Consider the following 110,306-nt stretch of genomic DNA (forward strand, 5'->3'; position numbering starts at 1 on the left):
TTCATGGTGGATCCAACCGTTGGACATGCCATTCGTCGTTGTGCCAGGTGGCCGCCTCACCATGGCCATCATCATGGTCAACCTAACTGCTAAACTCATCTTCTCCACCAAGTGGAAGTGGAAAATGATTGGCATCAACATCACCCACATCGGCGTGATGATCCTCATGATCGGTGGTGTAGTTACCGCCTATACCACCATCGAGGGCAACGTCGCCCTAAAAGAAGGTGAGCAAGCCAATCAATTCAGCGCCTTCCACGAGCTGGAAATCGCCGTCATTGATAGATCGTCTGCAGATGAAGACAAAGTCACCGCATTCTCCGATGGTTTCTTCCGAGTGAACGAGCCATTCTCAGCTGATAGCCTGCCGCTGAAATTCAACATCCTTGAATACTACCCTAACTGTGAGCCAACCGCTCGCAAGGAATCTGAAGTCAACGACAAGCTGATCAACCGCGCAGCTCAAAACTTCAAACTCAAAGCACTCACTCACGATGCTAAGGACCAAAACCTAGCTGGCATGATGGTAGACATTAGCGGCCTCAAAGAAGGCCAAAATGGCACCTACATGCTGCTCAACAGCCCTGGCCTGCCACGCATTTCCGTCACCGCTGAAGATGGCAAAGAATACGAAATCATCCTGCAGAGACGCGTTTACAAGCTACCATTCACCATCAAGTTAGACACCTTCACTCGCGAGCTGCACGCTGGCACCAGCATGGCTAGCGCTTACAGCTCCATGGTTGAGGTGATCGAAGGTGATACTCACGAAAACGTCAAAATCTACATGAACCACCCGCTGCGCCGTCACGGGTTCACGTTCTATCAGGCATCATTTACCCAAGGTGAACGCAATACCAGCATTCTCCAAGTGGTGTACAACGACGGTGAAAGCCTACCGTATTACGCCATCATCACCATCGCACTGGGGCTACTGCTCCACCTCGTCATCCAACTTCCACGTCTCATCGTAGCCGCCAAACAAAAAGCTTAATCATCTCATGACGCCATCATTTCCCATGAAATATCTAGCCATCCTACTGGCCGCTCTCAGCTGGCTGATTCCAGCTAGCAGCCACGCCTACGAAAAAGAAGCCGGCAAGCTAGCATCCGAGCGCATCACCGCTGATGCAGGTGAGTTACTCAGCCCGATCCCTGTGCTCCACGGTGGTCGCATCATGCCGCTAGATAGTTTTGCTAAAGTCCACCTGCTCTCCGCCTATCACAAATCTACGGTGAAGGGCGAAGACAAGGAAAAGCTTGGTTACAACCAATGGTTTGCCCAGCTGGTACTCGACCGCGACGCAGCCTATCAGATCAAGTTTTTCCGCCTGCGCAATCCAGACCTCATCGACCACCTCGGGTTAGAAGAACGTCTCGACGGACTCTTCAGCCTAGACGAACTGCGCGAGCCGATTGACTCTAAGTCTGACGAAATCCAAATCATCTACGAAAAAGATACTGACCTGCGCACCTTAGTAGAGAAGCAACTGCTCGACCTTAATAACGTCGTACGCACTATCTTTGCCGTCAGCCGCAGCCTCACAGCACTCACTCCTGAAGTCATGGTGATGGACGCCAAGCTCGCTGCCGACATGCACTTCCCAGCCGGCAAAGCGATCAGCTACTACCAGCTGTCCGAAGCCATGCCAAAGCTCGAGCCTATCCTCACAGGCATGCAAGGCAAGCCGTCTAACGAGCACACTGATTACGAGCGCGCCGCTTATGCCGTCGCCGAGCAGATGTTCCGCATGCAGCAGTACGAGTCATCATTCCAGAGCATCGCACTGATCCCGCCAGCTGAAGATCCAGACTCTAACCCGTGGTTATCTCCATGGGAAGCCATTGCTAGAGATGACCTAACGGAGACGCAATCCAGCCAGCTGGCTCAGCTCTCAGAAGTCATTCTCGCACTCTCTTTTAAAGAGGACGAAAAAGCCAAAGAGCTGATTCCTAGCTACATTGACAGCCTAGATATCACTCCAAACATCAGACTGGAAATCCCAGAAACCATCAATGCATGGAAAGTGCCAGGTTTCCTAGCAGGCATCGGTTTCACTCTGCCATTCAGCAAGAATGCCACCGAAATGCTCTACAACCATTTCGACTCATTTGAATACAGCTTAGCGTTCTACGTACTTGGTTTCATCTTCCTCGCTATCAGCTGGCTGCAAGCTAACGGCAAAAATCTTCGCTGGGTATCCTTCTCATGGGTCACCCTCGGATTCCTACTTCACACCTATGGCCTGCTGCTTCGCATGCTCATCCGTGGCCGCCCGCCAGTGACCACCATTTACGAGTCTATCATCTTTGTTGGATTCACCTGCGTTCTTGTTGGCCTCATCGTCGAGTGGAAACGCCGTGACGGACTCGGATTAATTGTCGCCATCGTGCCTGGTTCCATCCTTCACTTTGTCGGCTTCAAATACGCCATCGAGGGCGATACTCTTAAACCATTGGTTGCCGTGCTCGATTCTAACTTCTGGCTAGCCACTCACGTGGTGACCATCACCATCGGTTACGGCACCTCAGCGGTTGCAGGCCTCATCGCCACCGTCTATCTCTACGTTAGACTCTTCAACCAGAAGAACAAAGCACTGCTGCAGAGCATTGCCAAAAACTTCGTTGGCATCACGCTCGTCTCGTTGCTATTTGCCATCGTTGGTACCATCCTCGGAGGTATTTGGGGTGACCAGAGCTGGGGCCGCTTCTGGGGCTGGGATCCTAAGGAAAATGGCGCCCTACTCATCTGCCTATGGCTGTTGTTAATTGTCCACGGCAAATGGGGCAAGCAGCTCGACGAACTCGGCTACGCCACCATGCTCTCGCTGACATCAATCACCGTGTTAGTAGCTTGGTTTGGCGTTAACCTACTCAGCGTTGGCCTTCATAGCTACGGCTTTACCGATGGTGCACTATTCTGGCTAACACTCTCATGTGGAGCTATTGCCGTGATCACCTTCGTGCCAGCGATCCTCATCTATCTGCGCGACAGAGCCAATAGCACACCACCGCAAAATTAAGTCCCTTTCTTCATTCAAAAGCAGCCAGCTCCAGCTGGCTCGCTGCTGAAAACTGCACACTGAAAACAAACCTACTTCTTTCCTATCATGACCTCACGTCAACGATTCCTAGCAGCCGCCCACCGTCAAGAAACTGACCAAACTCCTGTGTGGGTGATGCGTCAAGCTGGCCGTTATTTGCCAGAGTATCGCGCGCTCAAAGAGAAATATAGCTTCACTGAAATGGTGCGCTCGCCAGAGCTCGCCACTGAAGTCACCCTGCAGCCACTGCGCCGCTACGCGCTGGATGCCGCTATCATTTTCTCAGACATCCTCATCATTCCTGAAGCGCTTGGCCAACCGTACCACTTCCGCGATGGCGGCGGTATCGGCATGGATTTCATCATCGATAGCCCAGAAAAAATCGCCGCTCTCGATCCTACTAACATCGAGGAAAAACTCGCCTACCTTCCAGCCGCACTCAAGCTAACTCGCAACGAGATTGGCGACGAAAAAGCACTGCTTGGATTTGCAGGATCACCATGGACGCTCGCAGCCTACATGACTGAAGGTGGCTCACTAAAAGACTGTCTTGCTCTGAAAACACTTTATTACAAAGAGCCTGCTCAGTTTGAAGCGCTGATGGAAAAACTCGTTGCCTCTATCACCGACCTGATCAAGATGAAAATCGCCGCCGGTGTGGATGCCATCCAGATCTTCGACAGCGCAGGTGCCTATTGCCCAGCTGGCCACTACGAAGACATGTCCATGAAGTGGATCCGCCGCATCATCGACGCTCTACCAGCTGATTTCCCAGTGATCCTATTTGCCAAAGGCATGGCTCACCAAAAAGACGCGCTCGTCGCCTCTGGCGCTAGCATCCTCAGCCTAGACTGGACTGTGGACCTGCCTAGCTACTACGACGACCTGCCAGCTAACATCGCGGTTCAGGGCAATCTCGACCCAATCATTCTCAGCGCCGACGCTGACATCGTTAGAGCGGAAGCTCGCCGCCTGCTCAGCTCTATGGAAGGCCGCCACGGTCATATTCTCAACCTTGGCCACGGCATCCTGCCATCTGCCAAGCCTGAGAACATGCAGGTACTGATGGAAACTATCGCCGAGTTCAAACGCTAAGCGCAAATCATTCTACCAGCTGGAAATTTCTAGCTGAAAAAATCATCAAAGCGACGCCACCTGATGGCTGTCGCTTTTTTTTTGCGCTAGTCAGACGAGCCAGCTAACAGACGATCATAGACAGCTTCAATCTGAGCAGGACTGAATTGCCTCCTAGCCAAACGTACCTTCCTACTCCCCATCAACTACCGTGTCGAAGTCAGGATAAGTAATCTCTGGGAGATTATTACCACCCGTATAGATTCCTGCATAACTTGAACTCGCACTACTGCTCGTTGGAAAATTTGAAGAAGAGTCTGGCTCAGGCTGAAATACAGGTATAGGAATAGGAGCTATCTCCGGCTCACTCCTAACGTAATCCGAAGACTGCTCCATCACGGCTTCATAATAAGCCAAATGCTCCCGCTCCATTTTCTCAAGCTCACTTAATTGATCATCTTCACCTAACGGTCTTTCTAGTTGGACTTGATTATCACGATCAGCTTGCATCTCCTTTTCTAAAAGCATAAGAGTCTCTTGAAGTAAGCGTTCTCGCTCAGCCCGAGCTTCTTCGGCTTCACGAGCCATCTCAGCTTGATGTGCTTGAATGGCTTCCATTCGCTCTTGGCGATCAGCTGCTAACTCATTGTTAAACCTAATAATCTGTGCGGTATTTTTCTTTTGAGCCTCGATGGTACGCGCCTGCACCATCTGCGCATGCTGGGTTTGCGACTCTCGCTCAGCATGCTTTTCTATCGCCAATGCCGCACTCACTTTAAGATAAACCTGATCAGCCAGCAGCGCAGCGTCAGCTAAAACTCCGGAATAGCCAAATTGAACTTTGTCTGATTCTGCCAAATCAGCCACGCTAACAAATGATGATCCTTCATCGTGGTCGGCCCAAAATCCGTCAGCTTGAAAGTCGCGAGATTTAACATTTTTTAAGCTACGTCCGTCAGCCAAGGTCAACTCGGGTAAACCTGACGGCACTCTAGCGGAACTGCTCACCCATTGAGTAGGTATGGATCTAGCTGGAGAGAAATCACAGGCAGCAACAAGCATGCGACCGCCGTCTAGCATCTGAGCAGCCTGACCAGCTAGCTTCGCTTCTTCAGCTTGGAGCAAACTATATCTATCTTTTAGCTGAAGGTGTTTCGCTTGCCAGTCATCACGCGAGGCTAGCAAATAATCGTTAGAGCTGGCTAGAATTGATTCGCATAATTCCTGCTGCTCTGCGAAGAGCGCGTTCACCTTCTCATCAAGCTGGCTGTGCTCGCCAGCCACTACAACACGCTGCTGCGTTTGCTCGCAATTTCCAGCTAGAAATGAACTGGCAAAAAATAGACTCGTTAGGATACTTGACTTCATCATCGTGGCATGACTTCAGCTTGCCTCACAAAAGAATTGTTCGGCAGTTACTGAAGACAAAACAACGACAATGAACGTTTAAGTCAAGACCTTAAACTTGCTGAGAGAAGGTCTAGATCCCCTTCCACTCGAAGCTGCTCATCATCTGCATGATTTCAGCTGGTGGGCGCTGGGCTTTGAGCAGTTGGGCCATAGTTTTCATGTAAGGCTCAGTGTGCTTGAAGAACGCGTAATAACCTTCGCAGAGGTAGGCGATTTTTTCACCTTCTTCGTTAGTGGTGATACGATGTTTTGGACACTCACCAAAACATGCTGGTAGATATTTACAGCGCAGGCACTGTTGTGGCAGCGTGGTGTATTTCTTCTCACCAAAGTTTTCCTGGAAAGTTGAGCAGGCCATCTCCTCGAGTGAGTTCTCTTTGATATTGCCAATCTTGAACTCAGGATAGACGTAGTGGTCACAGGCGAAGACGTCGCCATTGTGCTCCATCACTAGGCCTTGGCCGCAATGTTTACTATGCACACAGGTGCTCGGCATTTGCCCAGCAAAGGCCTCCAGCGCATTGTCGAATTGTTTGACGTATACACGACCAACATCACGCTGCACCCAGATATTGAAAATCTCTATCAAGAACTTACCCCATGCCTCAGGGCTCACACTTTCTTTGGTGACTTGGGCTTCACCTTCGTACTCGTTAGTAACTAACTTAAGCACGGCATTTTCATCCTGAGTGATGCGCTCTTGGATAGGAATGAACTGGATCCAGCCATCACCGATGCGGCGGAGAAACTCGTAAACTTTGCGTGGTTGCTGAGCATTCAGGCTATTAACCACCACCATGAGGTTGTAGCGAACGCCGTATTTTTTCAGTATCTTGATGCTCTTGGTCACCCTGTCCCAGGTGCCTTTGTTACCTTTAGTCACGCGGTTGGCGTCGTGGATTTCTTTTGGTCCATCAATGGAGATGCCGATGAGGAAATCGTGTTTGGCAAAGAACTTAGCCCATTTTTCGTCGATGCGAGTACCATTGGTCTGCAGCGCATTGGCGATGTTGCGACCGTTGGAAAACTCCTTTTGGTATTCAACGGCTTTTTCAAAAAACTCGAGGCCGAGCAGTGTGGGCTCGCCGCCCTGCCAGGTGAATTCGATGACAGGCAGTTTGCTCGGCTGCGAGAGAATGAAATTCTGCACATAAGCCTGCAGCACATCGTCATCCATGCGGAAATTCGCTGGCACGCCCTTCTTGTCTTGGTACAGATTGAGCTTTTCGAGGTAATAGCAGTACGAGCACTGCATGTTGCAGATCGGACCTATCGGTTTGGTCATCAAACTGAAGGCCTTTTGCCCGCTGGGCTGACGTCTCTTTTTATCAAACTGCTTCAACATAGATAATATAGAAACGACACGGGCCGTGCTTCTTGCTCACCAGCTGGTGCGATTTCTCACGCATATTTTGCGATCGAAAACGCATCAATTGCTAGCCAGCGAGTTAGAACCTGAAGATGCCACCGGCTTTTTTGCCAGCGAGCGTAAATGCCCCAATCAGCGCAACACCGAGGAAGACCATCGCCCATACACCCAGCGCGGCTGCCAGTTCGTGGCCGTTACCCAAAGTACTCAATAGCGCGTAAATAGCTTTGGTGATAGGATAGTGCTCGGCTTGCTGAGCAAGTATCAGACTGTCTGATACTTCCAGCATGGCAAAGGCAAATGCTAAGATAGCACCAGCTGCTAGATTGGCACCAATCAATGGTAAAGCAATACGGCGCACCGTACTTTGAGCGGTCGCGCCCATGGTTCTAGCCGCTTCTTCTAAGCTCACGTTGCTCTGCTGCAGGCCAGCTACAGCGGCGCGCACTACGTAAGGCAAACGCCTAACGGCATAGGCAATAATCAGCAACATCGCAGGGTTATTGCTAGCGCCAACAAGGAAGTCTAGCGGTTGACCCGGCTGCGAAAGCGCGAGATAACCAAAGGCCAAAACAAGACCGGGAACAGCTAGCGGCAACATCATTAAGGCATCTAGCAAATGACGACCGCGCATGGTACTGCGCACAATCACCCAAGCAATGGCAGTGCCCAAAATCAAATCTAAGGCAGTAGCGCCGAGCCCGTAAAACAAGCTATTTTGGATAGATGGCACCACTAGTGGATGGCTGAGCCCCTCACCATAGTGCGCCAATGTCATATCAGATGGCAGCATCGTGCCATACCAATCACCAGAAACAGAAAGCAAAATCACGCCGATATGAGGAATACAAGCGATAACAAAAATGCTCATGAATACCGCCGAGACGATCATGCCCTTAGCTGGCGACAAGATGCGCTCATTACTGGCGACACTAGGTTTTCCTTCCACCACCACCGCCTTATTGGCAAAGAGTGATTTAGAAACCAGATAGATAATGGTAGAAATCAAAACCATCACAAAGATCAACGCGTAAGGCATTGGGTTTTGGTTCAGGTCTTTGATGCCGTCGTATATTTGTACCGATGAAATCCGCGTATAATCAAAGACCAAAGGCACACCGAGTTCGGTGAACGACCAAATAAAGACCACGGCAGCGCCAGAGAAAATACCCGGCATACAGAGTGGCAGAGTAATGCGCTTGAAGCGCTCCCACGGTGGGCAGCCAAGGTTTTGCGCAGCTTGCTCCATCGCGGGATCTAGCTTTGACAGAGCTGCTAGAACGTTCATGTAGAGAATCGGATAGAGGTGCAGTGCGTTCATTAGAATCACACCAAAGAATCGTCCTTGGCCTAACCAATCACGCGGGTTGGTTGCATCCATCATGCCAAACTGAATGAGAATGGCATTAAAACTACCGTGAACGCCGAGAATTTCCTTCACGCCAACAGCGCCAACAAATGGCGGCAATACCAGCGGTGCGAGGATCAAAACTCCTAACCACTTCTTTCCTGGAAATACCCAACGATGCGAAGCTAGAGCGAGAGGGAAAGCGATCAATATGGCCAAAACCATAGAGCCGATGCCAACCCGCAGCGCATTCCACAGGCCTTCTAGGTAGATAGGATTACGGAAGACACCCAACAAATACTTGAAGGTGAAACCACCGCCGTCAGCTCGAAATGCTGCCTGCAGGGCGTACACCATGGGGAACAAAAAGAATACCGTGAAGAATGCGATTACGGCAGCGGTAATTAATATGGCTCTGTTATTCTTCATGCTATCTCCCTTTGTCAGCCATGTTTTTGACTTTGCTAAAATTCACTCTAAATACGGTGCCTTTACGGATACTTTGCTCAACGAGGTCAATTTTGCTACCACTCTCGATGGCGCGCTTAATTTCGTGTTGAGCCTTTTCATAAGACACCTCAGAGACATCGTTGAATATCGCCATCGCCCGCACTGGGAAATCTGCGTCTATCAGGCTTTTCCATGCGGACTTCAGCTCATCGTGAGAATCCATACACATCACGCGGATAATGAAGCGCAGCGAGCCAAAGACATTTTGTGTTAGCTCGGGGTCGTAGACAAAATCGCCACTATTCTCGAATGGCATCGCCTCGGGGTCGGTGAACTGGGCTAGGTTTTCTGGAATGTATAAATCTCTGCGTACTGGCAAACGACGCAGCGCTCGCTTGTTAGTACCAATACTAGATCCCGGCTGGCCATTCCAGAGTAGCTGGCCGCGCTCGCTCATCAGGAAGCTAACAAACTCTTGCGCCAACTCTGGCTCCGCAGCGCCACGAAGAACGGCTACAGGATCGACACTCAAAGAGGTGCCTCCAACAGGAGCAACCCAGCCCACACGTGAACTGCCGTCAGGCTGCATGAATCTCTGGTTGTAAGTACGTCCATAGAAGTCGATACAGATGCCAGCGACCGCATCACCTTGAGCTACATCATGCGGGATTTTAGTTGCACTATCAGTAAAGTAGCGGGCATTGGCGGCTATTTTTTGAATCAAGCGAATGCCGTCAGTCCAACCTTCACGTTTGGTTCTAGCAATGGCTTTGTCCATTGGCTCACCCGGTTGTTGTTGGATATTCTTCAGTCTATCGTGCATTTTCTGCTGCACTAACATCTCAAATGCTTTTGCCACCGATCCACTCTTGGTAGGATCAGCTAGAGCTAGTTTTCCAAAGTAAGCTGGGTCAGCTAAGTCGTCCCAAGTTTTTGGAGCCTCTACGCCAATGGCTCTGAGGCCATCTTCATTATAGACGATACCGAACTGCGACAGGCAGACACCCACCCATTGCTTTTCGTCATCGTAGAATGGCTCACCTGTGAATGACGCGGGGATGCTTGAGTTAGCAAACAAGTCGACCTGTTCTGCAAAGACATTCAATTCAACCAGTCTGCCTTTTTGTTGTTCTTGCTCAAAGAATAGCTGGCCGCCACCAAAAAGCACATCGACACCAATACCGCCATCACCATCACCGTCAGCTACGCGTTTATCAGCTGCCTGATAGAGACTATCTAGCACCATGCGGATTTCATTAGAGCCGCCTGGCACTCGCCAGTCGATGTACAAGCTCTCACCGGTTTTCTTTTCCCAATAATCAATAAATGCGGCGCCTAACTCACGCTGGATCGTCTCGTTATGAGGCGTCATCACGGTGAGTCTGCGGTCTGACGTCCACGACTTAATGGCGCCAGTGCGCTTGAGCATCACTGGAGCGAGGACGATGGCCAGCAAGGCCAAAAACGTCAGGTAACGTTTTCTCAAATACGGCCTGATAGAGTAGAACAAAATCTTCACAGCAAATGGATCAATGCTTAAGAACGACAACGTCTCGCGTACGAGCTAACACAGCGACGTGATCACCGGGCTGACGCATCCAATGCGGGTTGACTTCAGTCACACGCAAGCGCAACCCGTCATCACCGCGGAAATGGTATTGTACTGAGCGGCCCAGATAGGTGGACTCTTCAATCACGCCGTTGACGCGATTGAGCACATCTCGGCTATCGTCAATGTACATCGCCTCAGGGCGAATGGATACTAAGACTGGCGTACCTTCGCTCGGTCTCCAGTTTGCCTTAGTCACGCGGCCTTGGAAAAATCCAGCACTGGAGACAACTCGCACACTCATGTGGCGGTCGTCGCGCACGATGCTTTCCACTTCGCCTTCGATCAAGTTGGTCTCACCGATGAAGCTGGCGACGTGAGCGGTCAGCGGGTCGCGGTAAATTTGCTCAGGAGTACCTACTTGTAGAATTCGCCCTTGGTCCATGATGGCCATGCGGTCAGCCATAGACAGCGCTTCTTCTTGGTCATGGGTGACGTAAATGCCAGTCAGACCATTTTCTTTCACAATGCGGCGGATCTCGCTGCGCATTTCCATACGTAGTCGCGAGTCTAGGTTAGAGAGCGGTTCGTCGAGCAATAAGCATTTCGGTTTTACAACAAGAGCCCTAGCCAGCGCTACACGCTGCTGCTGACCACCTGAAAGCTGATCAATAGTACGCTCGCCGTAGCCAGCTAGCTGGACACGCTCAAGAGCATCATCCACGCGCTCGCGGATTTCTTTGCCCGGCACGCGTCGCTCTTCTAGCCCGAAGGCAATATTTTGCCCCACTGTCATGTGTGGCCAGAGCGCAAAACTCTGAAACACCATGGCGGCCTCACGCTTGTGCGTTGGCACCTTGTTCATCTCCCGATCGCCAAAAAAGATCTGTCCGTGATCGGGGGTTTCCAATCCAGCTATCGAGCGCAGCAAGGTCGTTTTGCCGCAGCCGCTGGAGCCCAGTAAAAAAAAGAGCTCACCTGCCTCCACATGCAGATTCACGTGATCCAGCGCGCGCTCTTCTCCAAATTCCTTAACCAATGATTCTATGCGAATATCGTCCATCCTGATGCGCTGAATCCTCAGCCTGTAAGCACCAATTAGCAAGCCAAATGACGTGCCGTAACCTACTCTTAGATAGTTTCTTTGGCCCGTTCGTTAACTAAACAGCAAAAAAAAGCAAAATACTAATTGCAATCGATTCTCAATTGCGCATATTGCTCTTGAAGTGATAGCCGACCTAGCCCAAGACCTGAAAGCCGATAGCGCGATGACCCTGAGTCAAGCGAGCGCTGGATGTCAGCTGCGTATTCGCCAGCTTGCTGGTCCAGAATGCAAGCGCCTGCGTGAAATGGGATTTTGTGAAGAAATGCAAATCTGCAAACTCTCCAATGGTCGCAACATGATCTGTTCAGCCTGTGGCACTCGCCTGGCTGTAAATCGCAAGCTTGGTGATCAAGTCCTTGTCGAAATGTGCTAAAGCACCCTAAGTAACCATTCAGCCGCCTTGGCTGATTTTTTTTGCCTATTGCACATAGCAATTTGCTCCCACCACATTCCTAGTCGCACACCACTATGTCATCGATGGATAAAGTCGCACTTGTCGGAAACCCAAATAGCGGGAAAACCACACTCTTTAATGCCCTCACCGGAGAAAACCAAAAGGTAGGCAACTACCCAGGTGTCACCGTTGAGCGGAAAACTGGCAATTTCCGCACTCCGCACGGTCATAAAGTAGAAATTACTGACCTTCCCGGCTGCTACTCGCTGAGTCCAAACTCTCCTGACGAAGAAGTCACCCGCGACGCGCTGCTTGGCGACATCCAAGGCGACGACCGCCCAGACATCATCATCTGTGTGGCTGACGCGTCCAACCTCGAGCGCCACCTCTACCTCACTCTGCAGTGCATCGACCTCGGCATCCCTACAGTGCTCGCACTCAATAAAATCGATCTCGCGGAAAATGCAGGCATTCGCCTCGACGTGACGCAGCTCGCTGAAGAGCTCGGCATTCCAGTGATCGCCTGCCACGCGTCGCGCGGCAAAGGCATCGTCGAAGTCAAACAAGCGCTGCGCCATCCATTCCCACCAGTAGCCAAGCGCAGCTGGTCGGTGAGTAAAGACATCGAAAAAGCCATCCACACGCTTTCCTCAGAGCTTTCAGAAAGCCACGACCACGGCGCCCACGCACTGCACCTGCTGGCTGACGCAGCCTACCTCAAAGCAACCAATTTAACCATCCCAGCAGAATGGCAGCACCTCGCTGAAAAACAAATCAGCCAGCTGGAAGCCAACCCAGAAGATGCCATTTCTAAAGCGCGCTTCACCCGCGTGAAAGAAATCTGCTCAGTCTCAGCTCGCCGCCAGCAGGCCATGGAGCTGACCGCTAGCGACAAGATTGACGAATACCTTCTGCACCCAGTGTTTGGCTGGATGATTTTCACCGCCATTATGTTTGGCATGTTCTGGACGATCTTCAGCTTCGCTGAAATCCCAATGGGCTGGATTGAAGAAGGCGTTGGCGCTTTCAAAGGCTGGGTCACCCCACTCATTCCCGAAGGTGACCTGCGCGACCTCGTCGGCGATGGCATCATCGAAGGTGTTGGCGGCGTGATCATCTTCCTGCCGCAGATTCTCCTGCTCTTCCTCTTCATTGGCCTGCTAGAAAGCACCGGCTACATGGCGCGCGCCGCCTTCATCATGGACCGCTTCATGAGCAAAGTAGGCCTCAGCGGTAAAGCCTTCATTCCCCTACTCAGCTCCTATGCCTGTGCCATCCCCGGCATCATGGCTACCCGCACCATGGAGAGCGCCAAGCAACGCCTGCTCACCATTCTCATCGCCCCGTGGATGAGCTGCACCGCTCGCTTGCCCGTCTATTTCCTCCTCGTTGGCATGCTGCTGGCAGATAAACCTAGCTGGACTCAAGCCGCCCTACTCGCTGGTATTTACCTCTTTGGTACCCTAAGTGCCTTCCTCGCCTCATGGCTTCTGGCCCCGCGCGTGAAGGGTGAAGAAGAGCCCGTGCACTTCCTCATGGAGCTGCCATCATACCAAAAACCAGATCTCAAATACATCGCCCAGCAAATGGGCTCACGCGGCTACGCCTTTGTTCGCAAAGCTGGTACCGTCATCCTCGGCCTGTCCATCCTCCTCTGGGCCATGCAAACTTACCCAAAACCTGCTGAAGACAGCCCAGCGGCTGACAATCCAGCGCTGGCTCTCGAGCAAAGCATCATGGGCAGCATTGGCAAAACAATCGAACCTGTCGTCGAGCCACTTGGCTACGACTGGCGCACTGGAACCGCACTCGTTGCCGCCTTCGCCGCGCGTGAAGTCTTTGTTTCTAACCTCGCCATCTCCTACTCAGTAGACGAGGAAGATGATGAGCTAGAATCTAGACTCAGTGATAGGCTCAACAATGCCACCTGGCCAGATGGACGCAAAGTCTACACGCCTCTCACCGTGCTCAGCCTGCTTGTCTTCTTTGTCTACGCATTGCAATGTCTACCAACTACCGTTGTCGTTAGACGTGAGACTGGTTCGTGGAAATGGGCACTCGCCCAGCTGGGAGGCATGACCGCCATCGCCTACATCGCCGCTCTACTCGTTTTCCAAATCGGCAGCTTGTTCGTCAGCTAGCTGGTGGTAATTTAGCTCATTATGGATCTGCAGGAATTTCTCGCCATCGCTGTGGTAATCATCACCATCAGCATCTTTGCCTACCGCATCTTGCGGCCGAAAAAGAAAAATAACTGCGGCCATGGATGTGGGTGCGATGCTCAAAAACTCGTGCCCAAACAGCCTCACCAAGACGCCATCAAGCAGCTCAAAGGGAAAAAATAACTTCCTCAAAATGCCCCGCAACAACTAGCCCCGTTAGGGCATTTTCTCAGCTAGATCGGCAAGCACATTCCATCATTGCTAGATTTCGATTTGATTTATCCACCAGCTCATGCCATTCTAAAGCATGATCGAAATTACAAATCTTGGGGCGACAACAATGAGAGAAAGAGAAGACCCCGGTGGCGAAAGGATTTATTCCGTTTCTATCAACAAGTACGGCACAGGTGATAGAGATGTCTTAGTCAAATTCACCAGTCGTCGCGATGCCGGCCTAGCAGAGTGTTTGAGACGTGCTGCGCAAGCGCTCGAGCTGGCGGAACACAGTCAGGCGACGCATAGCTAGCCGCTAAACTAAGACACAAAAAATGAGAGCACAGACAGATCAGCCACGCTCCCATTAGTATAAATTGAGATCTAATTATTTCACTGGCACGTAGAGCTCAGAGCCCTCAGCCAGCACCTGATTCTTTGACAGAGTCAGCTTATTCAGCGCATTCAGCTGGTCCGTGCTCACCCCATGCTTTCTAGCAAACTCCTCGAAAGTCATTGGCCTATCGATGTTGATTGGTCGCACTTTTGCCTGCTGGCTCACTTTAGCCACTTGGGCTTCTGGCTCGCTAGCTGGCGCGATACTGGTAGGCGCAGGGGCTTTACTTGTAGCTGGCTGGGAGCTGCTAGAACTACCAGCCGAGACCAACTTAAGTTTCTGACCCACTCGCATATTTGACGGCTTCACTGTTGGGTTAGCTGCCATCAATGCTTTTGTGCTCACGCCGTGAGCTTTGCCGATAGAGTAAAATGTATCACCCGGTTTGACCACGTAAGTTCCCGCAGTGTGCGCACTATCAGCTGACGGCTTGGGACTTGGTGATTTTCCTGGAGTTTTCAGCACTGGCACTGAGATCTGGCTGGTCGTCGGATCACTTTGCACACCTGATGCTGGTGGAATAGTGAGCTCTTGGCCAATGTCGAGTTTGGTAGATGACAGCTGGCTCGCTTCCATGATCGCCGCTACAGACACACCCTTGCTGTTGGCAATTTTATATAGCGAATCACCAGAAACCACCGTGTAAGTCTCACCTTTTGCTGGCGCAGCTTTTACCGCTGGAGCTGGCTTGGCGGCCTCAGGTTTAGCTTCCGTTGGCGCCTTCTTTTCCTGGCTAACCATCTGGCTGGCATTTGCCGGCACTGATTTAGCGGCTTGCTCACCAATTGGCTTCACTGCCGCCGATTTGTTCGCCTTAAGCTTAGCAACAAGATCATTGAGTGACTCGTTTTCTTTTTCCAAATGCTGGATTTGGCGTTCTTGCTCTGCACAAATCGCACGCAGATTTTCTAGCTCTGAGGCACCTAATGCAAATGGACTCAAACAGGCTAGGGTTATCGTGGTGAGGAGGGCGGTCGCTTTCATGAATTAATTTTAGAGGTAAAGGTGGCGCAAACAAGGAAAATTTAACATTTCAAAATTATCGATTTAACCGATTAAACGTCGCATATAATTGAGCTTCAATCCATCGAACTAACAATATCCATTTGGTAGACAAATGAGAGCGCGTAATTAAAGACGTCATTTAGACAAGCAAACTATCAGAAAACCGTCTGTTATATTTACGCTTGAGTTTCGTCTCCCCTTTCACCTTCATCTACAGAAAAAATCAACCCCGCGACGGTTTTAAACGATTGTCAAACTCTCGCTTTCCTTCAGCTGGATAAATTGCTAGCCTGCCTACCATGCCATTGACGATTGATGACTACGAAGGGCTCGGCAGCTTTTATTTAGGTCGCGAATATGATCCCGCTAGCAAAAAGCTAGCTGACGATCCGCTGCTTTATGACTCAAAAGACCTCGTCACTCATGGCGTAGTTCTCGGCATGACCGGCTCAGGGAAAACTGGCCTTTGCCTAAGCCTGCTAGAAGAAGCTGGCATGGATCACATTCCAGCCATCGTCATCGATCCAAAAGGCGATATCGCCAACCTCATGCTCACATTCCCGGAGCTGCAAGCTGACGACTTCACCCCGTGGATAGATCCTAACGAAGCCAGTAAAAAAGGCCTGCAACCAGCTGAAGCCGCGGAGAAAACTGCCCAGCTCTGGAAAAACGGGCTCGCTGACTGGGGGCAAAACGGCGAACGCATCCAGCAGTTCAAAAACAAGGTAGACGTCAATGTGTTCACGCCTGGCAGCAAAGCAGGCATTCCCGTTTCCATCCTCGGCTCATTGCAGGCACCTGCTGCGGAAATTCTCGACGACAGCGAGCTGCTTGGTGATTGTATCGAAAGCACCGTCGCCTCACTACTCACCCTGATAGGCCACAAAGGAGATTCCATCCAGAGCCCAGAAGCCATCTTGTTAGCCAACATCTTCCAGCACTGCTGGCTGAAACAGCAGGACCTAACACTAGAGACGCTCATCCAGCAAGTGATGCAGCCAAGTTTTCATAAAATAGGCGTCATCGACCTCGACAGCTTCATCAATCAAAAGGCTCGCAACGGCCTAGCGATGAAACTCAATGGACTTCTCGCTTCACCGAGTTTCAAAAACTGGCTCAGCGGACCAGCTCTGGACATCGACGAAATGCTCTATCACCGCGATGGGCGCGCCCGCATCTCTATCTTTTCCATCGCTCACCTCAGTGATACCGAGCGCATGTTTTTTGTCAGTTTGCTACTGAACCAAATGTTAGCGTGGATGCGCAGACAAGCTGGCACTGGCAGCCTGCGCGCGCTGCTCTACATGGATGAAATCTACGGATACCTCCCACCTACCGCCAACCCAGCCAGCAAAAAGCCGCTCATGACCATCCTCAAGCAAGGACGTGCATTTGGTTTGGGCGCATTGTTAGCTACCCAGAACCCAGTAGATCTCGACTACAAAGCGCTTTCTAACATCGGCACATGGTGGCTCGGCAGGCTGCAGACAGACCAAGACAAACAACGTGTCATTGACGGGCTGATGAGCGCCAGCCAAGAACAAGCCAATCCGCTTGATCGCAAACAAATAGAGGAAACACTCAGCGGGCTCAAAAGCCGCGTTTTCATGATGAACAACGTGCATGACGACGGCCCCGTTTACTTCCATGTCCGCTGGGTCATGAGCTACCTGCGCGGACCTCTAACTCGCACGCAGATCAAATCGCTGATGGATCCTAAACGCGATGAATTTACCCAGCTAGAACCTAGCCAGCCAGCTGTCATTAGCACCGGCATGAGCATGGCCGCCGCCAAAGCTGCCAGCGCAAATGAGAATACGCGCCCCACTCTAGCGAGTTCTATCAAAGAATTCTTTGTTCCCGCACAACTAGCTAACAGCCGGATAAGCTACTCACCAGCCCTCCTGCGCGAGGCCGAGTGCACATTCAGCTCAAAAAAATACCAGCTCGATAAGCTGGTAAAAATCCGCAAGGTCAATGAGATGTTGGCCACCGGCATCGACTGGGAAGATGAAATCAAGCTCAACATTCCCAGCCAGCAGCTAGAGGATTCCCCAGTTGCCGACGCCAGCTTTTCTCCACTACCAGCCTATGCCGTGCAGCCAGCTAACTACAAATCTAGCACGTCTGAATTTGCCGATTGGATCTACCAAAACGAGCGCGCAAAACTACTCACCTGCCCGAGCCTAGATGAACACAGCCAAATCGCGGAGAGCGAGGCCACCTTCCGCGCACGGCTGAAACAAGAAGCTCGAGAATCTCGCGACCTCGCCGTCGCCAAGGTCGAACTAGCTGTTAGTAAAAAAGTACACAGCAAAAAAAGCCAGCTGAAGACCGCTCAGCGCTACCTGAAAAAACAAGAATCAGAAGCCTCCAGCGCTAAGATTCAAGCTGGTGTTTCCATTTTAGGGAAAATTGTGGGTGCTCTATTTGGCAAAAGAAAGATAGGTTTGAGCACCGTTTCGAGTAGCACAAGCTCCGCAACTCGCGCATACAAACAACACAGCGACGTCAAACAAGCTGAAGAGAAAATCGAATCTATCGAAGACGACATCTTAGCCATCGAAGCTGAGCTCCAGCAGGAGATAGAAAAACTAGATCAGCAATTTGACCCGCAAACCATCGAGCTAACTGAAGTGGAAATCAAACCATACAAAAAGAACATCAAGATCAAGAATGTCGCCATCATTTGGCTGCCGCTAGACATGGATGGAAATCCAGCTTGGTAATCACCACTACAACCATGAACTGGAAACCAATTTCCCTAACTGAGGGACTACTCTACCGCGGGCTAGCCATTCTAATGATCGCAGCTCACAACTTCTGCCATCACGTTAAAGAACTCCCCGGCGAAAACGAATTTGGCTTTAAAGCATCACGCTTTCGCGACTTCATCCATCTGTGGATCAGCGACCCGCTAGACGGAATTCGCAATACCATGCACTTCATGGGGCACTACGGCGTGCAGGTATTTCTCTTCCTCAGCGCCTACGGGCTGAGCGTGAAATACGCCAAGACATCACCCGCTTGGTGGCCGTTTGTCAAAGTGCGCATTGGCAAACTCTACCCCACCTTTATCCTAGCGATTGCAGCATGGCTACTCTATCAAGGATGGTTTCTCAGCGGTCCAGAAGCCATGCTCAGCATGCTGCAAAAACACTGGGTTGGTCTCATCACCAAGCTAACATTCACATCCAGCTTCTTCCAACAATACGCGTTTTCACCAGTTGGACCGTGGTGGTTTCTTTCCCTAATTGCCCAGTTTTACGTCATCTATCCCTTCCTGCTCAGCTTTTATCAAAAGCGCGGCGATAAAGGATTGCTCAAACTAACACTGGTCGCCTACCTGATTACCTATTGCTGGCCACACCAATACTTCAACCTATTCTACACCGTCATTCCGCACATGCCTGAGTTCTGCCTAGGCGTCTATCTAGCTGGTAAGTCTGAGCTGAAAATCAAAGCCAGCTGGCTGTGGGCGTCCGCCGCTGTTTATCTAGCTGGCAATCTATTCATTTTCCTCTGGTACCCGAGCGTGCTCGCCTCGCTGATCCTCATGTTAGCGTTGTTCCAGTGGATCAGCGGCCAGCTGAAAAGCAGCTCGCCAATACGCAAAGTGTTAGCCTACATCGGCGCCATTTCCATGCCCTTATTTTTTGTTAATGGCTTCATGCGTTACCCTATCATCGGCTGGGCCAAGGAAGAGCAAATCTGGTGGTACACGCTCGCTACCTGCGGACTATTCCTCATTACCAGCATCATCATGGCCAGCTTGCTCTACTGGCTGGAAATGAGATTTTCAAAATGGCGCCAAGCTCGCAAGCAGGCGCGCCAACTAGAAAGTTAGGCTATGCCCAATCGGTCTTCACTTCTTGGATCTGACCTTGCTTGTCTTCATATTTGAGAAAACCGTGCTCCACACCGTATTCGTAAACGCACTTGGTCACCTTGACGTCAAAGGCACAGTACTCGGCAATTTTCATCACCCAGCTATGATCGCCAGTCTTTTTATACTGTTGCCACCAGCGCAGCGCATCCAGACCATCGGCTGATTTTCCTGAACCCAGAGACGCTGACGCCAGCGCATCTAACTTCAGCCGGTGACCTAATTCTTTTTCCACCTCCAATAGCATGTCGAGATTCACTGTCTGTTCAGCTAGATCGTAGATGGTATATCCCTGCAGAACTGGGTAATCAAAATAGATATGGTTGTAGCCAACAACAAGGTCAGCGCGAATCAGCTGGTTCACCAAAGCATCGGCATCGGCTTCCCCATAAATGCGGTATTCATCTAACTTCGTGCTGTAGGTCACGCCCACAGACATGCCCATTTTGTCTTTATTCGACGCCCCACCAACATCACTGAAGCTTCGCTGAGTCTCTAGATCGAAAAAAACAATATCGCGCATGAGGAATTTCTAAATAGCCAGCCAGCCAACGGCAAGCATCAACTCTAGCTTGCGCAATTCAAAGTCTCATCTATCATTATCTCACCATGAAAAAATTCATCCTTCCCACACTGCTGGCAGCTACAGCATTCACCCTAGCCCCTACTCCTTCAGCTGACGCTCATTGCCAAGTGCCATGTGGCATTTACGACGATGCTAACGTGCTCGCTGAAATGAAAACCGACATCGCTACCATCAAAAAAGCCATGGGCCAAATCACCGAGCTGGCTGGCGATAGCAAAAATGCCAACCAAGTCACCCGCTGGGTAAATAACAAAGAACAACACGCGCAGAACATCCAGGACACGGTGGCAAAATACTTCCTCGCTCAGCGCATCAAGCTGGATGAATCCAACAGCGAAGAATACATCAAGAAGCTCACCCTGCTCCACCAGATCACTGTTTACGCCATGAAGTGCAAACAGACCACTGATGTAGAAAATGTCACTAAGTTAGACGCCGCCTACCAGGCATTCGTCAAAGCCTATCACGCGCATTAATTTTAACCAAAAAAATGCCCAGCTGGACCTACCAGCTGGGCATTTTTTGTGAAAATTACTGAGCTGATTTCACTCTAGCTAGAATTGGCTCGAGCGACTTAGCGGTCTCTTCTGGCCAATACTCTACGGGCGTAAATAATGATCCATCAAGGGCTGAATGCTCTGGCCAGTTAGCTTCAGCTGGAATGGTCGCAATCACGCGCTGCAGCACGCGTTTAGCAGCTGAGGCGTTAGCATGAAGGTGATCCAGAACTGACTGCGCGCTAACATCTTCTTCCTCTTCGTGCCAGCAATCATAATCCGTCACCATCGACATCGTTGCTAGCGCAATCTCAGCTTCTCTAGCGAGTTTGGCCTCTGGCAAGTTAGTCATGCCAATCACATCAAAGCCAAGCTGGCGGTTAGCCAGGCTCTCCGCCTTAGTTGAAAATGCAGGTCCGTCCATATTCACATAAGTGCCACCATTGTGCACCATGCAGCCTTCTTCTGCGCAGGCTTGATGAAGCAGCTGGCGCAGCCCCTTACTAACTGGCTCACCAAAACTAATGTGAGCGACGATGCCTTTGCCAAAAAAAGTATGATGCTCACGGCGGCTCGTGCGGTCAAAAAACTGGTCAGGCAGCACAATGTGTCGAGGCGCGTATTCTTTTTTCAAGCTCCCCACGGCGGTGATGCAAATCAGCCATTTCACCCCAACACTCTTTAACGCCCAGATGTTAGCGCGGTGGTTGATCTCGTGCGGGAGAAATCTATGGCCCTTGCCGTGACGCGGTAAAAACCAAACTTGGCGACCGTGTAATTTACCGCCAACTAACACATCCGACGGCATGCCAAATGGGGTCTCAACGGTGCGTTCTTCCGTTTTTTCAAAACCCTCGATCTCGTAGAGTCCACTTCCTCCGATGATGCCAATTGCGTGATCCATAACTGCAAACTGCTCACCCAAGCGGGTCATGGCCAGCTAAAAAAGATCCGCAACGAAAGACTAATTATGAAACGCCTATTGCTCACCAGAGAAATCAAATTTGACACCACCACTCTTTTCTATTAATAACAAATGTATGAGGTCGCACATTCACATCTTCGCTAGCATCATCATGATGCTCGTTGGCGTGTCATTTGCTACCTGCATGGCAGAGCACTACGGCATCATTGATAACCCATGCTGCACTCACGAACACAAGCAGCCAGTTGAAATTATCGAATGCAGCAGCCAGCACTGTGATGATTCTCACACAGTTAGCGTCGATGAAACTGAGCACGAGCATTCTGAAACTCCAGCTCACCACCATCACCAACACAATACCCACCCCGATGCTTGCTCGCTTTGCCTAATTATCGACAAAGGCTACACTCGGCCAGACCATGATCTCGGGGTTTCTAGCGTCTTAAATCAACTTCTTTCTAATGACGCCCACCTTTGGCTCAGCCACCTCAGACCGTGGGATCATCTACCTAATCTCGAGGTTCCTCCGCGAGAACTCATCGATGCTAGTAGCTGGGAGAAATCCCCGCAATTCCTAACATCTTCCATTTTCTATATACCTGTGACCACTCCAGTGCGTGGTCCAAATTTGGGTTAATCGGAGCTCGTCATTACCGCCAAGCATTTTTGGCTGACGATTTTTGCTCCCCTTCATGACGACAAAGGCACCCGCTTTGTGCCCTTGTTTAGCCGGATGATCTCCATCCCCATGTAAGCAATTACCCAAATTTCATTTTGAAAAATACATATCTTAAAATCACATCTGTTAGCCTGATATTACTAGCTGGACTCATTCCAGCTGGCGCTCAGGAAAGCCTGCTTCTCACCCTGCGATCTATTCCTGACCGCGTGAAAAAGCAAAACCCAGACCTCGCGGCAGCTCGCCTACAAGTCAATGAAGCCATCGCGCGCAGCAAGGCAGCTGGCCGCCTCAGCAACCCAGAGTTAGAATTTGAATACGAAGGTACTAGAGGATCGAGTGAGGCATCTGGCTCCATTGGCATTGTGCAAAAATTCCCTATCACCAGCCGGCTCAAACTAGAAAAAGCCGTGAGCCTAGCGGAGATAGCAGAAGCAAAAATCGAGATCCAAGACTTCGAACGTCAGCTGATAGGCAATGCCCAACAACTACTCATTGAAATCCAATCGATTGATAAACAACGCAGCTTGCTCAACAAACAAATCGCCAATGCTAACGAACTGGCTGATTTCATCAAACAAGCCGCTGAAAAAGGCGAACGATCAATCCTCGATGCTGGCCAAGCCCGCCTTGAGGCTGCTCAGCTATCCAATGAAATTCGCCAACTCAAAGCAGAACAAGCCAAGCTCACCGGCGACATCAAGACCCTCCTTGGGCTTCCTGTCAGCGCTCGAGTAAAAGTGGCCGACAAGCTCCCAGCTATCGAAACTCCCCAGCTAGCAATCACACCGCAGAACCGCGCCGACTACCAGCTAGCCAAACAAAAAGAACTCACTAGCAGCCAGCTGATAGCGCTCGAACGAGCTAACAGATATGAAGATATCGAAGCTGGCATTCACGGTGGGTTAGAAAAATCACAAGACCATCCAGATCCCTACGAAACGGAGACTAAGATTGGCTTGAGCATCACCATTCCCCTGCCGCTGTGGAATAAAAATGAAGGCGCCATCGAAGAAGCCCAAGCACGCCAGATCCGAAGCCAGAAGGAAACTGTAGCGCTAGAAGCAAATATCAAACAAGAAGCGACCACCGCAAAAGAAGAAATGTTGGAATGGGCGAAGCTAGCTAGAGAAGTTCAAGCCGAGCTCCTTCCCCTAGCTGAGACACAAGTCGTGCAGCTCAATGAGGCCTACATCAATGGCCAAACTGACCTTCAGTCCGTGCTGAGATCGCGTGAGCAATTGCTCCATCTATCATCATCCTTGATCAACGCGACTAAGGAATTCCACCTCGCTCGTGTGCGTTTCCTCTGCGCACTTGGCAAAAACTAACTCACCCACTTTCTCTATCATGAAATTTTTCACCGCTATGGCAGCAGCCATACTCAGTAGCGCCATCATATCACCAGCCCAAGAGAAGGGCATGTCAGCTGAAGAAATTGCCAATACTATCATCCTCGATGACGCCAAAGTGCGCAACCTCGGCATCAAGGTGGTAGAAACTAACGAAGCTGATTTTGAAACTACGGTCTTCAGCATTGGCCGCATTGAAGAAATCCCACGCCAGCACTCAGTACTCAGTAGCCGCATTGCTGGCCGCGTCGTTGAAATTAACGCCGTCGAAGGAGATACAGTTAGTAAAGGTGACGTCCTCGTCAAAGTGGAAAGCCGCCAGCCAGGCAGCCCGCCACCAGTCATCGAGCTGACATCACCACAAGACGGTCTCGTTATGCTTAGCCATATTCGCATCGGCCAGCCAGTTGAGCCAGCTAACGAACTCATGGACATTTCCGACCTCTCCACAGTATGGGCCGTAGCTCAAGTCCCAGAAAAAATCGTTAGCCAACTAAAAACCGGCACCCAAGCCCATATCAGAATTCCCGCGCTTGGCGGCACAAATTTCGACGGTCAGTTGATTCGTTTTGACACTCAGGCGAGCCGCCAAGGAGGAACGATAGGCGCCATTTTTCAAATCCCTAACCCAGAGCTGAAACTTCGCCCAGGAATGCGCGCTGAGTTTTCTATCGTCACTAGCAAACGCCAGAACGTCATGTCAGTCCCGCGCAAAGCCATTCAAGGTGACGTCGCCAAACGAGAAGTTTTCATCAAACACTTCGAGCTGGAAAATACCTACGTGCGCACTCCAGTAGTCGTTGGCGAGATGAATGATCAATACGCGGAAATCATCAACGGGCTATTTCCCGGCGACCTCGTCGTTACTGATGGATCCTATTCATTAGGTTTTGTTGGCGCCGGTAGTGGCATGTCATTAAAAGAAGCGTTAGACGCAGCTCACGGCCACGAACACAACGAAGATGGCACCATTGTCACCGAAGAACAAAAAGCAGCGCGAGCTGGCTCCGACGGCCACGATCACGCTGAAGGTTCGGCTTCGTCCAGCCAACTGATCTTCATGCGCATCGCTGTTGGTATTTTGTTAGTTCTACTTGTCGCCAGCGGCATCAAGTCGTCCAAAGACGCCAAGACCATCGCTCAATTAAGCAAAACTAAAAACTAACATTGCCATGCTTAATTATCTCATTCGTTTTTCCCTACGCCAGCGGGCGCTGATCATGATGATCGCGCTCACCTTGCTAGCGCTGGGTATTAACAGCGCAATCAAGCTGCCAGTTGAGGTTCTCCCCGATCTCACCAAACCCACAGTCATTCTGCTAACCGAGTCTCCCGGGCTGGCTCCTGAGGAAGTTGAAACGCTGGTGACTGTGCCACTAGAAAACGAGCTCATGGGCGTCACCGGAGTCGATCGCATCCGCAGTATCAATGACGTTGGTCTGTCGCTTATCTATGTGGAATTTGACTGGGGAACTGACATCTATCGTGCACGCCAATTTGTCCAAGAGCGGCTTGTTGGCATCACCGAAGATCTACCTAACGGCATCACACCTTACATGACTCCAGCAGCCTCGCTGATGGGGCAAATCATGCTAGTGAGTGTCACCGATCCCACAGGAAAAACAGAACCTCGCGAGCTGCGGTCTCTAGCTGACTGGACCATTAGCCGACGAATCCAAAGCTTATCAGGCATCGCCGAAGTCCTATCCATGGGCGGTGGAGTCAAACAAGTTCAAGTCCAGCCAGACCCAGAACGCATGTTGTCACATGACATCGACTTCGCCGAACTCAGAGAAGCCGCAGCCAACTCGGTTAGCAACACTACTGGTGGATTCTTGGATGAAGGCAGCCAAGAGATCATGGTGCGCAATCTAGCAATGACCAGCGATCTCGAGTCAATTAGCAATACCGTGGTCAAATACCTCAACGACAGGCCTATCCTGATCAAGGACGTCGCCGAGGTTGTATGGGGCGTACAGCCCATGCGCGGTGATGCCGGAGCTAACGGCCACCGCGGCGTCATCATCTCTATCACCAAGTCTCCAGGGTTTGATACCATCGAACTCACTGAGCGCTTAGACGACACTCTAGCTGAACTGCAAGCCAGCATGCCAGCAGGCGTAGAGGTCAAGGCCATCTACAAACAACGTGAGTTCATCGATCTCGCCATCGGCAATTTGCTAGAAGCGCTGCGCGATGGAGCCATCATGGTCAGCTTGATTCTCTTCCTCTTTTTGCTCAATTTCCGTATCACCCTGATCACGCTAACAGCTATCCCGCTCTCTCTGGGAATTGCCTTCTTTGTATTTGACCTATTCGACCTCAGCGTCAACTCAATGACCCTTGGAGGTCTGGCTGTAGCCATTGGCATGGTCGTTGATGATGCCATCGTTGATGTGGAAAATGTCTTCCGCCGATTGCGAGAAAATGCCAACTTACCCCTAGCTCAGCAAAAAGCTAAGTTAGACGTGATTGCTTCAGCTTCCGCTGAGGTAAGAAGCTCCATTCTGTACGCCACTATCCTGATTATTTTGGTATTCATTCCGCTGCTAGGCCTCAGCGGCGTGGAAGGAAAACTATTCTCCCCCATTGCCATTGCCACGATTGTTAGCATGTCAGCATCCTTTGTGGTCTCGCTAACGGTTATCCCTGTACTGTCATCATTCTTCCTCAATCCAAAGAAAAACAAAGTCCACCGCGACGGATTTTTGGTGCGTTTGTTAAAGTGGATATTGAAGAATACGTGGCTCAGGTTAGCGCTGGCTCAGCCATTCATGGTCATGGCAATTGCGGCCATGTTGCTGGTTGCAGCGGCTTTGCTCTACCCGCAGATGGGATCTAACTTCCTGCCAGCATTTCGCGAACCCTCAGCAATGATTGCCACCACCACAGCTCCGGGCACCTCGCTAAAACAAACCACACAAATAGCTGAAAAAGCCACCGAGTTACTGCAAGAGATCCCTGAGGTTCAATCAGTCGCCTACCGTGTTGGCCGCGCTGAAAATGGTGACCATGTGGTGCCAGTTTCCACCGTCGAGATCGATGTCGAATACAACTACGGCAATGATGCGCGCAGCCGCCAAGAGGTCCTAGACGACATGCGCGAAACGATGGCATCTATCCCCGGAACCTTCAGTGTCGTTAGTGGCCCACTAGCTGATAGAATAGGTCACATGCTCAGTGGCGTTCCAGCTAAGGTCGCGGTGAAGATCTACGGCCCCGACCTCGATCAACTGCGAAAAATTGGCACTGATATACAACGAATAGCCAAGTCCATTCCAGGGCTGGAACAAGCTCGCATCGAGCAACAAGCGTCCATCCCGCAGTTGCGCATCGAGGTGAACCGCGATCGAGCTCAAGCTTACGGCATCTCGCCAGGTGAAATTAATGGCCAGCTGGCTACTCTGCTAGGTGGTGAATATATTTCTGAAATCTACGACGGTGAGCGGATTTACGACATCGTGGTTCGCCTGCCGCTAGAATGGCGCGAATCACCAGACAAGCTCGCTAACATCTACCTAGATACTCAAAGCGGGCAACGAATTCCGCTAGAGTACGTCGCTGATATTAGACAAGCTACAGGCCCCAATAACATCATGCGGGAAAATACGCTGCGTCGCTTCATCGTTAGCATCAACCCAAGCAGCCAAAACCTAGTCGAGCTCGTTGATGAGCTACAAGAAAAAGTGAACAACGAACTCACACTACCACACGGTTACTCGGTGAGTTACGAGGGTGAATACGTCGCCCAACAAGAAGCAAAAAACCGCATTTTCATGATGTCAGCCATCGTGCTCTTTGTCGTCGCCTTCCTGTTATTCAGCTATTTCGGCTCCTCGGTATTCACCCTGCAGGTGCTCGCTGACATCCCAGTGGCGCTCATCGGCGGCGTTTTCCTCACCTATCTAACTTTGAACAATATCAGCATCGCTACTTTAGTTGGCTTCATCGCCATTACAGGGATTGCCGCGCGCAATAGCATCATGATGATTTCTCACTACCTACACCTGATGAGACACGAGGGTGAAGCCTTCACGAGAGAGATGATAGAACGCGGAACACTAGAGCGCTTAGTTCCTGTTTTGATGACGGCGATTTCAGCAGGAGTAGCCCTCATTCCGCTCGTTCTAGCAGCTGAAGACCCTGGCAAAGAAATCCTCAATCCTGTGGCCATCGTCATTGTTGGCGGACTGATCACCAGCACTGTTCTCGGGCTGGGACTCACTCCCGCTGTATTTTGGGCCTTTGGACGAAAGGCTGCTCACCGTGTGGTGAAACGTAAATCACCAGCAACTCAGTAATTAAAAACTTACACCTAACTAATACTAATCTATGACAAAAAAATATAACAAACTCGCTCTGCTCTGCAGTACCGCCTTTGCCCTTTCCGCTGGGATTCTCAGCGCAGAAGAACACAATCACCCAGGTGGCTGCGGCCATGATCACGGCACTGTGAAAAAAGAGGCTCACGCCCATGATCACGCCGAAGTCGCCGGTCCTAACCATGGCCGCATTCTGCATGATGTGAGCCCACACGCTGAACTATTTGTCACCGCTGATAGACTAGTCAAAATCACCTTCATTGACGATGAAGGCAAGGCGATCGCTCCAGCTGAACAATCAATCTCAGCGGTCTGCGGCAATCGCTCAGCGCCAACAAAACTCACCTTTGCAAAAACTGGTGATAGCTTCACTTCTGAGCAGCCACTACCAGCTGGAACCAATGTGGCCACAGTATTGCAGGTTAAAATGAGCCCCGATGCTCAGACTAAAAATATCCGCATCAACCTAAACCTAGCTGACTGCCCGACATGTGATTTCCAAGAATACGCATGCAACTGCGAACATTAAGCCGGCATCTTGAATTCACGTGCTCGATGTTTTTGTTGGAACGAATCATCAGACCACACCTAATCATGTGTTCATTAGAAATTGAATTCCACATATGAAACGATGCTAATAATGGCTCAGCTTTAATGGATTAAATTCACCCTGCCTCCCTGATATCCATTAGAGCTGAATCGCAGGCAGATTAGGCTACCTAGCGCCGAAGACATGTTAGCCTGCTCTGCTCCTTCTCAATGAGGCAAAATGTTGCTTGATGAGCTCTTGTCGCTCAAACATTTTATTCAAACAGTTATCCATCCCATATTCTTTGGACAACTCGTTATTAACCCAAAAATTGAGACAAGTGTACACACCTAACCAACAAAGCTTCTCACAAAAGCTAATCACAAGTGCTCTACTTGGAGTCAGCCTTACAGCGCTGACAGCTGAGACTATTGAGCTCCCCATCATTGCCTACTCCGCTAGCAACTACCAAGAAGGTAATCCACCAGCGAATGCCTTCGACAATCTATTAGATACTCGCTGGTCGAGTGACGAAACAGACGCCAGCCTCACGCTCACCCTTGAGCAAGAAGCGGTGCTAGAATCCATTTCCCTAGCGACCTTTGTGGGTGACACTAGAGTCACCTACTTTGACATTGAGTCATCACTAGATGGTGAAACGTGGACGGCGCTGGGAAGTTTTCAAACTTCAGCCACCACACTAGAACAAGAGTCCTATCCACTGCCACAAGTGACAGCCAAATTCGTCAAACTGATAGGCAAAGGCAATAGCAACAGCGCATGGAACAGCTACACCGAGATTGACTTGTTGGGCAGCATTCCCATCAATGAAGAGCAGCTAGAAATAGTTAGCGCGACAGCCACTCATGGCACCAAGCACCCTGCGGAGAACATGCTCGACGGCGATTTAACAAGCCGCTGGACAACTGGAACTAAGGGAGCTAGCGCTACGTTCACCTTAGCTGAAGTTTCACAAATTAACTATGCTAACATCGCCTTGTACAAAGGTGATATCAGATCTACCACATTTGATCTCGAAGCGTCGATTGACGGTGAAAATTGGACATTCTTGGGCAGCTACGTTTCCTCTGGCGACACTACTGAAAATGTCATTTATGAATTTGATGACACCTACGCATCACAGATCCGGCTAACAACATTCGGCAATAGTATTACAAAATGGAATACCTTCAGCGAATTCGCTGTGGTCGGCTCAGTCATTAACAATGACGCCCCAGTGATCACAGCGGGTGACAGTATCAGCCAGAACATCAATACCAACAATACGCCTAACGCCTTCTCCTTGATTCTCGATGCTGACGACGCTAACGGTGATGCCTTAACATGGGCAATAAGTTCCCTACCAGAAAATGGATCCGCTAGTGTTGCTGCCAATGGCGTTGTCGCCTACACGCCAGCTCAAGACTACGAGGGCAATGACAGCTTCACAGTTAGTGTCACCGACCCACTCGGCGCAAGTGACAGCATTGTGGTTAATGTGATCGTTGCAGCATACACTGGAGACCTTGAGCTCACAGTCGATACCACTGATTTTCTTGGTGCCCAGCCAGCATCAGGCCAGCTATCTAATCTCTACCTCGGCGGCGCGCCAGCTAGCGCAGATCAGGTTTCACTCAGCGGCCCTAACGCAGATCTATTCAAGGTCAGCAATGGCAGCATCATCGTAGATCCAGCTGCAGATTTGCCAACTGGGCAATATGACCTCACTCTCACTAACAACTCTAACCCAAGCAATACACTGGAGATCACCATTCAGCTAGTAGCTGAAACTCAGCTCTCAGCCTTATGGGGATTTGCTGGTGAGCTTTGGGATAGCAGCTCGCGTCTACCTTGGTTTGGTCACAGTGGCTACCAATTTGGCGGCGTTGCCATTCCGGTTGGTCAGCCAGCTACACATAACGTGCTCGACTTTGGAGCAATTGCTAACGACGGACTCGACGATAGTGACGCCTTTGAGCTTGCGCTTGAAGCGGCAGCTGGTGGTGTGCTTTACGTTCCAGCTGGCACCTACGAAATCACCAAACAGCTCTACATTACTAGCAGCAACAGCGTGCTACGAGGAGCCGGTCAAGGTGAGACTATCCTCAGCTTCCCGCTAAACCTAGAAGAAGCTACTGGCGAAGCTGCTGGTACCTTTACGTACCGTGGAGGTTTCATCACCGTGCTCGGCGAACATCTTCATTATGGAGATTACACTCTGCTCGGAGAGGCCGCTAGAGGAAGTTACTCCTTCGAGTTGAGTGATGTTAGTGAGCTAGCTGTGGGTGACTATTTACGCATTCGTCAGGCAGGAAGTGAAGCTCTCGCCCTACATCTCCACGGTGACAACCCTAGCATCAATCCTGAATCCGATAACGAAACTGTTGAAGTGCTCACTGACTTTATCGCCGAGATTGAATCTATCAATGGCACCACAGTGACGCTCGACCGCCCATCACGCACTGATATCAAACCTGAGTGGATTCACTCTATCAACAAATGGGAACCGACTGTGGAGCAAGTTGGCCTTGAGTCCATGACATTAAAAATGTCTGGGGAAGACCACGAAAGCCACAACTCGGAAACTGGCAACAACGCGATCGTGCTGCAATCTATCGCTCACTCATGGGTGTACGACCTCGAGATTCTCGACTCCGACAATGCACTGCAATATTATGATACACGATTCACCACAGCGATTGACTGTGAAATTGGTGTTGAGACCCGCGGTCTATCAGACGCTGGTCACCACGGTGTTTGGTTCATCTATTGGTCACAGGACAATCTGGTAGAAAACGTCAACATCTACGGCAAATGGGTGCACGCACTCAGCGTAGAATCATATTCTAATGGTAACGTCATGCACGATTGCTACTTTGACCGTCTCGAGCAAGACCACCACATGTGGGCGCCGTATGCTAACCTGTTCACCAATTTGCATACGCAAGATGCCAGCAGAATATGGCAGTGCGGTGGCGCCAGAAATAAACCACGCGGAACCAATGCCGCGGCGCGCCCGACCTCATGGAACATCAGTTACGATGGATCTAGCCTGATGAATCTGCCATCAGCCACTGAGTTTCCTATGCAAAATGTAGTGGGAATTCTCGGTTATACTGAAGCCATTTTGGATGCTACTGACACCTCAACCACGGAACGTTGGGTAGAATCGATGGAAAATGTGTACCCGCAAGACCTCTATCAAGCGCAGTTAGAAAAACGATTTAATAACAACTAATCAAGTCAGGTCTGACTCAATCCTTCACACCCTGATCTCATTTTTTTGAGGTCAGGGTTTTCTCTTTTCATGAGCTGTAGACTGTGGCAGAAGCTGTGCTTGTTGAGCGTGAAAAAAATTCACGAATAAAACATTTGCTTTAAAACACCCTACCTCATACAAATTGTCTAGCGGAAATTCTCTCAGATAAGGTTGTAACCGAGGTATTCAGATACTCATGAAAGGCATTTTATTAATACTGGCCAATATGCTCATACTCAGCACATTGAGCCACGGGCAAAGATTAACCCCCATTGACGAATTCAATTACCCTGCGGAAAAGGAACTTGGTAAACCATGGGTCCTGTTTGGCTCTGAGGATCGGCCAATCTGCAGGAAAGATCAACCTGGTAACAACGGCTATATCACGTGGGGACCAACAAATGACGCCGATGGAGAAAAAAAGGAGCACGCAGGAGCAAGCCTGCCTATCACCGTCATTCCAACAAAATCTATTTACACCTATTTTTTCAGAGTTAGAGCGGATACAGATTCACCTAACCACAGCTTTGGTTTGAGCTCAAAAAAGAAACCAATCAACTTCGACTCGCTAGAGACACAAATTCTGTTGCACACCTATGAGGGTTCACTGAGTCTTTTCACTCGCGATGGCGCCGACCTTAAAGTGGCGTTTAGCGATATTGAGCAAGGCAAATGGTACAACATCTGGATGGTGGTCAACATGCACAACAAATCATACGACGTCTACCTTACCAGTGATCACAAAGGTAAAGCGACGATGGATGACATGATTGCTAGAGATCAAAGATTTCGCAACGGCTATATGGACCTGCTGAGTTTCCAGATGATTGCCACTTCTTATGGCACCAATGAAGCCTATGGAGCCTCAATCGATGACCTCTATCATGTGCCAAAAAAGTTCTTAGCGAACCCGTCTAAGTAGGGTGCTACTTAGCTTGTTCGTCAAAATATTGAACGATTTTCTGCACATCCTGGAAGTTATTATTCCAGTGAGCATACTCGATGGCAAAGCGTCCAGTGAACTTAGTTTCACGTAATGTTTTCATCATGTCATCTAGCTGGCCAGCGCCAGATCCCGTAACACAATGAGGGCTTTTATTTGCGCCCAGTTCCTCGCAGTCATTAAAATGCAATGATACCAGACGGTTGCGAACTTCTGTTTTTTTCACCTCTTCAGCTGGATTTACTCCCATACGAATCCAGTGGCCAAGGTCTGGGTTGAGGCCGACCCACTCGGACAGCTCGCCTATGCGGCTGGTGGCCATCTCAGGCTTCCAGTATTTATTATTTAAGTTCGGGTGATTGTGAATCGCCACCTTGATTTTGTATTGCTGAGCTAGCTCGTCTACCATGGCAAGGTTCTCGTATTTTGGTTCTGCCACCAGCGTATCTACCCCCCACTGCTGAGCAAATTTCATAAAGGCTTCCCAATTTTCTCTAGTACCAGGAATATGCACGTAGAGTTGTTTGAAATTCAAATCGTGATCAGCTAACAATTTTTTCAAATAAGCAGCTTGCTTGTCGTCGAGCTGTAACAATGCCACCTGAGCTTCCTCTGGCTGGCTAAATTTCACCTTGGGTCCGAGCTCGATGAAGTCGAGGTCCAGCGCGCTGCACAGAGCTAGCTGGTCTTCCAATGAATAGGCGCCAAATGTCCACACCTGCACACCAATCTCCCAGCCTCTGGCTGCGGCGGCTGACTTATCGCGCTTGAGCGGATTTTCTTTAGCAAACTCCAGTTCACCAGCCATTGCTCCAGCTGACAAAGCCGCCATCGCGACCATCGACATTACCTTTTTCATGTGTGTTTTCATATTTGTAATCAGGACTTGTACTATACCTATACTATACACGCTGAAAACCAAGATCTCACAAAAGATCAGCCAGCTGGGAAATAAAAATGGCGTCGCAGGAAATCCCGCGACGCCATGTAAATTGATCAACTATAGCCGATTACTCAGCGTCTTGTTCGTAAATCTCGGTACTGCTGACGTCGCTATTAACGCACTCAGTGTAAGCGTTGATGAGGTGTTTGGTGATTTCACCAACATTGCCGTCACCAATCTCGCGATCGTCATATTTCACCACTGGGATCACCTCAGCGGCGGTACCTGTAAGGAAAACTTCATCCGCAGTGTACACATCGTAGCGGGTGAGCGTTTCTTCAAAGATGCCCACACCCAGCTCATCACAGAGTTCAAAGATCGTCTCGCGAGTGATGCCGTCGAGCGCACCATCGCTGATTTTAGGAGTCGCGATGACACCCTTCTTGATGATGAATAAGTTGTCGCCAGTACACTCAGCCACGGTACCATTTTCATTGAGCATGATGCCCTCCATCACGCCAGCCTTCACGCACTCGATCTTGGCCATGACGTTATTGAGATAGTTCAATGATTTCACCTGCGGGCTCAGCGTCGCGTGAGACGGACGGCGAGTGGAACAAGTAACGATTTCCAGCCCCTTGGTGTAATATTCCTCTGGGTACAGCTGGATAGATGCCGCAATGCAGAACATCGACGGCGTTTCGCACAGGTATGGGTTCATGCCCAGACCGCCAGCTCCGCGAGTCACTACCAGACGAACATAGCCGTCACGCAGCTCGTTAGCGCGAATGGTTTCACAGACGATGTCGCAGACCTCTTCAAGAGTCCACGGCATCTTCAGCATGATCGCCTTCGCTGAGTTGAACAGACGCTCAACGTGCTCAATCAACTTGAAGACACGTCCATTGTAAAAACGAATGCCTTCAAACACGCCGTCGCCATACAGCAAACCGTGATCGAATACGGAAATCTTTGCGTCAGCTTGGTTCACAAGCTCGCCATCTAGCCAAATTTTCTGTTCCTTGCTCATAGCTGGTGTTACGAAATGCGGAAAATAGCGAGCTATTAAAAAAATGCAACAGGGATATTTAGCTCTCTGTCACCAATTTCTCTACTAAAACGACCAGTCGTAGCCGTCCAGCTCACACAGGCAGGCGGTAAGCAAATCAATGCCAGCGGCAATGTCCGTCTTGCTAGCCATCTCTATCGACTGATGAATGTGGCGTGTAGGGATAGAAACGGCGCCGGCAATCGAGCCACCTGGCACCATGCGCTGCAGGCTAGCTGTATCCGTGCCGCCTGCTGCTAGAATCTCTGGCTGCCAGTCAATTTCATGTTTTCCAGCGACTTCCTTCATGTAGGCCACCATGCGGTAATCACAAATCGTCGAGCTATCCATGATCTTGATCGCCGCGCCTTTACCCATAGATGTGCAGCGCTCTTGCGGCTGAGATCCAGGCGTATCGTAGGCAATCGTCGTATCCAGACCAAATGAGAAATCTGGCTGGATCGCCAAAGCACTCACCTGAGCACCGCGCAATCCCACCTCCTCCTGCACCGTGAAGCTGGCATAAAAATCATATGCAGGCGTGAGCTTTTCCTCCTTCATCTTGCGCAGTACCTCTAGCAAAAGGAAAACCGACACGCGGTTATCTAATGACTTCACGTTCACACAATCGCCAATTTCTAGCAACTCACTGCGGCGCGTGATAGGATTTCCAACCTCAACAAACTCAGCCACCTGTTCTTTATCCATGCCGAGATCGATGAAATAATCTTTGAGCTTGAGATTCTTGCCGCGCTCTTCCGGCTCCATGATGTGAATCGGCTTGCAGCCCATCACGCCAATGAGATCTTTTTTGCCGTGCACAATCACTCGCTGCGCGGTTAGCGTTTTCGGATCAAAACCACCTAGCGGATTGAATCGTACAAAGCCATTATCATCAATGTGCGTGACGATGAATCCAATCTCATCCATGTGCGCAGCGGCCATGCTCACCATTTCCTCTGAGCGGCCTTTTTTCAGCGCTACCACATTGCCCATGTGGTCCACGCTAAACTCGTCACAAAGCCCATCCAGCTGGTCAATCACCAGCTCACGGATCGCTTTCTCAAAACCAGGTGCTCCAGGCACCTCACATACTTTTGCTAGAAATGGAACATCAATAGACATGACCCACCAGTAAAGCCTGTCCAGCTGGATTCAAGTTCTAACTTGTCCCAGCTGGATCAGCCAGCTAGCCGAGCCAGCTGGATTTTTGGCTTACGCGCCCAGCTCTAGCAGCTCGTTGTAACGTTTCACCGCAGTGGCTTTGCCAGTGTCTTCGTCGATGTCTACGATCAGCCCGCAAAGGCGCACTTGACCTTTAGCCACAGGAAAACGTGTCGGCATGCCGGATTTAAAGCGCCAAACAACAGACTCCACGCTGCGCCCTAACACCGAAACATCAGGTCCACACATGCCTGCGTCAGTTAGGTGAGCAGTGCCTTTTGGGAGAATTTTCTCATCAGCAGTTTGGCAATGCGTGTGAGTGCCAACCACAGCTGAAACGGTGCCGTCAAGATGCCAGCCCATAGCGATAGACTCGCTAGTAGTCTCCGCGTGGAAGTCGACAAAAATCACCTTCACGCCTTCCTCTTTGCGCAGTCGCTTCACTTCTTCCTCCATGGCGAGGAATGGATTTGCCAGCGGCGGGTTCATAAAAGTATTCCCCTGCACATTGATCACCGCCACCTTGCCTTTTTCCGTATCCACAATCACCGAGCCATTGCCCGGCGTGCCAGCTGGATAGTTCAGCGGGCGCAGCAGTAGCGGCTGCTTGGGAAAATATTCAACAATCTCGCGTTGATCCCAGACGTGATCACCAGTCGTCACCACCTGAGCGCCAGCTTTTAGCAGCTCACCACAGATTTTTGGTGTAATGCCTCGTCCGCCAGCGGAATTTTCTCCATTAACGATGATAAAATCGACATCTTCCTGCGTTTTAATATGATGCAAACGAGACCGCACTGCCTTGCGGCCAGGCTCTCCAACGATGTCCCCTAAAAATAAAATTCGAATCACAAAACGAATCAATCATAGACTACAGCATTCGCCAACCATAAGTAGCCATTTGACCTTTTCTAAATCTAGCCGAGACGTAGCTAGCATCCCAATCCACCACTATTGTGTCAGACCACACCAGCTCATCTTCCAGTCCAATTATCCTTGCCGTCATCGCTCTAGCAGCAGCTGGAGCCGGCGCCTATTTCTACCTCCAGCCAGCTGAGCAAGCTGCGCCGCAACCAGCGATCGTCGAGCCAGTAGTAGAACCAGAACCGGAGCCAATCGTTGAAGTCACCCCTGAGCCAGAACCAGTCGACCCAGATCTCATCGAGGAAAGCGGCGACAAGCCACTAGCCTACGACCCCTATCTAGCAGACCTCGGCACGCGCCCCGACTACAACCAGCTGGGAATCTATCAGGAAACCATCACAAGACCTGACTTCGAGCGCCTGCTCACCAAGGTCTACGTGGTTGGCGACAGCTGGAAAGAATGGATCAGCCTGTTTGATGATAGAGCGGAAATCCGCAGCAACCGCCACCAGCCAGATGAAATATTCACCCTGAGATTTGCGCCCGAGCAAGCGACTCAGATGGCCAAGCTTGCACCAAAATTCTGGCAAAAAGCCGCAGAACTTCCAGCCACCACGATTGACAAACCACTAGCGGATCTGGTGATCGCCATCGACCCTGGCCACATTGGCGGCGACTATGCTCAAATTGAAGAACGCTGGTACCAGATCGACGACCACTGCCCAGTGATGGAAGGTGAAATGGTTCTCGTCACTGCCGAAATCATCAAAAGCCAGCTAGAAAATCTCGGCGCTAAAGTCTATCTAGTGCGCGACGAAAACGCGCCAGTTAGTCAGTTGACGATAGATGATTACCAAGCCGCTGCCGCCGCAAAAGTTGAGCATTACGATATCACCACGCCCGACGCCACCCGCAAACTGCAAGAGCGCTACCTCTACCGTACTGGCGAAATCCGCGCCCGCGCCGAGCTCGTCAATACACAGATCACGCCAGATCTGGTGCTCTGCCTGCACTTCAATGCAGAGGCATGGGATGACCCTAGCAATCCAACATTAACTGACAAAAACCACAACCACACGCTGCTACACGGCGCCCTCACAAAAAGCGAAATTGCCCACGACGACGAGCGCTACGAAATGTTACTCAAGATTCTTCAGGGCGTTCACGACGAAGAAAAGGAAATTGGCAAAGCCGCGGTGACAGCCATGAGCAAACATACAGGTCTGCCTAACTACGAATACGAAAAGAACTCACGCCGCGCAATCTCAGTGGATAATTTCCCCGGGTTGTGGGCTAGAAACTTGCTCGCCAACAGACTCTATCAATGCCCAGTTATCTTCTACGAACCCTACGTGATGAATAACGAAGAAGTTCACGCTCGTGTGCAAGCTGGCGACTTCGAAGGTGAACAAGAGGTCTTTGGAAAAATGCGCCGTTCTATCTTCCGCGAATACGCCGACGCCGTCACCGAAGGTTTGGTGAAACACTATGCCGGCGAACGAAAAATCGACAAAGCCAGCCAGAATCTTAGCGAATAAGCCGCTGAGCTTTGTCCAGATAGAGCGACACCGCATCGTCGCGCATCTTTTCATCGCGCGCGACTTCTTCTAGCAGCTTGCTATAACTTTCGAAATCTCCTGAGACTTCCTCAGCGTTGGTGATTTGATACCAGTCAAGGTATTGAGTCACTCGCTGGGTGGCAGCTATCATCTGCATACGCAGCAGTTGTAATCTCTCTAACTCTGCCTCAATACCGGGATCTTTACCCGCTATGATTGCCTGCACCATCAGCTGGTAGTTAGCTACAATGTCGCGCCTGTAGAGGTCAAAACATCGGTAGCTGAGACGGTCCAAATCAGTAGCCACACCGTAACAGGCATAAGCTCTATCAATTGGATCCAGATCCAGTACCTCCTTGTAGTGAGACAAATCGGCTGTCACAACTTCCCCATCCTCGTTGCGGTAACGAAGCTTCAGGTAGGAGCTCAGTTTCTGCTCGGTTTCGTCGATCGACATCTGGTCAGTTAGACGGGCGTCACCCTCGCGCAACATTTGTTGTTCCCAGAATTTTTGGATCGATTCCTTGGATAGGTTCATGCCCTGGAAATGCTCGCGCATTAGGTTTTCCACTTCCCCTTTATAACCAGCGACGTCGTTGAGAAACTCAGTCATGCCCTCGCGGCCACCACTCTGGGTGATCATTGCCGAAACCAGAGCTCCAGCGCTCGCACGATAGGCAGCATAAGAAACCGCATTCAGCGAAGCAAATTCATCTTGTGTGAGCTGCATCACCTTGTCAGGAGGAAATAGCTCCATGTGCTCAGCCAGCGCCTGATAGACTCTTCTATCAGCTTCTGGCTCATTGAGCCGGATGGCCTCCATTAAGCCAACTGATAGCCAAGGCCAAACCAATAAGCGCTCGTTGAGGTCAACATTTTGCCCAGACTGCAGGTACCGCTGATAGATCAACATTTCCAACACAGCCTGCTGGAGTTTCTCGGTTTCTACACCGCGCGCTAGATGCAAATGCAAGAGCAGCTGGACGCTATCATCTAAGATGTTAATTTCCTTTGCCAAAGTTCGTTTCGGCGCAGGATCTCCAACTTTTCCGTGCAAACGAATATCGATAATATTTGCACTATCAATCTTCTGGTCTTGCTCACCGCCGACGGCCTTGCCTTGCTCGTCACGCTCACGCAAAAGCTGAATGAGCTTGCGGTGCACATCATCTGCGAGAGAAGAAATGGCGGTTCGGCTGGCAAAATCACCACCGTGCAGCAGGAAGCGCCTACTGGCACTCATGCTGGTATCCATGCGCCGTTGCGCATCATCGCCCATACCACCTTCCGCTGCCTCGGAGGCGGCTGATTTTTTAGCTTCTGCCTCAGCTGCCATCTTGCGACGCATTGCCTCAATCAAAGCAAACTCTTCAGCCTCGGCGTATACTTCTTTGATGGCCTCGCCATCCACCTGCGTAGGTGTCGGTCCACCGCCAGCTGGAATTTCTTCAGCTGGCAAACTGGTACAAGTCACCGCCATCATACTGGCTGCAGTCAGCCAGCATTTAGCTGACACTACAGGCTGAACTTGCACTGGCTGGCGGTTTCTCATCATCATCATCGACTATAATTACAGCGAATCAGGATCGGGAACTTTTGCATCAAAGGTAATCTTCCCGTCTTCGACAACGATGTTGTAAATATCACTCTGGTACATTTCAGCTTCCTCACTGAGGGCGGCGTAAAGTTGCTTGAAGCTAGACATCACTAACACCACGTAGCCACCTGGCGCGTAACATTGACCAAACTGGCCGCCGGGCCGCTCGATGATCAAGCTGCCTTTTTCTTCATCGCGGCTGATTTCAAAAATCATAGAAACAGTATGCGGGTAGAGTTTCTCCTGATAATCCGCTTCTCGCTCGATAATCACTTCCGCGCGACCATCGGAAAAGTCGACCCAAATGCCTTTGGCATCAATGAAAAGGCCAAATAACCCCTCTTGCTTCACTTCCAGCTTAGCATTGAGATAAATGTTAATTTCTTCCTCTGTGAAAGTCACCGATTGGTCTCTAGCAATCGCATTGCGCAGGCGCTGCGCCACCTTGCCTTTATCTTCAAAATCACCACTGAGCACTAACTCACGACCAGCAATTCCAGAGAGATCACGCGGTTGCCACGACAGCCAGATATTGTAGGAAACAAAACCTAACGCCGCAAATAAACCCAAGAAGAAAACCGTCTTAATCAACGATCCACTGCCACCCTTTTTCTTTTCTTCAGCCATAGAAATTTTTCAGTCATTGTCACTGAGGCCCAGATGCTCAGTGACGCGTGGGAAAGTAACAAACCACCCGCCTTCTGCATAGGGGATTTTTTCCAATATCAACGTAGTTTTTAGCGATCTGAGCTCATCGCGCGATTTCCACGATCAACCAGCGCACATTCACCAGCTCATCAATCACCGCCGCGCGGCTGCCATCGCGCAGGTGAGGGAAATGAAACTTCATCACCAAGGGCTCACCAAGTGGCCGGCCGCGCTTGCGGTTGATGAAAAATGCGCGCAGGTCATTAGCCACCGCTGAGCCACGTTTCACATAGGCAAATACTGGCTCATCCACCGCACTATACGAGAGTCGATAACACATCCACAACGACTTATCGCGAAACTCGTGAGTATAAAAATGGTCAGGCTCGATAAATACCCTCATCTCCACGGGCTCAAAAGGACGCTCATCGAGCAGCTGGTCCCACGCCATCGTGCCGTAGCGGACGTCAGTCTCCCAATCGACTAAAAATTTGCCCTTCACATTCTCCACCACCAGATCGCGCTTCTCGCCAGACTCTAGCAACACGGTGAGTTTGAGAAACCCACGCCCGCCAATTGCCACTGCTTCTTGTTGCAGAATTCTATCAAAATCAGCTGGCTGAAATGATTGCTCAGCGTAATAATCAGCAATCAGTGGTGATACTCGTTCGCTATGCCTAACCAGACCAATTAGATCCTCGACCGAATCCGCAGATAGATACGCAGCCACAGTTTCATCGAGGCTTGCAGCTAGCACAATTGGATCAACTCTAGCTGACATAGAATTTTCCTCTGCAGCTGGCTCTATCCGCCCCTGTGAGAAAATCCCCCAAGCTCCAGCTAGAAAAACTAACACCCCAATCAAAAACAACCAGCCAACTGGAGCCACACGTCGAGCACGCTCTTCACTCCAGCCGTCTTCCACCTGCTCTACCAATGGTTGTACGTCCAACAGCTCGACTACCTCAGGAGCCTGGCTAGCCTGCAACTTGGCAGACTCTCGCCCTAACGAAGCACTCTCAACACGACTCTCATCTACTGGTTTCAGCGGCGGTTTGCTGAGCTTAGGAATCAATCTATCTGGAGGGCTATCAGGCATAATCAAGTGAAGTTAAAAAATGCGTCCTTCAGTGAGATAATTAGCACCTCCCAGAAATAATCAAAGCATTGTATTGCAATGACGTACAAAAACACACTAACATGAACATTAACCTTTACAGATAATCGATTTACTAGCTAGTACTCAGTTTCGATTATATCCCCTATACCTCCAATGAATAAGCAACTCCCCTCATGTTTGCTCGCCCTTTTTTGTGCGAGTACTTCCCACGCCAGTATCATCAATATGTCTGGCATCACGGTTTACGATACAGCTAATAACAATGCTCAGCTAAACTCAGAATTTTTCTATGAAGCTGGCAACAATCCCAACCCCGACCTTTATCGCAATACCATTCAAAATGCTATCTTCACTACTAACGTAGATGACGGCTCATCTGGCTCTGGTACCTACCGAGATCTTTATCGTCTCTCTGATAGTGGAAACAATAATAACGGCGCTGTGGTTTCTGGTTATAACCGTGAAGATGGCGCCAATACTGTATTTGATACCCAATCACCTAACGGATTCTTTCCAGGTCTCACCATTGGTGAAATGCAGATGAAAGACATCAACGGCACATTCTATGTGGAGTTTGCCATTGACCTCAACGAACCGGGCAATGGTAGCGTAGAGTATATCTCACTAGACCGCTTTGGCATCTACCTTAGTAATTCAGCTGCTCCTGAGCTCACCGACAACTCACACAACTCACTAGCTGCGCTGGGCACCCTAGCATGGAATTTAGATGGACTGGCTGGCGATGACCCAGCCACCTCAGTACTACTGCCAGCCTCGGGCGGAAGCGGCACAGATGATCTGATTATCAGCATTCCCGCTATGGTTTTTTCTGGCTGGGACTCATCGACTCACGTTACCGTCTTTAGTGAATTTGGCGGCGTTGGTGAGCGTTTCAGCGAAAATAGCAATGGCAACCAGTTGCTCGACTTTGGCACTAACGGCGGCGGCAATGAAGACGTTGCCTTTGCCAAGGGTATCGACAATAACAACCTCTTACTAGACGGTTATAGGCCTCTCGAAGACATCGACGCGGTGCCAGAAGTTTCCAGCTCCTTGCTTAGTCTGCTCGGTTTGGGGTTATTGATGCGCAGACGCAGATAATCGCGAGCTTAGCGGAAGATTTCACCGCGCAACTATTTCTACCAGCCGGGCACATCAGCTCGGCTGGTAATTTTTTTTAACGTCGGCGGCGGCAGCCTAAAGCGGCTAGCGCGAGTGAAATGAGCGCGGTCTGGCTGGGCTCAGGGATTACAGGAAACCCATCTCGTGATCCGGTTGATGCGAGATCATAAAAATCACCATTGGCATCGCGCCACTTGCCTTTTCCATCCTCACGGTATTGCAGATTTTGCTGGGAAATGATTTCTCCAGTAGCTGGATCCAGCTGCACCATCACTCCGCCACTTTGCCAAGAATTTCCCCACAGCTGACCATTATCATCAAAAGCCAGCTGGTAAACGCTGCCGACGTTTGCATTCAAAATCGTCATTTCAAATTGTGGGTCGGTCAAATTAATGCGCCAGAATGTGGTCATCAACTCACTGCCTGAGCCCATAGATGACGAGCCGTACATGAACCCGCTAGTTGAATCGATGGCGATATCGCCAAAGTCACCAAGCCCAGCGCCGGCACTGCCGTCATCCAGCGGGTTGATTAAGCCTAGATTAAATGGGGTAATCGGGGTTTGCCTACTAATGCCTCTACCATCCTCGGTAAGACTGACCACGTAGATGGATGAGCTCCCGGTCTCAGGCGTATAGTAGTATCGGCCATTATAAAAATCACCGCCACCACTGCCCGTTTTTCCAGCTGGCATGCCATAGGCGGTCAAATCGCCCATCAGGTATTCTATGCCCTCATTGACATCGTAGCGGTAAAAATTCGATCCACCGTGGTCCATATAATAATAATTTCCATTAAGCGTATCGTAGGCTAGCTGGTTTGGCGCCACGCTAGCGGATCCAATGTAGCGAGCGCGTCCTTTTTTAGTTTCCACTTCGTAAAAGGAATTTTCGCGGAATTCACCATTTTCAGAGTTGCCAGTAACAGCAATAAATGAAGCTGCTTCGAGACAATTCCCACAGAGGAAAATGCTTACGGCACAAGTGATCTTCAGTATGTGTATGGGGATAGACATAACAAAATAGAGCAGCTCGATAGGTATTCGTTATCAACGAGCTACACACATATTAACGACCCAAACGACCACTTGTAACACAGCTTTGACCAACTAACTGAAAACGTGCGTTCAAGTTAAACCTTAAATTGCACGTCACTATGACCGCCGTTTTATACGTTCTTAGATTAAAGAAAGCATTGTCTGCAGCCCGCCCTTATGATTAATTGACGACTCGCATTATCGCATAATAAAGAGACAGTTGCCTCCTTATAGATTTGCTCCATTTTGTATGCATATTCTGGCAAAATGGAAGTTCTATGGCACAATCTTCGTTATGGGTTACGCTAATCCGATATCCATCGCGCCCAGACGGGCGACTAGATTTCTTCGCACCAAATCAACCATATAAATGAAGCCAATAATGAAACCAACTAAGTTGGGCCTCTACGGGCTAGCTGCTTTATGCGCTGGCGCTCCAATGATTGCATCTGTCCAAGCGGATGAACGCCCAAACATCTTGTTCATCTTCAGTGATGACCACGCGCTCAAAACCATCGGTGCCTACAACCCAGAGTTTACAGCTGACAACCCACTTAACGTCACACCAAACATCGACCGCATTGCTGAAGAAGGCGCTGTGTTTACCCGCAGCTTCTGCACCAACTCAATCTGTCAGCCAAGTCGCGCATCCATCCTCACCGGCAAGCACAGCCATAAAAATGGCGTGATCTCCAATGGCTCCAAGTGGGACCCATCACAATTGGTTTTCCCTAGATTACTTAGCGAAAATGGTTATCAAACAGCGATGATCGGCAAGTGGCACATGCACCCGACGCCATCTACTGAGTTTGACTACCACAAAACACTCACTGGTCACGGTGGCCAAGGGCGCTACTACCAGCCAAGCTTCATCAACTTTGACGGCGAGGAAGTCGTCGAGCAAGGGTTCTCAACTGACCTCATCACCGATTACTCTATCGAGTGGATGAAGAACCGCGACAAAACCAAACCATTCCTCATGATGTGCCAGTACAAGGCACCTCATACCAACGTGGTTCCAGCACTCCGCCACATGCGCGAGTTCAAAGAAGACATCCCTGTACCTGATAACTTCTTTGATACCTTCGACGGCCGCAGCGAGTACATGAAAAATACCTGGATGAGCATGCACGGCGTGAGCGCTCCAGAAGTTCTCAAAACCATCGGTAAAGAAGGCACCTACGATGCGGAAAACTACATGATTCCAAATCCTGATTTCAAACCAGGCCAAAAGGGACGCAATAACCGCCGCACCGTCAAAAACCCTGCATTGTTCATGGTGCCATTCACCGCTGAAGAACGCAAAGCATGGCACGCCCACTACGATCCAATCAACGAAGATTACTTCAAGCGCCGCGAGTCTGGCGAGCTAGCTGACGGCACCAAAGAGCTCTCACTCTACCGCTACCAGCGCTACATGAACGACTACCTCGGCTGTGTACAGGGCATCGATGAAAATGTTGGTCGCCTGCTTCAGTTCCTCGAAGACGAAGGCCTCGCTGACAATACCATCGTTGTCTACAGCTCAGACCAAGGCTTCCTGCTCGGTGAGCACGGTCTTACTGACAAGCGTACCGCTTACGAAGAATCTATGATGATGCCATTCGTTATCCGCTGGCCAGGACACATCACTCCGGGACAACGCAACGAGTCCATCATCCAGAACATCGACTACTCAGCTACTTTCCTCGACGCCGCTGGCATCGAAGTACCTGAAGAAATCCAAGGCCGCTCCATGCTGCCACTCTTCAAGGGAGAAACTCCAGCTGACTGGCGCAAGTCACTCTACTACCACTACTACCAGACTGGTGCCTACAACCTGCCTAAGATCGAGGCAGTACGTAGCGAGCGCTACAAGCTGATCCGTGGCTATGGTCATAAAAATGCTAAGCTGGCTGAAATCGGCGAGCAGTGGGAACTCTTCGACCTAGAAAAGGATCCTAATGAAATGACCAACCTCTACAACAACCCGGAGTACGCATCCGTACGCCAGCAGATGAAAGAGGAGCTCGACAACATGCGTGAAAAGTACGAAGTCGAAGCTGACTAATTATTTCCCCAAACGCTGCAAGCTTCACGGCCTGCAGCGTTTCTTCCTTATATCCACCAAGAATTTCTGGCAACACAGCCATTAGAGTATAAATTCTTAAGATATTCTAAATCTGTAATATACACGCCAACCAACCATTTTATGAAAACTAGCCGTTTACAAAAAACCAAGCAGCTAACCGTAGCTGGCATGGCAGCTCTGGCCGCTACCTCATCATTGGTAGCTGAAGACGCCAAGCCGGACCCACGTCCAAATATCCTCTTCATCTTCAGTGACGACCACGCGCTGAAGACCATCGGTGCCTACAACCCTGAGTACACCGCTGACAACCCGCTGAATGCGACTCCAAACATTGACCGCATCGCCGAAGAAGGCGCGGTATTTACCCGTAGCTTCTGCACCAACTCAATCTGCCAGCCAAGCCGCGCATCAGTACTGACTGGTAAGCACAGCCACAAAAATGGCGTTTGGGGCAATGGCGCACCATGGGATAACCAGCAATGGGTATTTACCCGTGAGCTCGCGAAAAATGGCTACCAGACAGCGATGATTGGTAAGTGGCACATGCACCCGTATCCGTCTACTGAGTTTGACTACCACAAAACACTCACTGGTTACGGCGGCCAAGGACGCTACTACCAGCCACTTTTCATTAACCACGACGGCCAGGAAGTTCAGGAAACGGGTTATTCTACCGATCTCATCACCGATTACTCTATCGAGTGGATGGAGAACCGTGATAAAACCAAACCATTCCTCATGATGTGCCAGTACAAGGCACCTCACACCAATGTGATGCCTGCGCTGCGCCACCTGCGTGAGTTCAAGGAAGACATTCCAGTGCCTGATACTTATTTCGATAACTTCGACGGCCGCAGCGAATACTTGAAACACACATGGATGAGCATGCATGGCCTGCAGGTGCCTGAAGTTCTCAAAATCTCACCAAAACTCGGCGAGTACGACCGCGAGAAACTTCACCACACCAACCCGTACCACTACATGGTACCGCTGACACTTGAAGAAGCTAAAGCGTGGCACAAACACTACGACCCAATGAACGACGACTACAACAAGCGTCGCGCAGAGGGCAAACTTCAAGACGGCAGCAAAGAGCTCTCCATTTACCGCTACCAGCGCTACATGAATGACTACATGGCTGTGATTGACGGCGTTGACGAAAACGTTGGCCGCCTGATGAAGTACCTCGATGACGAAGGCATTGCTGACAATACCATCATCATCTACTCATCAGACCAAGGCTTCCTGCTCGGCGAGCACGGCATCACCGACAAACGCGTCGCGCTTGAAGAATCCATGATGATGCCATTTATCATCCGCTGGCCAGGACACATCAAGCCAGGACAGCGCAATGACGCGATGATCCAAAACATCGACTACGCGCCAACATTCCTCGAAGCTGCTGGCATCGAGATCCCTGCTGACGTGCAAGGCCGTTCATTGCTACCTGTCTTCCAAGGTGAAACTCCTGATGACTGGAGAACATCCATCTACTACCACTACCACCAGACTGGTGAGTACAACCTGCCAAAAATCGAATCCGTAAGAAGCAAGCGCTACAAGCTCAACCGCTACTACGGACACCGCGACCCAGAGCTCGCAAAACTTGGCGAACAGTGGGAACTCTTCGATCTAGATAAAGACCCGCAAGAGCTCAACAACCTCTACAATAACCCTGAAATGGCTCCAGTCCGCCAGGAAATGAAAGAGGAGCTCGATAAACTTCGTGAGCAATACGAAGTCCAAGAGCAGGAGTAATTCCAGCCAATTTCCCCCATCTAAATCTTCTCAACGTCACTCTGACTGCACTCCAGAGTGACGTTTTTCTTTTAACTTTGTCCTAGTAACAGGTATTTATAACGTGTTCTATAACACTACCTCTCGAATTATTTCAAGAGGTGACACCTTTCCCAAAAAATGAAAATAAGCAAAATGAAACCAGCGATAATCAATCCGCTCGGAGCACTCGCTGCCCTAGCGCTTTCCGCCAGTGCGCTAGCTGAGCAAAAGATGAATGTCATCTTTGTAACCTATGATGACCTCAGCCGCAGCAGCCTTGGCGTTTATGGCTCAGAAGTCGAAGACATCACTCCAAACATGGATCGCATCGCCAACTCCGGCATGCGCTTTGACCTCGCCCACGTACAAGCCTCCAACTGCACACCTTCTCGCGCCTTCATGATGTCTGGTAAATACCAGCAGAACAGCCGCATTTTCTCATTAGGCAAAGCGGGAGCTGGCAATACAGTCAACCGCAATATCGTTTCCAACATCTTCCGTGACGCCGGCTACCACACCGGCATCATGGGAAAAAACCCGCACCACAACCCATTTGATCCCTACACTGGTGTCGACGTAGAATACGATGATTATGGCTCCACTCGTGACCCTCAGAACGTCTACGAAAAAACTAAGGCAGCCATTGCAGATGCCCAGAAACTCAATAAACCACTCTACTTCAACCTTAATATCTTTGATCCTCACACCGGCTGGTACGGATGGGATACCGGCTCAGGTCCAGTGGAAGAAAAATCCAACCACCCGAGCCGCATTTACGGGCCAGACGAAGTGCCCTACCCAGCGTGGTTCCCAACCATGAGCAAAGCAGCTCAAGTGGGCCTGCCAAAACCTAAAGCTCGCAGAGCAGCCAACAGAAAAGGCCGCAATAATGCCCCAGCTGAAGCGCCTAAGCTGCAAGAAGTCGACATGATGCTCGAAGTGGCTGCTTACTACAATACGGTAAAACGTGGTGATGACTCACTTGGCAAGATGCTGCAAGCACTCGAAGAAGCTGGCGAGATGGATAATACCATCATCCTGCTCTACTCAGACCACGGCGTGCAGCTAGCTGGCGGGAAAACTACACTCTACAACGAAGGTACTCTGTCGCCACTGCTCGTTTCCTGGCCAGGAGTAGTAGAGCCAAAGTCAGTGAACTCTGACCACTTCATCGGCGCCATCGATTTGCTGCCAACATTCTGCGAAATCGCAGGTCAGCCAATTCCACACGATGTAGATGGCCGATCATTTGTCCCTATGCTGAAAGGCGAAAAGCCAAATGTATGGCGCGACAAAGTGTACATGCAGCAGAGCGACCGCAACAAATCACGTGCGATCAAAAACCACGAATTCCTCTACATCATCAACCCATGGGCTGATGGCACACAGCGCTTTGGTAGTGTGACTACAGGCATGTTTACTTGGAAACTCTTCAAGGATGCACAGAAAAACCCGGAAACTCCAAAAGCTACACGCGACTGGATCGACCGCATCGAATTCCGCACACCTGTCGAGCTCTACGACATCGTCAACGACCCACATTGCATGGTCAACCTAGCTGACGATCCAAAATTTGCGGAACAAAAAGAGCAAATGAGACAGCTCATGGAAGCCGAGATCCTCGCCAGCAAAGATCACTTCTACTACGACCTGATCAAAGATCCTAGCAACCCAGAGTTGATGGCCAAAACCATCAAATACACCGACGATTACGTCGCCGTGCAGCGCACCAATCCTGACTACCTGCGCGCAGTCAACTTCGACCCATACGACGATTACTACATCATCGACCAAACGATCTTTGAGCCAGCTGGCGAATGGGGTATTTGGGCAGCCGACGGTAAAGGCGCTAGCCACAATGACAAAAAGGGTAACCGTGACTACGGCCTAGGGTGCATCGAACTCAGCGGTAGTGACTCAGCTCGCATGGTGACCTCTAGCAAGATCAGCGCTCAAAACTTCTCCCACCTCAAACTTGAGCTCAATGCCAACTCAGCGAAACTAGCTAGAGCAGCTAGCCTGAACTTCCAATACAACGACGGCAGCGGCTGGAAAACTGTGCAGAGCATCAAAGGCAACCAAATCAACGGTGACCACTCAGTCATCTTCTTTGAGAATGAAGAAATTCCAGCCTCAGTCACCATCGGTGTGCAGGCTGAATTTGCCGGCCAAGAAGGTGCTGTATACCTTGACTCCGTGCGCCTCACCGGCTGGCAGGATTGGAAAAATGAAGTCGATGTAGCTGCAGCTAATAAGCTCGCTGGCCAAGACGCCACGCAGGCAATTGGCGCAACTATCGATGCCAGCCAGCTAGGTATCATAGAAATCGACTACCTATTCAGCAGCCCGAACTTTGCCGCAGGTGACAAGCTCATCCTCGAGTACAATGACGGCTCAGCATGGCACGAGCTGCTAGCTCACGACTACAGCTATGTGCTTGTAGCTGGCCAGCAATACGCGGCTAATGCCAAGCTCAAAGCTGACGACGGCCCACTGCCTGCAAAACTTCAACTGCGCCTGCGCAATGCTACAAGTGGCGCAGACAAAGCGGTGGAAGTAAGCCAGCTGAAAGTGAAATCACGCATTGCGCCAAAGCTCAGCAAATAAGCTCAGCCGATACAGCTAGCTAATCATCCAGCTGGAGCAACCATTCATCACCACGCCACCTCGTTCATCGAGGTGGCGTTTTTTATGGCACGATACTAGCCCGCATAAAGCTAGCGCGGTGAACTCATCCACTATGGGCTCATCGCAAAGTCTGCGGCTCATCGCCAATTCATTCTTCAGCAATACAATCTCAAGCCAGCTACGGACAGAGCTCAACCCACCGCCGCTAATATTCCAGCTGGCTGGAAAACATCTCAGCCGGATGGCTCAGCGTCGGCACAAAAGAAAAGCTCAGCACCGTAAGGTACTGAGCTTTTTAAAAAAGTCTTCCGGTTGAAAAATTCAGCCGAATTAAAAGGGAATGTCGTCTCCGTCGTCGAATTGGTTATTGCTATACGAATCTGCTGGCGGAGCAGGCGATGCCCCACGAGGTGGTGCTGACTGCTGAGCAGGTGCAGATTGCGCTGGTTCCTGATAGGATTGGCGCTGACCACCGCCATCGCCGGATCCTCCAGCTTTGGGCAGAAACTGCATTTGCTCACCAACGACTTTCAGCTTACTACGCTTCTGGCCAGTGGTCTTGTCATCCCAGCTATCAAGCTGTAGACGACCTTCAATGTAGACGCCGTTACCTTTCTTGAGATACTGTCCAGCCAGTTCGGCTTGACGTCCCCATAAGGTAACATCGACAAAAGTAGTTTCATCAATGCGCTCACCACCTTCGCTCATACGGGTGCGATTCATCGCCATTCCCATATCAGTGACTGCGGTTCCTTTTGGAGTATAACGCACCTCTGGGTCCCTTGTGAGGTTCCCCATTAAGATTACTTTGTTTACACTAGCCATATTCGTAAGTCTATGAAGCTCGGGCTGCTAGGACAACCCGAAAAACAGATCAATTCCGATTCGGACTACCCTTGTGTGCGGTAGTGCTGAAGGAATACAAGATCGTTAAGCTTAAGCTTAGTTTGAATCTTGTCGATGCTAGCTGGCTCAGCGTCGAAGATATAGCTAACGTATTGGCCACCCTCAAGGTGACGAGCGTTGTAGGCAAACTTCTTGCGGCCAAGCTGTTGGATTTCTTCCATCTTAGCGCCTTCAGCTTCCATTTCTTTGGCTACGGCACTTACCAGATCATTAACACTATCTTCTACACCGTGTGTATTAAGAACAATCAAGCCTTCGTATTTTCTGCTCATCTTGGTTACTATTTATTTTCGTGAATTGTAGGAATTGGCGGCAGCGCCAAGCCCCTGAGAAAGTGCAAGCTGCACGGCATCGGCGCTAGATGCAAGTGTGTTTTGCACTTCATTGCGCTCATCGGGTGAAAATTTGCCTAAAACATGGCCAACAAGCGCTCCTTCGGGGCCACCTATGCCCATTTTTAGACGCGGGAATTCATTGGTCCCCAGGTGAGCAATCAATGATTTGATGCCATTATGCCCACCAGCTGAACCTTTCATGCGAAATCTCAGCGTGCCCAGCGGCAAGGAAATGTCATCAAACAATACTAATACCTGCTCAGGCTTCCATTTATAAAACTTCATCGCCGCAGCAACTGCCCGGCCACTTTCGTTCATGAATGTCTGCGGTTTCATTAACAAAGCTGAAATACCTGACATTTTTGCCACGTGGGCGCGCCACTTTAGGTGGTTGGCAAACTTGGCACCATCGCGGCGAACCATCTCGTCGAGCGCGAGGAAGCCGATATTGTGGCGAGTCCAATCGTATTTTTGGCCCGGGTTTCCTAGGCCAACAATGAGCTTAATCTCTGAGTCCATGAAGTGCTACGCTTGTGCCCAGCTAATCTGGCAAGCCACCAGCTGAGCGCGAGAAAAAAAACAGCCCGCAGAGCCTAGACTCTGCGAGCTGCGTAAAAAATCAATCAATGGATGATTATGCACCAGCTGACTTAGCAGCACGTGTCTTAGCAACCAATGCAACAACAACTTTGTCGTTGAGAACTGGTGTCACGCCTTTCGGGAAGTCGATGCTACCGATTGGGTATGACTCAGAAACGTCGAGGTCAGAAACGTCTGCCTGGATGACTGCTGTAAGGTCTTGTGGGAAGCACTTCACTTTGAGTGAGTGAACCATCTGCTCGAGCTGACCACCAAGCTTAACACCCTTAGGCTCGCCAACGAGAACGAGTGGAAGGTCAGCAGTGATGATTGTCTTGTCGTCAACAGCAAGGAAATCAGCGTGAACGATTTCACGTGAAAGTGCGTTGATCTGCATGTCTTGGATGAAAGCAAGTTGCTCTTTGCCTTCAACATCCAGAGTTACGAGAAGGCTTGTAGAAGCGCTCGCTTTGATAAGATCAGAGAATGCCTTCTTGTTGATCTTGATGTTCTGGTTTTCACCAGCTGTACCGTAAACTACGGATGGAATCCATCCCTCACGACGCATTTGCTTAAGTACGCCTGAACCAGTACGCTTACGTGTTTCTGCAGATAAAGTTGTGATATTAGACATAACTATAAAATTTTGAGTGGTTTTGCTTGAGCGGAGCAAAAATCCGCTATCTAGGCCGACGAGAGTAGTGTGAGTAACAGCCAGCCAAATAACGGGGCGCGGTGCATACCAATTTTCGTCACGCTAGACAAGCACAATCTCCTCGTGAAGATGAGATTTTGCCCGCTCTGAGCTTGGTGATGTTGTTTAAAGATTAGCTGCGAGAATCGATATCAAATAGCGAAGTCACAGATTCACCTTTGTGAATGCGCAAGATAGCATCACCCATCAATCCCGCAATCGATACTGTAGCTACCTTCTCACCGTGTGCCATTGGCACTGAGTCAGTAACAATCAATTCTTCGATCACAGAATCCTTCAGGCGCTGGCGAGCCATGTCGCCAAGAACACCGTGGGAAACACCTGCAAAGATGCGCTTGGCACCATTTTCTTTCAGAATCTCAGCCGCTGCACAAAGAGTACCCGCAGTCTCAGTCATGTCATCAACCAGCAGTACATCGCGGCCATTTACATCACCAATCAGGTTTGTTGCCTCTACTTTAGTGGCACTCACGCGGTGCTTGGCAACGATCGCCAACTCAGCACCAAGAGCATCTGAGTATGAACGCGCCATTTTCACGCCGCCAACATCTGGAGAAACGACAGTCAAATTAGACGCATCGTGACCACGTTGCTTCCATAGGTAGTTCACCAAAACTGGCTTAGCATAGAGATGATCTACTGGGATATCAAAGAAGCCCTGAATCTGCGCAGCGTGAAGGTCCATAGTGACCACGCGGTTTACACCAGCTGCAGAAATGAGGTTCGCTACCAGCTTCGCAGTAATTGGTACACGTGGCTGATCTTTACGATCCTGACGTGCATAACCAAAAAACGGCATGACTACGGTGATGCGTCCTGCACTTGCGCGCCGGGCTGCATCAACCATGATCAACAACTCCATCAAGTTATGGTTTGTTGGAGGAGACGTTGGCTGGATGATGAATACATCTTCACCTCGCACGTTCTCGTTGATTTTTACAAATGACTCACCATCCGGAAATACAGTCACTTCAACATCAGTGAGTTCTGTCTTCAAATGTTTGGCAATATTCTCGGCAAGAGCCCTGTGTGATGTTCCGCTGATTAGCTTCATAGTATCTGGATCGCTGCGCTCGACATTGTGTGCCAAATTATTAGCAACTTACAACGCCAAGTTTAAGAAAGTTTGTCTCTCGCCACTGGTCTATGCAAGATCTAAGCAAAATGCACGCTTTTGCTAAGAAAATATGATCGCAAATTCGCTCACATCTTTACAAATTCCAGCTAATAACAAAAGTAAACCGTAAAAGCCATACGCACTGCTTGCTAGTAGCTTGCCGATTCAATGACTCACGCTGGACTCGCCAGCTAGCTAGAAAACTCAGCGGCCAGCACGCACTAGCAAAATCACAAAAAATGGCCCACCTAACATTGCCGTCAATATTCCCACTGGCATTTCAGCTGGCGCAATTAGGCTGCGCGCGAGCACATCACAGGCAACCAGAAAGATGCCGCCAAACATCATGCTAGCTGGCAACAACCCTCGATGGTCGGCGCCTACCAAGTGACGGCAAATGTGTGGCACCATCATGCCAACAAATCCAACAGGACCACAAACCGAGACAATAGCGCCCACCAATAATGAAGTCGTGAAAAATAAAACTAACTTCACCTTCTTCACATCTACACCGCGAGCTACAGCCAGCTCTTCGCCGCTACACACCAAGTTTAGATCGTGGCTGAAATAGAACATGATCGCAGCGCCGCTCAGCACAAATGGCAGCAAACTAAGCACCGCGTCATAACCAGCCACATCCAGCCCGCCCATCAGCCAGCGCATGATGCGAACTGAATCCACCATGCTAGACATGTACTGGATAAATAAAATCACACTGGAAAAGAAAAAGCTAATCGCCACGCCAGCTAACAACATCGAGCTAGTGCGAAACCCGCGCTGCGTCTGGGTGAGCAAGTAAACTAAGGCAATGGCTAACAAAGCGCCTAACATCGCCGCGATACTCAAACCAGAAAAACCTAGCACCACAAGCGAAACACCGCTCCATACGTAAATGGCCACTCCTAAGGAAGCACCACTAGCGACCCCTAAAGTAAATGGAGTGGCTAGAGGATTGCGAAACATCGCCTGAAAAACCATGCCGCAGATCGCCAGCCCGCCACCACATAAATATGCCATCAGCACACGTGGTAGCCGTAGCTCTTTTAAAATGTATTGGTCGTCAGCTCGCCCAGTTTCATCAGCCAGCGCCGACCACGGTAAAAAATCAGCACCTAACATTGGCGCGATCAACAAACAAGCTAGCGACAAAACCAGCAAGCCCAGCTGCACCAGCATCAATCTATTTCTCACCACAACCGCCTCCTTCCATCACATTAGGCAACATCATGCGTCTGCCATTTTGCGGATGGTCGACAAATACAAATGACTTCCCGTAAACCGCCTGCAAAACCTCCGCCTGCATAAACCCAGCCACATCACCCTGATAGACTTCTCTGCCGTGATTCAATGCCAATATCTTATCGCTACCTAACACAGCCTCATTCAAATCATGCGTCACCGCAATCATGCTCGTGCCGCGTGCCTGCGCTGCCACCAATAACTCGCGCACTTCATCTTGGTGTTTGGGATCCAAAAATGTCGTTGGTTCATCCAACAATAACAAAGGAGCATCTTGAGCAAATGCCGCTGCTATAAAAACTTTCTGCCGTTCACCACCGCTCAATGAATCCAGCCGGCGAGCTGAAAATTCCTCAATCCCCGTCCAACTCATCGCTCTATCAACCGCCTCGCGATCTTCAGCTGACGGCGTGCTAAATGGGCTCAGATGCGGGTAGCGCCCCATCAACACAAATTGCGCCACCGTATAGGGAGGCACAAATCCATCTGCCTGTGGGATGTAGCTCATCAGCTTCGCCAGTTCACGCTGGCTCAGCGCCCGCTGCTTGCGACCATCAATCTCAATCTCGCCTTCCGCTGCTTGATAGATTCTAGCTAGACATTTTAGCAAAGTCGACTTGCCCGCGCCATTTGGCCCAACTACCGACATGCGCTCGCCACGCCCCAAAACTAAAGAAACCGATTCTAAAATCGGCTTCCCTTCAATTCGATAACTTAAGTTTTGGGCTTTGATCATCTCACAAATATCAGCAAACAAAATACCTCTAGCCGAGCGCTCGCTCATGTGCAAGCCCTTCGAGTTGGCTAAAAAGCAACCAGCTTACTTATCTCCGTAATGGCCTCTGGCTTGAGCAATAATCAGCACCTCACCCTCAACTTTGTAAATCAAGCGGTGCTCGCCATCAATACGCTTAGACCACCAGCCAGATAATTCGTTTTTCAGTGGCTCTGGCTTGCCAATGCCGCCGTATGGATTTTTCTGACTCTCTTCAATGAGCCGCATCAATTTCTTGGCAACTTTAGGCTGATGGGCCACCCAGTATTTAAGGTCCTCAAAAGCAGCTGGCTTAAACTCCAAGCGCATCTTTTAAATCATCTAGAGATTCAAAAACGACATGCTCATCAGGAGAAGCTGACACAGACTCCAGCAAACGCTGCTTATTTTCAGGGTGAGACAGCAATTCCTCAGTAGTATCCACACCAGAGCTAGGCGCTAGCGTCCGGCTGAGGATGAAATCTTTCATCGTCATGCCAGCGAAAGTCGCCAGTGTCTTGATCTGCCGATGTTGTTCAGCATCAATCTCTATACTCAAACGGCTCATAACTACAAATTGTCACAATTGTACATTTTGTCAATTTGAGAACCATAGCTGATACATCATTCCTTTGCGTTTTCCCCATCAAGAATGAGCCTGCGAGCCTAACTCGTGCTCATAGCTCCTCCCACACACATCCCCTTCAGCGCGAGGACTTCATTTTCTCAGCCATCAGCTCAAGAAGATCGACCACGCGCGGGCCTGGTTTCACTACATAATCACCAGCCAATACAAAGACATTGTCTAACTTTACAGCATCTAGCAATGCCTGCCGTTTCCACACTCGCTCCAGCTGGATACTATTTTCCAGCTCATCCTCCGGTGTCATTTCAAAAATCACCTCAGGATTCATGCGAATCAATCCTTCATGGCTAACAGCTGGATAAGCCACCTCACCGGCGTAGACATTTTCGCAGCCTAGCAGGGTGATCAGGTCATCGTAAAAATTGTTGCGGCCAGCGATAAACAAATTCTGCACCGCCGCCTCCCCGGTATTCTGACCAATACTAACCAAGATCTTGCGGCTCGGCTCGTCAACGCGCTGCGCTTTCACCTTAGCAATGCGCATTTCCATATCAGCTACCACCTTCTCGGCTTCAGCTAGGTTTCCCGTTTTTTCCCCCAGCTGGATCAGGCTTTGCATGATCCCACTCACTGAGCTGGATTCTACCGGCATGACCTCAATATCTAACGCACGCAGGCGTTGGTGAATCTCAGGGCTCGACGGCAGACAAACCACCAAATCTGGCTTTAACGAAATCAAAGTTTCGTAGTTCAAATCGTAATGGCCCCCCACCTTAGTTAGTGAATTTGCCTCTTCTGGATACTCACAATAGTTAGTCACACCAACCATCTGGTCACCCGCCCCAACAGCAAAAAGGCACTCAGTAATACTGGGTGCCAATGAAACAATTCGTTGGTAGCTAGGATGCGATTCCCCAGCTGGAGCCGGCTCAGAAACCAGCCAGCTGCGAGCAAAAAAACTCACCGCAAAAACCCCAACAATAAATGTGAGTAGGTAGAATGATTCTTTTTTCATCGCTCTATTTTCAGGGCGCAAAGTGACAGTTAATAAGCTAACTTACTTAGCTCCCTTGGAGAACAACACAGCTGGAATAGTCATCAGCAGCAACTTGATATCTAGGCCCAGCGACCAATTATCAATATATTCGAGGTCCATTTTCACCCAGTCTTCCCACTCGGTGATGGTATTGCGCCCACCAGCCTGCCAAGTGCAGGTTATACCAGGTTTCACACTCAATCGGCGCCTATGCTCAGATTTCTCAAACTCTTTGACCTCATAAACTGGCAATGGTCTTGGTCCCACTAGGCTCATGTCGCCTTTGAGCACGTTGATCAACTGCGGAAGTTCATCGATGCTGGTTTTGCGTAGAAACCTAGCAAATGGAAATACCCGAGGGTCATTTTCCAGCTTAAAAACTGGCCCGCTCATCTCATTCCCTTGATCTTTTTTGACATCAGCCAACAGCTCTTCCGCATTGGTCACCATGGTACGGAATTTCCACATTTTGAAGGTTTTCCCATAACGCCCAGCTCGGTCTTGTTTGAAAAATACTGGCCCAGGGCTTTGCTTTTTAATGCCAATGTAAGCAACTAACCACAGTGGTGAGGTAGCGGCGATCATGCAAAAAGCCCCCACTCTATCCATCACTTCTTTACACATCAATGCCCATGAAAGTTCAGGAGTAGAGCGCAGAACCAACATCGGCTTGCCCCCTAAGTTATCAAAAGTTGGCCTAGCCACCTGCGTGCGAATAAAACCAGCGGAAATCCACGCCTCAATACCCTGTGCCTCGCAGAGCTCAACTGCTCGCGAGATTTCCCTAAAGACCGCGTGTTTGGCTGCAATGATTACCCGCTCAATCGAATGCTCGATCAAGATGGCATCAAACTCCTCAGGAGTAACCTGGCTCAAATCTACCTCAGCCATCACCTGCCAGTAGCTCGTCACCTCAGGAGGCATCTCCTCCAAAATCTCTTTCACGTCTTTGGGACGGCCAGCCACCAAAATTCGCTCACGGTTTTCTGGTTTTCCAGCCCGTTCCTTCACTTTAAGACGTACAATTTCCTCTCGAATGAGCAAAAAGATAAAGGTGAAAATCATTGCCAAACCGAGTACAAACCGGCTCTGAACCGAGAGTTTAAAGAAAATCACCGAGACGGCGACAAGCAAGGCAATCACCATGACTCCGCGGAAGAGCTGCCACGCCGATTGACTCAGTTTTTTATGCAGCGGGCTACGGTAAAAACCAAACATCTCCAGTACTAGCGGAGTGAATGGAACCACTACCATGAGTAACCAAGTGATTTCGTAGAGGCTGATTTCCTCACGATATTCCCCCACCATATCCATCATCGGCACACGAAGTTTCGAGCTGATGAAGAATGCCAGCCAGACTAAAAATCCGTCTATTATTTGGAGGAACTGAATGGAGAATAACTCACGCTGTCGGGAGGCGAACATTAATTTTAGACTAAAGTGAAATGATTAAAGTGAAAGATAAAGTTGAGAGTGGTTAATGAGTTTCAGCTGTTTTGTCTAGCACCATCGGCATCAACTCTTTGATAAAATCCTGCAATAAGCGCTCCGTTTGCTCCACACTGAGCACACGACGACTACTTGGCCATACGCCTTGGTCAACAAATGTCTTGCTCACATTAGTGGCAAAAGTTGCATACGCCCAGCGCTGGTCATAGCCAGCGAGCAAGCGCGCACGAATGTCCTCAAATGTGCGCTCGTAATGGCCTGAGACAATTTTTTCATGCCCAAAGAAAGTATAATATTGCACTCGCTGCATATAGATCTGCTTGCCGTCAGGCCCGAGCATCGGCTGGTTCTCCTCGTCAAACAATAAGCGATGACAAAGGATTTTCTTCACCGGCAGATCGCCGCCATCAGGCAGAACACCTTTTAGCAAAAGGTATTTTTCTTCTTCAAAGGCCCAGCCTTGAGATACCAAACAACGCTCAGGCCGGTGGATAGAGTTATTCAAATCTTTACCTGAAAAAACCAAGGAAACCTCCAAAGGCATCAAACTCTGGTCGTAGTCGTGAACATAACTTCGACGTTCAAACTCAGTGTCTTTTGCAAGAAGATCCAGCTCTTTTTCGCCAGGCTGAACTTTCTCCCCCGTCCAATCAGTAACTCTCTCAGGCAAATATCGATGTAATCGTGATGACTTTAAACTCTCACCATCTGGCAATGCAAAAACCAAAGAGAATCCAGCTGCTAAAATCGCGCTTAGGATATAAATTCTTTTTACTACAGGATCCATGGCTATGAGAAATTACACCTTCCTAGTGCGTACAGTTTTGCGGTTAGCTTTGAAATTTATTAAATAATCAATGCCAAATAGCCCAGCTAGAGCAATCGGGAAGAAGAATAAAATGCCCGCCCAGTCGTGATAGACACCCGAGGCAAAATCTTGAAAGCCCATCTCAGCTAGGATGATAATGGTCATGATTCTCAAAAAATTTCCTAACATAGCCAATGGAATTGCACAGGCAAAGAGCAATGCTTTCTTCCACAGCTGCTTCTGAGTGAAATAAGCATAAATAGCCGCAATCATCACCAGTGCCATCAGAGAGCGAATGCCACTGCAGCCCTCTGCAATGTCGAAATTCCAGCTATTGGTAGCCGATCGAATATCATTACCTGAGTTGATGATATCCATGCCAAATAATAGGCCTACCTGATAACATGCTTGCGTCACCCAAACTTGTAAGAAGTTTGTCGCTTGGGATAAGCCGGGCACAGAAACCGCAAACCACCAAAAAAATGCGGGAAATAACATATAGCGAGCCACCTTCCAGCCAAACACAAACCAAACACCGCCCGAAATCAAGAAGGGCAAACCAACCAATGCTACGCGTGGCTGCATAGTGCGCACGGAGGCCACATAGAGAAAAATTCCAAAAATAACCCCTATGAGCCCCTCGATCGAGCCTTCACTGGGCTGCTTACACATTCGAGGCCAATCCTTTACCACAAAAACAAGAAATAGAACAGGCACGGCCCAACCGTGAACAAAGTCCCCCCCCCAAGCATCCACCATAAAGAAAATCAGACGCTCAGCAGATGTTGAGGTATTAGCATAAATCGGAACTATCCACAAAAAATATGTCACTACTAAAGATAATATAATGACTGGAAAAACGTAGATATTTTTTTTGGTGCTTTTCATAATTATATTCACTGAGCTATTTGGGTAAATTTTAATTTAACTATGCTGTTGTGAATTCCACCACTATAAATATGTTAGTCAATTTGTATAACGTCTCTTTTTCTACTAACTGAAGCTCTATCTCGATATATCCCATTCATCCATCTCTTTTTTCGACGATAGCATATAGACAACGGTGATCAATGCCACACCCAAACCGTAAAAAATGATAAACTCCCAAAACAAACTGACAGCCCAAGCTAGGGCCAGAGCCATTCGGTAAACAGGTTCGTCAATGTATAAACTGATTCCCTTTTTGATTCTCCACCAAAGATTCTTACTTCTTTCATCCTCACGCAGTCTATCAGTTTTATAGATCATAGACTCTTTTAGCCACATCAAGACACATAATGTAGCCCGTACCGTCAGGAATAAGGTGAGCAAGCCCAACCCCAAATTTAAAGATGTCTGCTCGACTGTAATCACATAGTCGGATGAAGCATATGCCAAAATACAAGGCAACACCATGCCTGAGCTCAAGTCTGCAATTTTATCACTTAATGCACCAAAGCTGCTGCCCTGACCTGTAGCCCTAGCCAAAGGACCATCTGCACAGTCAAAGGCGTAGCCTAGCTGTAGTCCCACCACTAATACAACGGCGGCCCAAACATTAGACTGTCCAAGATAAGCCGCTAACAAAGCTGAAAGTATAGTTACCCCCCCCGATATCACGGATATCATATTCGGAGTAATTCCAATTCTCGATGAAAGTAGAGCAAGTACAGCACCAAAGCGGTAACTGATATTTCTCGTTACCCAAATTGTCTGTTTGCCATGCATTTGCCAAAAATCATCATAGCTGTATTTTTTTTTCTCACTCATTTCTCTTGAAATTTCCGCTCACGCCAATTGACGCAAAAGTTTAAACTCCTTATTTCGCTAGATTAACTTCCCTAGTAAAGCCCTCAGGCCAGCTTCAGTTACTAGCCGTGGATTATTATTAACTCGCTGAGGATTGAAACCATTCTTAACTAATATATCTATATCAGCCTCAGTTTTGATCCCCAACTTTGTAAGATCAGTCTCTAAACCCAACTCTCTTAGTAAATCTCGAATAGCTTGTGACGCAGAAGATACATTCTCACAGCCTAGTAATTCGGAAATTACCAATAGCTGACTCTTCACCCATTCATGGCCTCTTTGGTCCAGACAGTCACCTTTCGAAACCTCATTGTTGTATTCTAAAAACTCGGGAACCAACAATCCTACTGCATGCCCATGCTGCACCCCATAGAATGAAGTCAGAGCATATGACACAGCATGAGGTGCCGTCGTTTTAGTCAAATTGATTGCTCTGCCAGCAGAATATGACGCTTGAGCTATGCCATGCAGGGACCTCTCATCCTTGTCGCAAACAGCTCGTTTAAGCGACTTCCAAGCCAATGATATAGCCTCTTTCGCCAACTCTTGAGACTCAGAGGTCGAATAAATTGACCAATAAGACTCAATCCCCTGGCATAACGCATCCATCCCACTAGCTGCCGCTACAGATTGGGGCAGGCTCGCTAGCAGTGACGGAATGATCACTGCTAAATTGGGTAGGATCGCTTCATGAGCTACAGAAAACTTTTCTTTTCCATGATAAACTACAGCAAAATGAGTCGCCTCACTGCCGGATCCCGCCGTTGAAGGAATAGCAATTAAAGGAATAGTATTAGGCTCTAGATCCTCATGTCCATCTAGATAACCCACAACTGGATGCGCACTTGACCAAAAAGCTTTTAGTAATTTAGCAACGTCAAGGACACTACCTCCACCGACAGCAATAATCGCATCATAGGCATCATCCTTGCCCACAGAGCTTAAAATGCGACAAACATCATCAGCCTTTGGATTAGTTTCAAAATCAGAAACACGTCTTACTCTTTTGCCCTTTAAAATCCCCGCCAGAGCAGCCTCTGCTCCCGATGAGCTAAAAGCTGACCGTCCGGTTACAAGTAGAACCGAACGGATCTTAGCATCCTCCAAGAACTCCCCAATGACAGACCAACCGTCATCTCCAATATAACTAATTTGATTCATTTGATTAGACTAGGTTTCTAGCTCAACGAGGAGGATGATCTGAAAGTCACCACAACCATCTGGTTAACTCATCACATGCTTCATGAAAGCCTCTTTATTCTCTATAGGCGTTGTGGTAGGGCGTCCTAGGTCAGGCCGGGATCCAGGTAAAACCTGAACTTCGATCAAAGATGGAACCCCCATATTTTTGATACGTTGGATTTCTTGGCGGATAGCCGCTTCTGTATCCACACGGCAGACTTCACGATAGCCACAAGCTTTGGCAATTTCTGGAATATCAATATCAAAGCCAATAGTAGGCTGGCCTCCAACTGAATCATGTTTGCCATTATTCACCACAATATGAATGAGGTTGCCCCCTTTATATTGTCCTGAGATTCCTAATGATCCCATATGCATAATCACCGCACCATCGCCATCAATACAAAATACCTTTTTATCCTTCTTCGATAGAGCTACGCCCATCGCAATTTGAGAGCAATGCCCCATACCTCCTACTGTGAGAAAATCTTGCGCATGTCCCTGTTTAGCCGTTTCTCTGTACTCGAAGATCTCTCGAGAAATCATTCCTGTGGTCGAAACTACAACATCCTCAGCTGCGATTTCCTCCAAAATAATCGATAGCGCTTCCTCTCGCCTCAAAGTCAAACTAGAACGAACTGAATCAGCTTGCTGCTTTTGATATTTATCAAAGGTATTTTTTCGAACCACTAAAGCGGTCGGTTGCTGTAGCTCATTAGCCATAGCAACCATCTTCTGCATCACTAGTTCAGCCTCCTCATCCTTATCAGGTAATATCTGATAGGGGATCCCCATAGCGTCGAGAAGATCAAGGGTCACTTCCCCTTGCTTCACATGTTGAGGTTCATCTTTTACTCCAGGCTCACCGCGCCAACCGACCATCAATAACATCGGCACAGAATAAACTTTGGCGTCAGCTAGGGACAACAGGGGGTTAACAATATTACCCAGTCCAGAGTTTTGCATATAGACCATTGCTAACTCCCCTGTGGCCAGATAACTCCCTATAGCTAACCCAACAGCTGCTCCTTCATTAGCTGCAATAATATGCTTATCTGCAGCTGATTTCTCAGTAATGCAGGCGCAGATTTCTTTGAGCAATGAGTCAGGAACGCCTGCATAGAACCCAACGCCGGCAGCCGATATGGCCTGATAAAAATTATTACAACTAATCATAAGGTTAAAGTGAATTGTATTTGAGTTATTACTATTAGCTAATGCCTTAGTCAGCGATCAACGTCAGAATTTCCTTCACCGACATACACTCCGAGTCAACCTCTTGGCTTCTCTTGTTACGTAAAATAGTTTCAGCTGTTTTTTTCATTGCTGGGTATGCACTACGCAAAAGGTGATTTGCATAGATGACTACACTAAAGCCAATTTCAGCTAACTCTTCCTCAAGTAGATGATTATAGCTAGTAGGCACACAAATCAGCGGCACCTTATTTTCAAATTTCTTATAGGCCTCACAAAACGCCTTAATTTCGGCACCATCTTTCTCACGGCTGTGGATCATAATACCATCTGAACCAGCTTCAATGTATGCCTGAGCACGATCCAATGCATCTTCAAGTCCCTGATTAGCAATTAGGCTTTCAATACGAGCAACAATCATGAATTCATCAGTCACTTGAGCTTGCTTGCCTGCATTGATTTTTTCACACATTGCCTCTTTTTCTAGCAATACCTGAGGACGCTCCGTGCCAAATAATGAGTTCTGCTTAAGGCCTTGCTTATCTTCAATAATAACCGCTGAGACCCCAAGACGCTCGAGAGACCTAACCATTTTCGTAAAGTGTTCAGTAATGCCTCCAGTATCACCATCATAGATAATTGGCTTAGTCGTTACATCTAAAATATCGTTGATAGTCTGCGCTCTTGAAGTGCGGTCCACAAATTCGATATCAGGCCGTCCTTTAGCTGTAGAATCAGTCAAACTACTCAGCCAGATTGCATCAAACTCTTCAACAGTACCATTTTCTTCCACTTGTGAATGTTCTACAATCAGCCCGGATAAGCCGTTATGAGCCTCCATAGCACGCACAATAGGTTTAGCTCCGATCAAACGGCGTAATTTACCTAGACGGACACCAGGAGTCGTTCCAATTTCCTTAACAGCTTTATTCAAAGCTGTGGAAGACAGCCCTTCGGTATATTTTGGTTCAATGAGCTCCCCACCCCATCCCTTAAGAGCTTCAATCACACGAGCGCGAGTTTCTTGCTGAGGGCCAGTTTTCCAATCATCACCGTGAACGACGTAATCGGGCTTAATCGCCTCAAGATTCGCAACATAATCTAGCGTATCTTGCGCTACAACTTTGCTAACACCCTTAACATTTTCTATAATCCTCTTTCTGTGCTCGAAAGGCAAACTAGGCAGTCGCTTATAGCTAGCGATTGCCTTATCGGTCAGAAGACCAACAACGACATCACCGTATTCTCTGCCAGTTTCAATGATATTTACGTGGCCTGGGTGGATGAGATCGGCACTCATGCCTATGTACACTGTTTTTTCGTTTTTATTCATTATGTTTTGGTTGTTACGCGATTATTAGCAAGGGCCTTTATCCAGATCTAAAAAAGATGTGACTTGTTCGTCTCGTGCCGTCTAATCTGGCCTCAAAGCCCTACAAATCAGACAGAAACGATTATTTGAAGACACAAAAAGGATGACTTAAAGTGTACCTAGACTTAGGACTCCTTAATCAGTCAAAAGCCCCGCCATTTCAAAGTATTTGAGAACTTCTATTGTGGACTCTTCTAACTTAACAGCATCAGATTCACTGCGTCCTGTCATCCTGTTATAATTAGCAATTTCCGATAACGCTAATGTATAGCAATGAACGGCTCTATCTATTTGCCTCCCCATCCATAGCTCTTCAGCCCGCTTATAGTAAAACTGACCAATCTTATAATGTAACCGTGTCTCCTTCAATATTCCCCAACCTTGAATTAAGGCTTTAGCCTGCTCAAAATAAAACTCGGCTTCATGCCATTCCTTAAGGCTATCATATGTAGCTCCAACAGAATATAAGTACTTGGCTTGCTGGATATACCAATCACGATATCTATTTGACGCAGATAACGATGCACTCTGGTCATTTAATTCCACAGCTCGAAGATAATAGACTCGAGCAGCCTCTCTGTTTTCCTGTTCAATGCTTCTTCCTTGACGATAGCAAAGTTCAGCCCATCTCTTGTAGAGTCCAGTATGAGACTCCCTATAGGCTCCGTACTTTTCTGCACGTATAAACGCCTTCTCAGCAGACTCATAGCTTTGAAGATCGATATTAATCAAAGCTTGATTAAGAGCACTCATGAAGAAATAAGGGTGCCGCTGTTCAGCCTTTGAATAGTAAATAAGTGCCTTCTCAAAGGCATTTTCTCTTTCGACTGGATCTACGATCCCCACGGCTTCCATATGATGGATCGTAGCTAACTTGTATGCATGCTCATAATTCGGAGACCTAGAATATGCATCCTCATAACTATCAGTTGCAAGCTGCGGATCAGAAACACTTGCAGCATCCCAACCGCTAATACTTGAAAACCCTTTACACTTCAATAAATAAGAAGCCACCCTTACCTCTGGTACAGCTATCCACAAAGAAAGGAGTCCCAACAAAATTAACATCGCTGAAAAAAATCCCCTCCCTATACTTTTAGGTACAGCAATACAACTAGCCCCCTTCTTAGTAATAGGTAGGCACCATACCAGACAACACACTAATAACACTAGGTTTGCTGCAGTATGAGTAGGGAAATCTAGCAATATATGAACAGCCATCACAGCAATTCCAGAACAGCCAGCTATTGCATATGCCATAGCATCACTCGATACGTGATTACCATCTCTAGCTATTTGATCTGATAGATTATAGACTCGCTTACAGCCCCAAAAAAAATGGCAGGCAACCACACCTACCACGAATAAGAAGCCAACAACTCCATAATCAGCTAATAACTGTAGATACTCATTATGCACAAATTCAGGCGTAGCAGCCCTGGTTTGCAACTCTTCACTCCACAACCGAAGAGATTCATATGAATAGCTTCTACTGCCAGCACCAAAAATCGGGCTCTGATAAGCTTGCTCTATTGCCATTTTCCAATATGACAATCGTACTTCTGAGTCAAATAAAGCTTGCGCAAAAGTACTATCAGTTGATCTCTGCCGAATTGTAAACAAGCCACCTACAATCACTGAAACAGCCCCCAACACGACCGGTACTAACGATATCCAGTGTATAGATTTCCGTTGATTACAAGTAAGACTGTGTGAAGACAAGAGTAACAAAAATAGAAAACAACAGCCTCCAGCAAGCAGTCCCAGAATCCCTGCTCGAGAGCATGAAAATACAACAGCCAAGACGGCTAGAACACCTATGGTAGCTAAACTTAATCTATAGTAACGCCCAAGTCTACTCCAGACAGATAAAGAGAGGCACAAGTAAGCCACTATCCCTGATAAATTTGCAAAAGTCCCATAATATCCAAACCACCCCGACACCCCATTCTCATTAAAACCCTCAACTAAATAATCGAGAATGTGCAACCTGGGTAAATCAAGCAATTGTGCATACGACGCAGCTAGATGTATTAAACTCGCTAAAATTACACATGTAACTACGAGCCTACGAAAATTTGCCTTTGCTCCTGCCGTTGTAGCAACAAAGTATAAACATCCAGATAATAGAATTAAAACCAAATCCCCACGCGCAAGGTCTAACACCGGCGATAGCAGCGCTCGACACAAAAAATAGGACAATGCGATTACAACCAAATATTGAAGCTTCGAACTCCCAATGTACCTCTTGGAAGTACCACAGTATAAGCCTGATAGTATAGCAGCTACCCCAATCAAACCGAGGCTTACAGAGCCTAAATGCAAACTCCGAGTAACTGCTAGTAAAATAGCGGTCAATATTGATAACGCTGATAAAATATAAATAATAATATTCATCTCTATGTACACGCCCCTATTTCATAAGATCATGAATAACTTTTTGCCAACTTTCCTTAAATGCATCTAGAGAAAAACATTCACTAAATTTCAGTCGATTTAAAGCCCCCATCGCAGCCCAATTATCTTGACTCTCTAGAGCTAGTTGTACTGTTCGTAATAAGGATTCTTCGTCTCTAGGCGAGCACAACCACCCCCCTTTACCATTTTCAACAGCATCAGAAACCGCTCCAACATCAGTAGCAACGATAGGTAGCGAGTGCATCATTGCCTCTAATATGCTCAAGGGAAACGCCTCCGTATGAGAAGGCATACAGAACAAATCCATAGATTTATAAGCCATGTTTTTATCCTCCTCGTACACGGCTCCTAACCATTTGATGCGATCACTAAATTGGCTTGCTTTAAATTTTTCTTCTATGATTTTTATGGGTGTAGATACACCTACTCCACCGTAGAAATAGAATTCTACATCTTCACTAGTTGAGCATATTTTCTCAGCGACAGAAAACATCTCTAACCAGCCTTTTTGTTCATCCATTGCAGAAAGGTAACCTACCCGCCTAATCGGGTTTTCAACCTTCACTCCACGGTGACTAGCTGTTGTGGCCTCATCTGCAACTCCATTGCACACGAAGGTACAAGACCTCTCTCTCAAGGCCGTCGGCCATGTCCCAATTAGCTTTGGGGCACATGCTACGAACAGATCAAATTTATTTATAATGCTTTGGTAGATAAATTTAAAGAAACAAGACTGAGACTCTAATTTTAATCGGCTAGGGTCCATGTGAACCCAAGCTACGACCCTCGCCTGGCAGAAATGCTTCGCGAGAACCACAAACAACGAATCTTTAAGGAATGGTATAGTATGAAAGGCTGGAGACATCACTATCACATCAAATTTATATCTATGATGTTGGTACAACAATTCAACAGCATAAGACAGCATCCTAAAGGTTTTAGCGAAAGTGAATTTCGACAACTGAGACCGGCTCATTGTATATACGGTATTAATCGAATACAACTCTATCTCTGCATCGTCACCTAACAAATGAATTAACTTCTGATACTGAATCGCTTGACCATGAATGGCTGGCGAATACTGACCTATCAATAATAGACGCTTAGCTCCACTACACATCGCCCCCTCCTATCAGATCATCCTTGTCCATAGACTGAATTACAGCACAAACAATCATCCATAAAAAAATATTCGCGGGGAACTGAAATATATAGGTTCCGGCCAAAATACTAACAAACAAAGAAAATACAGCACCTGTAAAAAACGTTGATATCTTTCGTCTACTCCAAGATTGATTGAGTAGTTTGGTATGAAAAGCAAACGCCGACACTAGCCCTATAATTAAGATTATTCCACTAGGGACATAACCGTATTTGAATAAAAATCGGGAAACCTGATCATGAGAGAACGTCGGGTCATCATAACGATACTCAGCACTTGTAATTAAACCAGTTTCAACGCCAAAAGGAGCCCAATTACTGGGGTTCTTCATATTACTAAAACCTAAAAACCGATCATAAAGCGTGGTTACCCGAAACGCTTGAGTCGATCGTCCATAATCTCCCTCACCACTGATATCCGCTTGCCATCCTTGAAGATTATTCAAAAACCAGTCAGCACTTAACACAACGCCGATAAAAACCCCAAAGGCTACAAGATATGCTAATATCGTTATGCCTTTATATCGTAAAGCGACGACCGCTATAGGAAATAGAGCAAGACAAACCCACCCCGTTCGGGTAAACGTCATGATACAGGCTGTCGTAAAAATTAGAAACAAGCCAATACCTTCTATAAGGTTCAACATCCGAAGTTTTCTTAAAGGAATAGTCAACATCGCACAGGCAGCCATTACAATTGTTAGGGAGCTGGCTGCATTCAAAGTAGAAAAAGGCCTCAGACCGATCTGCCCTAACTGCCTAGTCTCTCTAGACAAACCTGTCATCAAATAATCCATCTCAAAATCAGCCAAACCAAACAAGCGTTGCCAAATGCCGTATAGGGCCACAGGGATAAATATGTACAACGCTACCTTGATGTAGCCGAGCAGTAATTCCCTAGAAGGGAATACGATAGGTAATATAAAGACCAAAAAAGTAAATACCCCATAATCAGCTATGACACGCAGAGACCCCAAACCTCCTCCACTTAGTATAGCTGACACAGCAACACCTAATAATGAAATACTGGCAAAACCGAAACGGATAAAGTCACCTTTAGTCATTTGCCTTTTACTAATTCGCTGAATCAGTACATGGCTCACTGCCCCCCCTAAAACACAAGGCGCCATAGCCAAAACATACATCACATCCAATTGTGAAACCGACGACCCAAGCACCATGAATCGTTTCACCATATCACTATACCCGGCAAGAAGTAAGAGGGCATAAAGACCTAACTTGGGTGACATACTGCCTATCAAGAATAGGATCAAACAAAAATAAATGGATAAACGTCCAATTTCATTACCTCCCCCACCAATAGATGAAACCATCACGTATAGCCCAAGAAATACGAGCAATACCATAAGAAGGAAATTAGCAATTTTATGATTCATTTTAAGATAATATTTTTACGTCTGAACTCAATAACTAGAGAAAGTCAAACTAACATCTCCTATTTATAGATGTCCAAGTCAAAATTTCTCGGGAAGGCATCTGTGTATGTAGTTTTAGCAATGTTCCAAATTTTAACTTCCCTTGGACATAGTTGAGCTATTTTTTCTAAATACATAAAGTGCCTGTATGTGTCGTAAAACATGTCGCAAGTCTTACCATACAGGTCGGTGGGCATCCACCTCCTCGAGAGCGACTCATCGTCATAGAAATGCTCATCCTGCAGATACTTTTCATTATTCATATCAACGCCAAAAGATTTAAAATAGGAATTATCATAACCACAAACGTAAATGTTTTGATACTTTAAGTGCATCGCCAAGGCCAATGCATAAAATGCAGTCAATCCGTAAAAACCTGTTGGTTTATGAATATTCGAAACATTCTGGCTGTAGACATCTCTGAAACCGCATATCGGCACTGTATTATTAAACTTGCTTTTACGTACATAACGATAAGGCACAATAGTTGGAATATTAAATTCATTCATAGTGTCTATATCCTCTTGAAACTGTGAAGCTAGAGGGTGATCAGGACAGCCCCCATAATGCGCTGGATCATTGAAGATGCCTGCAAAAGGTACTATCCCATATTGAGCTATAGCTTTTGAGGCGAATGAGTTGACAACAATTAAATCATACTCGCCAGAATCTGTTAATTCTTTTACTTTCGTAAAATCCAAATCCCTCAAAGAAGGGCCATTTGCAAAAACAATAACATCTTTCGCCTTTCTTGCAGTTAACTCCTTGAGCTTTGATTTTGATAATTGGCTCAGTCCTTTATGCTGAATCAAATGACAGAATCTTTGCACCAGAATAACCAACTTACATAGAAATAATCCGCATAGGCTAGTTTGTTCAGTCCTATTCAGAACCCTAAAATACCTTCTTATATCATCTTTAGTATACATGTAACTTTTCTGAATATCGACTTTTCGTTAGTTTAACAAACACTTGAGACTAAACATCTCTGCTCTAGGAGCTTTTTACCTGAGTACCATAGAGCTGCAAATACTAGGACTGCTATTACCGCTATACAGACGCGAGGAATCCAACCCCATGTGCTAGGAATTAACATGACTACGCAAACTCCTCCAGCAGCTAACGCGCACCCAAAAACAGGTAACACAACGCGCTCAAGAGCCCTTCGTTCAAGTTTAAAACTCAAACCTACTAAAACTAGATTCATTACCCCATAGCCTACTAAAATAGCCCATGCAGCCCCAGTCATACCATATATGGGCATCCACAACATCGCGCAGATTAAATTCACCAAAACGCCAACCCCCGCTATTATTGGTAATAATATAGTCTTCTTCAAATAGCTAATATAATTAGCCTGAGTCAAGAATAGCCCGTAACCATAAATCCCCATCGCTAATACAGGCATTACTGCGATCCCTCTCCAGTAAGGCTTGTCTACCATCAATGGATAAACCACAGGTATCAAAATACAAAAGCCCACTACAGTGAGACTAAGTAAGCACATTAGAGCCCACTGCCCATCTATAACACTTCTGTCATCATTGGCATTACGTAATTTGAAATATCGAGGGTACCAAGCTCGAGTAACGGCCACAAAAATAAAGGACATCCCCATAGCCACAGTTTTCGCAGCTGAATAAATTCCAACTTCCTCTAAGTCTGAATAATACTGTAATAATAACTTGTCAGCCGTTAACATCGCTGCCAGAGCAAATGAATAGGGCACATATGGAATCCCATAACCCAAACTCTTTTTAAGTTCGTTTAAATCAATTCTCATTCTGAAATTCTCTCTGAACTCAGATAACTTGATCAACATTATTGCTGCAACTACTGCTCCGCCTGCACGGCCATAAAGCCTACCTAAGGCCCCCATTTCCAGCGCGCCTATCAACCAAAGAGATAGACTCGTTGCTATAGCAAAAGCAACTAGTTGATTAATACTCGCCTTTCCGTGTTTCTCTTGGCTCGTTAATAGCTGATTACCAATATCTCGAGGTGGGTTTAATGCTACCAATACTAAAACTGGATATAAATGCTGCAAATCAACCCCGCTAATTGAGTCAATCATTCCTAACCAAAATGGAGTTAATATAGCAAGGCAGACAAACGCCACACTAACACACTGACACCAGAAAGAACTACTAAAAAACCTCGCAAACTGATCACTCCCCACATCATAGTCATGATAAAACCTAACTACAGAAGCACCTAAACCCAATGTCACGATTGGCATAATCAAAAGGGATAGAGACATTGCGGCATTGAGAATGCCAAACTCACTAGGAGTCATCCAACGAGTCATGACAGGAAGCAGAATCACACTCATGCCACTAGTTAACAAACCAGCTAGTGTATACCACATCGTACCTTGTACGACCTTATGCTTTAATATTGATAACATTCCTAATGCTCTTAAACTTGATAGCAGGTTCAACTAAGTATAACTATAATTTATCCCTACATTTGATATGTTAAAATATCACCCCCTGTCAGAAACCTAATCAATGAACTACTCTGTTTCAAAATAGTCGCCGCGTACCTGCGTGTGCTCTGATACTCCCCCGACCAGTCAGAAACATTAAACTAAATTTAGTTCCAGTTAGCCCCCTGAGCATCAAGGAGAATAGAGGCCTTTGACATTTTTTAGCCTATCTCACCACAACTGGATTAAGGTACAAAAAGTCCGTAAACGAGCCCGTAGTATGGACAAAAAATTCAGGTAAAACACGAGCTAGAGCACGCTAAATAAATACTCTGCCCTAGTCCAATCTTCTAGAGTATCTATATCACAGTACCGGTTGTCAGGAATCTCGACAATTACTGCATCATCACAGTATATCCTTTTTGCCGCTAGCCAGACAGATGCTTTTGCCATATAAAACATCGCAGCATCATGATACACAGAAGGTAAATCTTGGGACCTCGTCGAATAATGCTCTGGGTATAGCATTTTCAATTTATCATTTTCATCTAAATAATAGGCACGCTGGACAGGATAATTATATTTAGTAGAAGCTATAACAAAACTATTCGAGTCGTCATTCTTAAGCATCGTCATCCCTCGACATAGATCTTCAGGAATGAGTAGAGGCGCGGTCGCATAAATACATGTAAATACAGCATCCTCTATACCTAAACGAACTATACAATCTTGAATCACCTCAAGAACGCCAACATAGTCTCCTGATACACTGGATTCGCGCAGAAAGGGAACTTCAGCTCCTGCGGCTTCTGCCACCTTTGCTATTTCAGGATCGTCTGTTGTCACAACCACCCTATCAAATAACTTAGAGTTCAATGCCGATTTGATTGAATATTCAATAATTGGGCGTCCATGAAACTCTTTGATATTTTTATATGGAATTCTTTTGCTTCCTCCTCTAGCTGGTATAATCGCAATATTCATCTCTTTATTTGAAACTTTTCTTACTTAATTTGAGGTCATCACAAAATTGAACAAACTTGCGCATATTCTCACTCCAATCCGCATACTCAGACATCACTACTCTCCTATCATATCTATAACAGTCATTGCTCTCTGAGCATAACAATAGTTGTTCTGCTGCCCCATTCACGTCGCCACAATCAAATAAATAGCCACCAGTAATTCGATTCACCCACTCTACGTTGCCGCCCACCGCTGAAAGAATTACAGGTAAGCCCGCCTCCAACGCTTGAAGTAAAGAAATAGAAGTTCCATCTACTAACGAAGATGACATATACACATCACAGCATTCGAGTAAAGGCACAAGCAAAGGCTCTTCTATATTACCTATGAAAGATACCTTATGCATGATGTCAAACTCTTCAGCCAAGCTATACATCTGTTCAGACAACTCCCCGGCACCAGTCAAAACTAAATGCATCTTCGGGTTCTTAGCTAAAGCTAAATGAAATGCTCGCAATACAACTTCGCAACCATGTACAGCTGTGAAATTGCGTACACAAACAACTATCTTCGAGCCTCTCTCTTTTTCTTGTAATAGTAAACTCTTAAGCTCAGCTCTCAATTTATGATTACTGCTACATTTTTCTAAACCCCAGACCATTGAATGAACCTTGACCTGATCGCCAGCCATCTCCTTAATAGCTGTTTTTACAGCATCACAGTCAACCAATACACCATCAGCATTCTTTAACAATTTACGTATACCTCGCTGGACTTCGGCATTATCCTTGGCTGTATATAATACATCGTAGGCATATGAAATCGCAATAAATGGCACATCCTGCAGAGCCTTTGTTAATTGCTCATAGTGGGTCAATGGCCCTCCCATCAAAATATTGAATTTGCCTAGCTCATAATGATGCCTCAACAGATTAGGAGATTCCAACAATTCTGAAAAGCTATAGAATATGGCTGGGATCCCTAGGCTATCAAATCCTCTCAAAAAGCGTTTTTCGTGAACACCTAAACTGTGACCTATGAATCCTACCTTTAGCATAAATCAGTAACACTTAAGTGCTCACCTTTTTCTAGGCGACGGTTAGCAGTTTTTCCAATAACATCTTGTATTTTATATGGAGGAATAGAGCCTTTAGGAGCCGGCCTTAAAACCTTTAAATCTTGTTCAGTTAATATTTCACCTTCCTCAATATTTCTAGCCATACGTATACAACGGCGTTGGATAACTACTGTTTCACTCTCATTCTCTTCTACTTTTTTATTCCCTGTTCCCAAAGCGGCCTCCAACTCTCTAGATCGATCAACCATATCTCTCCACGCGGGGGCATCCATTGAAAATAAATGATCGGGACCAACTCTTGTTGTGTCATCTGTAAAGTGCTTTTCAACCATACATGCACCTAAGGCAATAGCCCCTAGAACAGATGCATGCCCGGGTGTATGATCACTTAAACCCAGTGGCACGGCTGGATACATACTTTTGAATGTCTCCAAAACTCTGAGGTTTATGTAATGCATATTTTCAATTGCGGCTGTATAATTAGTATTACACTGCATCAAACATATCCCCCCCACAGCCTTCTGCATCATAACATCCATGGCCCTCTGCACATCAGTCAAATTTGAAGCCCCTGCAGCCAAAATAACGGGCTTATTTTTACTGCAGACATGCTCAATCTGCTCGATCCACGTAATATCTCCAGAGCCTATTTTATAGGCGGGCACGTATGGGTCGACTTCATCAACAATTGCTTTTTCATAAGGAGAGGTAAAAAAGTCGATACCAGCTAACTGACAAGTCTCAGCTAACTCAGCAGTCCAAGATGCAGGAACTGTAGCATCTCTATATACCTCAGAAACTGATTTTTCCCATTTCGCTTGGTGAGAAACTTGAGTGCCTAGGTTAGCAAACCCTTTGTCGCTAACGATTGTCTCAGCTCGAAAATGTTGAAACTTAGCTGCGTCTGCACCCGCATCTTTAGCCAAGTATATGAGATCTTTCGCACGGCTCAAATCGCCATCATGATTTGCAGCTATATCAGCAATAAAATAGCACGGTCTATTTTGACTAATTTTCCTTCCATTTATATTTAGCTCTTTCATCTAATCGTAATTTTGCTTTGTCTCTTAACTAACTCAGATACCATCTTCTGGACACTCACCAATTCAAGGCCTGACACCTTGACTAACTTTTCAGAATTCAATGTACCATCTACTTCTAATGCGGTTTTAGAAGAGTATCCTTTGAGCACTCTCGAAATGGGCACTCCCAAGGAGGAACATACAAGACGAGCAAATTCGTACTTACTCAGGCTACATGAACTGCCTACATTTAAAATGCCTGAACGCTTCAAAATTTCCTCGTTTACTAATACTTGAGCTAAATCAAAACTAGAAACAGGACTAAATAAAACATCCGCATACCCAGTTATACAACTACCAGATATCAATTCAGAGCTAAGCCATTCAAACAAGGTCTTGCCTTCCCCGTCTGGGGAGAAGCCCACAGGAGTAGCCCTGATTAATAACGAGTCAGAGTTAACATCTTGAACTGCCTGTTCTCCTTCAAATTTCGTTTTAGCATAGACCCCTTTAGGGCCGCAGGTCTCATCTTCTCGGTGGCCACCATCAGATTGCCCGTAGCCATATACTGCCTCTGTTGACATATGCACAAACTTAACGCCTTTGTCCCCAGCCCACTTAGCTAGTTGCTTCGGTACCTCAACATGCAACCGTTGAGCTAAATCTGGACGACTTTCGCATTGCCCATGATTCGTAATTGCGGCCAGGTTGATACAAATATCAATTCCATGTAGCCCATTTAGGGCGTCAAAATTGATTGGTTCAATCAAGTCCATTCTGAGGAAATTTTTCTCTGATGAACGATTCACTCTGCCTACAACCCAAGGCTCAAAGCCTAAGGCTAAGGCTTCTTGACAAACAGCATAGCCAACCATACCACTGCCGCCTATTACTATGATTTTTTTCATGCTCAATCTCAGTAAGCTATAGGTGTGTAGCTATTAACTCTCGTAATTGCTCAACAGTCAGAAAATCTTCATTTTCTCCAGAGGTATAATTAAACCCTTGCTCCACTAACTGAGCATTAAAGTTCGAAATATATTCATCTAAATTCCAATTCGGAACTTGCGGGAGTATTACATAGTATTTACCTAAGTCGTAGGTCGTAAATGAATCCGAGCTAGTGATCATTTCTTCGTGAATCTTTTCTCCTGGACGAATTCCAATCACTGGGTGCTCACAGTCTGGTCCAATCGCTTGAGCGATATCAGTAATACGGTAGGATGGAATTTTAGGTACAAAAAGTTCGCCGCCCCAAGCATGCTCAAGAGCATGTAACACCATCTTAACACCATCAGCGAGTGAGATGTTGAATCTAGTCATCGCAGGGTCAGTTATCGGCAAGATTCCCGTTTCTTTCTTTTTCTGGAAAAATGGGATTACTGAGCCATTGGAGCCCATCACATTGCCATACCTCACCACTGAGAATTTAATATTCTGCTTTCCCTTTATATTATTTGCCGCGATGAACAATTTGTCCGAAGCTAGTTTTGTAGCACCATACAAATTAATAGGAGCACAAGCCTTATCGGTTGATAAGGCTACCACGTCTGTAACTCCACAACTCAATGCAGCCTTGATGACGTTTTCAGCTCCTCCGATGTTCGTTTTAACACATTCATCTGGGTTATACTCAGCAATATGAACGTGCTTCATTGCCGCCGCGTGAATAACACAATCTACATCATTAAAAGCGCGCTCCATGCGCTCCAAATCCCTAACATCTCCAATAAAAAAACGAATCATTGGATACTCAGACGCAGGGTATTCTTGCGCCATTTGAAACTGCTTTTGTTCGTCACGTGAATAAATAATTAATCGACGAACTTGCGGCCACTTTTCAAGAATCGTCTTTGTTAATTCTTTACCTAGAGAACCTGTCCCTCCTGTAATTAATATCGATTTTCCATTAAGCATAACTTCAATATATGTTTGTTTTAAAATTTCTAAGCTGACCAGATATTTCTCAGTCTATCATTTGGAATTGTATTCCTCGTATCTACAATCAACGAAGCCCAGTCGCAGAGATCGTTAAGTTGATAGGCTTTATGTTTGGTGACAATTACCACAACATCGTAACTGGAGATGTTTTCTTCACTCCATTCGATTGATTCTTTGCCTTGCCAGTTAGCGTGTTCACGCGTTGGTCCAATAATTGGAATGTGTGGGTCAAAATAGTCAACTTCCGCACCCATTTCTGTGAACTTATCCATCAACTCAAAAGTGGGAGATTCACGCATATCGTCGACATCTTCTTTGTAAGACAGCCCCATTAGCAAAACCCTGCTTCCGTTCACTGCTTTTTTCACACTATTGAGAGCTTCGGCAGTTTTGCTAACCACATACTGCGGCATGCTACGATTGATCTCACCTGCAAGTTCAATAAAACGGGTATGAACGCCATATTCACGCGCCTTCCACGTTAGATAGAATGGATCAATAGGAATGCAATGCCCACCAAGGCCAGGCCCTGGGTAAAATGCTTTGAAACCAAATGGTTTGGTTGCTGCAGCATTAATGACCTCCCAAATATCAATGCCCATTTTATCAGCGGCTATCTTCAGCTCATTGACCAAACCAATATTGACGGCTCGGTAGATGTTTTCCAACAGCTTGGTGAATTCAGCCACTTGAGTTGAAGAAACCGGTACCACCTCAGTCACAGCCGCTGAATACAGAGCAACCCCATGCTCGAGGCAGGCAGGAGTAGATCCACCAACTACTTTCGGAATATTCCTACTCGTGAAGCTGGCATTGCCAGGGTCTTCTCGCTCCGGTGAGTAGACAAGGTAAATGTCTTTACCTGCAACGAGTCCCTGAGCCTCGATACGGGGCTTTAACTCTTCTTCGGTAGTACCTGGGTAGGTGGTACTTTCTAAGGAAATAATCTGCCCAGCACATAAATAAGGAGATACCGAATCCATTGTGCCAATCACATAACTGAGGTCTGGCTCGTAGTGCTCATCAAGCGGTGTCGGCACACACATGATGATGGCATCTACTTCCACGATTCTAGCAAAATCAGCCGTTGCGTGAATCAACCTGTCACCAACAAACTTTGCAAGCTCGTCTGAGCCTATATGTTTGATATAACTTTCACCTTTTTCAATGCAATCGATCTTAGCCTGATCAACATCAAAACCCAAAACTTTATAGCCTTTAGCGGCGTAGGCGAGCATCAAAGGCAGCCCAACATAACCCAACCCAACGATGCCAATCACCGCTGATTTGTCTTGGATTTTATCAATGGTATTCATATTTCTAATTTTTAAATGCTTACAAAGCTAACTTGTTTTTAAAATAGGCGATCGTGAGATCGAGCCCGTCGTCGAGTTTGACTTGTGGTTCCCAGTCGAGTTCCTGTTTAGCGAGTGAGATATCAGGCTGGCGCTGTTTGGGATCGTCACTTGGCAGGTCTTGGAAGACCAGTTTGCTAGATCCTCCAATTTTCTGGATCACTTTTTCAGCCAGCTCAAGCATGGTGAACTCACCAGGGTTACCGATGTTGATAGGCCCGGTGATACCATCTTTATTCATAAGACGCACAAAACCTTCTAGCAAGTCATCCACGTAACAGAACGAACGCGTCTGCTGGCCATCACCGTAGATCGTGATGTCGTCACCGCGAAGTGCCTGAACGATGAAGTTAGAAACCACACGACCATCGTCAGGATTCATTCTTGGCCCGTAGGTATTGAAAATACGTACAATGCGAATATCCACACCATTCTGGCGGTGGTAGTCAAAGAACAAAGTCTCCGCAGCGCGTTTGCCTTCGTCGTAACAAGAGCGAATGCCAATAGGATTTACGTGTCCCCAATAGCCTTCTGGCTGTGGGTGCACGTTAGGGTCACCGTAGACTTCAGATGTTGATGCTTGGAAAATACGCGCCTTAGTGCGCTTGGCTAAACCAAGGCAATTGATCGCCCCCATCACGGAAGTTTTCATGGTCTTGATAGGGTTATATTGGTAATGCGGCGGGCTCGCCGGGCAAGCGAGGTTATAGATCTGGTCGACCTCTACTTTAAATGGATCGATCACATCATGGCGCATCAGCTCAAAATATTTATGGTCCATTAGATGTTCCACGTTAGATTTGAAGCCGGTGAAGTAGTTGTCCATGCAGATTACTTCGTTGCCATCATTGAGCAGTCGCTCACATAAGTTAGAGCCTAAAAAACCAGCTCCTCCAGTTACTAGAATTCGTTTCATAAAAGATAAGTGATCAGTGTGCTGTGGGGGACATTACTGAGCTATAGTTAAAGGCCCGCCTGAAGCGAGAATTACTTACAATAGGGTTCGATGCCACGCAGATCGCTGTGTATGCGCAGCGCTACATCACGAGTAACGAGATCAGGGAATAGATAGAGAGCGTATCCGCCCCACCCGCCGCCGCAGTATTTCTTCGCTAACGCACCTGAAATTTCAGGTAGCGCTTGCATACCTTCAGCCAGCTGAGTTTCGTGATAGAGGTTTACCCCTTCGGCTAGTTTGTTGAGATCTTCTTCAAGAATCCCCTCTCTGGCCACCATGCTAGACATCGCAATCTGCGCATAATTTCTATCATCATCGACGACGCCCGGCGTATCATGCTCGGCTCCCGTCCATAAGATTGCCATTTTACCGACGAGCATATCGCCATTTCGTTTGAAATCTAATCGTGGTCTCTCGCCACTGTGCCAAACACACAAACCGGTCTCATTAATCACCGCAGGGTCTTGCCAGCCGACTCCTAAATCCAGCTCTGCATCCACGCCGTCATGACCATTCAGTAATGCCCAAGCACCTGAGCCGCCTAGCCCAGCTTGTTTTTCATAGTGCCAGTCGCGCAGGCTAACTAGTGGTGAAATCGCACAGTTGCAGACGTAAGCGCCATCGATTGCGTAGCGAGGAACATCCAGCCAGCCACCGGCAAAATCCACTCGCAGAGGTGCTTCTGTTGGGGCCTTGACCCAGCGCACGATACCTGAGCTCGACACTGGCTCAAACTTCGGCGGTGTTTTATCTAAGACTAAATACTCAGCTCCCACTTGAGCACAAAGATCACGCTTCAGTTGACCGTATTGGTCATCTTCCGTCACCACTAACACATCAGGCTGGATGCGCAAAAAGTGATCTTTGAAATCGATGCCATGATCCATTCCTGTACCTATCACCACCTCATCAACCATCCTCAGCCCACGCAATAAGGCAGCCTTGTGGTCATCAGGTAACGAACTGCGTCGCTGTTTATGCGCCCACAAAACGTCCTCAGAGGCGAAACAAACCGTTAGATGATCTCCTAGCGCTCTGGCTTCCTCAAAAAACTGAAGATGCCCAGCGTGGATGATATCGTAACAGCCAGATACAAAGATAGATTTCATAGTGTTAGTTAGCTGCTCAAGCTATCGGCAGCATCCTCACTAAGGAGATCGTTAGCGGGCTAACTTCTCCTTAATTGAGTAGTAGACAAACAAACTGTTATAAGTGAAATAACGTTTCCACAGTCGGCGAGGTTCGGCGCACAGTCGGTAAAGCCATTCCATGCCGCATTTTTGAAAAATGGCAGGTGCTTGTTTCACCTCGCCAGCGTGAAAGGCAAAAGCTGCGCCAATGCCAAAATAAACGCCCGCCGGCAATTCATGTTTGTGTTTGGCTATCCATAGCTCCTGCTTCGGGCATCCCAAACCAACCCAAATCAGGTTCGCTCCAGACGCGATGATTTTCTCTTTCATGCGCTCAAATTCATCAGCTGGCCACTCGCCAAACGGTGGTGAATAAGAGCCGGCAATTTCTGCGCCTGGATTGTCTTTTTTAAACTTCGCCTCTAGCTTATCTAGCGTGGATTGCTGACCACCTAGCAGGAAATGCTTCAGCTCCGGCTGATCTTCGCTTGCCTTGATCGTTTCGAGCATCAGCGTTGGTCCATACACACGGTCAGTTAGTTTTTGCCCTTCATCTAGCTGACGGTTGACCGACCAAACCAGCGGCATGCCATCTGGGCAAATTAGATCAAACTTGGCCATCGCCGAACCAAACTCGACATTCGATCTAGCCAGAGCAGCCACATGTGTATTCGCCGCTTCCACTGCATAAGCGCGGTCGCCAGCTAGAGCCATTTTTTTGATTTCCTCAATCGCGCTAGCATAGCTAACACACGCAACGGGTAAATTAATTACAGGAATGATTTCCATGTGGATTTGATTTCTTCGGCAATTTTCTAGATCGCCTGAATAAGAGGCTCATAGAGCCTAGGGCAAAGAGGCTGCAGCTAGATGGTTCTGGAATAGGTATAGTACCAATACCTATTTGAGCCAAACTGAAGCCGTTTCCTGTTCCGGCAGAAATACCTAGCACATCACCCTCATTGAGTCGCAAATTTAATAAAAAGCTGTCTGGTGTATTTTCGCCAGTGAAGGTCGTTTCTAGCACATTATTGATATAAATCTCAGCACTATCCGAGTTTCCCATTTCCTCAAACAACAGTCGGCTGACCACCACTGTCGCATTGAAGCTGATATTCATTCTTTCCTTGCCCTCGACGTTATCGATCAGCGCCGAAGCATCGTTAGATCCTCCCGAATGGTTAATACCAAAATCACCCGTGGTTTGATTTAGTGAGCCCTCATTTGAACTCATGCTCATGGTTACGCCATCTAGCGTATACGAGCCCGCTTCTATTTCAGTGGTTTTAGATTGGTCGATTAGATTATAGCTTATCGTAGCAGCAGATGCGCTCGAGGTGATGATACAAAATAACGAGGGGACTAAACTTGTTTTAAAATAATGTTTCCGCATATTTCACGACTAGCATGCCGGCTAATTCGTGACAACTATTTTCCGCACCTGAAACCTAAACCAATCAGCTAACGCAGAAGAGCTTACATCATTTTCGATTTACTTCGCGCGCAGTTGCCCGCTGGTTTCTTCAGCTAGAAAACACTGATAGGCGCTGGCTAGTCCTTGCTCTAGGTCGACAGCTGGTTTCCAGCCGAGTCCTTGTAGAATGGCATTGTCCATCAGCTTGCGAGGTGTGCCATCTGGCTTGCTTGGATCGGTGAGGATTTCACCTGCAAAGCCAACCGTTTTGGCCACTGCTTGGGCCAGCTGCATGATGCTAACATCATCACCGTAACCCACGTTCACCCAGTGAGGTGGATTATCTAACTCCATGATATGGAAACATGCATCAGCTAGATCTTCTACGTAGAGAAACTCACGCTTCGGTGTCCCTGTCCCCCAGATCGTCACTGACTCAGCGCCAGCTGCTTTAGCTTCGTGGAAGCGGCGCAGCATCGCAGGAATGACATGTGAGTTTTCCGGATGATAGTTATCGCCTGGTCCATAAAGGTTGGTTGGCATGGCGGAATGAAACTTCACGCCAAATTGATCGCGGTAGTGTTGGCACAACTTCAGCCCAGCGATTTTTGCCACTGCGTAGGCCTCGTTAGTTGGCTCCAGCTCGCTGGTGAGCAGGCATGATTCCGGCATTGGTTGCGGTGCCAGCTTTGGATAAATGCATGAACTTCCGAGGAAAAGCAGTTGGTTCACTCCAGCCTGATAGGCGCCCTCGATTGAGTTTGCCGCAATCATTAGGTTCTTGTAGATAAAGTCAGCTGGGTACGTGCTGTTAGCGTGAATGCCGCCCACTTTTGCCGCCGCTACAATCACTGCGTCAGGCTTGTGTTTAGCAATATACTCGTGAGTCTGTGCTTGATTGCACAGGTCTAGATCTTTGCTAGATGGCGTGAGGATTTCACTAATACCACGTTTCTCTGCGGCTCTAACTAGGGCTGAGCCAACCATGCCGCCAGCACCTAGTACTAATAATTTTTTCATAAATTCAGATGAGTTGAAGCGAACTTTCAGCTAGGAAAACTTACTACTCTTTAGTTACGGAAACATCATAGCCGTGTGACTTCAGCAGCGCATGTTGGCGAGCGTGATTGATGTCGTTAGCTACCATTTCAGCGCACATTTCTTCCACGGTGATTTCTGGTGTCCAGCCGAGCTTTTCTTTGGCTTTTGTTGGGTCACCGAGCAAGGTTTCTACTTCAGCTGGGCGGAAGTAACGTGGGTCGACTTTAACCACCACGTCTCCAACATTTACGCCTGGAGCTTTTTCGCTATCAGCGGCGGTCACGGTAGCAATTTCGTCAATGCCTTCACCAGAGAATTCTAACTCAACACCAGCTTCAGCTGCTGACATGCGCACAAACTCACGCACTGAGATTTGTTTGCCTGTAGCGATAACAAAGTCTTCAGCTGACTCCTGTTGGAGCATCATCCACTGCATGCGCACGTAGTCTTTGGCGTGGCCCCAGTCGCGCAGCGCATCCATGTTGCCAAGGAAGAGGCATTTTTCTAATCCTTGAGAAATGTTAGCGATGGCACGGGTAATCTTACGGGTCACAAATGTCTCACCGCGGCGAGGTGATTCGTGGTTGAAGAGAATGCCGTTACAGGCGTACATGCCGTAGGATTCACGGTAGTTTACGGTGATCCAGTAGGCGTACATCTTGGCCACTGCGTATGGTGAGCGTGGGTAAAATGGTGTGGTCTCACGCTGTGGGATTTCTTGCACTTCACCAAACAGCTCAGATGTGGAAGCTTGATAGAAACGAGTTTTCTTTTCTAAGCCGAGGAAGCGAATGGCCTCCAACAGACGCAGTGTGCCCAGCGCATCGACATCCGCTGTGTATTCTGGAGATTCAAATGAAACCGCCACGTGTGACTGCGCTGCTAGGTTGTAGACTTCATCTGGCTGGATCTCGCTGATAATGCGAGTTAGGTTAGACGAATCAGAAAGATCACCGTAGTGCAGGTGGAAACGTGAATTTTCAACATGTGGATCTTGATAGATGTGATCAACACGTTCGGTATTAAATGATGAGGCGCGGCGTTTGATGCCGTGAACTTCGTATCCTTTTTCAAGCAAGAACTCTGCTAGATAGGATCCATCTTGACCAGTAATCCCGGTGATTAGTGCTTTTTTCATGACTGTTTGTATCGAGACCAGCGCTAACAGCCGCGCTAGTGATTAAGAATTTTGAATGGAGAATAGTGAGTAGAGAATGGCTGGCCCGCGGAGATTTCAGCTGGCTGAGCTGGGGGGGGCGCTACGTTTTCTGGCAGCCTTTCAGGCTGCACCTTTTCTATCATCTTTTCCTAGGGCTAAAGCCCTAGGCTTTGTTCTGCGTCGCTTTCAGCGCCAGATTCCAGCTAACTTCGTATTCCCAGCTAACTTCGTATTCCCAGCTAACTTCGTATCCCCAGCTAAGTTCGTATTTCTAGCTAGCTTGTGCTTACTAGCTCACTCATAATTTCCAGCTGGAGCATGTTTCCAGCTGGAATGAAGCTGAGCGGCTTAGGCTTGGGCGATGTAGTCAGTGACTGCGGCAACCACTTCATCGCGTTGCTCAGGTGTGAGCTCAGCGTAGATTGGCAGGCTGATTACTTCAGCTGATAGCATTTCTGTCACTGGCAGCGCGCCGAGTGAATGCTCGCTGAGTGATTCAAAACATTCCTGTTGGTGCATTGGCACTGGATAGTAGATCTCGCTGGCCACACCGCGATCCGCTAGGAATTGTTTGAAGTTGTCACGCTGGCCACTTTTCACACGCAGGGTGAATTGGTTCCAGATGTGCTCGTTGCCGTCACGAGTGACAGGCAATAAAATCTTGGCATCTTTGGCGGCGGCATCGTCTGAGAGAACCACACCATCCAAGGCTGAAAGTTTCTCTAGATAATAGGCTGCGTTTTCCTGACGACCGCGAGTGTAGTCGCCGTAATGAGTGAATTTCACGCGCAGCAGAGCCGCTTGCACGGCATCGAGGCGGAAGTTACCGCCAACCATTTGGTGGTAATAACGTGGCGCCATGCCGTGGTTGCGCATCTTGCGCGCCAGCTCAGCGAGCTCATCGTCGTTGGTGACAACCATGCCACCGTCGCCGAGACCGCCGAGGTTTTTAGATGGGAAAAAGCTATAAGTACCGTAATCGCCGATCGCGCCACACCCTTGTCCTTGGTAGCGAGCTCCAATGGCTTGGGCGGCGTCTTCGATTACAGCGAGGCCAAACTCGTTGGCAAAAGAAACGATCGCGTTCATGTCACATGACTGACCGAATAGGTGCACGGGCATGATCACCTTGGTGCGCGATGTCATCTTGCTTCTAGCTGAGTCTAGGCAGATGTTGAAGTCCACTGGATCACAGTCGACAAATACTGGCAGGGCGCCGGTGCGGAAAATGCTGCCGGCAGTAGCAAAGAAAGTAAAACTTGGGCACAGCACTTCATCGCCAGGGCCAATGCCGAGAGCCATGAGTGAGCAGACCAATGCGTCGGTACCAGATGAAACGCCGATGGCATGTTTGGCGCCGACAAATTCAGCGATTTCATTTTCCAAACTCTCGATTTCAGGGCCTCCGATAAAAAAGCCGGATTCAAGAACACGATCAAATGCAGAGCGGAGCTCATCCTTGAGCGCATGGTTTTGCGCGTTGACGTCAAGCAATGGTACGGACATGACAGAGAGATAGTCGCGAATTTAAAAATCTCCAAGCGAAACTCAGAGAATGATCATCCTTTGGGATGATATGAGCTGCTGGCGAAAAGCGAATGTTCGCCAGCAGCTAGGAGATTAGGAGCTAAAACTAATTAGACGATCATGCCAGCGGCAACGGTCTCATTAGTCTGAGGATCCACCAGAATGAATGATCCTGTTGAGCGGTTACGCTTGTAGCTATCGTGAATCAGCGGAGCTGAAGTACGTAGCGAAATGCGGCCGATGTCGTTAAGTTCAAATACTGGGTCACCTTCTACCTTGTGCAAGGTATTGATGTTCACCTTGTAGCGCAGGTCTTGCACCACTGCCTTCACCTCGTTGGTGGTATGGCGCAGGATGAACTTGCTACGAGCGCTGAGCTTCACGCGGTCTGAGAACCAGCAGATCATCGCTTCGATGTTCTGGTCAACAGTAGGCGGGTTGTTCGCCTTAGAGATGAGATTTCCGCGGGAAATATCAATCTCGTCTTCCAGTGTCATGGTGATGGATGTTGGGCTAAATGCCTCTTCCAGCTGCTGTTCACCATTGAGAATCTCTTTGATTTTTGTGGTGAATCCGGATGGATGCACAGTCACGTCGTCGCCAGGTTTGAATACACCACCAGCTACGCGGCCAGCATATCCACGGAAATCGTGCCACTTGTCAGACTGCGGGCGTACAACCCACTGCACTGGGAAGCGAGCTTCCACGTGGTTTTCTTGGTTACCCACGTAAACGGTCTCGAGGTGGAACAAGAGTGAACCGCCGTGATACCAAGGTGTCTTCTCTGATTTATCCACAACGTTATCACCTTCCAGTGCGCTGATTGGGATGAAAGTAATGTCCACCACGTTGTCTAGACGTGAGGCAAACTCTTTGTAGTCTTCGACGATCTTGTCGTAAACTTCCTCTGAGTAGTCTACCAGATCCATTTTGTTCACACATACCACCAGATGCTGAATGCGCAGCAAGCTAGCGATAAATGAATGGCGGCATGTCTGCTCGATCACTCCCTTACGCGCATCCACTAGGATGATCGCGAGGTTAGCAGTCGAGGCGCCAGTCACCATGTTGCGGGTATACTGGATGTGGCCCGGAGTATCGGCGATGATGAACTTACGCTTTGGCGTCGCAAAGTAGCGGTAAGCTACATCAATCGTGATGCCTTGCTCACGCTCAGCCTTGAGGCCGTCAGTCAGTAGTGCCAGGTTTACATTTTCGTCGCCACGCTGGTTGCTGGATTTCTCCACAGCTTCCATCTGGTCTTCAAATGTATTCTTTGAATCATAGAGCAAACGCCCAATCAAAGTTGATTTACCATCATCCACGCTACCAGCGGTAGTGAAGCGTAGCAAATCCATGTCGAGATATCCTCGTGTATCAGTACTCATTTCTGAAAAAATTTAAAAAGTTAAGTTAATTACGCAGCTGCTAATGGCCTAAAAGTAGCCTTCTTTTTTGCGGTCCTCCATCGCAGTCTCACTGCGCTTATCATCGGAACGAGTGCCACGCTCGGTCTGGCGAGCGGCAGCAACTTCTTCGATCACATCGTCAATAGTAGCGGCGGATGATTCCACAGCACCTGTACAAGTGGCATCACCAATCGTTCTGAAACGAACGAGACGGCTTTCTACGACTTCATCTGGCTGGATATTGACGTGCTCAGTAACTGCGAGCAGTGAACCATTGCGCTCAAACACATCGCGGTGGTGAGCAAAATAGATTGATGGCAGCTCAATTTTTTCTTTTTTGATGTACTGCCACACATCCATCTCCGTCCAGTTGGAGATTGGGAATACGCGGAAGTGTTCACCGTGTTGCTTGCGACCATTGAAGATGTTCCACAGCTCTGGGCGCTGGTTTTTTGGATCCCACTGACCGAAGTCATCGCGGTGTGAGAAGAAGCGCTCTTTAGCACGTGCTTTCTCTTCGTCACGGCGACCGCCACCAAGGCAGGCATCGTATTGGTTTTCTTCGATGGTATCGAGCAAAGTGACAGTCTGCAGCGCATTACGGCTAGCATAAGGTCCCTTTTCTTCCGCCACGCGGCCTTTATCGATAGACTCTTGCACGCTACCTACAACCAGGTTGGCGCGTACTTTTTCTACAAAACGATCACGGAAAGTAATGGTTTCGTCGAAGTTATGGCCAGTATCAACGTGAACCAATGGAAATGGCAGTTTCGCTGGGTAAAATGCTTTATAAGCAAGGTGCGCCATGATGATGGAATCTTTACCACCGGAAAATAACAGCGCTGGGTTTTCAAATTGAGCAGCAGTCTCACGCAGGACATAAATCGCCTCCGCTTCCAAGTGCTCTAAATGACTCAATGAGTAATTGGACATAGTGTGTGTTTGTTATAAATTAACTGTGTTTAATGCGTCCATTGACAGCCTCTAATAGGGTAATGGCACTTTCTTCGACTTCCTGATCTTCGGTATCAATCCGCAAATCTGGAGTTACAGGCTCTTCGAACCCGGAATCGCGTCCAGTGAAGTTTTCAATCTGACCTGCCGCAGCCTTGGCGTAAAGGCCTTTGACGTCGCGTTCTTCACATGCGTCGTAACTCGCTTTAACATGAACCTCAAAAAAATCGTCGCCAATCACATCGCGAGCCATATCTCGGAACTCACGGCGTGGTGTAATCACCGAAACGAAGGTTACAATGCCCTGCGCAGCCATGACTTTGGCAATGTGCGCAGTGCGACGAATATTTTCTCTGCGATCTGCATCACTAAAACCTAAGTCCTTGTTGATGCCGGTACGCAAATTGTCCCCATCGAGAATCGCTGTCATGCGTCCCTTGGCATGCAATACTCTCTCCGCTGCATTAGCGATGGTTGATTTGCCTGACCCCGACATGCCGCAGAGCCAAATCACCAAGCCTTTCTGACCAAGTAACTTTTCTTTAGCATCGCGTGGAAGTTGGCGCTCAAATTCTGGATGGATATTGTTCATGATATTGCTTTTCTCTTATTCTGAAATGATCCCACAGGAACAAGCAACCATGCCCGTTCGTGTACATAATAGATCGCAAATTTAAGGAAAAACTCGCAGAATGCAATCATTCCAGCTTTTGAGATTTGACCTGTCATCATGTATGCAATCGTCAAAGTACTTAAAGTTCCGATTAGGCGCCACGACAGCCCCTTCAATATACTTCTTGTTTTTGATTCTTGGTAATAACTCATCAGTTCTACTGGTCGGATTGTTTCCGCCGCAGAAATGCACTAAATGAATCATTATTACAATTACAAACTTACTAATGTTAAGAGCGCCGAATAACAAGTGTATCGCTAATGATTAACTAAACCCAATGGAACCAATACCATTTAACTCATTGATTTTAATAACGCTGCCGCCCTTGGTCAGTCATCTTCACCACGTGAAAACAAAACCTAATTACATTGCTCAAGTTTGTAAGGACAACACACATGCTCATTGCATATTGGGAGTCGGGAATTAAGACACCAGAAATAAGCACATTGTTCAATAAAAAATGAACTTTCATAAAACCGATCTAGTCAATGATCAGCCAATTGCTTCACTGCACCGAGTTCAAACAAGATTAGCGTCTTATCAAGCAGGCTTAAGCATCTCCCAGCCAGCTAGGCATGAGCGGATAATCGTGTATATTGTGTAACGATGGACCCCATAACTACAGACAGGAAAGTAAATACCGCGCTGCCACAAGCCGAAGATGAAACCCTCAACAGACTGAAAAAAATGCACCCAGAATGGGTAGCCGAAAATGGCGAATGCCCTGAGTGTGTCGTCCGCGAGCACGAGATGGCCGACCACAGCCAAGTCATCGCAGACGCCCACAAAGTCTCGGAATAATGCCCAGCTAGGCAATGCTGGCACATCTTCGAGCAAGCCAAGCGTAGCCAATTCACCACACTCCTCAATATATTGACTAATCCACTAAGCAAATGCTTAATGGTAATGGTGGCGATCAGCCACGCAACTCAGCCAGCACCATGGAAAACACGTTTACTCACGCCCTTCCCAACAAAAGTGGTTACTTCGGAGAATACGGAGGTAGCTACATCCCAGAACAGCTGCAAGCTATCATGCAGGAAATCACCGATGCTTATGACGAAGCCATCCTTGATTCTACCTACCTGTCAGAGCTCGCTGATCTCTACAGCGGATACGTTGGCCGCCCGAGCCCAATCTTCTACGCCAAACGCCTCTCGCAGAAATACGGTCGCGGCATTTACCTCAAACGTGAAGACCTCAACCACACTGGTGCGCACAAGATCAACCACTGCCTCGGCGAAGCACTGCTCGCTAAGCGCATGGGCAAAAAGAAAATCATCGCTGAAACTGGCGCTGGTCAGCACGGTGTAGCCCTCGCTACCGCCGCCGCACTTCTCGGTCTGGAATGTGACATCTACATGGGCGAAGTAGACATTGCCAAAGAATACCCAAATGTCATTCGCATGAAAATCCTCGGCGCGCGTGTCATTCCAGCCTCTCACGGACGCAAGACACTCAAAGAAGCCGTCGACGCCGCCTTTGAAGCTTACCTTAAAGATCCCGTTACCCAGCTTTACGCCATCGGATCCGTTGTTGGTCCTCACCCATTCCCTCGCATGGTGCGCGATTTCCAAACCGTCATCGGCAACGAAGCCCGCGAGCAAATGGCAGAACTCACCGGCCAACTCCCTGACCACATCGTTGCCTGCGTAGGTGGTGGATCCAATGCCATCGGCATCTTCTCCGCTTTCCTCAACGACATCAAAGTAGAACTCCACGGCGTTGAGCCAGCTGGACGTTCACTCACTGAGCCAGGCGAGCACGCCGCTACCATGGCCAAAGGCAAACCAGGTGTGATGCACGGATTCAAATCCTACATGCTGCAAACCGAAGACGGTGAACCACAAGACGTATACTCAGTGGCCAGCGGACTGGACTACCCATCAGTAGGCCCACAGCACAGCTACCTCAAAGACATCGAGCGCGTCAACTACGACACCATCAGCGACGAAGAAGCCATCGAAGCATTCTTTGAAATCTCACGTCTCGAAGGCATCATTCCAGCTATCGAATCAGCCCACGCCATCGCCTACGCACTGAAGAGCAAACGCCTGCGCGGCAACATCCTCATCAACCTCTCAGGCCGTGGTGACAAAGACATCGACTTCGTAGTAGAAAACTACGGCGAAAAATACGGCATCGAGTAAGGCTAGTAGCCAACCATACATTTCCCAACCAAAGAAACCGCGGCCTCTTGCTTCACAGCAAGGGGCCGCGCTGTTTGAAGAGAGAAGGGTGAAGAGAGAAGAGTGAATTCCAACCCGATGAAACCCAGCTAGCCAGCTAGAAAAACCAGCCCATCTCCGCAGTTCTGCTAGCTAGAAAAACCAGCCCAACTCCGCAGTTCAGCCGCAGGCTTTTGAGTGCGGAGATCCTTCTCCGCTTTGATCACCAGCTCCATAATCAATAAAAAATGCCGATCAGCCTTATGTGAAGAGAGAAGGGTGAAGAGAGAAGAGTGAATTCCTACCTGATGAAACCCAGCCAGCCAGCTAGAAAAACCAGCCCAACTCCGCAGTTCAGCCAGCTAGAAAAACCAACCCATCTCCGCAGTTCTGCCAGCTAGAAAAACTACCCAGCTCCACAGTTCGACCAGCTAGAAAAACCAACCCATCTCCGCAGTTCAGCCAGCAAGAAAAACCAACCCATCTCCGCAGTTCGACCAGCTAGAAATATCCAGCCAACTCCGCAGTTCAGCCGCAGGCTTTTGAGTGCGGAGATCCTTCTCCGCTTTGATCACCAGCTCCATAATCAATAAAAAATGCCGATCAGCCTTATGTGAAGAGAGAAGAGTGAAGAGAGTAAAGTGAATTCCTACCCGATGAAATCCAGCCAGCTAGAAAAACCAACCCATCTCCGCAGTTCAGCCGCAGGCTTTTGAGTGCGGAGATCCTTCTCCGCTTTGATCACCAGCTCCATGATCAAAAATAACGCCGCACACTTGTCTGCTACCAGCTTTTGCCCACAAAATTAGCTAGCAGGCCTATCTACACTGCACCAGCTGCATCGCTCTCTCAGAGCTCATATTTTCCCCGCTGAAACCTATGGTTGCGTTGCTCCTGCGGCGCGGCCTTACCATAGGCTAGGCTATTTCATGCCTGCGGCATTTTCAGGGCCTTACCATAGGCTTGGCTATTTCAGACCTCCGGCATTTTTAGACTTCGGTCAATTCCAGCCAGCTAAAACCTCAGCACACGCCTCCCCCTATCAGCTGACCAGACATAAAACTGAAAACTGAAAACTGAAAACTGAAAACTGAAAACTGAAAACTGAAAACTGAAAACTACCTCACTCCCACAACCGGAACCCACCGTCAAAAGCAGCGTGATTATTCACCCGCCGCGTATTCGCAGGCAATTCCTCAATCAGCTTAGCATTACCGCCACCGAGCACCACATCATCCACCACAAACCCATGGCGGAACAGTTCGATGATTTTTAAGACATGCTTCTGCCATTTTTCAAAACCGAGCCTCTCAAACCCCGCCTTGCCAGTGTATTCCTCGTAGCTTCTTCTCTTGCGATACGGCATGTGGCCAGCTTCCAGAGGCACAATCGTGCCATCCTTGATCAAAGTCACACCAAGCCCCGTGCCGAGGCCTAAAAATAACATGGTTCCGGAAATGTAGGACCCCAGCGCCTGCATCGCCGCGTCATTAATCACCAAACACGGCAGCCCAAAAGCTTTTTCAAAATCAAACCCAATCCAGCCGTCACCAAGGTTATGCGGGTCTCTCACAGGTTTATTGCCACTACATGCGCACGGGCAGCCCACAGAAACCACATCATACTGCCATTCGCGGGTAGCCTCCACCACTTGCTCCACCAGCTTCTGCGGTGTCAGGTCGCGCGCAGATGGAATCTTGATACGCTTGTCCTCACCAGTAGCGAGCAGCTTGATATTTGATCCTCCAATGTCGACGACCAGTATGCGTTTTGAATCAGGATGGGTTCCCATAATCGTAAGAGTAGTAAAATAATGAATGTCTGAATAGATCGATATTTAAGGTGCCCCATCAGCCTCTCATCAGTCAAACAAACAATTCTGGCTATACCGACTGCAAACAATACCAGCTAGCGGCAATCACCTCCATTCACCAACTGACTGGTAACAGCTGCCGAGACCGTGACCCCACCTAATCCATTCATTTCTAGCTAGAAAAAGATTCGATTCCCCCACTCTAGAAAAAACGCACAGCTGGCATTTTTTGAGAACTCTACCCGAGCTCCTCTCTGTCGCTCTTTCAGAGCTACTATTTTTCTGCCTGCATCCTATGGTTGCGTTGCACCTGCGGCGCCGCCTTACCATAGGCTAGGCTGTTTCATGCCTGCGGCATTTTCAGATTACAGAGCATCCCAGCCAGCTAATGAAGAGAGAATGGAGAGGAGAGAAGAGTGAATTCCAAGCCAATGAAACCCAGCCAGCTATAAATATCCACCCAGCTCCGCAGCTCAGCCGCAGGCTTTTGAGTGCGGAGATCCTTCTCCGCTTTGGTCACCAGCTCCAGAATCAATAAAAAATGCCGCACATCCCTATAGGAAGAGAGAATGGTGAGGAGAGAAGAGTGAATTCCAAGCCAATGAAACCCAGCCAGCTAGCTATAAATATCCACCCAGCTCCGCAGTTCGACCAGCTAGGAATATCCAACCAACTCCGCAGTTCAGCCGCAGGCTTTTGAGTGCGGAGATCCTTCTCCGCTTTGGTCACCAGCTCCATGATCAAAAATAATGCCGCACATCCCTATAGGAAGAGTGAATGGTGAGGAGAGAAGAGTGAATTCCAAGCCGGTGAAACCCAGCTAGCTAGCTATAAATATCCACCCAACTCCGCAGCTCAGCCAGCTAGAAAAACCACACCAACTCCGCAGTTCTACCAGCTAGAAATATCCAACCAGCTCCGCAGTTCAGCCAGCTAGGAATATCCAACCAACTCCGCAGTTCAGCCGCAGGCTTTTGAGTGCGGAGATCCTTCTCCGCTTTGGTCACCAGCTCCAAGACCAATAAAAAATGCCGCACATCCCTATAGGAAGAGAGAATGGTGAGGAGAGAAGAGTGAATTCCAAGCCAATGAAACCCAGCTAGCTAGCTATAAATATCCACCCAACTCCGCAGCTCAGCCAGCTAGAAAAACCAACCAGCTCCGCAGCTCAGCCAACTAGGAATATCCAACCAACTCCGCAGTTCAGCCGCAGGCTTTTGAGTGCGGAGATCCTTCTCCGCTTTGGTCACCAGCTCCAAGATCAATAAAAAATGCCGCACATCCCTATAGGAAGAGAGAATGGTGAGGAGAGAAGAGCAAACTCCAAGCCGGTGAAACCCAGCTAGCTATAAATATCCAACCAGCTCAGCAGACCGCCTCCAGCAGAAATTTCATCACCATCTCCAGCTAGCACCAAGCTTCAATGCAAAGGTCTGAAAACTGAAAACTTGAATCTGAAAACTACCTTCTCCCCCTCACCCTCTCGACAGCCCAGCTCGCGTGTTCGCTGATCAGCGGGTTCTCATCAGCGGCGGCAATTTCTAGCGCGGGCAAATCATCAGCAGTGCCCACATTTCCCAGCGCCACACAGACATTGCGCAGAAAGCTTGGTCGTTTGATGCGCCGAATCGCTGATTTGGCAAAAAGCGCATTAAAATCATCATGGCTCAGCTGGAGGAAATCGCGCAGCTGGAAACCATCCAGCACATGGCGGGCGTGGAATTTGGTCTCGCGGCTGAGTTTAGCAAAGCGATTCCACGGGCACACATCTAGGCAGGTATCGCAGCCGTAGATGCGATCACCAATCAATGGCCTCAGCTCAACAGGAATGGCGCCTTTATTTTCGATCGTCAGATAAGAAATGCAGCGCGTAGCTTCGACGCGATGCGGCTCGGTGATTGCCTGAGTCGGGCAAGCAACCATGCAGCGATTACATTTTCCGCAATGATCACCAAATGGCTCATCTGGCGGCAAATCTATAGTCGTGATGATGTCAGCGAGGAAAAACCACGTGCCCATCTTCGGGTGAATTTGCATGCATGACTTACCATTCCAGCCAAGCCCAGATTCGTTGGCGAAATCGCGCTCGAGCACCGGCCCAGTATCCGTATACAGCCGTTGCTCGCCGCCCATATCCTCCATCGCCAGACGGATGTCCTTGAGCTTATCATCAATGATATCGTGGTAGTCGTCATTCCACGCATAGCGGGCAATGCGAAATCCATCAAAAACCTCGTCGCGGCCAGGGAAATAATTCATTGCCAAACTGACCACCGCCTTCGCTCCAGCCACCACTTCGCGCGGATCGCAGCGGCGTTCCACATTGCGCTCCAGCCACCCCATATCACCGGCGCAACCGTCAGCCAGCCACTTTTTGTAGGCATCAGCATGGCGAGCTGGCACGGCAGCAGACACACGGCAATCGTCAAATCCCAGCTGGCGGGCGATGAATTGCAGGTTCTTTTTAGCGATGTCTGGCGGCACTTGCACTGCGCCAAAACGTATACCAATCCAGATGGGAAAAAAGCCAAATGGTCTGAGATTTCTACGCGTTGTTTGATTCCAGCCAGTTCGCCGTGATACTTTCTGGCCAAACTAGCCAGCTAGATCGCTGGCTATCGATGACAGACTCAGCGGCAAAATTAACAAATGCTTTTATTATTGATTGAAATCCCCAAATCACGTCCTACCTTCGCGCCACGATGAACTGTCACGGCCCAAAAATGAACATGGATCCGTCGCTCCACAACGAGCGCAAACCAGAATGGATTAAAATTCGCCTGCCGAATAATCCACAATTTGGATCGACCAAAAACATGATCACCGACTTAAACCTCGTGACCGTGTGTGAAGAAGCTCAGTGCCCAAACCGCTGGGAGTGCTGGGGACAAGGTACCGCTACCTTCATGATTGCTGGGGAAAAATGCACCCGTGCATGTGGATTCTGCGCCGTGAAAACTGCTCGCCCTGACGCCCTAGAAGCTGATGAACCTGAGCGTGTTGCTGAAGCTACCAAACGTCTCGGCCTCAACCACGTCGTCATCACCGCTGTGGCTCGTGATGACCTGCGCGACGGCGGCGCTGACCATTTCCGCCAAACAGTCAACGCCATCCGTGAAGCCTGCCCGAGCATTATCATCGAAATCCTCGTGCCTGATTTCAACGACCGTGACGAAGCGCTCTCCGTCTGCATGGAAGGCAAACCGCACATTTTTAACCACAACCTTGAGACCGTAGAACGCCTCACTCCGCTAGTGCGCTCACGCGCCAAATACCAGCGCAGCCTCACTGTGCTTAAGAAAGCCAAAGCAATGGCTGGCGGCCAAGTCGTCACTAAAAGTGGCCTGATGCTCGGCCTCGGCGAGACCGAAGAAGAGCTATTCAAAGCCATGGACGACCTGCGCGCCCATGACGTCACCGTGCTCACACTCGGTCAGTACCTGCGCCCGACTCCACGCCACTTGCCAGTCGTCGAGTACATCCGCCCAGAGAAATTTGAAGAGTACAAAAAAGTTGCCCTCGAGAAAGGATTCCGCCACGTGGCATCCGGTCCTCTCGTGCGTAGCTCGTACCACGCTGCTGACTTCCGCCCTGAACTCGACCTCGTCGAGCGCATCAATGCGGAAGCTGAAGCTGCCATGCAGAAGTAAGACCTAACGGCATCTCCAATTCAAAAAAACGAGCTCTGGCCCAATCGTGGGTCAGAGCTTGTTTGCTTTAAAACCACCATCATGAGCAGCTCTAACTTAGGCTGATTTTCTCTATCTCACAGGCTTTCACTATTTTCCAAAAAGGTCCGAAGGACCGAGAAACTACAGCCCTGACCAAGGCAAGGCTGTAGGCCTAACGCAGGTCAGGGTGAGCGCGCCCAATCTACCTGAAGCCCCAAAGGGGCGAGAGAAAGCTAGGGAGTTAAAGCTCTCTAGCTGGCTAGAAATCCCAGCCAGCTAGATTGTTAGTTATTATTCAGCTAGCGGTACTTTGTTTTCAAAGTAATCCTGAGTGGCAGTGATCCACCAGAACTCATCGGTATTTGAGTCGCCACGGCCACGGGTAGAATTCCCCACACCATCACCAAACAGCATGATGTGAATGCCAGCAGCAGCAGCCTCTTCCATGTGGCTCCCCCAAGTGATCGTCTCGCCATCAGCAGCTAGGCTAACATCAGCGTAGCCACCGCTGTTAGCGCTAAACCAATCGTAACGTGCTCCAGCCCCTGGCTTGAAGGTATCACCATAGAAAAAGCTCGGTGAGCTGTCTTCCCAGTCGCGTGGTTGGTTCGGATGATCCGGGAATACACTATCCGTATATGGGCTCACTAACTGCGAACTGTTGATGTGGCCAACTGGCAGCTGCCATAACATCACCTGCTTCTCAGTGCGCTCGTGAAGTGCGGCACAATAATGCAGGTAGTTAGACCAATGCTCAGCATTCCAGAACCATGTCGACTCGCTAGGATTATCATTTTTCCCTTCCGCGCCACCGTCTAAGCCGTACTTGTCGATAGATACAAAATCAGCCCCGTGAGTGAGAATGCCACAGCTCATGTAATAATCAGCCACAGCTAGACCCTCATTATAGACGATCTCGCGGCCCTCAGTCATGCCTCTATCATCAGTCACTCGCATCAGCCCTTTGAGGCCTACTTTACTGTCGTCTAACCAGCCACCAGCTGGGAATGCCCACAGGTTAAACTGCCAGCCAATATACGCATTATTAGAATGCTTCTTCAGGCTGTAGTTGATCGCCTCAATCAGCCCGCGCAGAGTATCAGGAAATACTGGATCGCCAGCTGAGCTATCGAGCACACCCACATCGTAAGCCGCATTGGTCTGCGCCATCAAAGTAGCTGGATCTTCACCATTCTGCGCCATGTAGCCAATAAAGTCTGGCTCCAAGACCCACAACACCATCTCATCACCAGCTTCTTCGTTAGCAATGTCGATGGCAAATTTGAGATCTTCAAAGTACCCTTGCATGTAATCATTCTCCTGAATGTGCTCCATGTTCGTGGTATAAGATTCTCCGCCATCCGGGATGTTATACCAGACGATCACTGGCAACATACCACGCTTGATAGATTCGCGAACAAACTTGCGCATGCGGTCGCCGTCCACTGGATCAGTCCATGTTCTCCAGCCCACACCTTTGCGCTTCACCCCACCATTGATGTAGATGTAGCGATAGTCGACCCACTTGTTAGTACGCGATCCTGGCTGGAAATCAGCAAAGAAATCCAAGTCAGCCGTGGAGTCTTCAGATACTGAACCTACAGACAAGTAGTTAGGAAGCTGCGGCATGCTGCCATCAGCATTGGCCACACGAATACCTACCAGTCGTTCCTTACCGTCGGCATCTACAACCTTGAGGCCTGAGCGCATGCCAGCCGTGCCATTCAAGCTGATCTCGCGACCACTAACACTAGCTGAAACCGCATCAGTGTGATTGACCACTACTTCAAATGGTTCCGCGCCACCTTCAATTGTTAGCGCACTAGTTCCAGCTGGAATGGTCACCTGAGATACCTGTGATTCTTGTGGAAGATCAACACCAGCAAAAGTAATCCAGCTAGCGTCAGCAGGCAGGTAGTTCATGATATTAGAACGTGTGCTGCCAAATTCATTGATCAGCTCCACCTCATAGGAGAATAATGTTAGTGAGGCGTCATCAATGTAATAAGTCAGCTCTTGTGGTGGATCGCCAGTGACCTTGGCTGAATAAATCAACTCACCGTCACGATACAGATTCCACTCAGTCACTGGTGAGATGCTTTCGTTAGCTCGCCAAATGACCTTATGCCCCACACCCGTGGCATCATTTTTGTAAATAGACACCTGATCAAATCGTGGTGCTTCCTCAGAATATGGCTGGTCAATTTCCACCCCTGCAATGCGCGCGGCTAGACGAACAAATTGCTTTGTATCATCCACGCTAACTGGATCAACACTACGCCAAGTAGCGCGCTCCATGCCATTGCCTAGGTTTTGAATTTCATGAACAATCATGTAGTCTTCACCAGCATGCCAGCTGGCAAGATCGTTAGAAACTTCGATGCGATACTCCACACCAACAGCGTAGACATTGGCATCCACACTAACTGTAAGGTAGACATTACTCTGGCCATCAACACTGAGCTCGCTGAACTGAACGTCCAAATTGGCTCTATCACCTTCTTCAAGGCCCAGCAAAAAGTCTATCATATCGGCCAGCCCGTTGCCGTCAGCATCAGCAGCAACACCGTCGCCACCTCGACCAACAATCCAATCGTCGAGCAAGACGTTATCAGGATCGCCTTCACCTAAGGGCGCTCCATTGAACAAGACATTCTCAGGCATTGTCCATGTGCCATTGCCTTGGATGCCAAACTCTAAAGTACCACCAGCAGTGATCTCACCCCATGTGCTAGGTTTGCTAATCGTGTGCCTATCATTATCCGCAGAGAAGTCAAAACCACCAGCGCCGGTAATCTGCCAGGCGCCATCAAAGCTCAATACCCAGGTATTAATTTCAGCTCCTTTACTGGTGATGCTCACTTTGGCATCACTAAAGCTGCTATCCCATTGATCAGGAGCGGTGAATACAATATCAACATCACTGGCTGGAACATAGTGACGCTTCCAGCCACCTTTTTCAGGCGCTAGATCCACACCTGAATCGCCTGTATCACCATCATCCGGATCTGTCGGTTCTTCTGGGTCAGTTGGTTCATCTGGATCAACCGGCTCGTCTGGATCAACAAAACTAACGGACACTCCATATGTCTCTGCTGATATCAATGCGCCAGCTGGATTGCTCAAGACAAGCTCAAGCCATCCACCATCGTCGCTAAATTTACTTTTAGGAATCGTTAGCTGAAAACTCTCTAGCTGGTCACCAGCTGAAAACTTCACCGTGGCAGACGAATACACACTCCCGGAACTAGCTGAATCAGGCTTCACCCACAACGCGTAGTCAACGGTCACATCGTCATCTGATAGACGTGACATGGAAATATCAAACTCCACATCCACGTCTCCACTAGTATTTTCAACGGCCTCTAATCGTGAGGCACTCAAACCAGGCAATAAAACTCGCCCTTCATAACTAGCAATCCATTCTTCAAATGCCATGGATAGATCTGGATTTGTACGGTGCTCATGGCCAATTTCCCAAGTACCCACACCCCTAACGACAGCTGAATCAGCTAGCACTGAAGAAGATTCTAGCAGCAAAGCATCCATCTTCATTTTCATAGCCAGTGGGCTGGTAAACCATACATCATTGATCTTTACCTCCATCGCATTAACGTCAATCGCAGCGTCATAGGAAGCTTGCGCTGACGCCCATACATCACGCACAGCCGACCATGAAGTCAGCCCATCTGAACCGTAAAATGGCAGACCACAAATAATCTTGTTAGCTGGATAACCTTTATCCATGACATACTCCAATCCCCCCTTAACTGATGCTTCCGCAATGGTATCATTTGCCGAGGTCCACTGAACTGTATCAGGGTTGCGAATCGGTCCGTTAGCTGGATTTTTCCAGTCGTAACCAAAGTAAAAAAAGAAATCTGAATAGTCCGCTAGACTAGTAAAATCATAGCTGCCCATATACCATCCTGGGCCAGTACCAAACATCACAATGTACTCAGAACTCTCTGCCTTCACGGCCTGGTAGAGTTCTTTCATAAGCAAGGTCAATGCGGCTTTGCCTGCTCCTGAATCAGGAAACTCCCAGTCAATGTCGACACCGTCATAATTACGGTCAGCTAGATAGTTAACAATGTCAGCGATGAAGTTCGCGCGCTTAACATCATCACTTGCGATCGCCATAAATTGATCTGCTAGTCGCTGTGGATAGGCTCCACCAATCGACATAATCACCGCGATATCGCGCGCGTGTGCTTGCTCAATTAGATCCGACTGATAGGCTGTAAAGTTTCCTAAGTCTCCACCAACAGAACCATCTGCATCTAGCGGCTCAGCAAAGGCATGAACGATGGCATCATAGCCAGACCAATAGATATTTTGGATTTCGTACTTAATCTCCTCCTGCGATAATGTCTGCTCCCTGCCAGACTCAGAACGCAATGCATTGACATACCCCATCACAATCGGACGATCCTGGGGGAGATCACTTAGGCCGACTACTTGAGCATTCAAGTTAGAACGCAATGATAACTGAAGAAACAGAACACAAATTGTCAGCAAAAAGCTAACTCGTGTATTTGTTTTCATAACAGCCCATCTCTAATAAATCATTAGAAACCTGTCAATCAATGCAAAGACACCAGAAACCCTGAATGACAACATCAACCGATTAACTAAAAATCACCCAATTAAGTTAACTGTATCGTTTCAAATGACAAACATAACGACCTCGCACAAACTACTAACATTTCCGCATTTTACATACGTTTACCTCCACCGCTTAAAGGTCAAAAAGTCATTCAGTTAGCCTTTAAGGTAAAGCCGTACAAGCCAATCTGAATCAAATTACAACTCTAGTCTTGATGTAGCTCTTGATGTGACTTCATTCAGCCTTGCCTATCAAGCAGGTATGGATACCACTGAAGTTTCATCATTTTATGTCGGTTGCAGCGTGGGTGCAGCTCAAATGAATTACAGCGCATCAGCCTCTAGCTATGGCTACTATTTCAAAGGCGACGGTGAGTCTACAGCATTCTATTTTGATATCGTAGCTGGCATGGAACAAAGGTTCACCGAACATTGCAGCGGTAACTTTGGCCTACGCCTTATCCACTACGGCGATTTTGATGTCTTTGGTGAAACACTAAGCTCTAACTTCCTGCAAGCAGCGCTTGAGGTAGGAATCACTTTCCAGTTTTAAGAAGTCTTAATTCATCAGCTAGTTCATAGCAAATAAAACCGCCCTGTTGGATATTCCAACAGGGCGGATTTTATTTATAGATTTATGATTCTAACTCAGCGCAGGGGCTGCAATTAAATGCTCAGCTACTTACGCAGACTATGGGTTTTCTCACGCACAGTTTGGAACATCGCATACAGAGCTGGCACCATGATAATGCCAAGTATGGTAGCAGCTAACATGCCGAAAAATACCGTGGTACCAATCGCCTGACGACTAGCAGCACCAGCACCTGAAGCAAACACCATTGGCAAAACACCAAAGATGAAGGTGAAGGCTGTCATCAATACCGCGCGGAATCGCTGCCCTGCACCATCTGTAGCCGCTTCAATGATAGACATACCGCTTTCCCGCTGGCTCTTCGAAAACTCAACGATCAAAATGGCATTTTTACTAGCTAGACCAACTAACAATATGAGACCTAACTGAGCATAGATACTCAGTGGCATATCAATCACATACAGTCCTGCTAGTGCGCCGAGAATAGCTACCGAGATCGAGGTCATCACCGAAAGCGGCGCCGTCCAACTCTCAAACTGAGCGACGAGGAACAAGTAACCAAATACCAAAGCCATGAAAATCAGCACGCCAGACTTGCCTGAGCTGTTCTTTTCTTGATAGCTGAGACCAGACCAATCGAAGGAATACTCATTAGGTAAATGCTCGAGGGCAATTCTTTCAACCGCCGCCATCGCTTCACCTGAGCTGTATCCAGGAGCTGTGAACGCGGTGATCCCAGCTGATAGAAACTTGTTATAACGGTCAATCACCCGCGGCGCCAATACAGTATCTATCTTTATCAACGACTTCAGCGACACCTGCTTGCCGTCATCACTCTGCACAAAAATCGACTCAATATCACTTGGCGTCTTACGGTAAGCCCAGTCAGCCTGAACAATCACCTTATTTACCTGACCATTTAAGTTAATATCATTCACGTAATACGAGCCTAGATAATTCTGCAGGGTAGAGAAAACCCTCGATACAGGGACATTCAGCAGCTCCGCTTTTGTTCTATCTACATCAAGGAACAAATTTGGCGTTTGTGCTGTGAATGAACTGAAGGCGACTTGAATCTCAGGAGCTGAATTCAGGTGCATCAAGAACCCATTCATGGTCGACTCGAGCTTCTGCGGGTCAGCCTCTGAGACTGCTTGCAGCTGGATATTCATCCCGCCACTGCGGCCCAAACCGCGAATCGCTGGTGGTGTGAACAAATCAATTTTGGCTCCAGAAATACTCTCAAATGCCCCGCGCAACCTAGCTTGAATGGCTACCACATCTTGATCGTCACGTGTACGAACACTCCAATCCTTCAGTCTAATAATCAAAAAGGCAACATTTTCACCCCGCCCACCAAGTGGACTGAATCCTGTAATGGCTAGATTTTTCTCAACATCTGGCTCGTTTTGTAGAATATCGTTTACCCCAGCAACAACTTCATTAGTGCGCGAAATCGTTGCCCCCTCTGGTAATTGCACCGCTCCAAAAATCACCCCTTGATCTTCGTTAGGTAAAAATGAAGTCGCACTCTTTTTCACTACCAAGCTAGAACCAGCAAAAGCAGCTATCAGGAAAAAGAATGTTAGCAAACCACGGCGAGTCAGCCAGCCAGTGATGCCTACATATTTTTTACGGCTTGCACGCAGGCCAATGTTGAACCAATGCAGTGGTCCACGCTCTTTAGGTTTGGCCACATTGAGCATGATAGCACAGAGAGCTGGACTCAATGTTAGAGCGGTGAGTGATGAGAACATCACAGCAGCTGAAATAGTCACCGCAAACTGCTGATAGATCTTGCCTGTAATACCGCCCATAAAGCCGACCGGGACAAAAATTGATAACAGAACCAAAGTGGTGGCTACAATGGCCAATGAAATGTCCTGCATCGCACGCAAGGCTGCATCTCGGTGCCCTAGACCTTCGTGTTCCATCAAGTGAAGCACACGTTCAACGACCACAATCGCATCATCCACCACGATTCCAATAACAAGAATCAGCGCAAACAATGTTAGTGTGTTAATGCTGTAGCCAAGGGCCATCAGCAGGGCAAAGGTTCCAAGCAGTGAAACTGGAATCGTAATCGACGGAATTAAGGTAGCCCGCCAGTCCTGCAGGAATAGGTAACAAACGAATACGGTCAACACCATGGTGATGAACAAGGTCATCACGATTTCCTTAATCGACGTTCTTACAAACTGAGTAGCATCGTAGAAAAACTCCAACTCCATGCCTTCTGGCAAGCGTGGTCTTAGCTCATCTAGATAGGCATTAACTTGGTCTACCGTCTCGAGTGCGTTTGATCCTGTCTTTTGCGTTAGACGAATACCCACTGCGTTTTTACCATCTCGATAAGCCGCGGTGAGGTAACCATCTGCCCCCAGCTCAACTCTAGCGACATCTTTAAGACGAACTACAGCGCCATCTTCAGCTGTTTTCACTACAATATTTTCAAAGTCATGGACTTCATTCAGACGCCCCTGCGCCTGTAGTGTATACATCATTTGCGCAGAACCATCGTTAGGCACACCACCAACAGATCCTATCGAAGCTTGAATATTCTGCTGACGAATTGCTGCGACCACGTCGTCTACACTAAGCTTGTTAGCAGCGACACGATCTGGATCTAACCACACGCGCATACTATACTGAGCCGAGAATATGCTAGCCTCACTAAGTCCCCCCAATCGCTCCAAAGCTGGCTTGATGAGATTGTTAGCATACTCACTCATTTCCAACTCTTCACGAGATAGATCAGGAGACACCATCATCAAGAACCCCAAGATATCTGAAGATCTAGCATCCACATTGACACCGTTCTTCGTCACGTCAGCTGGTAGCTTAGGCATCGCCCGCTGCACACGGTTCTGCACCTTTACCTGCGCAATATCGGGATCTGTGCCTACGGCAAAAGTTACGGTAAGAGAATAGTTTCCGCTACTATCAGAGCTAGACTCCATATACAGCATGTCGTCCACACCATTAACGGCATCCTCGATGGGCGCGCCCACCGTATTGGACAATACCTCTGCGCTCGCCCCAGGATAGCTTGTACTAACACTAATCTGCGGAGGAGTTACCGGTGGGTACTGGGTCACCGGTAGCTGACCGATGGAAATCAGTCCAGCCAACGCTATCACTACAGCAATAACACCTGCTAGACGCGGTCTATCAATGAAGACCTTGGAAAAGTTAAACTTTTCTTTTTTTGATTTGTTCATTTTTTCAATGATTTAGTTTTGGCTAGCAGCCTCAGTAAACTCAGGTGCCACAGCGGCTCCTGGGCGTACTTTCTGTAGCCCACCTACGATCACCACATCACCTTCATCTAGGCCACTTTTCACGATACGACGAGTTTCTACCATGGCTCCTAGTTCAATGCGTTTTTGTTCGGCTATATTGCCTTCACCTAGCACCCAAACAAATGCGCCACGCACATCTATCATCACAGCTGACTGTGGTAGCATAATGCCTTTGGTATCAAGGTTCTTACGCACGAGAACTGAGACTAGTCCATTAGGGATCAATAGGCCCTTCTCATTGGCAAAACGTAAGTGCACGGCAATGCTACCTGTACCTTCAGCCATTTGGTTATCTTCAAAGTCACGTGCTCCAAGCTCAGCTAACAAACTCCCGTTAGGAAGTTTCACTTGAGCTGAATTGATTGCCTTTTTTGACTTACCCAGCACTTCCATCAAGCTCAGGTATTCGCTATCAGGCATAGAAAATACCACACGAATGGGATCTACCTGCACGATCTCAGCAAGCGCCTGGCCACCGCGAGCCACGTAGTTTCCTACCGTCGCAGCTGTTTTACCAATCTTACCTGTGATTGGTGATTTGATCTCAGTATATCCTAAATTGAGTTCGGCGAGTTGCAGATCAGCTTTTGCCTGTAGTACCCCAGCTTCCGCTTCAGCTACACTAGCCTCAGCAGCATCGAGATCGTACTGAGAAATGCTTCGCTTATCCACATTGGTGTACATGCTCAATGATTTTTGCATGCGAACCAAAGTCGCCTCAGCTCTAGCTACAGCCGCCTTACTTTGTGCTACTTGTGCTTCGTATTCAGCTGGCTGGATAGAAAATAACAACTCACCTTCTTCTACCAACTCACCCTCAGCAAAATGAACCGCAGAAATAATGCCGCTCACTTGAGGAATCAGCCTAACTGACTCCATCGGGTGAACTTGAGCAATGTATTCCTTCACTGGCGAGGTTAACACCTTCTCTACTTTTAGTACTTTGACTGAAGGCGCCGTTGGAGCGGCCTGACCTGCAGCCGCAGCTGGTGGGGCTGCTGGAGCGCTATCAGTAGTTAGAGTGCGAATCGCATAGCCGGCACCGCCGCCTATCAGAATCATCAGAATTAATGTTATACTTTTCATAAATCTACTTGGAAACTCCCATCATGTATTGATTAAAAAATCTATCCGCGTGCGACGAAACTTCGTCGACGCTCTGGTTGAAAACAAATGACATGCGCACTGCGCCCTGCCAGTACACAAACAAGCCGTAGGAAGTATGCTTCACATCCATCTCCTTGAGCTTCGGCTCTATGGATTTCAGACGCCCTAACGCAACTTCTATCAGACTGTATGCACCGCGCCCCAGCTGGGTGCGGTAATCGTGGAGCTGCTGCACCATTTCCTCAGACCACTCCATCTGGAAGCCGATGAAAACCTCAAACTTGCGCATTTCTTCGTCCTGCAGCACCACTATGAGCGAGTCGACATAAAGTTTCTGCAATTCATCAAGTGAGGCAACGGCTAGGTGAGCATCGCGCAGCATTGCGTGGCGGCGGTTGAGCCCGTAATCCATCACTGCAAAAAGCAAATCCTTCTTGGATGGAAAATGATTGTGCACCGCGCCCTTAGAAAGTCCCAGCTCGTTTGCAATGTTCACAAAGCTGGTAGCCGAATAGCCCTGCTGAGAATACAGGTCTAGCGCCACGTGAATAATCTTCTCACGTGTTGCCTCTGCTTGTTCTCTGCTATTACGTCCCATTTGTCACACCAGCTGCAGCTGGCGAGAGACATATAGATTCCAATAGGTATCTATTCAAGTGAACCGAGTCACTTTTCAAACATTGTTTACGAACGTGCGTTTACTGCTAAGCATTCACAGACAAGCAGTAACACAAAATAAAAAATCGGGCTGAGAATCATTCTCAGCCCGATTGATAATAAAAATCAGCTACGTCCTAGCAATTAAACTAGCTCTAAATCAACACGATCGGTGGCATTACAGTCGGCGCCAACGATGATGGAAAACTTCCCTTTCTCCGCTTCAAAGCGCTGCTTGGCTCCAAAAAATGCCAGCTCTTCTTCACCCACGGTGAAACTAACGACAATTGATTCACCCGCATCTAGCTCCAGCTTGTGGAAACCTTTCAGCTCGTGAGTTGGTCGCGTAGTGGAGGAAACGTGGTCGTGCACGTACATTTGCACAATCTCCTTGGCCTTCACCGCACCTTTGTTAGTCACCTTCACAGAAACTACAGCTTGCTCGCCAGCTGAGATTTCAGCCTTATCGATTGCCAACTCACTGTACTCAAACTCCGCATAGCTGAGACCAAATCCAAATGGATAGAGAGGAGTCGCTTCGATGTCTTTGTACGGTTTGTAGTCGAGGAAATCTCTCATTTTACCCAGCTTCTTCTGGCTGTAGTAAATAGGAATCTGGCCAGTATTGCGCGGCACAGAAATTGGCAACTTGCCTGATGGAGATTCGTCGCCAAACAGCACCTTGGCCACCGCATGTCCCACCTCAGTGCCACCTTGCCACGCGTATAATAAAGCATCAGCATAGAGTTCCACAGCTGGAGACGGCACAGGACGTCCAGTACACTGCACCACAATCAATGGCTTGCCTGATTTTGCTAGAGACTCAACTAACTCCTCCTGTCCAGCTGGCAGCTGGAGGTCAGAAATGTTACGCGCTTCACCAGTGCGGCGATGGCTTTCACCAATGCAGAGCACCACGATATCGGCCCATCTAGCAGCCTCCATCATCTCATCGGCAAAGGCTGCATCTTCAGTGATGATGTTAGCTTCAGGAGCTGCCGCGCGAATGCCTTCGTAGATGGATGTAACATCTTCAAGTTTGCCATCCAGACACCATGACCCAAGGTGCTGGCGCTTGGAATGCGCGTGAGGACCAACCACGGCAATCGTCTTGCCACCCTTAGCTGGTTTTTCTAATGGCAGCACACCATCATTATTTTTCAGCAGAACTAAGGATTCAACCGCTAGCTGCAGCGCTTTCTCAACGTGATCATCACGGCGCAGCACTTGTGTTTTCAGTCCGTTATCCACGTATGGATTATCAAACAAACCACAGCGGAACTTGGTACGCAGGATTCTAGCAACTGCCTCATCCAGCACATCCATAGATACTTTGCCGGACTCTACCAGCTCCTGCATGTGATCCTGATAGTGCTCGTTAGTCATCGCCAGATCCACCCCTGCCTCAATCGCCATACGAGCGGAATCCGCACCATCTTCAGCTACACCAAAGTAAGCCAAATCGGCAATAGAACCCCAGTCGCTAACAACAGTGCCTGCAAATCCATTTTCCTCTTTCAGCCAGCCGCGAATCAATCGCTTGCTGCCAGAAACTGGCTCGCCACCAAGATCATTGAAGCCGCTCATTAGAGTTTCTACACCCTCGTCTACCGCCGCTTTGAACGGTGGCAAAATCGTATTCTGCAGTGTATTTTCGCTGAACTCAGTAGTATCGTAATCACGTCCACCCTGCGAGCCACCGTAGGCACAGAAATGTTTGGCACAAGCAACCAGACGCTCAGAGTCAGCCACATCACCACCCTGGAAACCGCGAATCGCCGCCTTAGCAAACTCAGCCGTTAGGTGTGGATCTTCACCGTTAGTTTCAATCACTCGGCCCCAGCGCGGATCGCGCGCCACATCCATCATTGGCGCAAATGTCCAGTCGATGCCCATCGCCGCAGCCTCACGCGCTACACAAGTATAAGACTCTTCTACCAGCTGCGGATTCCAGCTAGATGCCTGCGCCAGCGGGATTGGTAACACCGTTTCCTGACCGTAAATCACATCGCGGGCAAAAATCAACGGAATGCCCAAACGGCTCTCTTCCAGCGCAGTTTTATGGATTTCATTGATCTCCTCAGTATTCACCGGCTTCTCCATGCAGTTACCCGCCCACGCCGTATTCGCTAGAATGCGTGATCCATAGCGGCCCTCGCGCACCCCTTGCAGATATTCCTCGCGGTTCTCTTCATACTCTAGCATTGGCGTCTGCCCTACCTGGCCAATTTTCTCCTCCAGTGTCATCAACGAGAGCAGATTCGCCACGCGATCGTCCACACTTGCATTTGGGTCTTTGTAAATCTCCATAATTTAGTGGCCACATCTTTAACTCGATTGCCCAGCGGGTCAACCACTAGTCAAGCCGATGTGAGACACCTCCAGCCAGCTAGCGCTTGTAGGGTTTGAAAAATGTCCCCTTGCGAAATGTCGGCAAGCCACTACTAGGCATCATGCGCCCATGCTTTGCCGATGAATGAGTCTCACGCGTCATCTTCACCCATGCCAGCCACATCAATAAAACAAGCACATGAGCAAGCAGACAGCAAATCACCATCAGCCAACTCTCCCACTGAAAAAAATCAATAATCACCTGACACAACCCCAGAAAAAAGGAACCCACTAACGTGCCCATAAAACCCATCAAAGGAATAGCCACTGCGCCCGTTACCAAGCCATAGAAAAAATGCCGGCGTGCATAAATCCCACCAACAAACAAAACCACCACCCAGAGCCACAAAAACACCTTAGGGTCACCAATTGGCTGTAGCAGACTAAACATAAATACACACTAGCTCACCAGCCAGACCGCGACCATTACAAGACAGCTAATATTTTCCACTAGCTGTTTCATCCCCTAACTTCACAGAAGAAAAACACAAGTCTCCTAGCTAGTCATGCCCTTCAGCCCCAGCTATTCTGGGCTAGACGCTACATCTAATAACATGCGCATTCGCCCCGCCAGTTCTATGTGCAAACCTGACGCCAACGTCACGCACTTCCGACCCGACAGTTCTATGCGCAAAGATGACTCTAACCCCATGCACTTTCGCCCCGCCAGTTCTATGTGCAAATCTGGCTCTAACGTCATGGGCTGAAAGCCCTCAAGAACAAAGCCTAGGGCTTCAGCCCTAGGTCAATGCACACGAAGAATACGCGCCCTGAAAGGGCGCCAGAGCCTCATTAATTCAAACTAGTCATCATCGATACAACTCAACATTTACACAGCTAAAACCATGGG

The 110,306-nt window shown here is 48.3% G+C and carries 90 protein-coding genes (1 of these 90 running past the window's edge); 26 read left to right on the forward strand and 64 right to left on the reverse strand.

What is annotated here, in order from left to right; translation table 11 throughout:
• The 3 genes from JIN82_RS16235 to hemE all read left to right on the forward strand — a co-directional run.
• A protein-coding gene (locus tag JIN82_RS16235) for a cytochrome c biogenesis ResB family protein (RefSeq protein ID WP_200312723.1) crosses the window boundary here: on the forward strand, positions 1–994 show its 3' portion. The gene continues 155 nt to the left of window position 1, outside the view; the window shows 994 of its 1,149 coding nt (coding positions 156–1,149); its start codon lies off the left edge, out of view; it ends in the stop codon at positions 992–994.
• A gap of 7 nt (positions 995–1,001) precedes the next feature.
• Entirely contained in the window at positions 1,002–3,023 is a 2,022-nt protein-coding gene (locus tag JIN82_RS16240) for a cytochrome c biogenesis protein (RefSeq protein WP_234042117.1), read from the forward strand.
• 87 nt (positions 3,024–3,110) lie between these two features.
• Entirely contained in the window at positions 3,111–4,139 is a 1,029-nt protein-coding gene (gene hemE / locus JIN82_RS16245) for a uroporphyrinogen decarboxylase (protein ID WP_200312725.1), read from the forward strand.
• 171 nt (positions 4,140–4,310) lie between these two features.
• On the opposite strand, the gene JIN82_RS16250 is transcribed toward hemE, so the two are convergent.
• From JIN82_RS16250 to JIN82_RS16270, 5 genes are all read right to left on the reverse strand, one after another.
• Positions 4,311–5,489: a hypothetical protein gene (locus tag JIN82_RS16250; RefSeq protein WP_200312726.1), complete on the reverse strand. Its 1,179-nt coding sequence runs from the start codon at positions 5,487–5,489 to the stop codon at positions 4,311–4,313.
• A 109-nt stretch (positions 5,490–5,598) separates the two neighbouring features.
• Positions 5,599–6,813 carry an anaerobic sulfatase maturase gene (locus JIN82_RS16255; RefSeq protein ID WP_234042118.1) on the reverse strand — a complete coding sequence of 405 codons (1,215 nt, stop codon included), beginning with the start codon at positions 6,811–6,813 and terminating at the stop codon, positions 5,599–5,601.
• A gap of 163 nt (positions 6,814–6,976) precedes the next feature.
• A complete protein-coding gene (locus tag JIN82_RS16260; protein WP_200312728.1) occupies positions 6,977–8,674 on the reverse strand; it encodes an ABC transporter permease in 1,698 nt (565 codons plus the stop codon).
• Between the two features lies 1 nt (position 8,675).
• The gene (locus tag JIN82_RS16265; RefSeq protein WP_234042119.1) at positions 8,676–10,244 is read right to left on the reverse strand and encodes an ABC transporter substrate-binding protein; all 1,569 of its coding nucleotides are present in this window, start codon (positions 10,242–10,244) and stop codon (positions 8,676–8,678) included.
• Positions 10,225–11,307, reverse strand: coding sequence for an ABC transporter ATP-binding protein (locus JIN82_RS16270; RefSeq protein WP_200312730.1), 1,083 nt, complete (start codon positions 11,305–11,307; stop codon positions 10,225–10,227). The genes JIN82_RS16265 and JIN82_RS16270 overlap by 20 nt, the downstream gene beginning before the upstream one ends.
• A gap of 205 nt (positions 11,308–11,512) precedes the next feature.
• On the opposite strand from JIN82_RS16270, the gene JIN82_RS16275 reads away from it, so the two are divergent.
• The 4 genes from JIN82_RS16275 (at position 11,513) to JIN82_RS16290 (ending at position 14,431) form a co-directional block, all read left to right on the forward strand.
• A complete protein-coding gene (locus JIN82_RS16275; protein ID WP_234042120.1) occupies positions 11,513–11,722 on the forward strand; it encodes a FeoA family protein in 210 nt (69 codons plus the stop codon).
• A 104-nt stretch (positions 11,723–11,826) separates the two neighbouring features.
• Complete coding sequence (feoB, locus tag JIN82_RS16280) at positions 11,827–13,884, forward strand: ferrous iron transport protein B (RefSeq protein ID WP_234042121.1); 2,058 nt, start codon at positions 11,827–11,829, stop codon at positions 13,882–13,884.
• 21 nt (positions 13,885–13,905) lie between these two features.
• A complete protein-coding gene (locus JIN82_RS16285; RefSeq protein ID WP_200312733.1) occupies positions 13,906–14,088 on the forward strand; it encodes a hypothetical protein in 183 nt (60 codons plus the stop codon).
• A gap of 157 nt (positions 14,089–14,245) precedes the next feature.
• Positions 14,246–14,431, forward strand: a complete 186-nt coding sequence (locus JIN82_RS16290) for a hypothetical protein (protein WP_200312734.1) — start codon at positions 14,246–14,248, stop codon at positions 14,429–14,431.
• A gap of 75 nt (positions 14,432–14,506) precedes the next feature.
• On the opposite strand, the gene JIN82_RS16295 is transcribed toward JIN82_RS16290, so the two are convergent.
• Entirely contained in the window at positions 14,507–15,499 is a 993-nt protein-coding gene (locus JIN82_RS16295) for a muramidase family protein (RefSeq protein WP_200312735.1), read from the reverse strand.
• A gap of 320 nt (positions 15,500–15,819) precedes the next feature.
• On the opposite strand from JIN82_RS16295, the gene JIN82_RS16300 reads away from it, so the two are divergent.
• Together JIN82_RS16300 and JIN82_RS16305 are read left to right on the forward strand one after the other, a co-directional pair.
• Positions 15,820–18,249 carry an ATP-binding protein gene (locus JIN82_RS16300; protein WP_200312736.1) on the forward strand — a complete coding sequence of 810 codons (2,430 nt, stop codon included), beginning with the start codon at positions 15,820–15,822 and terminating at the stop codon, positions 18,247–18,249.
• Positions 18,250–18,263: 14 nt separating this feature from the next.
• A complete protein-coding gene (locus tag JIN82_RS16305) occupies positions 18,264–19,367 on the forward strand; it encodes an acyltransferase family protein (protein WP_200312737.1) in 1,104 nt (367 codons plus the stop codon).
• Between the two features lies 1 nt (position 19,368).
• On the opposite strand, the gene JIN82_RS16310 is transcribed toward JIN82_RS16305, so the two are convergent.
• Positions 19,369–19,929, reverse strand: a complete 561-nt coding sequence (locus JIN82_RS16310; protein ID WP_200312738.1) for a ribonuclease H-like domain-containing protein — start codon at positions 19,927–19,929, stop codon at positions 19,369–19,371.
• Positions 19,930–20,015: 86 nt separating this feature from the next.
• Here JIN82_RS16310 and JIN82_RS16315 point away from each other — a divergent pair, with 86 nt between their 5' ends.
• Positions 20,016–20,468 (forward strand): superoxide dismutase [Ni], encoded by a 453-nt coding sequence (locus JIN82_RS16315; RefSeq protein WP_200312739.1) that lies wholly within the window; start codon positions 20,016–20,018, stop codon positions 20,466–20,468.
• A 55-nt stretch (positions 20,469–20,523) separates the two neighbouring features.
• On the opposite strand, the gene mtnP is transcribed toward JIN82_RS16315, so the two are convergent.
• Positions 20,524–21,393 carry an S-methyl-5'-thioadenosine phosphorylase gene (mtnP, locus tag JIN82_RS16320; protein ID WP_234042122.1) on the reverse strand — a complete coding sequence of 290 codons (870 nt, stop codon included), beginning with the start codon at positions 21,391–21,393 and terminating at the stop codon, positions 20,524–20,526.
• A 136-nt stretch (positions 21,394–21,529) separates the two neighbouring features.
• On the opposite strand from mtnP, the gene JIN82_RS16325 reads away from it, so the two are divergent.
• The 7 genes from JIN82_RS16325 (at position 21,530) to JIN82_RS16355 (ending at position 32,477) form a co-directional block, all read left to right on the forward strand.
• A complete protein-coding gene (locus JIN82_RS16325; protein ID WP_200312741.1) occupies positions 21,530–22,051 on the forward strand; it encodes a hypothetical protein in 522 nt (173 codons plus the stop codon).
• 137 nt (positions 22,052–22,188) lie between these two features.
• Positions 22,189–23,424, forward strand: coding sequence for a TolC family protein (locus tag JIN82_RS16330; protein WP_200312742.1), 1,236 nt, complete (start codon positions 22,189–22,191; stop codon positions 23,422–23,424).
• A gap of 19 nt (positions 23,425–23,443) precedes the next feature.
• Positions 23,444–24,610 carry an efflux RND transporter periplasmic adaptor subunit gene (locus JIN82_RS16335; protein WP_200312743.1) on the forward strand — a complete coding sequence of 389 codons (1,167 nt, stop codon included), beginning with the start codon at positions 23,444–23,446 and terminating at the stop codon, positions 24,608–24,610.
• A 7-nt stretch (positions 24,611–24,617) separates the two neighbouring features.
• Positions 24,618–27,746: an efflux RND transporter permease subunit gene (locus JIN82_RS16340; RefSeq protein ID WP_200312744.1), complete on the forward strand. Its 3,129-nt coding sequence runs from the start codon at positions 24,618–24,620 to the stop codon at positions 27,744–27,746.
• Between the two features lie 31 nt (positions 27,747–27,777).
• The gene (locus JIN82_RS16345; protein WP_200312745.1) at positions 27,778–28,296 is read left to right on the forward strand and encodes a hypothetical protein; all 519 of its coding nucleotides are present in this window, start codon (positions 27,778–27,780) and stop codon (positions 28,294–28,296) included.
• A 340-nt stretch (positions 28,297–28,636) separates the two neighbouring features.
• On the forward strand, positions 28,637–31,534 hold the full coding sequence (locus tag JIN82_RS16350) for a discoidin domain-containing protein (RefSeq protein ID WP_325099536.1): 2,898 nt from the start codon (positions 28,637–28,639) through the stop codon (positions 31,532–31,534).
• 217 nt (positions 31,535–31,751) lie between these two features.
• Positions 31,752–32,477: a hypothetical protein gene (locus JIN82_RS16355; RefSeq protein ID WP_234042123.1), complete on the forward strand. Its 726-nt coding sequence runs from the start codon at positions 31,752–31,754 to the stop codon at positions 32,475–32,477.
• A 4-nt stretch (positions 32,478–32,481) separates the two neighbouring features.
• Here the strand turns inward: JIN82_RS16355 and JIN82_RS16360 are convergent, their stop codons facing one another.
• The 4 genes from JIN82_RS16360 to JIN82_RS16375 form a co-directional block, all read right to left on the reverse strand.
• Complete coding sequence (locus JIN82_RS16360) at positions 32,482–33,357, reverse strand: sugar phosphate isomerase/epimerase family protein (RefSeq protein WP_234042124.1); 876 nt, start codon at positions 33,355–33,357, stop codon at positions 32,482–32,484.
• A gap of 151 nt (positions 33,358–33,508) precedes the next feature.
• Positions 33,509–34,411, reverse strand: coding sequence for a branched-chain-amino-acid transaminase (gene ilvE, locus JIN82_RS16365; RefSeq protein ID WP_200312749.1), 903 nt, complete (start codon positions 34,409–34,411; stop codon positions 33,509–33,511).
• Positions 34,412–34,495: 84 nt separating this feature from the next.
• Positions 34,496–35,554: a M42 family metallopeptidase gene (locus JIN82_RS16370; protein ID WP_200312750.1), complete on the reverse strand. Its 1,059-nt coding sequence runs from the start codon at positions 35,552–35,554 to the stop codon at positions 34,496–34,498.
• 90 nt (positions 35,555–35,644) lie between these two features.
• Positions 35,645–36,445, reverse strand: coding sequence for a TIGR00282 family metallophosphoesterase (locus JIN82_RS16375; protein WP_325099533.1), 801 nt, complete (start codon positions 36,443–36,445; stop codon positions 35,645–35,647).
• Positions 36,446–36,549: 104 nt separating this feature from the next.
• Here JIN82_RS16375 and JIN82_RS16380 point away from each other — a divergent pair, with 104 nt between their 5' ends.
• A complete protein-coding gene (locus JIN82_RS16380) occupies positions 36,550–37,995 on the forward strand; it encodes an N-acetylmuramoyl-L-alanine amidase (RefSeq protein WP_200312751.1) in 1,446 nt (481 codons plus the stop codon).
• Here JIN82_RS16380 and JIN82_RS16385 read toward each other — a convergent pair.
• From JIN82_RS16385 to JIN82_RS16395, 3 genes are all read right to left on the reverse strand, one after another.
• A complete protein-coding gene (locus JIN82_RS16385; RefSeq protein ID WP_200312752.1) occupies positions 37,985–39,577 on the reverse strand; it encodes a hypothetical protein in 1,593 nt (530 codons plus the stop codon). The genes JIN82_RS16380 and JIN82_RS16385 overlap by 11 nt on opposite strands.
• A gap of 9 nt (positions 39,578–39,586) precedes the next feature.
• Positions 39,587–40,240: a hypothetical protein gene (locus JIN82_RS16390; protein WP_200312753.1), complete on the reverse strand. Its 654-nt coding sequence runs from the start codon at positions 40,238–40,240 to the stop codon at positions 39,587–39,589.
• A 124-nt stretch (positions 40,241–40,364) separates the two neighbouring features.
• The gene (locus JIN82_RS16395; protein WP_200312754.1) at positions 40,365–41,360 is read right to left on the reverse strand and encodes a hypothetical protein; all 996 of its coding nucleotides are present in this window, start codon (positions 41,358–41,360) and stop codon (positions 40,365–40,367) included.
• A gap of 174 nt (positions 41,361–41,534) precedes the next feature.
• On the opposite strand from JIN82_RS16395, the gene JIN82_RS16400 reads away from it, so the two are divergent.
• The gene (locus tag JIN82_RS16400) at positions 41,535–42,482 is read left to right on the forward strand and encodes a hypothetical protein (RefSeq protein WP_200312755.1); all 948 of its coding nucleotides are present in this window, start codon (positions 41,535–41,537) and stop codon (positions 42,480–42,482) included.
• Between the two features lie 76 nt (positions 42,483–42,558).
• Here JIN82_RS16400 and JIN82_RS16405 read toward each other — a convergent pair whose 3' ends face one another.
• Positions 42,559–43,518, reverse strand: coding sequence for a PEP-CTERM sorting domain-containing protein (locus JIN82_RS16405; RefSeq protein ID WP_200312756.1), 960 nt, complete (start codon positions 43,516–43,518; stop codon positions 42,559–42,561).
• Positions 43,519–43,978: 460 nt separating this feature from the next.
• Between JIN82_RS16405 and JIN82_RS16410 the strand changes: the two genes are divergently transcribed.
• From JIN82_RS16410 to JIN82_RS16420, 3 genes are all read left to right on the forward strand, one after another.
• Positions 43,979–45,589, forward strand: coding sequence for a sulfatase family protein (locus JIN82_RS16410; RefSeq protein ID WP_234042126.1), 1,611 nt, complete (start codon positions 43,979–43,981; stop codon positions 45,587–45,589).
• Positions 45,590–45,730: 141 nt separating this feature from the next.
• Entirely contained in the window at positions 45,731–47,368 is a 1,638-nt protein-coding gene (locus tag JIN82_RS16415) for a sulfatase family protein (RefSeq protein ID WP_200312758.1), read from the forward strand.
• A gap of 174 nt (positions 47,369–47,542) precedes the next feature.
• Positions 47,543–49,996 (forward strand): sulfatase family protein, encoded by a 2,454-nt coding sequence (locus JIN82_RS16420; protein WP_200312759.1) that lies wholly within the window; start codon positions 47,543–47,545, stop codon positions 49,994–49,996.
• Positions 49,997–50,011: 15 nt separating this feature from the next.
• Here JIN82_RS16420 and JIN82_RS17400 read toward each other — a convergent pair whose 3' ends face one another.
• The 40 genes from JIN82_RS17400 to JIN82_RS17675 all read right to left on the reverse strand — a co-directional run bounded on the left by JIN82_RS17400 (position 50,012) and on the right by JIN82_RS17675 (position 89,299).
• Complete coding sequence (locus JIN82_RS17400; protein ID WP_234042127.1) at positions 50,012–50,212, reverse strand: hypothetical protein; 201 nt, start codon at positions 50,210–50,212, stop codon at positions 50,012–50,014.
• Positions 50,213–50,347: 135 nt separating this feature from the next.
• Positions 50,348–50,842, reverse strand: a complete 495-nt coding sequence (locus tag JIN82_RS16425) for a single-stranded DNA-binding protein (RefSeq protein WP_200312760.1) — start codon at positions 50,840–50,842, stop codon at positions 50,348–50,350.
• Positions 50,843–50,907: 65 nt separating this feature from the next.
• Positions 50,908–51,195, reverse strand: a complete 288-nt coding sequence (gene rpsF / locus JIN82_RS16430; protein ID WP_200312761.1) for a 30S ribosomal protein S6 — start codon at positions 51,193–51,195, stop codon at positions 50,908–50,910.
• Between the two features lie 12 nt (positions 51,196–51,207).
• A complete protein-coding gene (gene pth, locus JIN82_RS16435) occupies positions 51,208–51,777 on the reverse strand; it encodes an aminoacyl-tRNA hydrolase (RefSeq protein WP_200312762.1) in 570 nt (189 codons plus the stop codon).
• Between the two features lie 115 nt (positions 51,778–51,892).
• Positions 51,893–52,471, reverse strand: a complete 579-nt coding sequence (locus JIN82_RS16440) for a 50S ribosomal protein L25 (protein ID WP_200312763.1) — start codon at positions 52,469–52,471, stop codon at positions 51,893–51,895.
• 193 nt (positions 52,472–52,664) lie between these two features.
• Entirely contained in the window at positions 52,665–53,606 is a 942-nt protein-coding gene (locus JIN82_RS16445; protein WP_200312764.1) for a ribose-phosphate diphosphokinase, read from the reverse strand.
• A gap of 267 nt (positions 53,607–53,873) precedes the next feature.
• On the reverse strand, positions 53,874–54,860 hold the full coding sequence (locus JIN82_RS16450) for a FecCD family ABC transporter permease (RefSeq protein ID WP_325099534.1): 987 nt from the start codon (positions 54,858–54,860) through the stop codon (positions 53,874–53,876).
• On the reverse strand, positions 54,850–55,692 hold the full coding sequence (locus JIN82_RS16455) for an ABC transporter ATP-binding protein (RefSeq protein WP_200312766.1): 843 nt from the start codon (positions 55,690–55,692) through the stop codon (positions 54,850–54,852). Before JIN82_RS16455 ends, JIN82_RS16450 begins: the two co-directional genes overlap by 11 nt.
• Before the next feature lie 36 nt (positions 55,693–55,728).
• Positions 55,729–55,992, reverse strand: a complete 264-nt coding sequence (locus tag JIN82_RS16460; RefSeq protein WP_200312767.1) for a Txe/YoeB family addiction module toxin — start codon at positions 55,990–55,992, stop codon at positions 55,729–55,731.
• Positions 55,976–56,230, reverse strand: a complete 255-nt coding sequence (locus tag JIN82_RS16465) for a hypothetical protein (RefSeq protein ID WP_200312768.1) — start codon at positions 56,228–56,230, stop codon at positions 55,976–55,978. The genes JIN82_RS16460 and JIN82_RS16465 overlap by 17 nt, the downstream gene beginning before the upstream one ends.
• A gap of 136 nt (positions 56,231–56,366) precedes the next feature.
• On the reverse strand, positions 56,367–57,263 hold the full coding sequence (locus tag JIN82_RS16470) for an ABC transporter substrate-binding protein (RefSeq protein WP_200312769.1): 897 nt from the start codon (positions 57,261–57,263) through the stop codon (positions 56,367–56,369).
• Positions 57,264–57,305: 42 nt separating this feature from the next.
• Positions 57,306–58,709, reverse strand: a complete 1,404-nt coding sequence (locus JIN82_RS16475; protein ID WP_200312770.1) for a sugar transferase — start codon at positions 58,707–58,709, stop codon at positions 57,306–57,308.
• Between the two features lie 52 nt (positions 58,710–58,761).
• Complete coding sequence (locus JIN82_RS16480) at positions 58,762–59,520, reverse strand: exosortase-associated EpsI family protein (protein WP_200312771.1); 759 nt, start codon at positions 59,518–59,520, stop codon at positions 58,762–58,764.
• A 12-nt stretch (positions 59,521–59,532) separates the two neighbouring features.
• Positions 59,533–60,429: an exosortase/archaeosortase family protein gene (locus JIN82_RS16485; RefSeq protein WP_200312772.1), complete on the reverse strand. Its 897-nt coding sequence runs from the start codon at positions 60,427–60,429 to the stop codon at positions 59,533–59,535.
• A 117-nt stretch (positions 60,430–60,546) separates the two neighbouring features.
• Positions 60,547–61,290: a CDP-alcohol phosphatidyltransferase family protein gene (locus tag JIN82_RS16490; RefSeq protein WP_200312773.1), complete on the reverse strand. Its 744-nt coding sequence runs from the start codon at positions 61,288–61,290 to the stop codon at positions 60,547–60,549.
• A 57-nt stretch (positions 61,291–61,347) separates the two neighbouring features.
• Positions 61,348–62,490: a phosphonoacetaldehyde reductase gene (locus JIN82_RS16495; protein WP_200312774.1), complete on the reverse strand. Its 1,143-nt coding sequence runs from the start codon at positions 62,488–62,490 to the stop codon at positions 61,348–61,350.
• A 63-nt stretch (positions 62,491–62,553) separates the two neighbouring features.
• Entirely contained in the window at positions 62,554–63,687 is a 1,134-nt protein-coding gene (gene aepY, locus JIN82_RS16500; RefSeq protein WP_200312775.1) for a phosphonopyruvate decarboxylase, read from the reverse strand.
• Positions 63,688–63,733: 46 nt separating this feature from the next.
• The gene (aepX, locus tag JIN82_RS16505) at positions 63,734–65,038 is read right to left on the reverse strand and encodes a phosphoenolpyruvate mutase (protein WP_200312776.1); all 1,305 of its coding nucleotides are present in this window, start codon (positions 65,036–65,038) and stop codon (positions 63,734–63,736) included.
• Positions 65,039–65,212: 174 nt separating this feature from the next.
• Positions 65,213–67,474, reverse strand: coding sequence for an O-antigen ligase family protein (locus JIN82_RS16510; RefSeq protein ID WP_200312777.1), 2,262 nt, complete (start codon positions 67,472–67,474; stop codon positions 65,213–65,215).
• Positions 67,475–67,490: 16 nt separating this feature from the next.
• Positions 67,491–68,615: a glycosyltransferase family 4 protein gene (locus JIN82_RS16515; protein WP_325099535.1), complete on the reverse strand. Its 1,125-nt coding sequence runs from the start codon at positions 68,613–68,615 to the stop codon at positions 67,491–67,493.
• Positions 68,608–70,053: a hypothetical protein gene (locus JIN82_RS16520; protein ID WP_200312779.1), complete on the reverse strand. Its 1,446-nt coding sequence runs from the start codon at positions 70,051–70,053 to the stop codon at positions 68,608–68,610. Before JIN82_RS16520 ends, JIN82_RS16515 begins: the two co-directional genes overlap by 8 nt.
• A 59-nt stretch (positions 70,054–70,112) precedes the next feature.
• Positions 70,113–71,021: a motility associated factor glycosyltransferase family protein gene (locus JIN82_RS16525; RefSeq protein ID WP_200312780.1), complete on the reverse strand. Its 909-nt coding sequence runs from the start codon at positions 71,019–71,021 to the stop codon at positions 70,113–70,115.
• A gap of 32 nt (positions 71,022–71,053) precedes the next feature.
• Positions 71,054–72,499 carry a lipopolysaccharide biosynthesis protein gene (locus JIN82_RS16530; protein ID WP_200312781.1) on the reverse strand — a complete coding sequence of 482 codons (1,446 nt, stop codon included), beginning with the start codon at positions 72,497–72,499 and terminating at the stop codon, positions 71,054–71,056.
• 330 nt (positions 72,500–72,829) lie between these two features.
• Positions 72,830–73,504, reverse strand: coding sequence for a pseudaminic acid cytidylyltransferase (gene pseF, locus JIN82_RS16535; RefSeq protein WP_200312782.1), 675 nt, complete (start codon positions 73,502–73,504; stop codon positions 72,830–72,832).
• A 4-nt stretch (positions 73,505–73,508) separates the two neighbouring features.
• Positions 73,509–74,543 carry a glycosyltransferase family 4 protein gene (locus JIN82_RS16540; RefSeq protein ID WP_200312783.1) on the reverse strand — a complete coding sequence of 345 codons (1,035 nt, stop codon included), beginning with the start codon at positions 74,541–74,543 and terminating at the stop codon, positions 73,509–73,511.
• The gene (locus JIN82_RS16545) at positions 74,537–75,607 is read right to left on the reverse strand and encodes an N-acetylneuraminate synthase family protein (RefSeq protein WP_200312784.1); all 1,071 of its coding nucleotides are present in this window, start codon (positions 75,605–75,607) and stop codon (positions 74,537–74,539) included. The genes JIN82_RS16540 and JIN82_RS16545 overlap by 7 nt, the downstream gene beginning before the upstream one ends.
• Positions 75,604–76,494 carry an SDR family oxidoreductase gene (locus JIN82_RS16550; protein WP_200312785.1) on the reverse strand — a complete coding sequence of 297 codons (891 nt, stop codon included), beginning with the start codon at positions 76,492–76,494 and terminating at the stop codon, positions 75,604–75,606. The genes JIN82_RS16545 and JIN82_RS16550 overlap by 4 nt, the downstream gene beginning before the upstream one ends.
• Positions 76,495–76,510: 16 nt before the next feature.
• On the reverse strand, positions 76,511–77,503 hold the full coding sequence (gene pseB, locus JIN82_RS16555; RefSeq protein WP_200312786.1) for a UDP-N-acetylglucosamine 4,6-dehydratase (inverting): 993 nt from the start codon (positions 77,501–77,503) through the stop codon (positions 76,511–76,513).
• A 29-nt stretch (positions 77,504–77,532) separates the two neighbouring features.
• Complete coding sequence (locus JIN82_RS16560; protein ID WP_267906559.1) at positions 77,533–78,843, reverse strand: nucleotide sugar dehydrogenase; 1,311 nt, start codon at positions 78,841–78,843, stop codon at positions 77,533–77,535.
• Between the two features lie 19 nt (positions 78,844–78,862).
• On the reverse strand, positions 78,863–79,798 hold the full coding sequence (locus JIN82_RS16565) for a UDP-glucuronic acid decarboxylase family protein (protein WP_200312787.1): 936 nt from the start codon (positions 79,796–79,798) through the stop codon (positions 78,863–78,865).
• A 71-nt stretch (positions 79,799–79,869) separates the two neighbouring features.
• Complete coding sequence (locus JIN82_RS16570) at positions 79,870–80,949, reverse strand: adenylyltransferase/cytidyltransferase family protein (protein ID WP_200312788.1); 1,080 nt, start codon at positions 80,947–80,949, stop codon at positions 79,870–79,872.
• 51 nt (positions 80,950–81,000) lie between these two features.
• The gene (locus JIN82_RS16575; protein WP_200312789.1) at positions 81,001–81,759 is read right to left on the reverse strand and encodes a WecB/TagA/CpsF family glycosyltransferase; all 759 of its coding nucleotides are present in this window, start codon (positions 81,757–81,759) and stop codon (positions 81,001–81,003) included.
• Positions 81,737–82,363, reverse strand: a complete 627-nt coding sequence (locus JIN82_RS16580; protein ID WP_234042130.1) for a PEP-CTERM sorting domain-containing protein — start codon at positions 82,361–82,363, stop codon at positions 81,737–81,739. The genes JIN82_RS16575 and JIN82_RS16580 overlap by 23 nt, the downstream gene beginning before the upstream one ends.
• A 99-nt stretch (positions 82,364–82,462) precedes the next feature.
• Positions 82,463–83,404, reverse strand: coding sequence for a GDP-L-fucose synthase family protein (locus JIN82_RS16585; RefSeq protein WP_200312791.1), 942 nt, complete (start codon positions 83,402–83,404; stop codon positions 82,463–82,465).
• Positions 83,405–83,447: 43 nt separating this feature from the next.
• Positions 83,448–84,563, reverse strand: coding sequence for a GDP-mannose 4,6-dehydratase (gene gmd, locus JIN82_RS16590; protein WP_200312792.1), 1,116 nt, complete (start codon positions 84,561–84,563; stop codon positions 83,448–83,450).
• Positions 84,564–84,932: 369 nt separating this feature from the next.
• Positions 84,933–86,090, reverse strand: coding sequence for a DegT/DnrJ/EryC1/StrS family aminotransferase (locus JIN82_RS16595; protein ID WP_200312793.1), 1,158 nt, complete (start codon positions 86,088–86,090; stop codon positions 84,933–84,935).
• Positions 86,091–86,221: 131 nt separating this feature from the next.
• Positions 86,222–87,499 (reverse strand): sulfate adenylyltransferase subunit 1, encoded by a 1,278-nt coding sequence (locus JIN82_RS16600; protein ID WP_234042131.1) that lies wholly within the window; start codon positions 87,497–87,499, stop codon positions 86,222–86,224.
• A gap of 48 nt (positions 87,500–87,547) precedes the next feature.
• On the reverse strand, positions 87,548–88,453 hold the full coding sequence (gene cysD, locus JIN82_RS16605; protein WP_200312794.1) for a sulfate adenylyltransferase subunit CysD: 906 nt from the start codon (positions 88,451–88,453) through the stop codon (positions 87,548–87,550).
• Between the two features lie 19 nt (positions 88,454–88,472).
• Positions 88,473–89,066, reverse strand: coding sequence for an adenylyl-sulfate kinase (gene cysC / locus JIN82_RS16610; RefSeq protein ID WP_200312795.1), 594 nt, complete (start codon positions 89,064–89,066; stop codon positions 88,473–88,475).
• Positions 89,063–89,299 carry a DUF2061 domain-containing protein gene (locus tag JIN82_RS17675; protein WP_200312796.1) on the reverse strand — a complete coding sequence of 79 codons (237 nt, stop codon included), beginning with the start codon at positions 89,297–89,299 and terminating at the stop codon, positions 89,063–89,065. Before JIN82_RS17675 ends, cysC begins: the two co-directional genes overlap by 4 nt.
• Before the next feature lie 454 nt (positions 89,300–89,753).
• Here JIN82_RS17675 and JIN82_RS16620 point away from each other — a divergent pair, with 454 nt between their 5' ends.
• Together JIN82_RS16620 and trpB are read left to right on the forward strand one after the other, a co-directional pair.
• The gene (locus JIN82_RS16620) at positions 89,754–89,948 is read left to right on the forward strand and encodes a hypothetical protein (protein ID WP_200312797.1); all 195 of its coding nucleotides are present in this window, start codon (positions 89,754–89,756) and stop codon (positions 89,946–89,948) included.
• Positions 89,949–90,088: 140 nt separating this feature from the next.
• Positions 90,089–91,297, forward strand: coding sequence for a tryptophan synthase subunit beta (gene trpB, locus JIN82_RS16625; protein WP_200312798.1), 1,209 nt, complete (start codon positions 90,089–90,091; stop codon positions 91,295–91,297).
• A gap of 1,141 nt (positions 91,298–92,438) precedes the next feature.
• On the opposite strand, the gene JIN82_RS16630 is transcribed toward trpB, so the two are convergent.
• Both JIN82_RS16630 and queG read right to left on the reverse strand, forming a co-directional pair.
• Entirely contained in the window at positions 92,439–93,107 is a 669-nt protein-coding gene (locus JIN82_RS16630; RefSeq protein ID WP_200312799.1) for an ROK family protein, read from the reverse strand.
• A 1,482-nt stretch (positions 93,108–94,589) separates the two neighbouring features.
• Entirely contained in the window at positions 94,590–95,612 is a 1,023-nt protein-coding gene (queG, locus tag JIN82_RS16635; RefSeq protein WP_200312800.1) for a tRNA epoxyqueuosine(34) reductase QueG, read from the reverse strand.
• A gap of 245 nt (positions 95,613–95,857) precedes the next feature.
• Between queG and lipA the strand changes: the two genes are divergently transcribed.
• Positions 95,858–96,778: a lipoyl synthase gene (lipA, locus tag JIN82_RS16640; RefSeq protein WP_234042133.1), complete on the forward strand. Its 921-nt coding sequence runs from the start codon at positions 95,858–95,860 to the stop codon at positions 96,776–96,778.
• A gap of 312 nt (positions 96,779–97,090) precedes the next feature.
• Here the strand turns inward: lipA and JIN82_RS16645 are convergent, their stop codons facing one another.
• Positions 97,091–101,347 carry a glycosyl hydrolase family 18 protein gene (locus tag JIN82_RS16645; protein WP_200312802.1) on the reverse strand — a complete coding sequence of 1,419 codons (4,257 nt, stop codon included), beginning with the start codon at positions 101,345–101,347 and terminating at the stop codon, positions 97,091–97,093.
• Positions 101,348–101,636: 289 nt separating this feature from the next.
• On the opposite strand from JIN82_RS16645, the gene JIN82_RS16650 reads away from it, so the two are divergent.
• The gene (locus tag JIN82_RS16650) at positions 101,637–101,960 is read left to right on the forward strand and encodes a hypothetical protein (RefSeq protein ID WP_200312803.1); all 324 of its coding nucleotides are present in this window, start codon (positions 101,637–101,639) and stop codon (positions 101,958–101,960) included.
• Between the two features lie 125 nt (positions 101,961–102,085).
• Here JIN82_RS16650 and JIN82_RS16655 read toward each other — a convergent pair whose 3' ends face one another.
• The 5 genes from JIN82_RS16655 to JIN82_RS16675 all read right to left on the reverse strand — a co-directional run bounded on the left by JIN82_RS16655 (position 102,086) and on the right by JIN82_RS16675 (position 109,805).
• Positions 102,086–105,220 carry an efflux RND transporter permease subunit gene (locus JIN82_RS16655; protein WP_200312804.1) on the reverse strand — a complete coding sequence of 1,045 codons (3,135 nt, stop codon included), beginning with the start codon at positions 105,218–105,220 and terminating at the stop codon, positions 102,086–102,088.
• Between the two features lie 12 nt (positions 105,221–105,232).
• On the reverse strand, positions 105,233–106,387 hold the full coding sequence (locus tag JIN82_RS16660; RefSeq protein ID WP_200312805.1) for an efflux RND transporter periplasmic adaptor subunit: 1,155 nt from the start codon (positions 106,385–106,387) through the stop codon (positions 105,233–105,235).
• A gap of 4 nt (positions 106,388–106,391) precedes the next feature.
• Positions 106,392–107,006 (reverse strand): TetR/AcrR family transcriptional regulator, encoded by a 615-nt coding sequence (locus JIN82_RS16665; protein WP_200312806.1) that lies wholly within the window; start codon positions 107,004–107,006, stop codon positions 106,392–106,394.
• Positions 107,007–107,209: 203 nt separating this feature from the next.
• Positions 107,210–109,378, reverse strand: coding sequence for a glycoside hydrolase family 3 N-terminal domain-containing protein (locus tag JIN82_RS16670; protein ID WP_343221754.1), 2,169 nt, complete (start codon positions 109,376–109,378; stop codon positions 107,210–107,212).
• A 76-nt stretch (positions 109,379–109,454) separates the two neighbouring features.
• A complete protein-coding gene (locus tag JIN82_RS16675; RefSeq protein WP_200312808.1) occupies positions 109,455–109,805 on the reverse strand; it encodes a hypothetical protein in 351 nt (116 codons plus the stop codon).
• Between the last annotated feature and the right edge of the window lie 501 nt (positions 109,806–110,306).

Origin of the sequence: Persicirhabdus sediminis (assembly GCF_016595495.1) — a bacterium.
Lineage (GTDB): Bacteria > Verrucomicrobiota > Verrucomicrobiia > Verrucomicrobiales > Akkermansiaceae > Persicirhabdus > Persicirhabdus sediminis.

What these genes read in the sequence shown, in the direction of transcription:
- JIN82_RS16240 (WP_234042117.1), top strand. Translation starts at nt 1,002, where the DNA reads ATGACGCCATCATTTCCCATGAAATATCTAGCCATCCTACTGGCCGCT.
- hemE (WP_200312725.1), top strand. Translation starts at nt 3,111, where the DNA reads ATGACCTCACGTCAACGATTCCTAGCAGCCGCCCACCGTCAAGAAACT.
- JIN82_RS16250 (WP_200312726.1), bottom strand. Translation starts at nt 5,489, where the DNA reads ATGATGAAGTCAAGTATCCTAACGAGTCTATTTTTTGCCAGTTCATTT.
- JIN82_RS16255 (WP_234042118.1), bottom strand. Translation starts at nt 6,813, where the DNA reads ATGACCAAACCGATAGGTCCGATCTGCAACATGCAGTGCTCGTACTGC.
- JIN82_RS16260 (WP_200312728.1), bottom strand. Translation starts at nt 8,674, where the DNA reads ATGAAGAATAACAGAGCCATATTAATTACCGCTGCCGTAATCGCATTC.
- JIN82_RS16270 (WP_200312730.1), bottom strand. Translation starts at nt 11,307, where the DNA reads ATGGACGATATTCGCATAGAATCATTGGTTAAGGAATTTGGAGAAGAG.
- JIN82_RS16275 (WP_234042120.1), top strand. Translation starts at nt 11,513, where the DNA reads ATGACCCTGAGTCAAGCGAGCGCTGGATGTCAGCTGCGTATTCGCCAG.
- feoB (WP_234042121.1), top strand. Translation starts at nt 11,827, where the DNA reads ATGGATAAAGTCGCACTTGTCGGAAACCCAAATAGCGGGAAAACCACA.
- JIN82_RS16285 (WP_200312733.1), top strand. Translation starts at nt 13,906, where the DNA reads ATGGATCTGCAGGAATTTCTCGCCATCGCTGTGGTAATCATCACCATC.
- JIN82_RS16290 (WP_200312734.1), top strand. Translation starts at nt 14,246, where the DNA reads ATGAGAGAAAGAGAAGACCCCGGTGGCGAAAGGATTTATTCCGTTTCT.
- JIN82_RS16295 (WP_200312735.1), bottom strand. Translation starts at nt 15,499, where the DNA reads ATGAAAGCGACCGCCCTCCTCACCACGATAACCCTAGCCTGTTTGAGT.
- JIN82_RS16300 (WP_200312736.1), top strand. Translation starts at nt 15,820, where the DNA reads ATGCCATTGACGATTGATGACTACGAAGGGCTCGGCAGCTTTTATTTA.
- JIN82_RS16305 (WP_200312737.1), top strand. Translation starts at nt 18,264, where the DNA reads ATGAACTGGAAACCAATTTCCCTAACTGAGGGACTACTCTACCGCGGG.
- JIN82_RS16310 (WP_200312738.1), bottom strand. Translation starts at nt 19,929, where the DNA reads ATGCGCGATATTGTTTTTTTCGATCTAGAGACTCAGCGAAGCTTCAGT.
- JIN82_RS16315 (WP_200312739.1), top strand. Translation starts at nt 20,016, where the DNA reads ATGAAAAAATTCATCCTTCCCACACTGCTGGCAGCTACAGCATTCACC.
- mtnP (WP_234042122.1), bottom strand. Translation starts at nt 21,393, where the DNA reads ATGGATCACGCAATTGGCATCATCGGAGGAAGTGGACTCTACGAGATC.
- JIN82_RS16325 (WP_200312741.1), top strand. Translation starts at nt 21,530, where the DNA reads ATGAGGTCGCACATTCACATCTTCGCTAGCATCATCATGATGCTCGTT.
- JIN82_RS16335 (WP_200312743.1), top strand. Translation starts at nt 23,444, where the DNA reads ATGAAATTTTTCACCGCTATGGCAGCAGCCATACTCAGTAGCGCCATC.
- JIN82_RS16340 (WP_200312744.1), top strand. Translation starts at nt 24,618, where the DNA reads ATGCTTAATTATCTCATTCGTTTTTCCCTACGCCAGCGGGCGCTGATC.
- JIN82_RS16345 (WP_200312745.1), top strand. Translation starts at nt 27,778, where the DNA reads ATGACAAAAAAATATAACAAACTCGCTCTGCTCTGCAGTACCGCCTTT.
- JIN82_RS16355 (WP_234042123.1), top strand. Translation starts at nt 31,752, where the DNA reads ATGAAAGGCATTTTATTAATACTGGCCAATATGCTCATACTCAGCACA.
- JIN82_RS16360 (WP_234042124.1), bottom strand. Translation starts at nt 33,357, where the DNA reads ATGAAAAAGGTAATGTCGATGGTCGCGATGGCGGCTTTGTCAGCTGGA.
- ilvE (WP_200312749.1), bottom strand. Translation starts at nt 34,411, where the DNA reads ATGAGCAAGGAACAGAAAATTTGGCTAGATGGCGAGCTTGTGAACCAA.
- JIN82_RS16370 (WP_200312750.1), bottom strand. Translation starts at nt 35,554, where the DNA reads ATGTCTATTGATGTTCCATTTCTAGCAAAAGTATGTGAGGTGCCTGGA.
- JIN82_RS16385 (WP_200312752.1), bottom strand. Translation starts at nt 39,577, where the DNA reads ATGATGATGATGAGAAACCGCCAGCCAGTGCAAGTTCAGCCTGTAGTG.
- JIN82_RS16390 (WP_200312753.1), bottom strand. Translation starts at nt 40,240, where the DNA reads ATGGCTGAAGAAAAGAAAAAGGGTGGCAGTGGATCGTTGATTAAGACG.
- JIN82_RS16395 (WP_200312754.1), bottom strand. Translation starts at nt 41,360, where the DNA reads ATGCCTGATAGCCCTCCAGATAGATTGATTCCTAAGCTCAGCAAACCG.
- JIN82_RS16400 (WP_200312755.1), top strand. Translation starts at nt 41,535, where the DNA reads ATGAATAAGCAACTCCCCTCATGTTTGCTCGCCCTTTTTTGTGCGAGT.
- JIN82_RS16405 (WP_200312756.1), bottom strand. Translation starts at nt 43,518, where the DNA reads ATGTCTATCCCCATACACATACTGAAGATCACTTGTGCCGTAAGCATT.
- JIN82_RS16410 (WP_234042126.1), top strand. Translation starts at nt 43,979, where the DNA reads ATGATTGCATCTGTCCAAGCGGATGAACGCCCAAACATCTTGTTCATC.
- JIN82_RS16415 (WP_200312758.1), top strand. Translation starts at nt 45,731, where the DNA reads ATGAAAACTAGCCGTTTACAAAAAACCAAGCAGCTAACCGTAGCTGGC.
- JIN82_RS16420 (WP_200312759.1), top strand. Translation starts at nt 47,543, where the DNA reads ATGAAACCAGCGATAATCAATCCGCTCGGAGCACTCGCTGCCCTAGCG.
- JIN82_RS16425 (WP_200312760.1), bottom strand. Translation starts at nt 50,842, where the DNA reads ATGGCTAGTGTAAACAAAGTAATCTTAATGGGGAACCTCACAAGGGAC.
- rpsF (WP_200312761.1), bottom strand. Translation starts at nt 51,195, where the DNA reads ATGAGCAGAAAATACGAAGGCTTGATTGTTCTTAATACACACGGTGTA.
- pth (WP_200312762.1), bottom strand. Translation starts at nt 51,777, where the DNA reads ATGGACTCAGAGATTAAGCTCATTGTTGGCCTAGGAAACCCGGGCCAA.
- JIN82_RS16440 (WP_200312763.1), bottom strand. Translation starts at nt 52,471, where the DNA reads ATGTCTAATATCACAACTTTATCTGCAGAAACACGTAAGCGTACTGGT.
- JIN82_RS16445 (WP_200312764.1), bottom strand. Translation starts at nt 53,606, where the DNA reads ATGAAGCTAATCAGCGGAACATCACACAGGGCTCTTGCCGAGAATATT.
- JIN82_RS16455 (WP_200312766.1), bottom strand. Translation starts at nt 55,692, where the DNA reads ATGAGCGAGCGCTCGGCTAGAGGTATTTTGTTTGCTGATATTTGTGAG.
- JIN82_RS16460 (WP_200312767.1), bottom strand. Translation starts at nt 55,992, where the DNA reads ATGCGCTTGGAGTTTAAGCCAGCTGCTTTTGAGGACCTTAAATACTGG.
- JIN82_RS16465 (WP_200312768.1), bottom strand. Translation starts at nt 56,230, where the DNA reads ATGAGCCGTTTGAGTATAGAGATTGATGCTGAACAACATCGGCAGATC.
- JIN82_RS16470 (WP_200312769.1), bottom strand. Translation starts at nt 57,263, where the DNA reads ATGAAAAAAGAATCATTCTACCTACTCACATTTATTGTTGGGGTTTTT.
- JIN82_RS16475 (WP_200312770.1), bottom strand. Translation starts at nt 58,709, where the DNA reads ATGTTCGCCTCCCGACAGCGTGAGTTATTCTCCATTCAGTTCCTCCAA.
- JIN82_RS16480 (WP_200312771.1), bottom strand. Translation starts at nt 59,520, where the DNA reads ATGGATCCTGTAGTAAAAAGAATTTATATCCTAAGCGCGATTTTAGCA.
- JIN82_RS16485 (WP_200312772.1), bottom strand. Translation starts at nt 60,429, where the DNA reads ATGAAAAGCACCAAAAAAAATATCTACGTTTTTCCAGTCATTATATTA.
- JIN82_RS16490 (WP_200312773.1), bottom strand. Translation starts at nt 61,290, where the DNA reads ATGAGTGAGAAAAAAAAATACAGCTATGATGATTTTTGGCAAATGCAT.
- JIN82_RS16495 (WP_200312774.1), bottom strand. Translation starts at nt 62,490, where the DNA reads ATGAATCAAATTAGTTATATTGGAGATGACGGTTGGTCTGTCATTGGG.
- aepY (WP_200312775.1), bottom strand. Translation starts at nt 63,687, where the DNA reads ATGATTAGTTGTAATAATTTTTATCAGGCCATATCGGCTGCCGGCGTT.
- aepX (WP_200312776.1), bottom strand. Translation starts at nt 65,038, where the DNA reads ATGAATAAAAACGAAAAAACAGTGTACATAGGCATGAGTGCCGATCTC.
- JIN82_RS16510 (WP_200312777.1), bottom strand. Translation starts at nt 67,474, where the DNA reads ATGAATATTATTATTTATATTTTATCAGCGTTATCAATATTGACCGCT.
- JIN82_RS16515 (WP_325099535.1), bottom strand. Translation starts at nt 68,615, where the DNA reads ATGTGTAGTGGAGCTAAGCGTCTATTATTGATAGGTCAGTATTCGCCA.
- JIN82_RS16520 (WP_200312779.1), bottom strand. Translation starts at nt 70,053, where the DNA reads ATGAATCATAAAATTGCTAATTTCCTTCTTATGGTATTGCTCGTATTT.
- JIN82_RS16525 (WP_200312780.1), bottom strand. Translation starts at nt 71,021, where the DNA reads ATGTATACTAAAGATGATATAAGAAGGTATTTTAGGGTTCTGAATAGG.
- JIN82_RS16530 (WP_200312781.1), bottom strand. Translation starts at nt 72,499, where the DNA reads ATGTTATCAATATTAAAGCATAAGGTCGTACAAGGTACGATGTGGTAT.
- pseF (WP_200312782.1), bottom strand. Translation starts at nt 73,504, where the DNA reads ATGAATATTGCGATTATACCAGCTAGAGGAGGAAGCAAAAGAATTCCA.
- JIN82_RS16540 (WP_200312783.1), bottom strand. Translation starts at nt 74,543, where the DNA reads ATGCTAAAGGTAGGATTCATAGGTCACAGTTTAGGTGTTCACGAAAAA.
- JIN82_RS16545 (WP_200312784.1), bottom strand. Translation starts at nt 75,607, where the DNA reads ATGAAAGAGCTAAATATAAATGGAAGGAAAATTAGTCAAAATAGACCG.
- JIN82_RS16550 (WP_200312785.1), bottom strand. Translation starts at nt 76,494, where the DNA reads ATGAAAAAAATCATAGTAATAGGCGGCAGTGGTATGGTTGGCTATGCT.
- pseB (WP_200312786.1), bottom strand. Translation starts at nt 77,503, where the DNA reads ATGCTTAATGGAAAATCGATATTAATTACAGGAGGGACAGGTTCTCTA.
- JIN82_RS16560 (WP_267906559.1), bottom strand. Translation starts at nt 78,843, where the DNA reads ATGAATACCATTGATAAAATCCAAGACAAATCAGCGGTGATTGGCATC.
- JIN82_RS16565 (WP_200312787.1), bottom strand. Translation starts at nt 79,798, where the DNA reads ATGAAACGAATTCTAGTAACTGGAGGAGCTGGTTTTTTAGGCTCTAAC.
- JIN82_RS16570 (WP_200312788.1), bottom strand. Translation starts at nt 80,949, where the DNA reads ATGAAATCTATCTTTGTATCTGGCTGTTACGATATCATCCACGCTGGG.
- JIN82_RS16575 (WP_200312789.1), bottom strand. Translation starts at nt 81,759, where the DNA reads ATGGAAATCATTCCTGTAATTAATTTACCCGTTGCGTGTGTTAGCTAT.
- JIN82_RS16580 (WP_234042130.1), bottom strand. Translation starts at nt 82,363, where the DNA reads ATGCGGAAACATTATTTTAAAACAAGTTTAGTCCCCTCGTTATTTTGT.
- JIN82_RS16585 (WP_200312791.1), bottom strand. Translation starts at nt 83,404, where the DNA reads ATGAAAAAATTATTAGTACTAGGTGCTGGCGGCATGGTTGGCTCAGCC.
- gmd (WP_200312792.1), bottom strand. Translation starts at nt 84,563, where the DNA reads ATGAAAAAAGCACTAATCACCGGGATTACTGGTCAAGATGGATCCTAT.
- JIN82_RS16595 (WP_200312793.1), bottom strand. Translation starts at nt 86,090, where the DNA reads ATGTCCGTACCATTGCTTGACGTCAACGCGCAAAACCATGCGCTCAAG.
- JIN82_RS16600 (WP_234042131.1), bottom strand. Translation starts at nt 87,499, where the DNA reads ATGAGTACTGATACACGAGGATATCTCGACATGGATTTGCTACGCTTC.
- cysD (WP_200312794.1), bottom strand. Translation starts at nt 88,453, where the DNA reads ATGTCCAATTACTCATTGAGTCATTTAGAGCACTTGGAAGCGGAGGCG.
- cysC (WP_200312795.1), bottom strand. Translation starts at nt 89,066, where the DNA reads ATGAACAATATCCATCCAGAATTTGAGCGCCAACTTCCACGCGATGCT.
- JIN82_RS17675 (WP_200312796.1), bottom strand. Translation starts at nt 89,299, where the DNA reads ATGAGTTATTACCAAGAATCAAAAACAAGAAGTATATTGAAGGGGCTG.
- JIN82_RS16620 (WP_200312797.1), top strand. Translation starts at nt 89,754, where the DNA reads ATGGACCCCATAACTACAGACAGGAAAGTAAATACCGCGCTGCCACAA.
- trpB (WP_200312798.1), top strand. Translation starts at nt 90,089, where the DNA reads ATGGAAAACACGTTTACTCACGCCCTTCCCAACAAAAGTGGTTACTTC.
- JIN82_RS16630 (WP_200312799.1), bottom strand. Translation starts at nt 93,107, where the DNA reads ATGGGAACCCATCCTGATTCAAAACGCATACTGGTCGTCGACATTGGA.
- lipA (WP_234042133.1), top strand. Translation starts at nt 95,858, where the DNA reads ATGGATCCGTCGCTCCACAACGAGCGCAAACCAGAATGGATTAAAATT.
- JIN82_RS16645 (WP_200312802.1), bottom strand. Translation starts at nt 101,347, where the DNA reads ATGAAAACAAATACACGAGTTAGCTTTTTGCTGACAATTTGTGTTCTG.
- JIN82_RS16655 (WP_200312804.1), bottom strand. Translation starts at nt 105,220, where the DNA reads ATGAACAAATCAAAAAAAGAAAAGTTTAACTTTTCCAAGGTCTTCATT.
- JIN82_RS16660 (WP_200312805.1), bottom strand. Translation starts at nt 106,387, where the DNA reads ATGAAAAGTATAACATTAATTCTGATGATTCTGATAGGCGGCGGTGCC.
- JIN82_RS16665 (WP_200312806.1), bottom strand. Translation starts at nt 107,006, where the DNA reads ATGGGACGTAATAGCAGAGAACAAGCAGAGGCAACACGTGAGAAGATT.